Origin of the sequence: Streptomyces sp. NPDC006458 (assembly GCF_040612135.1) — a bacterium.
GTDB lineage: Bacteria > Actinomycetota > Actinomycetes > Streptomycetales > Streptomycetaceae > Streptomyces.
Genome location: NZ_JBEXPR010000005.1, coordinates 1 through 113746, shown reverse-complemented (window position 1 = coordinate 113746; position 113746 = coordinate 1). Strand labels below are relative to the sequence as shown.

The following is a 113746-nucleotide window of genomic DNA, read 5'->3' as shown; positions in this document are numbered from 1 at the left end:
GCCGGTGAGCGGCGTGCCCGCGGCGGAGACGGCGCCGGGTTCGGCATAGGTGCAGGGCAGCCAGACGCAGACGCCGTGGACGTGCCGGAACAGGCGCAGGGCGAGGCGCTGGCTCTCGACGCCGTTCTGGGCGCACAGCAGCGGGAGGCGCTCGGCGGCGGTGCCGCCCCCGGTGACGGGGCGTGGCGCCCAGGCGGCGAGCGCGGCGGCGCTGTCCTGCGTCTTGACGGCGAGCAGCAGCACGTCGTCCGGGCGCAGTTCGCCGAGCGCCTCGGGGCCGTCCACGGCCGGCAGCCGGTGGGTGTGGGTGCCGTCGGGGGTGGTGAGCCGCAGCCCGTGCTCCCGCAGGGCCCGCAGATGGGCGCCGCGGGCCACGAGCACCACCTCGTGGCCGGACTGGGCGAGCCGTCCGCCGATCGTGCCGCCGACGGCTCCTGCTCCGATGATGACGTAGCGCATACGGCCGAGCCTGGCACAGGCGGCGGCCGCGGTGCCCGGGGTTTGATCACCGCCGGGCGGCCGCGGTCAGGCCTCCTCGGTCAACTCCACCAGTTTCAGAACGGTGTTCCAGTTGCGGCTGGTGGCGACGAGCCCCTTGTTCAGTCTGGGCTTGGCGAGGTCGCCGGCCAGCTTGGAGCGGCCGAGGCCGTTCGGCGCGTACAGGTACAGGACGCGGTCGCCGAGCCGGAACTCCTCGGGAAGGTAGGCGGCGCGGTCGAGTTCGGCGAAGCGTTCCTCGGTGACGGGGGCGGAGAAGTAGGTGACGTGGAGCTGTTTGGGCTCCAGGTCGGCGGCCGGGAAGGGGCAGTCGTCGGCGACGGCCCTGAGGTAGGCGTGGTCGCGGACGATCACGTCGACGCCGAACCCGAAGTGCTTCTCGATCGCGGCGGCCAGTTCGGCGCCCAGGCTCTCCTCGTCGCCCTGCCCGGTGGCGAACACGGCCTGTCCGCTCTGCAGATAGGTGCGCACGCCGTCGTACCCGAGGCCCTCCATCAGCGTGCGCAGTTCGGCCATCGGAACCTTCCTGCTGCCGCCCACGTTGATCCCGCGCAGCAGTGCCGCATACGTCGTCATGGACACACCCTAGGCCGGTCTCATGGCTGATGCGGGGCTTGCGGGGCCTCGGCGTCCGCCGTGCCCCGTGGGGGCGGGCACGGCGGCCGCGTCGAGGCGTCTCCCCTGCTCGCGGGCCCGGGGAGGCCTCGCGAAACTTTGGCGGATGCGTGCGCGCGGATCAACACCTACACGCACTTGTGACTTGTTCAACAAGGTTTCGTCATCACAAACCGGATGTCTGGACCCTGATCACCTTCCCCGAGGTGTTCGAACAGATGTAGGGGCCAACCTCCGACGTGAAGGGGAGGGATCAGGCCTACGAGGGGATGAAGCCGGTCCGTCGGTTTTCACCGGACAGCAGGACGAGAAGCGTTTATCCCGCCCATATCTTCGACTCGAAGGGTGACGGCAGGGGGCTGTCACCGCTCAATAGGGGGCAGCCCGTCATGACGAAAGAACAAACGAGAGTGCGCGGATTCGCCGCGCGGGCCGGCGGCTGGAGTGCCCGCCACCGATGGGCGGCCGTGGGCATCTGGGTGCTCTTCGTCGTCGCGACCATGGTTCTCGGCTCGGCCGTCGGCACCGTCGAGGTCAAGGACAGTGACCAGCTCAAGGGCGAGACACACACCGCCGCGAAGATCGCCGAGGACGCCGGCATCGAGGAGCCGGCCGGCGAGACGGTCCTGATCCAGTCGAAGAACGGCTCGGTCAAGGCCACCGACACCGAGTTCCGCGCCGCCGTCGACGAGGTCATGAAGGCCGTCGAGGCCACCGGCAAGGTCTCCGACGTCCGCTCGCCGTACGACACGCAGACGATCTCCGAGGACGGCCGCAGCGCGCTGGTGCAGTTCGACATGCGCGGCGCCTCGGACACCGCCGGCGAGCGCGTGGAGCCGGTGCTGAACGCCGTCGAGAAGGTCCAGCGCAACCATGAGTCGCTGCGGGTCGAGGAGATCGGCGGCGCCAGCATGATGAAGACGTTCGACGACGCGTTCGGCGACGACTTCCAGCAGGCCGAGTACTCCGCCGTCCCGGTGGCGCTCGGCATCCTGCTCATCGCCTTCGGCGCCCTGGTGGCGGCCCTGCTGCCGGTGCTGCTGGCGATCACCGCGATCATGGCGACGATGGGCCTGATGGGTCTCGCGAGCCATGTCCAGCCGATGGGCGACAGCGCCAGCTCCGTGATGCTGCTCGTCGGCCTGGCGGTCGGCGTCGACTACTGCCTGTTCTATCTGCGCCGGGAGCGCGAGGAGCGGGCGGCCGGCCGGGACCCGCAGACCGCGCTGCGGATCGCCGCCGCCACCAGCGGCCGGGCCATCGTGGTCTCCGGCGTCACGGTGTGCGTCGCGATGGCGGGCATGCTCTTCACCGGCCTCGCCGAGTTCGAGGCGATGGGCCTGGCCTCGCTGATGGCCGTGGCGGTCGCCATGGTCGGCTCGGTCACCGTGCTGCCCGCGCTGCTGTCGCTGCTGGGCGAGCGCGTGGAGAAGGGCCGCATTCCCTTCCTGCGCCGCAAGGGCGGCGACGGCAACGACCAGAGCCGGTTCTGGACGGCCGTGCTCAAGGGCGTGCTGGCCAAGCCGGTCGTCTCGGTGGTCGTCGCGACCGGCGCGCTGCTGGCCGTCGCCGCGCCCGCGGTCGGCATGAAGACCCAGAACCTCACCCTGGACCAGGAGTTCGGCGACTCGCTGCCCATCGTCCAGACCTACACCCGCGTCAACGAGGCCTTCCCCGGCGGCTCCGACCCGGCCGAGGTCGTGGTCAAGGCGGGCGACATCAACGCCCCCGAGGTGAAGGCCGCCCTCGCCGACTTCCGTGCGCAGGCGATCAGTTCGGGCGCCTCCCGCGGCCCGGTCGAGATCAAGCTGCACGACGCGCAGAACATCGCGTTCGTCTACGTCCCGCTGGTGGGCGGCTCCGACCTGGACAAGGCGGGCGAGAGCCTGGACAAGCTGCGCGACGAGGTGCGGCCCGCGACGCTGGGCAAGGTCGCCGGCGTCCAGGCGCCGATCACCGGACAGGTCGCCGGTTCCAGCGACTTTAACGACCAACTGGTCCGCTCGGTCGTCCCGGTCTTCGGCTTCGTGGTGGTCTTCGCCTTCCTGCTGATGCTGCTGTCCTTCCGCTCGCTGACGATCGCGATCACCTCGATCGTGCTCAACCTGCTGTCGGTGGGCGCCGCCTACGGCATCCTCGTGGCCGTCTTCCAGCACGGCTGGGGCGCCTCGCTGGTGGGCGCGGAGGGCGTCGGCGCGATCATCAGCTGGCTGCCGCTGTTCCTGTTCGTCATCCTGTTCGGCCTGTCGATGGACTACCACGTGTTCGTGGTCTCCCGGATCCGTGAGGCCCGGCTGCGCGGCCGCTCCACCAACGAGGCGATCTCGCACGGTGTGGTCACCACGGCCGGCGTCGTCACCAGCGCCGCGGTCATCATGGTCGCCGTGTTCGCGATCTTCGGCACGCTGTCCATGCAGTCGATGAAGCAGATGGGCGTCGGCCTCGCGGCCGCGGTCCTCATCGACGCGACGATCATCCGCGGTGTGCTGCTCCCGGCGGTCATGGCCCTGCTCGGCGAGCGCAACTGGTACCTGCCCCGCTGGATGAACCGGCTCCCGGACCTCTCGCACGACGATGTCCCGGACGCCGCCCCGGAGCAGGACGTGCGCGAGCACCAGCCCGTGAAGGTCTGACAACACACGGCAGGGCAGGGCCCGTCGGTCTCCGGGAGAGCCGACGGGCCCTGCCTGTGCGCTGTCACCCGGGCAGCTCGGCCTCGATGAGATCGGCGGCCCGCCGGGTGCCGCCCTCCTGGGCCATCTCCGCCCGCAGGGCCTCCAGCCAGCGGGCGACCTCGGGGTCGTCGACGAGGGCGAGCGCGGCCGCGCGGAGGTTCTCGGCGGTGGCCTCCTCCATCGGCAGATGGCGCGCCACGCCGAGGCCCTGGAGCATGTCGGCGTTGCCGAACTGGTCGACCGCCTGCGGCACGGCGATCATCGGCGTGGCCGTCGCCAGCCCCTCCTGGCTGCCACCGGCCCCGGCGTGGGTGACGAACAGGTCGGCCTGCTTCAGGATCGCCAACTGCGGTACCCACGAGTGGACTTCCACGCCGTCGGGGATCTCCCCCAGCTCGGCCGGGTCGACGTTCGCGCCGATCTGGAGCACCAGGTGCCAGCCGGGCAGGCCCGCGAAGGCCCTGACGCACTCGCGGTAGAAGGCGGGCTGCCTGGTGAAGGACGAGCCGAGCGAGACCAGGGCGACCCTGCGGGCTCCGGCGGGCCGCTGCCAGTCCCCCTCCCGCGAGCGGTCGCCCTGGCAGGCGCCGACGAAGGTGTGCACCTTCTCGTCGACCCGGTCGGCGTTCGGCTGGAGCGCCTTCGGGATCAGCACCAGGGAGCGGCCGGGCCGGCCGAGGAAGGGGTCGGGGTGGACGTCCACCCCGTTCTCCTTCAGCCAGGACTCGAACCGGGCGTAGTAGGCGCGTCCCCGCTCGGTTCTGCGCGGCTCCTCCCACATCGGCTCGGCGACCTCCTGCTCATAGCCCTCCCAGGCGACGAGGTTCGGGGACAGGGAGATCGCCGTCACACCCCAGCGGTGGGCGAGGACACGGGCCGGGTAGGAGGTGATGTCGTGCAGCACGAGGTCGGGTTCGTCGCCCTCGTACGCCTCGATCAGCTGCGGCAGCGCCTGGACGGCGTCGTCGAGGAACGGCTCCACGTTGTCCAGCAGCGTGGTCCCCCACGCGTCCGGGTCGTCGTCCGGGGTGGGCAGGACGGACGTCCACGGCTTCACCTCGGCGCCGGTCGCCGCGACCTTCTCCGCGAAGATCGGCGGGATCGCGTAGGTCACCCGGTGACCACGGGCGACGAGTTCGCGGATCACCTCAAGGCTGGGGTTCACATGGCCGTGGGCGGCGATGGAGAACATGGCGATGTGTGCGGGCTTCGTCGTCATGCGCAGCAGGCTAAGCGAGACGATACGTCTCGTGCAACCGAAAAGAGACGAGACGTATCGTGCGACAGCATGCGCGGGTGCGAGCACGGTGACGGTGCAGGCACGGTGCGAGCATGGTGCAAGCACGGCGGATGCGAGACTGGATCACGCCCTGAACAGCGCGGAACAGCCCACGGCGGGACGGCATGGAGGCGGACGGATGGACGAGGCACGGGCCCGGCACGTGCTGGCCGCGGCGCGGGTGCTGCCGGAGAGGGCCGGGCCGGCGCGGCTGCTCGCCCTCGGCGAGAACGCCGTGTTCGCCTGCGACGACCTCGTCGTCAAGGTGGGCCGTGACGCCGAACTGCTGGACCGGGCGCGGCGGGAGCTGGCCGTCGCGACCTGGCTGGCGGAGGCGGACGTGCCCGCCGTACGGGCCGCCTCCGGCGAGGTGCGGCTCGTCGAGGGCCACCCGGTGACCGTCTGGCACCGCCTCCCGGACCCGGTCCGGCCCGCCGGGCCCCGCGACCTGGCCGCACTCCTGCGCGCCGTGCACCGGCTGCCGCTCCCTGCCGCCGCTTCCTTCGCTCTGCCGCCCCGTGAACTGCTGGGCGGGGTGGAGCGCTGGCTGCGGCTGGCCGGGGACGCGATCGACCCGGGGGACGCCGCGTACCTCCGTGAGCGCCGCGACGGTTTCACGGCGGCCGCGGCCGCGCTCACCCCGCAGCTGCCGCCCGGCCCGATCCACGGCGACGCCCTGCCGCGCAACGTCCATGTCGGGCCCGAGGGTCCCGTGCTCGTCGACCTGGAGACCTTCGCCGCCGACTTCCGCGAGCACGACCTCGTCGTCATGGCCCTGTCCCGCGACCGCTACGGACTGCCGCCCGAGGCGTACGACTCCTTCACCTCCGCCTACGGCTGGGACGTCCGCGAGTGGGAGGGCTGTGACGTGCTGCGCGGGGCGCGGGAGACCGCGAGCTGCGCATGGGTCGCCCAGCACGCGCCGGCCAACCCGAAGGCACGGGCCGAGTTCGAGCGCCGGGTGGCGTCACTGCGGGATGGGGACGAGAGCGTGCGGTGGTACCCGTTCTGAGCCACGGGCCCTGGCGGCGCGGCTGAGGCCCGACGCCCTGAAGGAAGGCGGGGAACTGCGCGCCCGGCGCCCGCACGCCGTCACTCGCCCGAGAGACGTCGACACCAACCCCTCTAAGTGGCGCGGCGCTGAGTCGAGATGTGGCTCCACCGCGTGGGCGCGACCAGCCCCCACACACCCGCACCCCACGAACCGGCGCTACCTGGCCCGCACGCCCTCCGCCGCCACCCCCCGGAGGGGCCACGCACCCTCCACCACGGCCTCCGTGTCGCCCTTGCGGCGCAGGAAGTCCTGGAAGTCGGCCGCCCATTCGGCGTACCACTCGATCTGGCGGCGATGCAGCTCCGCCGCGCCGAGCGCCGCGACCTTGGCGTGGCGGTCGGCTATCGCGCAGGCGAGCCGCGCGGCGGCCACGGCGTCCGCACAGGCGTTGTGCGCGGAGTCGAGCGGGACGCCGTACTCGGCGCAGACCGCTTCGAGGTTGCGCTTGCCCCGCCGGTAGCGGTCGGCCCAGCGGTCGATGGTGTACGGGTCGATGACCGGGGCCGGGTCGACGCCGCCGAGGCGGTCGCGCAGGGACGGCAGGCCGTACCGGTGCAGTTCGGCGGAGAGCAGGGTGAGGTCGAACGTGGCGTTGTAGGCGACGACCGGCACGCCCGTCTTCCAGTAGGTGACCAGGACGTCCGCCATGGCGTCGGCCACCTCGTCGGCGGGGCGGCCCTCCGCCGACGCGCGTTCGTTGCTGATGCCGTGCACCGCGACCGCGTCCGCCGGGATCTCCACGCCGGGATCGGCCAGCCACTCGCGGCGGCCCAGCACCTGTCCGCCCCTGACCTCTATCACCGCGCCCGTGACGATGCGCGCCTCGCGCGGGTCCGTCCCGGTCGTCTCCAGGTCGAATCCGATCAGCAGCTCACGGTGCCAGCCCATGGGCGGTCCCCCTTCTTGGTGGTGCTCTCCCCCAGTGGTCCCCACCTTCCCATGGACCACTGACAACCAGAGGACCGCGTTCCGCTTGACCCGGCGGGGCGGTTCAGGACACAGGGCGCGAATCCGCCCACGCCGTCTCGAATTCCTCCCGGTACGTCGGGAACAGCCCGGCCTCGTCCGCCTCGTAGGGTTCGCCCGGCTTTACGACCCGGTTGCCGGCCCGCAGCACCAGCACCGGCGCCTCCATGCCCCGTGACCGGCGCAGATAGGACTGCACGACCGCTATGCCGTCGGAGCCGTCGCCGTCCACGAGGTACGCCGTGAAGCGGGGCGTCTCGTCGTACACCTGGATCTCGAAGGCGCCGGGGTCGCGCAGCCGGGAGCGCACCCGCCGCATGTGCAGGATGTTCATCTCCACGCCCCGGGACAGCTCGCCCCGCTTGATGCCCAGCTCGCGCTCGCGCCGTTTGACCGCGCTGGAGGCCGGGTTGAGGAACAGCAGCCGCACCCGGCAGCCGGCCTCGGCCAGCCGTACCAGTCGGCGTCCGGAGAAGTTCTGCACGAGCAGGTTGAGGCCGATGCCGAAGGCGTCCAGGCGGCGGGCGCCGCCGAAGATGTCCTCGGCCGGGAACTGGCGCATCAGCCGCACCCGGTCGGAGTGCACCGCCACCACGTCCGCGTACCGGTCGCCGACCAGATCCTCCACGGCGTCGACGGGCAGCCGGCGCGCGGAGGGCACGTCGCCGCCCGCGCCGAGCGTCTCCAGCAGCCGTGCCGAGGCCCGTTCGGCCTGGTTCAGCACGGCCTCGGACAGGGCCCGGTTGCGCGAGACGACGTTGCGGGTCACCTCCAGCTCATCCAGGGCGAGTTCGACGTCCCGCCGGTCGTCGACGTACGGCTCGAAGCAGGGCCAGTGCTGCACCATCAGCTCGCGCAGCTGGGGCAGGGTGAGGAAGCTGAGCACGTTGTCGTCGGCCGGGTCGAGCAAGTAGCCCTTGCGGCGGCTGACTTCACGGACGGCGCCCGCGCGCTGCACCCACTCCTGTCCGGCCGGTCCGGCCGCGGCGACGACCCAGTCGTCGCCGTGGACGGGTTCGTAGATGGGCCGCAGCACCGCGGCGACGACCGTGCGCAGCCGCTGTTCGACCAGGTTCAGCCAGATGTAGGCACGGCCCGCGCGCTGGGCGCGGGTGCGCACCTCGCGCCAGGCCTCGGCGTCCCATTCCAGCTCCGGCCCGATGGAACCCGTCTCCATGGGACGGGCCAGTGACACCGTGCCGGGCGGGCCGTCTGTCGAGTCCCCCTCGTGACCCTCGTCACCAGGGGGCAGCTCCAGCCCTCCCGAGCCCACCCGCGCACCGCCTTCCGCTCCCCCGAGCTCTCCCCGTCCCAACGATCAAGGAAGCCTACTCCGCGAGCGGTCGGCGGTGCAGCCGGATGCGCAGGTCGTTTCTCAACTGCGCGGCCGCCAGTGGCCGTTCTGCCACGCGAGGTCGCCCGGAGTGAGCGGATTCATAGCCGTGACGTCGCGCGGGACGATGGAGAAGCCCTGCCAGTGGACCGGCATCGGCTGCTGGTCCTCGTCCCGCGCGATGTGGTGGAAGCCCACGTTCATCCACACCACGGGGTGGGTGAGGGCCTGGCCGTTCACCCACTTGTCGACGGACTTCGACTGGGTGCCGGGGCAGCCGGGGTTGTGGCTGGCGAACTTCTCGCACGCGTTGTACTGGGTGACGTACAGGTCGTGCTTGGTGTAACTGCGGCCCGGGTACTTGGTGCTGGTGCCGGGCACGATCTCGTAGGACCGCGGGTGCTTGTCCTTGTTCTTGCCGGTCGCGCTGACCATCCGCCACCAGCGGTAGCTCTTGGCGTCGCCCGCGAGCTCCTTGGTGACCTTGGTGCGGGTGGTCCTCGTGGTCGGGGCGCGGTTGCCGGCGACGGGCGCGGAGACGGTCGAGTCGTACTGCTCGACGGTGTTCTTCGTGGAGCCGTCGAGGGCGAAGTCCAGCCGCCAGAAGACGTTGTGGCTGTGGCTGGTGGCCTTGGCGCGGTCGCCGTCGCCGATCGGCCAGCCGCGGCCGTCGCCGGCGTCGTAGTCCTCGTAGGACAGACTGCCGGTGGCGCCGACGTTCATGGTGACGGTGCCGTCGTCCTGGAAGCGCCACTCCGTCATGTACTCGTACCAGCCGACCTGGTTGACGGTGTAGACGAGCAGGTCCTTGCCCTGGGCCTGGTAGACCTTGTTGGCTGTGTCGCCCTGCATGCGGTAGGCGTGGCCGCGCGAACGGGTCGTGGTGCACAGGCCCTTGACGTTCGGGTCCTGCCAGGCGTCGGGCACCTTGACGGTCTTGATGGTGCCGCCGGGGCATTCGCCGGGCGCGAGGTTGACCAGGCCCTGGGCGAAGCCGAAGCCGGTGAGGTCGTCGTACTCGACGCTGCCGTCGTCGTAGGGGACGTGGATCTGGCCGAGGCGGGCGCTGTTGAGCACCTTGATGGGCTTGGTCTCGCCCTTGGGCTGGTAGGAGATCTTCTCCAGGACGAGCCCGGCCTTGCTGTCGTAGCGCCAGCACATGCGCCAGGTGGTGCCGCTGGTGAGCTTCTGTTCGATGCGGTAGGCGGCGCTGCAGTCGGCGGCAGGCGCGGGCGCGGCCTGGGGCTGGGCGGTGGCCGGGCCGGCCGCGGTCGTCGCGCCGGCGGCCAGCGCGGCCACGGACAGGCCCACGGCGGCCCGGCGGGCATGACGGATTCGGTTCGCGCGCATGAGAAGGACGGCTCCTTGCGAGAAGTGCCAGTGAGTCGAAGTGCCGGCCGGGTCGTGGGCCGGCAGGTGGGAGAAGGGGGCCGACGACGGCTCAGCCGAGGTCGAGCCCGCCGACCTTGCGGGCGCTCAGGTCGATCACGAACGACCTGGCGTCGATCCACGGGCCGTTCTTCACCTTCGGGAACAGCCGGACGCACCGGTGCTCGCCGCACCTGTCCAGCAGGGCCGGCTGGGCCCCCGGGGCCGCCCGGTACACCGCTCCGTTCAGCCACAACTGCTCCGGAGAGGTCAGCTCCTTGCCGGTGGCGTCCTTGAAGTCGGCCTTCAGGCCGGCGCCGAGCGGGTCGGCGATCAGCAGCCGGGCCGCCTCGGTGTACTCGTCGCGGCTCAGCGGCGGCTGCACACCGTGCTCGGTGGCCGTGTTCTCGACCCGGCCGGTGTCGAGGTCGACCGTCCGGGTCACCAGGGTGTCGTCGCTGTAGTCGTAGAACTGCACCTCGGCGCGGCGCGGCGCGCCCGGCGTGTCGGACTCCGGCTCGGCGAGGTCGACGGCCAGCCGCTGCGGGCCGCGGTCCCCGGCGACGTCCTCACCGGCGCTGAGCATCTGGCGGCTGACGGCGAGTTTCGCGACACGCTCGACCTCGTCGTCGGTCAGCGGGTCACGGCCCGTGCCCTTGTCGCCCTCGGCGGGCGCCGCCTCCACCACGCCCGGCGTGTCGGCCGGGCCCTGTCCCGGCGCGGCCTGCCCGGCCGCGGCCGTGCCGCTCCCGGTGCCCGCGGCGCCCCCGTTCTCCCCGGCGCCGGCCGTGCCCGGCAGGGTCACACCGACCATCACGGCCGTCCCGGCCACGGCGATCGCGGCACCGGCCACCACCTTCCCCAGGTGGCGGTGCACTATCGTGCGCACATCTTCCCCCTACTCCCCCTGCGTCCCCGGGAGTACGTGTCTGCCCCACATTTTCGGCATACGTCGTATGCACTGGTCGACCGGTAAGAGGGACGTGAGTCAGGGGTGGTTCCATCACTTTCGGGGAGACTCGAAGGCAAGGCACCCCCGGGGGCACGGCACACCTGGAAGAGTCGTTTCCATGCAGGTCTGGCCTGGAGAGGCGTATCCCCTCGGCGCCACGTACGACGGCGCCGGCACGAACTTCGCGGTCTTCACGGAGGCCGCGGACCGAGTAGAGCTGTGTCTGCTTCACGACGACGGCTCGGAGACGGCGGTGGAGCTGCGGGAGAGCGACGCGTTCGTCCGGCACGCGTATGTGCCGGGCGTGATGCCGGGACAGCGGTACGGATTCAGGGTCCACGGTCCGTACGCCCCGGAGCGCGGGCTGCGCTGCAATTCGGCGAAGCTGCTGCTCGACCCGTACGCGAAGGCGATCAGCGGAGCGGTCCAGTGGGGCGAGGAGGTGTACGGCTACCACTTCGACGCGCCCGAACGGCGCAACGACCTGGACTCGGCCCCGCACACCATGTCGTCCGTGGTGGTCAACCCCTACTTCGACTGGGGCGACGACCGGCGGCCGCGCACCGAGTACCACCACACGGTGATCTACGAGGCCCATGTGAAGGGCCTCACCATGCGGCATCCGGGCCTTCCGGAGGAGCTGCGCGGCACCTACGCGGCCCTGGCGCACCCCGCGGTGATCGAGCACCTCACCCAGCTCGGCGTGACCGCGCTGGAACTGATGCCCGTACACCAGTTCGTGAACGACCATCGGCTGGTCGACATGGGCCTGAACAACTACTGGGGCTACAACACCATCGGCTTCTTCGCCCCGCACAACACCTACGCCTCGTGGGGCGACCGCGGGCAGCAGGTGCTGGAGTTCAAGTCGGCCGTGCGCGCGCTGCACGAGGCGGGCATCGAGGTCATCCTCGACGTCGTCTACAACCACACCGCCGAGGGCAACCACCTCGGCCCGACACTGTCCTTCCGGGGCCTGGACAACCCGTCGTACTACCGGCTCACCCCCGACAAACGCCACTACATGGACACCACCGGGACCGGGAACTCCCTGCTCATGCGGTCCCCGCACGTCCTTCAGCTGATCATGGACTCGCTGCGGTACTGGGTCACCGAGATGCACGTCGACGGGTTCCGCTTCGACCTCGCGGCGACCCTCGCCCGGCAGTTCCACGAGGTGGACCGGCTGTCGTCGTTCTTCGACCTGGTGCAGCAGGACCCGGTGGTCTCCCAGGTGAAGCTGATCGCCGAGCCGTGGGACGTCGGTGAGGGCGGCTACCAGGTGGGGAACTTCCCGCCGCTGTGGACCGAGTGGAACGGCAAGTACCGCGACACCGTGCGCGACCTGTGGCGGGGCGAGCCGCGCACACTCGCCGAGTTCGCCTCCCGGCTGACCGGCTCCTCCGACCTCTACCAGGACGACGGCCGCCGTCCGCTGGCCTCCATCAACTTCGTCACCTGCCACGACGGGTTCACCCTGCACGACCTGGTGGCGTACAACCACAAGCACAACGACGCCAACGGCGAGGGCAACCGGGACGGCGAGAGCCACAACCGCTCCTGGAACTGCGGCACCGAGGGCGAGACCGACGACGAGGACGTGGCGCGGCTGCGCGCCCGCCAGATGCGCAACTTCATCGCCACGCTGATGCTGTCCCAGGGCGTGCCGATGATCAGCCACGGCGACGAGTTCGCCCGCACCCAGCGGGGCAACAACAACGCCTACTGCCAGGACAACGAGCTGGCCTGGGTCCGGTGGCCGGACCCGGCGGACGCGGAGGGCGACGCGGCGCTGTACGCCTTCACGCGCGCGATGGTGTGGCTGCGCAAGGACCATCCGGTCTTCCGGCGCCGGCGCTTCTTCCACGGGCGTCCGGTGGAGGGCACGCACGACGACCTGTCGGACATCGCCTGGTTCACGCCCGAGGGCCGCGAGATGACCCAGCGCGACTGGGACGGGGCCCAGGCGTCGGCGCTGACGGTGTTCCTCAACGGCAACGCCATCTCCGAGCCCGGCACACGCGGGGAGCGCATCGGCGACGACTCCTTCCTGCTGATGTTCAACGCCTCCCCCAAGGAGCTGGACTTCCTGGTGCCGGTCGACCACGGGCGGCAGTGGCAGGTGGTCGTCGACACCTCCCAGGAGGACGGCGTCCCGCCCGGCACGGGGCCGAAGGTCGCCGCCGGGGAGCGGCTGCGGCTGCTGGACCGCAGCCTCACGGTGTTGCAGCGCCCGGCCTAGGGCCTGGCGTCACCTTCTCGTCGTCGCCGCCCGAAGGGCGGCCGCGCGGCGTCCGGCGCGTGCGCTCGGCGTGCCGGGCGTCGCGGGCGGACGGGAAGGTGACACCAGGCCCCAGGGGCGCCTCACGTCCGCGGGCACGCGCGGGTGCCGGTCGGCTTCGGCGGGCACCACGCGCGGGCGGCGGTCCGTTTCCGCGGGCACGGGAAGTGGGACTCGGGACGCCCGCCCCGGGGACCGGACGACCGTCGGTCACTCCGGCGGCGGTCGGCGATGACACGAAAGGCCGCCGGACGGGTACGTAGGTCTGCATGACACCTGAGCGATCCGTCCCGCCGGTGCCCACGTCCACCTACCGGCTCCAGCTCCAGCCCGCGTTCCCGTTCGCGGCCGCCGCGGCGACGGTGCCGTATCTGGCCTCGCTCGGCGTCTCGCATGTGCACCTGTCCCCCGTCCTGGAGGCCGTCCCCGGCTCGACGCACGGATACGACGTCGTCGACCACGCGCGCGTGCGCGGCGAACTCGGCGGCGAGGACGGCCTGCGCGCCCTCGCGCGGACCGCCCGTGAGCACGGCCTCGGCCTGGTGGTGGACATCGTGCCGAACCACATGGCCATGTCCCCGGTCCACAACCGCGCCCTGTGGGAGGTGCTGCGCGAGGGGCCGAAATCGCCGTACGCGCGCTGGTTCGACATCGACTGGGACGCGCAGGGCGGGCAGCTGCTGCTGCCGGTGCTCGGGCGTCCGCTGGGCGAGGAGGCGGACGCCCTGCGGGTCGACGGGGACGTGCTGCGCTACTACGACCACGTCTTCCCGCTGCGCGAGGGCACCGAGGACCTGCCGCTGACCCGGTTGCTGGACGCCCAGTGGTACCGGCCGGTGTGGTGGCGGCTGGCCCGGACCGAACTCAACTACCGCCGCTTCTTCAGCATCTCGGAGCTGATCGGGCTGCGGGTGGAGGACCCGGAGGTCTTCGAGGCCACGCACGGCAAGATCCTCGCGCTGCTGCGCGAGGGCGTGATCGACGGGCTCCGGGTGGACCACCCGGACGGGCTGGCCGACCCGGACGCGTATCTGGCGCGGCTGCACAAGGCCACCGGCGGCCGCTGGACGGTCGTGGAGAAGATCCTCGCGGACACCGAGCATCTGCCGCCCTCCTGGCCGGTCGCGGGCACCACGGGCTACGACGCGCTGCGCCGGGTGGACGGCCTGTTCACGGACATGGCGGGCGCGGGCGAACTCCTCGCCCGCTACCGGCGGTTCGCGGCGCCCCAGACCGACCGGGGCGGCTCCTGGGACGCGACCGTGCGGCGCGCGGCGTACGGGGTGATCGGGCACGAGCTGGCCGCCGAGCTGGAGCGGCTGACCCGGGTGGCGGTCAGGGTGTGCGCCGCCTCGCCCGGCCCGGAACTGCGCGACCGCGCCCCCTGGGCGCTCGCCGCGGCGCTGCGCGAGCTGCTGGTCCGCATGGAGGTGTACCGCCCCTACGCCTCGGTCGACGCGGCCCGCGTGGTCACCGAGGAGGCCGCCGCCGAGGCCCGGCTCTCCTTCGTGGTGCCCGAGGAGGCCGGCGCCGTGGACGTCGTACGGGATCTGCTGCTCGGGCGGCACGGGGACGGGCCGGGGCAGGTGGAGTTCCGCGCGCGGTTCGCGCAGCTGTCGTCGGCGCTGCGGGCCAAGTCCGTGGAGGACACGGCCTTCTACCGGTACGTGCCGCTGCTGTCGGCGACCGAGGTGGGCGGCGATCCCGGTACGCCGGGGGTGTTGCCGCGGGACTTCCACGCCTACTGCGCGCGCGTGCAGCGCGACTGGCCGCTGGCGGGCACGGTGGTGACGACCCACGACACCAAGCGCAGCGCGGACGTGCGGGCCGCGCTGGCGGTGCTCACCGAGTGTCCGGAGCGCTGGGCGGAGCTGCTGGACGGCCTGTCGCGGCCCGAGGAGGCCGTACCGGACGGGCAGTTGGCCTGGGCGGCCTGGCAGACCGTGTTCGGGCTGGGGCCGGCGGCGCCGGAGCGGGTGCAGGGGGCGCTGCTGAAGCATGTGCGCGAGGCCGGGCTGTACACAAGCTGGACGGAGCAGGAGCCGCCGTACGAGGAGGCGGTGGCGGCGTTCGTGGCGGACGGGCCCTGCGGGGTGCCGGGCGAGCGCGTGGCCGCGTTCCGGGCGTCCCTGGAGCCGCACATCCGGGCGAACGTGCTGGGGGCGGCACTGGTGCATCTGACGATGCCGGGCGTGCCGGACGTCTACCAGGGCACGGAGGCCGAGTACCGGACGCTGGTCGACCCGGACAACCGGCGGCCGGCCGAGCTGCCCCCGCGGGACGGCGGGGAGAAGGCGGCGGTGACGGCGGCCGCGCTGCGGCTGCGGGCGCGACGCCCGGAGGTGTTCGGGGCGGGCGCGTCGTACACGCCGCTGGCCGCGCAGGGCGCGGCCGCCGAGCACTGCGCGGCGTTCGCGCGCTCGGGGCAGACGGTGACCGCCGTGACCCGGCTGTCGCTGCGGCTGGCCGAGGCGGGCGGCTGGCGCGACACCCGGCTGCCGCTCCCGCCGGGCCGCTGGGCCGATGTGCTCGCCCCCGGGCGGGTGTTCACCGGGCACGCGCGCGTGGCGGAACTCTTCGAGCGACTGCCGGTGGCGCTGCTGGAGCGGGCGGGGGAATAGGGCCTGTCCGCCACCCGTCGTCCGCCGGCAGGGCGGACGCGCGGCGGCGATGGGGGCCCCCCGGGCAAGCCGGGCGAAGCCGGTTCGCCCGGGGCTGAGCGTGCGATCGCAAGGCGCCGGACCCGCGCTCGTGGCGGAGCCACGCGGGGCGGTCCGGCAACACGGCGGCGGCCCCTCCCGGGGAGCGCGTGCCAGGCGCCGCGGCAGAGCCATGGTGGGGCGGTCCGGCAGCACGGCAGGGCCCACGCGCGTGCCAGGCGTCGCGTGGCAGACGGGAGAGTGTCGGACAGGCCCTGGCTTTGAACCGCAGCTGGCGGGCGGGGACCTTGCGCGTGCCTCCGGGCGCCCCCGGGCGGCTCCGGCGCACAATCTTGACAGAGTCTCAACTCCGTGGGGTACTGCGGATGCGAGGGCCGGCCGCGCCAGACGGGGGTGAGTCTCCTGCCGGAGATGCGCTACCCCACCCTGCCCGAACTGATCTCGTCGGCCCGGGCCCTGGCCGTACGCCATCCCGGCCTGTGCGCTCTGCGTGAGGTGGGGGTGTCCCGGGAAGGACGCCCTTTGCACCTGCTGTCCGTGGGCCGCGCCGTGCGTGCCGTACTGGTCGTCGCGGGCGCCCACGCCAATGAACCCGCGGGCGGCCCGACCCTGATCGCGCTCGCCGAACGCGTACTGTACGAGCGCGTGTTGCGGGACGGCACGTCCTGGCACTTCCTGCTGTGCGCGGACCCGGACGGGGCGAGTCTGCATGTCACGCCCGCGCCGCGCAGTCTGCTGGACTACCACCGGGGCTTCTTCCGCCCGGCCGGGCCCGAGCAGCCCGAGTGGTCGCCGTCGGTGCTGCCGCCGGACCGGCTGCCGCCCGAGACGCGCGCCCTGACCGGGGTGATCGACGAGCTGCGCCCGTACCTCCAGGTGACACTGCACGGCACCGATCTGGGCGGCAGCTGGGTGCAGTTGACCAAGGACATCCCGGGGCTGGCCGAGCCGTTCGCCAAGTCGGCGGCGGAGCTGCGCATTCCGGTGGAGGCGGGCGCGTCCGACGCCGCGGGCTGGCCCGCGTCCGGGCCCGGGGTGCATGTGATGCCGACGGGCGAGTCGGGCGTCGCGTACCCGAGCATGCCGGACGACGCGCGCAACAGCACCTGGTACCACGCCCATCGCTACGGCGGCCTCACGGCGGTCGTGGAGGTGCCGATGTGGGCGAGCGACCTGGTGGACGACGTGGCCCCGCATCCCGCCCCGGCGGCGGCGCTGCGGATGCTGGCCGAGGGGCTGGTGCGGGACGCGCTGGAGGTGGAGCGGGTGCTCCGCGACGCGCTGCCCCGGCTGGAGGGCGTGGACAGTGCCCTGCTGCGGGCCGGGCAGTGGGCGCTGGAGCTGGTGCCGGGGCTGGCCGCGGACTGGATCCACACGGCGCCCGCCGACGACTCCATGGCGTACATCGGCAGCGTGGAGGCCTTCGCGCGACGGCTGCCGCTGCGGGCGGCGGCGATGCTGCTGCGGGTGCTGCGCGCGAGCGACGACCGGGCGGCCCCGCTGCTCGAACGGCTGGTGGTGGACTGGAGCGAGGCCTTCGCGGAGCGCTTCCACGCCCGCTGGGTGCCCCTGGAGCACCAGATCGAGCACCAGTCCCGCACGGTGGTCGCGGCGGCGCTGCACGCGCGCGTGTGGGCGGCCTGAGCGTCCGCCCTCACGCGCGCTCGGGAGGGGTCAGTCGCCCAGCGCGAAGACCGAGCCCGTCAGGTCGGCCAGCTCGCACTCGTTGCCGAAGGTCCGGGTGTACTCGACGGGCATGCCGTTCCACTGCCCGCGCGCCTGGGCGGTCACCGGCGCGTAGACCATGGGGCAGGCCTCGCCCCGGGCCGGCATGTGCTCGACCCGGCCCGCCACTGCGGCGAGTTGCTCGCAGGCCTCGGCGGCACGGGAGTGGCCCTGGGGCGGGTCGCACATCAGCAGAGTGCCGCGCGTGTCGCTGGACCGGGTGTCGCCGTGGGTGACGGAGACATAGAGCCAGTTGCCCTGGAAGGACTCCTGGTGGGTCGCCTGGGCCGGGGCCGCGCCGGCGACGAGGAGGGCGGCCGCCAGCAGGCCGCCCCGCACCGCGTTCGCTGTGATCGTGTAGGTCATGCCCGAAACATCGGCACGACGGCCCCCGCGCCCCACCCCCGCTCACCCGAAAGGGAGCACGCGTGAGTGCTGTGTTCGGCAGCGGCGGCGGGTTCGAACGCCCGGTTCCGCTCCCGAACGCCCGGTTCCGCTCCTCGGTTCCGCTCGGGCCCCGCTCGGTTCCGCTCAGCTCACCGACAGCCGGAACATCATGTTCCCGAAGCCGACCTGGTCACCCTCGCGGACGACGGCGGCACCGATCACCCGGCGGCCGTTGACGGTCGTCCCGTTGGTGGAGCCGAGGTCACGCAGCACCCACAGCCCGCCCTGGCGGGTCAGCTCGGCGTGCAGGCGCGAGACGGTCTCGTGGTTGAGCCGGAGCCCGCAGGCGGGGTCGCGGCCTATGCGCAGCGGGTGCCCGGTGGCCTGGTGGGGCAGCAGCAGCTTGGGCAGCCGCTCGGCCTGCCAGGCCCTGCGCAGCCGTACCGTGAACCCGGACACCGCCTCGACGGTGCCGAACACCAGTCGGGCGATCTTGTTCTCCTGGGGCAGATCCGCGGTGAGCGCGGCGAGTTCGTCGGGCCGGCGGGCGGCCAGCGCGAGCTCCATGCGACGGATGAACGTGTCGTGCGACAGCCTGCCCATGGCGACGCCGTCACGCAGCACCTTCAGCGCCTTGTCGCGCTCCGCGTCGGACAACCGCGCGGGAAAGGCGGGGAACTCGAAGGACGACGTCACGCAGGTGATTGTCGGTCAGTGAACCCCAGGTGTCCAGGAAACGGGAAACGACCACCACGCGCGCGTACCGCGCGGCACCTGCGCGGAAAGAGGGGATTCGGCGCCGGATCGCCCCCCGGATCGATCTCGGTTGGCGCACCATGGGGGGACTACGTCACGGTGAGCAGACGAAGGGGAACCGTCCGTGCAGTTCGAGGTGTGGGCACCGCAGGCCGGCCGTGTGACGCTCCAGTGCGACGGGGACACGCAGGCGATGGAGCGCGATCCGCGGCGCGAGGGGTGGTGGACGGCCGAGGCGGAGGCGGACGACGGCTCGCGCTATGGGTTCGCCGTGGACGACGGGCGCGTGCTGCCGGACCCGCGCTCGCGGCGCCAGCCGGACGGTCCGCACGGGCTGAGCGCGGTCGTCGACCAGGGGCGCCACACCTGGCGCACGGCGTGGCAGGGCCGTCCGCTCCAGGGGGCGGTGCTCTACGAGCTGCACGTGGGCACGTTCACGCCCGAGGGCACGCTGGACGCGGCCGCCGGGCGGCTCGGGCATCTGGTGGAACTGGGCGTGACACATGTCGAGTTGATGCCCGTGTGCCCGTTCCCCGGGCGGCATGGCTGGGGGTACGAGGGCGTTTCGCTGTGGGCGGTGCACGAGCCGTACGGCGGCCCCGAGGCGCTGAAGCGCTTCGTCGACCGGGCGCACGAGCTGGGGCTCGGGGTGGTGCTGGACGTCGTGCACAACCATCTGGGGCCGGACGGCAACTATCTGCCCGTGTTCGGGCCGTACTTCACGGACACGCATCACACCCCGTGGGGCGTGGCGGTCAATCTGGACGCGCCCGGATCGGACGAGGTGCGGGCGTTCCTGCTGGGCAGCGCGCTGGCCTGGCTGCGGGACTACCGGGTGGACGGACTGCGGCTGGACGCCGTGCACGCGCTGGCGGACACGCGCGCGTACCCGTTCCTGGAGGAGCTGTCCGAGCGGGTGGACGCGCTGGCGGCGGAGCTGGGACGGCCGCTGTTCCTGATCGCCGAGTCCGACCTGAACGACCCGCGGACGATCACCGCGCGCCAGGAGGGCGGGCTGGGTCTGCACGCGCAGTGGAGCGACGACTTCCACCACGCGCTGCACACCGCGCTGACGGGCGAGTCGCAGGGCTACTACGCGGACTTCGCGCGGGCCCCGCTCGCGGCCCTGGCCAAGACGCTCACCGGCGGGTTCTTCCACGACGGCACGCATTCGGGCTTCCGGGGGCGTGCGCACGGCCGTCCGCTGGACCGCGGCCGGGTCGCCGGGTACCGGCTGCTCGGCTACAGCCAGACCCACGACCAGATCGGCAACCGCGCCCAGGGCGACCGGCTGGCGGCCCTGGTCTCCCCCGGCCTGCTGGCCTGCGCGGCGACACTGACGCTGACTGCGCCGTTCACCCCCATGCTGTTCATGGGTGAGGAGTGGGCGGCCGGCACGCCCTGGCAGTTCTTCACCGACCACACCGACCCGGAGCTGGCCGAGGCCGTACGGCGGGGCAGGCGGCGGGAGTTCGCCGCGCACGGGTGGGCCGAGGAGGACGTGCCCGACCCGCAGGACCCGGCGACCCGCGAGCGCTCCTGTCTGGACTGGTCCGAGCCGGAGGCCCAGCCGCACGCGCGCGTGCTGGAGTGGTACCGCGGCCTGATCGCCCTGCGGGCCGAACAGCCCGACCTCACCGATCCCGACCTCGCCGACACCAAGGTGGCCCACGACGCGCGGGCCCGCTGGCTGGCCTTCCGGCGGGGCGACATCCGCGTGGCCGTGAACCTCGCCAAGGAGCCCGCCCCCATCCCGCTGGGCACCCGCCCGGTGCGCGTCCTGGCCGCGTGGGAGCCGGTGGAGGCGCCCGGCGAGGACGGGGTGCTGCATCTGCCCGGGGAGTCGTGCGTGGTGCTGGCGCAGGACTGAGGGTCGCCGAGGGGGGAAGGACGCGGGGCCGGCCCAGGCCGCCGGACCGGCCAGGGCCACGAGACCGGCCGAGGCCACGACACCGGCCAGGGCCACGGGACCGGCCTTGCGGCAGCAGGCACGCACGCAAGCACGCAGGCAAGCACGCAGGCAGGCTCTGGTGCGGCTAGTACGCGTCGTCCTCCGGCAGGTCCTTCTCCTCCTCCGCCGCCGCCCGCAGTTCCGTCACCCGCTCCAGCAGGATGGCCTCCCAGGCGTGCCCCAGCTGGGTGCGCAGCAGCGGCAGCGGGACGGTCGTGTCGCGGCCGTCGAGGTGGGCGGCGAGGCGGATCACCGTGTCGCAGCGGGCCAGCCAGAGGCCGCGCAGGCAGGGGCGGGCGCCGTAGCCGGCGAGGGTGGCGGCGCGGACGGCCGCGGGGGACCCGACGGCGAGGGCGAGGCCCGCGATGTCCTCGGCGGGGTCGCCCAGGACCGCCTCGCCCCAGCCGAGGGCGCCGCGCACCCGGCCCTCGGCGCTGACCACGAGGTGGTCGCCGGTGAGGGAGTGATGGACGAGGACGGCTCCGCCGGGCTGCGCGGCGAGCTGGACGGCCGCGGGCGGGGTGAGCTGGTGCAGCCGGGCCGCGTCGAACTCGTCGGCGGCCGCGATCCGTCCGGCGGCCTGTCCGGCGACGCGGCGCAGCGACTCCAGGGAGCGCGGCGTGGCGCGGGGCACACCGAGCACCTCGGCCTGCCGTGCGGGCACCTCGCGCAGGCCGGTGAGCAGCCCGGCGAGGTCGGCCTCGCCGATGGCCGAGACGTCCTGCCGGTCCCCGGAGCCGCCGGGCACCTTGGTGTCGAGGGTGCAGGCGAGGCCGGGCGCCCATTCGCCCTGGGCCACGCTGATCGGCACGGCGACGGGCATGTGTGCCCGGACCAGGTCCCGCAGCCGCACCTCGCGGCGCAGCCGGATGGTGGCCTCCGGGTCGGGTGCGAGGCGCATCACGTGGCGGGTGCCCACCCACCAGGTGGTCCGTCCCGCGCTTTCGGGAATCGGCCGTACCTCGGGGCCGGCGGGGTCCTTCACGCCGTCCTTGACGAGGGTGTGGACCAGTCTGCGGACGATGTCCGCGCTGGGTGTCGGTGCCTGGGTCATGGTCGCGCCGTTGTCGCTCGGGGGTGTGGTCGGCAGAGGCGGGTGCCGGGCGGGTGCCCGGTCAGTCCACTATGACCATCTCGCGCGTGGTGTCGTTCAGGCGGCGGCCTCCGTCCTCGGTCACGGTGACGATGTCCTCGATGCGCACCCCGAAGCGGCCGGGCAGGTAGATGCCGGGCTCGACGGAGAAGCACATCCCGGGGACGAGTTCCCGTTCCTCGCCCTCGATCATGTAGGGCGGCTCGTGCGTGGTGACACCGATGCCGTGGCCGGTGCGGTGGATGAAGTGCGGGCCGTGTCCGGCGTCCTCGATGACCGCGCGGGCGGCCCGGTCGACGTCCTGGCAGGCCGCTCCGGGCCGTACGGCGGCGAAGCCCGCCTGCTGGGCCTCGCGGACGATGTCGTGGACCCGGCGCTCCTCCTCGGTGGGCTCGCCGACGTGCACGGTGCGGCTGGTGTCGGAGCCGTAGCCGTCCTTCAGGCCGCCGAAGTCGAGGACGACCATGTCGCCGTGCCCGATGACGCGGTCGCCGATCTCGTGGTGCGGGTTGGCGCCGTTGGGGCCGGAGGCGACGATGGTGAAGTCGACCTGTTCGTGGCCGTGTTCGCGCAGGAGCCGGGCCAGGTCGGCGGCCACCTCGGACTCGCGGCGGCCGGCGAAGCGCACCTTCCTGATGTCCTCGAAGGTCGCGTCCGCCGCCGCGCCCGCGGCCGCCATGAGGTCCAGTTCGGCTGCGTCCTTGACGGCGCGCAGCATGGGCAGGGCGTCGGTGAGGGAGGCGTAGGAGGTGCCGGGCAGGGCCTTCTGCAGGCCCAGCAGGTGCATGGCCCAGGCGTTGTCGCTGACACCGAACCGGCCGTCCGGGGTCAGCAGCTCGGCGGTGAGGGCGTAGGGGTCCTTGCCGTCGGTCCAGTCGCGCAGGGTCAGCGCGGGCGCGCCGGTCGACAGGGCGGCGTCGGGGGCCTCCAGGGCGGGAACGACGAGGACGGGGTCGCGGCCGGGCGCGAGGACGAGGGCGGTGAGCCGTTCGGTGGCCGCGGGCGGGGCGTATCCGGTGAGCCATACGAGGTCCGGGCCCGGTGCGACGAGCAGTCCGGCCAGTCCCGCGTCCGCGGCCGCCAGCGCGGCCCGCCCCATCCGGGCCCGGTAGTCGTCGACGGTGAAGGGCGCGGGCGTACGGCCGGTCATCCGGGCCTCCCTGAGCGGACGAAGGGGACTACGGGCAGCATCCTGCCCGCCCGGAGGGGGCGGCGCGAGCCGGTTCGGCACACCACATGGGAAGTTAACGGTTACTTCTTGCCTATCCATTAGCGCTAATGATTTGATCATGTCGATCCATTAGGGCGACGACTGGGGGACACGACACCGTGCTCGTACTCGCACACATCAGCGATCTGCACCTGGACGGCACCACGCGCGCGAGCGAGCGTGCCGAGCGGGTCCGGGACCACCTGTGGGGGCTGCCGGGCCGGGTGGACGCCCTGCTGGTCACCGGAGACATCGCCGATCACGGCGCGGAGTCGGAGTACGAGGAGGCCGCCCGCGTCCTGGGGCTGCGCGACGGCGACGCGCCGTTCCCGGTGCTGACCTGCCCGGGCAACCACGACAGCCGGGCTCCCTACCGCGAGGCGCTGCTGGGCGAGCCCGCCGCCGAGGGGCCGGTCAACAGCGTCCGGGTGCTCGACGGCGCCGCCGTGCTGATGTGCGACTCCAGCATCCCGGGGGAGGACGGCGGAGCCCTGGACGACGAGACGTACGACTGGATCGAGACGACGCTGGACGGACTCGACGCGGACCTGCCGGCGCTGCTGGCGTTCCACCACCCGCCGATCGCCCTGCACCACCCCCTGCCGGACTCCTACCGGCTGGGCGACCCGGACCGGCTGGCCGCGCTGCTGGAGCGCAGGCCGCGGATCGCCGGGCTGATCACCGGCCACGCGCACACGCCCGCCGCCGGCAGCTTCGCCGGGCGGCCGGTCCTCGTGGGGCCGGGCGTGACCTGGACGCTGCGGCTGCCCTGGGAGGGCGAGCAGGTCGCCGACCGGGACGCGCCGGTCGGGCTCGCCTTCCATGTGCTGGACGACGCCGGGGGTCTGACGACCCACTTCCGGGTGGTCGTGTGACGGGCGACCGTGTGACGGGTGACCGTGTGAGGGGTGACCGTGTGAGGGGCAGTCCTGTGACGGATGGCCGCACGACGGACGGCCGCACGACGGACGGCCGCACGACGGACGGCCGCACGACGGACAGTCACGTGACGGACAGTCATGTGACGATGCCCGGGACGACCACGAGCTGCTGGAAGCCGCCGCTCTCGTGACGCACCGTCACCTTCACCTCCTCGCCCGGCCGGGCCCTCGCCACAGCGCGGGCCAGGTCGGCGGCGGTGTCGACGCGCGTGCGGCCGAAGTCGAGCAGCACGTCACCGCGGACCAGGCCCGCCGAGTAGCCGGGCCCCGGCACATGCACGCCGACGACCAGGGCGCCGGGCTTCTCGGCGTCGATCGCCTCGACTCCCAGGGTCGCGCCCTCGGGGGCCGGTGCGGCGGGGGCGGGTGAGGCCGGGCGCGCGGGAGCGGGGGTACGCGGGGCGCTCTGGCGCTGGAGTTCGGCGAGCCGGCTCATGCCGATCACGGTGGCGCCCACGGTGCCGAGGCCCACGCCGGACAGCACCAGAACCACCCCCACGAGCAGGCCGGACAGCAAGGTCATGAGTCGTCGGCCGCGGCGCCGGGCGGCGTGCGGGCGCCGGACGGACACCGGGGCGGTGCCGCCGCCGGGCTCCTGACCGGGCATCGGCTTGGGACGCAGCGCAGTCTGTTCCATGGTTCGCCTCCGGCTGGTGCTCTACCCGGCGCACCGGGCCGTGACGAGCCTCGAACGAGTGAGACTGACCCGCGGTCAACGGCGGGAAGCCTTACCTGTCACCGGCCGGAGCGAGCCGGCCAGCGCGTCGACCGCGTGGGCCGCCGCCCCGCGCGGGGTTCCCGCGAGCAGCAGTTCCGTACGGTGCACCACGCGCGGCGCGACGGGCGGGACCGCGACCGCGCCGGGCACGTCCGTCGCGACCAGGCGCGGCAACAGGGTCAGGCATGTCCGGCGCGGCGAGGGCGGCGAGGACGCCGAGGTCGGTGCCGTCGTAGCACAGGGCCGTACGAGAGCCACGGCCGCCGTCGGCGGTGCGGAGCGGGGTCAGCGGCAGTCCGGCGCCGGGTGCGTCCCCCCAGCGGGCGTCGGCGAGGTCCCCGAGTCCCAGGCCGGGGCGGCGGGCTGGCGGGTGACCGGCCGGCGGCAGGACGCACGTGCCGACCGCGGCCGGGCAGCGGCTGCTGGAGCATGCGGGCCCGCTGCTGCTGTGGTCGCCGAACTCCCCGCCACCCCTTCTTCCTGGCCACGCTGTTCCAGCCCGAGCCGTCCGACGACGGTGACCGGCCGCACCCGGTCGTACGGGCGCTGGGGAGGGCGGCGGTGGAGCGGGCGGCCCGGCGGACGAAGGGTGTTGTCAGTGGGGGCTGTTACGTTCGGTGACATGACCGATCACGCCTCGCGGCTGCTGCGGGAGAACCTCCGCCCGGCCGAGGACCACCTCGCGCCGACGCGCGCGCCCCGGCCGACGCGGGCCGTGTGGCGGCCCACGCGGGTCCGGGCGGGTCCGGGCGGGGACACGGGCGCCGACGTCCGAGCCGTGCCGGCCGCAGGTGAGGCGATACCCGGCGAGCTTCCGCGGGAGGTGGCGCTGAGCCTGCGGAAGCTCACCGGGCAGAGGGCCGAGCGGGTGGCGGGTGTCGGCTGACGGAGGCCGCGACCCGCTCACCGCTCGCGGCGGCAGCGGGCCCGCCAGGGGCTGTCCCCGCGTGGCCGGCCCTCGGGCGACGACGGGAGGGTGGCGACAGCCCTAGCCGACGGGCACGGACAGGGCGGCCGGGGCGGGCGCGTGGTCCGGCCGGAAGCCGTGGGTGCGGCGGGCCAGGTAGTGCGCCTTGTAACGGTCCACATCGCGATGCCAGTTCAGGATGCCGGCCATCCAGTTGCGCAGCGCGTCCACATAGCCCTCCATGGCCTCGCGGTCCCCGGCGGACAGGCGGAAGTCCTCGTACACGACGGGTAGTTCGACGGCGGCCACATGCTCGAACTGCTCCATGCGCTGGTTCATCAGATCGGCGACGATCCGCAGCCCGGTCGGGTAGTCGCAGCCGAAGAAGTTCTGCACGACCAGGATCGCGTTGTGGACCTCGCCCTCGTACTCGATCTCCTTCTGGTACGAGAAGACGTCGTTGAGCAGGCAGGCGAAGTCGATCGCGGCGTTCTCCAGGGAGCGGACGGGGCCGCTGCGGTAGACCTCGGGCGCGATGCCGGGGGCGTGGCCCCTGCGGCACAGGCTGAGGGTGAGGTCGGAGCCGAAGGTGGCGCGGCGCATCTCCAGGTAGTCGACGGGGTCGGGGACGCGGTGGTGCATCTGGTTGGCCAGCTCCCACAGCCAGCTCTCTGTCATCACGTCGACCGAGGCCTTCAGCGTGCGCTTGGCCGCCAGGTCCATGTCCGCCGTGGTGCGCCGCCAGAGGTCGGTGAGGCCGAGCTCCATGGCGTTCACCGGCGGGAGCGGCTCCTCGCCGTCCAGGGGCATACAGGCCGACAGGCGTGCGGTGGTCAGGCGGGCGGCGGCGAGGTCGCGGCGCTGCCCGAAGACGAGCGGGTAGTAGTCGTCGCCGTAGGTGCCCCAGGCGAGCCAGTGGGCGCTGAGGTCGAGGGCCTCCCGGCTGCCGTCGGGGTCGAGCCCGGCCGAGCACAGTGCCAGGTCGCAGGAGTCGAGCTTGTCCTCGTCCCAGATGCCCTCGTTGAGGATGCCCATGCGGTGCGACCAGGCGACCAGGCCGCGGCGGGCCTCTTCGAGCCCGGAGTTGAGGCGCAGCGGGAAGGGCATGCGGATGTCCGGGATCACGGACGGTCCGACCTTCTGGAAGGGCACGTGGCTGTGGGCGCGCAGCCGTTCGGCCCCGGCCGAGGCGAGCAGGGCGTGGATGTCGGCGGCGCCGCCCGGGGGGCGGTTCCAGGGCGAGTCGGAGGTGGCGCGCTCGTTCATGTAGCGGCTGGAGCGCATGTGCCACTCGTGGCCGCCGGACTGCCAGTCCTGGAGTCCCTTGGTGTAGGCGGCGACCGCGGCGAGTTCGTCCGGGGTGAGGCCCTTCTCCAGCGCGACGGCGGGGACCTCGGTGAACGCGGTGTGCTCGAACTGGTGGAGGCGGGAGGTCAGGACGTCGTTGACGGTGTCGGCGGCCTGCTGGGTGGAGCAGCCGAAGAAGGTCTCCAGGACGAGCACGCCGTTGCTGTGCTCGCCCTCCTCCTCCACCTCCCGCTGGTAGGAGAACAGGTCGTTGCGCAGGTGCACGGCGTCGGAGAAGGTCTCCATCAGCACCCTGAGGGGACGGGAGCCCGCGGCGGACGCGGGCACCTCGGCGGTGGCGTATTCCACGAGTCCGGCGGACCAGGGGGCGCCGCCGACCTTGCGGCGCATCTCGATGTACTCGACCGGGTTGGCGATCCGGCCCTCGTTGATGTTGGACAGCTCCCAGAGGGACTCGTTCAGCAGATGCTCGGTGGCCACGGCGAACCGGCGGCGCCAGTCGGCGGACATCGAGGGAACGGTCCGCGTCCACAGATCGGCGAGGCCCGCCTCGACCGGGTTGGTGGGCTCGGGCAGCGGCGTCGACGGATCCATCGGCATGAACAGCGGCAGCCGGTCCAGATAGGCCTTGCCGCCCGCGCGGTCCTGGCTGCGCTTGAAGACCTCCAGGAAGTGGTCGTCGAAGAAGAATACCCACACGTACCAGTCGGTGATCAGCGACAGGGCGGGGCCGTCGCAGTCGGGGTGGGTGTAGGCGCAGAGCAGGCCGTAGTCGTGCGCGTCGAGGTCGGCCTGCTCCCAGATCCCGGAGCCTTCCAGCATGCCCATCTCCCGGGCCCACGCGGAGGAGTGGGCGCGGGCCTCGTCCAGGTGCGGGTTCAGTCGCGCGGGATGCGGCATGTAGAAGTGCGGGAGTTCGAACGGCTGGGTCATGGCCGGGGCCCTACCCAGGGCCCCTCGGACACATCCGTCCGGACGCATGTGATCACACCATCGCGTGAATCTCCGGCGAAACAAGGAACTTCCGGGCCGCCGAGTCCGTCCAGCGCACCGGCCGCCTGAGCCTCGGGCCCGCGCCCCACGCACCCTTGCCGAGCCATGGGCCCGCCGGTCACCTTGGTCGCATGACCTCCTTCACGCTCCCGCACGAGCTGCACGGCGAAGGCGCCCACAAGGTGTTCGCCGTGCACGGCTGGTTCGCCGACCGGTCCGCGTACGCCGCGGTGGTCCCGGACCTGGACCGTACGTCCTTCCAGTACGCGCTGGTCGACCTGCGCGGCTACGGCCTGGCCGCCGACGCCCCCGGCCCCTACACCACCGCCGAGGCGGCCCTCGATCTGGTGGCGCTGGCCGACCGGCTGGGCTGGGACCGGTTCTCGGTGGTCGGGCACTCGATGGGCGGCGCTGTCGCGCAGCGCCTCGCGGCCGTGGCACCGCACCGGCTGCGCCGGATCGTCGGCGTCTCCCCGGTACCGGCCTCGGGGCTGGCGCTGCCGCCGGAACAGTGGGAGCTGTTCGCGGACGCCGCACACCTGCCGGAGAACAGGCGCACGATCATCGACATCACGACCGGCGGGCGCCGCCCGGACGCGTGGCTGGACCGGATGGTGGCCCGGTCCCTCGCGCTCAGCGACCCCAAGGCGTTCCGGGCGTGGCTGGACTCCTGGGCGCTGGACGACTTCCACACGCGGGTGGAGGGGGTCCGACTCCCCGCGCTGGCGGTGGCCGGTGCGCTCGATCCCGCGCTGTCGGCCGAGGTCATGCGGCAGACGTGGATGACCTGGTACCCGCGGGCCGTGCTGCACGAGCTGCCGGGCGCCGGGCACTACGCGATGGACGAGACGCCGCTCGACGTGCTCCGCGTGGTGGAGGACTTCCTGCGCGCGGACGAGCGGGACGGCACCGAGTGACCCTCCCCGTCCCCGACGTCTTCGATCCCCGCCGGTACGCCACCGGCGTCCCGTACGGCGACTACCGCGTGCTGCGCGACCACCACCCGCTCGCCCGGCAGGAGGAACCGGAGGTGCTGGGCTGGCCCGCCGGGCCGGGCTTCTGGGCGGTGACCCGGCACGCGGACGTGGTGCGGGTGCTGAAGGACACCGGGTCCTTCTCGTCGTATGCCGGCGCGACCCAGATCCGCGACCCCGACCCGGAGGACCTGCCCTTCATCCGGCGCATGATGCTCAATCAGGACCCGCCCGGGCACGGCAGGCTGCGCCGGCTGGTCAGCCGGGCCTTCACACCGGGGCGGATCGAGCGGTTCACCGCGGTGGTCGAGGAGCGGGCCCGCACCCTGTGGGCGGGGGCGCTGCGGCAGGCGCGGGAGGACGGCGGCACGGTCGATGTCGTCGCCGCGGTCACCGACGACTACGCCCTGCTCAACCTGGCCGACCTGCTCGGCGTGCCGGAGAGCGACCGCGGGCTGCTGCTGCACTGGACCCAGCGGGTCATCGGCTACCAGGACCCGGACGAGGCCGGGCCGTCGGTGCTGGACGACCGGGGGCAGCCGGTGAACCCGCGCTCGCCCGCGATGCTGCGGGACATGTTCGCCTACGCGCAGCGGCTCGCGGAGTTCAAACGGCGGCAGCCGGGCGACGACGTCATGACCGTGCTCGCGCACGACACCGAACTCGCCGACGCCGAACTGGAGATGTTCTTCTTCCTGCTCACCGTCGCCGGGAACGACACGGTGCGCAGCGCGGCCCCGGGCGGACTGCTGGCACTGGCCGACCACCCGGACGCCCTGCGTGAGTTGCAGGCGGGCAAGCACGAACTTGGCACGTCGGTCGACGAGTTGCTGCGCTGGCATCCGCCGGTGCTCAGCTTCCGGCGTACGGCCGTACGGGACACGGAACTGGGCGGGCACGGCATCCGGGCGGGTGACAAGGTGGTCGTGTTCCACGCCTCGGCAAACCGGGACGAGCGGCTCTTCGCGGACCCCGACCGGCTGGACCTGTCCAGGGCGCCGAACCCCCATGTGTCCTTCGGGGACGGTCCGCACGTCTGCCTGGGCGCGCACTTCGCGCGGCTCCAGCTGCGGGTGCTCTACCGGGAGGCGCTGCGGGAGCTGCCCGGTGGGTGGACGGCCGGCCGGCCCGTGCGGCTGGTCTCCAACTTCATCAACGGCGTCAAGTCACTCCCCCTGTCAGTGACTTGACGCCGTGATCCCCGCCTTCCTCACCCCGGGCCTGGGAGAGGAGGGCGGGGGGCGGGCCGCCGGTGCCCATCCGCACCGGCCGGCCCGCCTGCTCGGGTGACCTCAGAAGGTCAGCTTCCAGCTGTTGAGCGTGCCGATGTCGGCCGAGTAGACGTCCTGGACGCGAAGCTTCCAGGTGCCGTTGGCGACCTCGCTGGAGGCGTTCACCGTGTACGTGGTGTTGACGTTGTCCGCGGAGTCCGAGGAGCTGGAGGACTTCAGGCGGTACGTCGAGCCGTCCGGGGCGACGAGGTCGATGACCAGGTCACCGCGGTAGGTGTGGGTGATGTTCACCCCGACCTGGAGGGCTGCGGGGGCGTTGCCGGTAAGGCCGGTGACGGTGATCGGGGACTCGATCGCCGCGCCGCCGTCCGGGATGGCCACGGAGCCGGTGCTGGAGAACACGGTGCCGGTGCCGGTGCCGCCGGTGACCGCCTGGACGGTCTTGGCGGCGTCGGCCAGACCCGCGCCGCAGCCGCCGGTGCAGGAGCCGGGCAGCGGACGGGCGTTGGTCTTGATGGCCGACTCGATCTGGGCCGGGGTCAGCGAGGAGTTCGCCGACTTCAGCAGCGCGACCAGGCCCGCGATGTGCGGGGTGGCCATGCTGGTGCCCTGGTAGTAGGCGTACGACTCGGTGGACGGCGTCTTGGTGCCGGAGTTCAGCGTGGAGTAGATGCCGTTGGCGGTGCCGGTGCTGGTCTGGCCGCCGGGGGCCGAGATGTCCACCAGGGAGCCGTAGTTGGAGTAGGAGGCCTTGGCGCCGGTGCGGTTGGTGGCCGCGACCGAGATGACGTTGTTGCAGTTGCCCGGCGAGTGGTTCGCCACGTTGTCGTTCTCGTTGCCCGCCGCCACGACGACCGTGGTGCCGCGGTTCACGGCCGCGGTGATGGCCGACTGGGTCGCGGAGGTGCAGGCGCCGTCGCCGCCGAGGCTCATGTTGATGACCTTGGCGACATTGGTGTTGGCGGGCACGCCGGAGACGGTGCCGCCGGACGCCCAGGTGATGGCGTCGATGATGTCGGAGTCGTAGCCGCCGCACTTGCCGAGCACCCGCAGCGGGGAGATCTTGGCGCCGTAGGCGATACCTGCCATGCCCTTGCTGTTGTTGGTGACCGCGGCGATGGTGCCGGCCACGTGGGTGCCGTGCCAGGAGGAGTTGCTGGCCGGGACGCCGGAGCCGCACTCGTTCGCGTTGTACCAGTCGCCCGGGTCTGCCGGGTTGGAGTCGCGGCCGTTGCCGTCCACCGAGACGGCGGTGTCGGAGATGAAGTCGTAGCCGCCGACGATGTTCGCGGCGAGGTCGGAGTGGGTGACGTAGCCGGTGTCGATGACGGCGACGGTCACGCCGGTGCCGGTGCTGGTGGTCCAGGCACCCGGCACGTTCATGCCGGCGGTGGCCTCGAACAGGTCCCACTGCTTGGCGTAGTCGGTGTCGTTCGGGTCGGCCTTGGGCTTGTTCAGGCGGTCCGGGACGACATAGGCGACCTGCGGGTCGGCCTGGTACTCGGCGATGACGTCGGCGACGTCCGTGCGGGTGAGGTCCTCGCCGAGGTCGACGAGGGCGGCACCGGTGCCGAGGCGGCGCTGGAAGTCGAGGCTCTCGCCGGCCTCTTTGCCCTTGGCGACGGCGTCGGCCTCGGCGGCCTTGTTGGACTTGGCCTCGGCGGCGCCGGACTTGTAGCCGACGATCAGGCGCTCGGCGGGGGCGCCCGGGGCGGCCTCGGTGCGGGCCGCGAGGTCGGCGGAGGCGGCCGGGGCGGAGGTGTCCTGGGCCACGGCGACCGTCGCGGTGGCGGCGGTGAAGAGCGCCGCGGACACCGCGGCCGCGGATATGCGTCTCCGGCGGGTGGAGGGAGAAGTACGCAAGGGCTTGCCTTTCGTGGCCGGACTCCGGGCAGCGCGGAGCGGCGGTCGAGCGCTTCGGTGTCGAAGCGGTGGGGGGCTGTTCGAAAAGCGGTGCGCGTTGGCCGGCCAAGGCGTGGTGCACCGACCCGTCGTGGGGGTTACCTGTGGGTCAGCTGTGCTGGAACGATAGGGAACGAGACGTGCGTAGGGGTACAGGGGAAACCCTTGATCAGGCCGGAAACCCACCCTCGCCGTCGGGCACTTGAGCGGGGATGCACCCTTTGGTCCGGCCTTCGCGCGCCAGTTCGCGCCGGGGCGGCGGCGCGAAGCGCGCCTCGTGCCTGGCCGACGGTGAACGCTGCGGGCGCGCGGGCCGTACTGCCCTCGGAAGACCGTACGCCCGACGAGCCGGAGGAGGCCCGCATGCCCGGCGCCCCCACCATCACAGCCGCCCCCACGGCTGCCGCCCCCGCCGGCGCCGCCACCGGCCGGGCCCCAGCCCGCACCAGCACCAGCACCAGCACCAGCACCAGCACCAGCACCGCGAACGCCGCGCACTCCCGCGCCGTCACCGCCAGGGCCCTCGTCCGCAGCCGCGCGGGCGCCTGTACGGCCGCCGCCGTGCTGCTTCCGGCGCTGGTCCTGGCCGCGTCGGTCCCGGCTCATGCGCACGGCGCGCCGACGGACCCCGTCTCCCGGACGGTGGCCTGTTCGCCCGACGGCGGCGAACGTGCACGCTCGGCGGCCTGCCGGGCGGCGGTCAGGGCGAACGGCGGGCCCATCGCCGCGTGGGACAACCTGCGGCTGCCGAACGTCGGCGGCCGGGACCGCCGGACGGTCCCCGACGGCCGGCTGTGCAGCGCGGGACTGCCCGGCTACCGGGGCCTCGACCTGGCCCGCGCCGACTGGCCGGTGACGCGGCTGACGCCCGGTGGCACGGTCACGGTGTCGTACGGCTCGACGATCCCGCACGCCGGGACCTTCACGTTCTTTCTGACGAAGCCCGGCTACGACCCGGCCCAGCCGCTCACCTGGTCCGATCTGCCGGAGCGGCCGTTCGCCGAGGTCCGTGACCCGGCCCTGACGGACGGCGCCTACCGGATGCGCGCGACCCTGCCGGCGGACCGGACCGGGCGGCATGTGCTGTATACGGTGTGGCAGAACAGCAGCACCCCGGACACCTACTACTCCTGCTCGGACGTGGAGTTCGCAGGGGCCGCGAGAACGGCGACGCCGACAGCCGCGGCCGGGGGCACGGCGGGGACCGGGGGCGCGAGCGGGACCGGGGGCGAGAACCCGTCCGGCGCCGGGGCGACCGCCGAGGCCGTGGAGCCGTCCGCGGCCCGCACGCCGGCCACCGCGGAGGAGAACTCCGGGACGGTGAAGGCCCCCGCGGACGGGAGCACGCACGCGCCGGTCGCCGCGACGCCCGTCGCGCAGGCCGAGTCCGGGCCCTCCGCCCCCTGGGTGGCGGGCGGTGCCGCCGGTGCGCTGCTGCTCACCGGCGGCATCACACTCGCCCTGCGACTGCGCCGCGGGGTGTGAACCAGGCTCGGACGGAGCTCAGTTGACGAACACCGCCGCGCCCGCCCGGCCAGCCCCCGCATCCCGATGTGCGGCACGACCTTGAACGACGCCTTCATGGTCAGCGGGATCTGCGCCCCGGCCAGGGCCAGCAGCAGCCCGCCCCAGAGGCGGCCTGAACACGGGCGGCTTCCTGCTCGGCCTGCTCCTCGGGGTCGTCGGCGGCTGCCTGCCCTTCGGCCGGCTGCCCGACCAGGGACCGCGCCGCGACCGAAGGCGCCGCCGCCGTCGGGCACGGGCGGCGGCCGCCGCGCACTGAGCGAAAGGGTCCGCGGGCAGAGACGTACCGCCCGCACGACACGCGCGCACGTCGCTCCCCGCGGACCCACTCCGTCAGGCGGCCGGATCAGCCGAGGCCGGCCGACTTCAGCCAGGCCTTGGCCACATCCAGCGGGTCCTTGTTCTCCAGCTGCACCTGGGAGTCCAGTTCGAGCAGCGTCTTGGTGTCGAGCTTGGCGGAGACCGCGTTCAGCGCGGCGACGCCCTCCTCGGACAGACCGCTCTTGTAGACCAGCGGGGTGACGTTGGCGAACCCGAAGAGGTTCTTCGGGTCCTTCAGGACGACGAACTTCTCCTTGGTGATGGTCGGGTCGGTGGTGAAGACATCCGCGGCCTGCACGGCGTTCTTCTTCAGCGCCGCCTGGGTGAGCGGGCCGCCGGCGTCCAGCGCCTTGAAGGACTTGAACTTCAGACCGTACTCGGTCTCCAGGCCGACCAGGCCCTGCTGGCGGGTCTGGAACTCCGGGGAGCCGCCGATGACCAGCTCGGGCGCGGCGTCCTTGAGGTCGGCGAGGGAGGACTCCTCGGTCAGACCGTACTTCTTCGCGGTCTCGGCGTTCAGCGACACCGAGTCCTTGTCCTCGGCGGGCGAGGACGTCAGCAGCGTCAGCTCGGGGTCGAGCTTGGCCTGGACCGCGGAGTTCACCGCGTCCGCGGACTCCTGCGCGGCCTTGGGGTCGAGATAGGCCAGCAGGGAGCCGTTGTACTCGGGCAGCACGGTGATCGTGCCGTTCTTGAGCAGGCCGTACGTGGTCTCACGGCTGCCGATGTTGGGCTTGTAGTCGACCTTGATGCCCTTGGCCTTCAGGGCCTCGCCGTAGATGTCCGCGAGCAGGGTGCTCTCGGCGAAGTTGTTGGAGCCGACGACGACGGCGTCACCGGCGGGCTTGTCCCCGCCGGCGAGCGGGTCGTCCGCGGCGTCGTCGTCGGACGAACCACAGCCTGTGACGAGCGCCGCCATCACGGCGAACAGGGCGGCGGCCGTGCCGCGTCGTCTCGGACTGGTCCAGCTGCTCTTCACGGTTGCAGTCACAATTCCCGTTCCGGACTTGGAAGTTCGATGGGCAGATCTGGCGTTGACGGCGGGTGCGCGAGGTGCGGGCTCGTACACCCTCGTCGATCCAATCCAGCGGCTTCTCTGTCAGTCAAGAGTGACCAGGTCACCATCTGGCTTCGAAGAGTGACCAGTTGTGTTTGACGGATGAACGAAACGTCATCGCACGATGGCTGGTTGTAACGGACTCTTGACGGGAGCGCACCCGTTCGTCCCGTCAAATGGCGGTAGTCTCCGGGCAGTTGGCACGGACCACAGCAGCCCCTCGGACCTCGTCCGTGCCCCGACACGCCCCGAAGGAGGCGCCGTGTCCCCGAACGAGCGGAGCGCTCTGCGCGGCTTCGCCGACCGGTGGCCGTTCCGCCGCAAGCTCAACGTCCTGCTCGGCGTCCCGCTCGCGGTGATCGCCCTGCTGCTGACGTATCTCGTCACCGATCTGCTCCAGGAGTCCCAGCGGGCGCGGGCCGCGGCCCGGCTGGTGCGCGACAGCACCCAGGTCGCCCGGCTGGTGGACCAGCTGGAGGCGGAGCACCAGCAGGCGGTCCTGCTGTCGGTGCGCCACGAGGCCGCCGAGGGCGACGCCCGGCCCTCCCCCGCCGCCTACCGGGAGGCGCAGGCCGTCGTGGACCGGCAACTGCGCCAGGTGCGCCGGACGTTCGGAGGCCGGCTGCCGGGGACCGAGGCCCAGGCACTGCGCGAGGTCGAGGCCCTGGGCGGCCTGCGCACCACGATCGAGCAGGGCTATCTGCCCGCCGAGAACATCGACCTGGCCTACGCGGGCGCCGGCCGGGGGCTCATCGACGGGCTCGGCCTGAGCCGCGACTCCGTCCTCGCCGCCACCTTCACCGGCGGTCTGCTGGACTCGCTGCTGCGCGCCGGGGCCGCGCACGGCGCCTTCGAGACCGGCGTGTTCGCCGCGGGCACCCGCGACTCCAACGCGCTGATCCAGCTGCTCGGCGCGGTCCGCTCCTACGAGCAGTACACCTACCAGGCCGACCGGTTCACCCTGCTGGCCACCGAGGAACACGCCGAGCGGCTGCGCACCGTCGAGCACAACACCGCCCAGGCCGCCATCGCCCAGCAGTACGCCGAGTTGCAGATCGATCCCAGCGGCCTGCAGGCCGGCAGCCTGTCCGAGGTGCGGGCCGCCTTCCGGCAGGCACTGGCCGCCTACCCCGACTACCGCGCCCAGGCGGGGATCCGGCTCGCCGTCACCACCTCGCTGATCGGCGAGCTCGCCGACCGCACCGACGGCGCCTCGGCGGACGCCCAGCTGCGCGCCGGACTGCTGCTGGGCCTCGCCCTGTTCGGCTGCGCCGCCTGGCTGGCCCTGTCCGTCGTGGTCCGCCGTTCCGTCGTCCGGCCCGTGCAGGCGCTCACCGGGGCCGCCCGGGAGGTGGCCGAGGTCGCCGGGCGCGAACTGGCCCGGGTGGCCGACGACGACGCCGAGGACGACGGCCCGCCCAGACTGCGCGCGATGCCGGTCACGGCCCGCGACGAGATCGGGGACCTCGCCGAGGCCTTCAACCGGGTGCAGACCACGGCGGCCGCGCTGCTGGAACGGCAGGTGCTCAGCCGCCGCAACATCGCCGAGATGTTCGGCCATGTGGGCCGCCGCGTCAGCAACCTCACCACCCGGCAGCTCACCCTCATCGACGCCGTCGAGCGCGGCGAGACCGACCCCGCGCTGCTCGAACGCCTCTACCGCATCGACCACATCGCGGTCCGGCTGCGCCGCAACGCCGACAGCCTGATCCTGCTGGCCGGCCTGCGCGAGACGCTCCTCAACACCGGTCCGACCGAGCTCACCACCGTCGTACGCGCCGCGCTCGGCCAGATCGAGGGCTACCAGCGCGTCGAACTGCACGCCGGGACCGAGGCGCGTCTGAACCCCGACGTGACGACGGACCTGACCCTGATGATCGCCGAACTCCTGGACAACGCGGTGCGGTTCTCCCCCGCGGACACGCCCGTCGAGGTGACGGTCGCGGCCGGTGCCGAGGGGGCGACGATCTCCGTCGCCGACCACGGGCTGGGCCTGAGCCGCGACCGCCTCGCCGAGGAGAACGCCCGTCTCGTACGGCGTGAGCGGGTGGATCTCGTGCCCACGCGGGTGCTCGGCCTGTTCGTGGTCGGGACGCTGGCGCGCCGCTGGGGCATCGGCGTCCGGCTGTCGCGCACTCTGGGCGGCGGCGTCACGGCGGAGGTGACCGTACCGGCGTCGCTGACGGCGACCGGACCGGCCGAGGCACCCGTGCCCGTGGTGCCCGCCGGGGCGGCACCGGCCGACCGGGCGCCGGGGCCCCGCCCGGCGGAGGTGGCGGACGGCGAGGGTCCGCACGACGGCCCGGACGCGCCCGACGGCCGTCCACGCAAGACGGCACCCGGGACCGGGCGCGACGAGCCCGACGCCCGGACCGACGCGTCGGCCCAGCCCGCGCTCCCCCGCCGCGTCCCGCGCCGCGCGGCCCCGGCCGAAACCCCGCTCGTCCCCGGGGCCCGCACCGAGCCGCACCCCGGCCCCGCCCCTGCCGAGGACACCCCGGACGGTCACGACTCCGGCCGGCCCCTGCGCCAGCGGGTCCGGGGCGCGACCCTCGGGACGACCGCCCCGGACGCCGACCGGTCCACCACGTCCGGGGCGACACCACGGGCCGACGCGGACGCCGTACGCAGCGAACTGGAGGAGTTCGAGGCGGCGGTGGCACGCGCCCACCGCGACAGCGCTCGCGACCCCGGCGCACGCGACACCCGCACACGCGACCCCGGCACACGCGACGGCATCGCCCGGGGCGACACCCCGCACCACGACGGCACACCCGCCCACGGCGGGAACCGGCACGGCACGAAGCAGGCCACGCAGCACCGCACGGACCAGCAGGACCCGGACAGGCAGGGCAAGAGCGAGCACAGCACGCACCGGGACAGCGCGCACCCGGGCGACACCCCCGCGAAAGGAGCGGAGCAGTGAGCACGTCGACAGGCGACACCCCGGCCGGAGGGGCCGGGCCGGAGGACCTGCGGGCGGCCGCGGCGGACTTCACATGGCTGCTCAACCGTTTCGCGACGGAGACCGCGGGCGTGGTCGACGCGATCGCGGTGTCCTCCGACGGGCTGCTCATCGCGGTGGCCCAGTTGCGCGAACGCGCCCATTCCGAGCGGCTCGCGGCGATCGTCTCGGGCCTGACCAGCCTCGCGGCCGGCGCGTCGGGCAACTACGGCCTGGGCGCCCTGAACAAGGTCATCATCGACCTGGAGGGCGGCCATGTGCTGGTCTCCGCGATCGGCGCCGGTGCCGTGCTCGGCGTGGTCGCCGACAAGGACGCGAAGCTCGGCAACATCGCCTACGAGATGACCCTGTTCGCCAACCGCGCCGGGGCCGCGCTCAGTCCGCAGCTCGTGCTGGAGCTGAAGAACAGCGTCGGCGTCGCGCAGTCCGGCTGACAGGCGAGAGGAACTGCATCACCATGGCGGCGGACGGCGGCACCCCGAGCGGCGCCCGGACGGCTGGGGTCCCGCCCGAACCGGTCGGGCCGGTCGCCGCCGTACGGCCGTTCCTGGTCACGGCGGGCCGGGTCGCACCCGACGCGGCCGGGCGGCCGATGCCCGTCGAGACCCAGATGGTGGCCACCGCCGACGGGCTCGCCGGGCTGCACCGGCTGTCGTTCGAGCGGCACGACATCGTCGCCGCGTGCCGGCGGCCGCAGTCCATCGCGGAGATCGCGGCACGGCTGCGGCTGCATCTGAACGTCGTCCGCATCCTGGCCGAGGACCTGCGGACGGCGGGCCAGCTGACGGTGCACCTGCCCGACACGGCAGCCGTCCACGACGCGTCCGTCCTGCGCAGGCTCATCGAGGGCCTGCGCGCCATCCCCGACTCCCGAGGGGCACTGCGTGACTCCGACTGAGCAGTCCGGCGGCACCGCCGCGGGGAGCGCCGAGCGCCCGCCGCTGCCGGTGAAACTGGTGATCGCGGGCGGCTTCGGCGTGGGCAAGACCACCGCCGTCGGCTCGATCTCCGAGATCGAGCCGCTGACCACGGAGGCGGCGATCACCGAGGTGGCGGCGGGCGTGGACGACCTGTCCCACACCCCGCGCAAGACCACGACCACCGTCGCGATGGACTTCGGGCGGATCACCGTCGACCCCACCCTGACGCTGTATCTGTTCGGTACGCCGGGGCAGGAACGGTTCGGCTTCATGTGGGACGACATCGTCGAGGGCGCGGTCGGCGCGCTGGTCGTCGTCGACACCCGCCGCCTGGACGACTGCTACGCCGCCGTGGACTACTTCGAGCACCGCGGCATCCCCTTCGCGGTCGGCGTCAACGCCTTCGACGGGCACGTCGAGCACGCTCTGCAGGAGGTCCGCTGGGCCCTGGACGTCTCCGCGGGCGTCCCGCTCGTCGTGTTCGACGCCCGGGACCGCGGCTCGGTGCGGGACGCCCTGCTGGAGGTACTGGAACTGGCGCTGGCCCGGCGCGAGGAGCAGCCGTAGACCTCCCGGCGCCCGGCCGCGGTCCGGGAGCCGCTTTGCGGGGCACACCAAGCCGCACCTCGGCCTGCGGGCACCCCTGGCTCCGGGCGGGCCTAGGCGCTCCTGCGCACTCCCGCGGAGACCGCCAGCCTGCCGATCGCCCAGAACACCGCCAGGGTCACCAGGGCCAGGCCCGCGACCAGGGTGGCGCCGCCGACCACCTTCTCGTAGTCGCGCTGGTAGAGGCCGTCGATGATGTAGCGGCCGAGGCCGCCGAAGCTGACGTAGGCCGCGATGGTGGCCGTGGACACGATCTGCACGGCGGCCGTGCGCAGCCCGCCGAGGATCAGCGGGAGGGCCTGGGGCAGTTCCACCCGGAGCATGATGTCCGGTTCGCGCATGCCCATGCCGCGGGCGGCGTCCACCGGGGAGGGGTCCACGGAGCGCACGGCCTCGTAGGTGGTCACCAGGATCGGCGGTACGGCGAGGACGACCAGCGGGATCATCACCGGCCCCATGCCGAAGCCCAGCAGCATCGTCATCAGCACCAGCAGACCGAAGGTGGGCAGGGCGCGTCCGGCGGTGGCGATCAGCGCGAGGACGTTGCCGCCGCGGCCGTAGTGGCCGGTGACCAGGCCGACCGGCAGCCCGATCGCGGCGGAGAGGGCGAGGGCCTTCAGGGTGTAGCCGATGTGCTCGGCCAGGCGCGTGGGGATGCCGTCGTAGCCGTGCCAGTGGGCGCCGTCGCTGAAGAAGGCGTTCGCGAAGTCGACGATGTTCACCGGGCGTCCGCCTTCACAGCCGGCTTGCGGGTCCCGCCAGGCATCCAGGGGGTCAGCAGGAGTCGTACGCCGACCAGGAGCGCGTCGATCAGGACCGCGAGGGCGGCCATGGTGAGCACGGCGTTCCAGGCGAGCTCCGGCCGGTTGTAGATGGCGGCGTCGTGCAGCAGGTTGCCGAGGGCGCCCTGGTTGCCGATGAGCGTGCCGACGCTGACCAGGGAGATGCTGGAGACGGTCGCCACCCGTAGCCCGGCGATGATCGCGGGCACGGCGATCGGCAACTGCACCTGCGCGTACCGGCGTACGGGTCCCAGGCCCATCGCCCGCGCGGCGGCCAGGGTCTCCGGCGGCACCGAGCGCACCCCGTCGACGATCGCGGGGACGAGCACGACGAGGGTGTAGACGGTGAGCGGGATCATCACCGTCAGCTCTGTCTGGCCGGTGTAGTCGATGAGGACGACGAAGAAGGCCAGCGAGGGGATGGCGTAGAGCACGGTGGTCACGGCCAGCACGGGCGGGTACAACCAGCGCAGTCGCACGCAGAGTTGGGCGAGCGGCAGGGCGAGCAGCAGCCCGGCGAGGACCGGCAGCAGGGCCTCGCGCAGATGCAGCCCGATCAGGCCGAGCCAGCTGTGCTGGAGGTCGCTCGGTATGTCGAAGAAGCGGTTCATCGGGCGGCCTTGGCGTCGGCGCGGCCCGCCGAGTCGGAAGGGCCGGCCTTGCCGGACCGGCTCGCGGAGCCGGAAGGGCCCGCCTCGGCGGCCGTGCCCGCCTGCTCGGAACGGCCCGCGGCGTGGGCGCCCCGGATGGCCTCGCCGATGACCGTCTGCGAGACGACCCCGACGGCCCGGCCCTCGGCGTCCACGGCCACGGCCCAGCCCGTCGGCGACAGCACGGCACAGTCGAGCGCCGCCCGCAGCGAGTCCTCGCCGGAGACGAACGGCCGCCCGTACGGCAGGAGTCGCGCGGGGTCGATCTGCCCGGCGGCCAGGTCCCCGGGTTCGCTCCAGCCTAGCGGGCGGCCGTCCAGGTCGGTGACCAGGAGGTAGGGGAACTCCCCCGTGCCGCGGGCGGCGAGCTGCTCGGCGGTGGAGTCGACGGCCACGATCGGGGCGGACAGCAGGTCCAGCCCCGCGGAGCCGAAGAAGGACAACCGGCGGATGCCTCGGTCGGCTCCGAGGAAGTCCTCCACGAAGGCGTCGGCGGGGTGCGAGAGCAGTTCGGCGGGCGGCGCGAACTGGGCCAGCCGTCCGCCCGTGCGCAGCACGGCGACCATGGTGCCCAGCTTCACCGCCTCGTCGATGTCGTGGGTGACGAAGACGATCGTCTTGCCCAGCTCCGCCTGGAGGCGCAGGAGTTCGTCCTGGAGCTGCTTGCGCACCACGGGGTCGACGGCGGAGAACGGCTCGTCCATCAGCAGCACGGGCGGGTCGGCGGCCAACGCCCGTGCCACGCCGACGCGTTGCTGCTGGCCACCGGAGAGCTGATAGGGATAGCGGCGGGCCAGGGCGGCGTCCAGGCCGACGCGTTCCATGAGTTCGCGGGCCCGGTCCCGGGCCTTGGCCCGGCCCCAGCCGAGCAGGCGGGGCACGGTGGCGATGTTGTCGAGGATCGTGCGGTGCTGGAAGAGGCCGGCGTTCTGGATGACGTACCCCATGGACCGGCGCAGGGTGTTGACCGGCTGCTGCCGGATGTCGGCGCCGTCGAGGAGGATCGCGCCCTCGGTCGGCTCGACCATCCGGTTGATCATGCGCAGGGTCGTCGTCTTGCCGCAGCCGGAGGGGCCGACGAGGACCGTGACCGCGCGGTCGGGTATCTCCAGGGAGAGCCGGTCGACCGCCACCGTGCCGTCCGGGTACCGCTTGGTGACTGCATCCATCCGTATCAAAACGCGGATACCTTCCGGTGGTTGGGCAGCGGGGCCGTTGCCGGAAGTCTAGACGGCGAGTGTGGCGGCGGTGTGGCGGTGCGGGGCGTGGTGCCGGACGGCGTCGCGCTCGGGCCGCGCGTCGGGTTGTGGCTAGTGGCGCTCGGGCCGCGGGTCCGTCGTGGCTTGTGGCGCTCGGGCCGCGGGTCCGTCGTGCCTTGTGGCGCTCGGGCCGCGGGGTCGGGTGTGGCTTGTGGCGCTCGCACGGCGCGGGCCGCACATCGACACGGCCCCGCACCCCTGAGGGCGTTGTCCGCAGGTCTCTTCAGAGTGCCGGCCGCTCCAGCGGTACCCCCGCCGTGCCTCGCGGGTGGATGAAGTGCCAGGTCTCGTAGGCCAGTCGGCGCCGGACCCAGCGGGCGGAGAGCGTGGCGACGGCGAGGATCAGGCCGAGCGCGACGACGGCGCGCGGCACGCCCTCGACGGTCTCGGCGAGATCGACGAGCCGGCTGACCGGGTCCGGGCCGGAGGGCCCGCGTAGGCGAAGGTGATGAAGGTGGCGTGCGCGAGCGGGGTGAACAGCGCGGTGAAGCCGGTCCAGCGGTGTCAGGCGGTCAGCCGGTCCGTGCCGATCGGCGGTCGAACCAGGGCAGCCGGGCCACCAGCGGCAGCTGGAACGCGTGCTGAGCCCGTGCGCGGGGCGGGCGGCCGGCTGATCCCGGGCGCGGTGCGGGACCCGCCGGCCGGCGCGCGGCCCGGTCAGTCCGTGTGGAGCGCGCGGCCCAGGGTGTCGACGGCGGTCCTGATGGCCAGTTCGGCGCCGTGCGTGCCGCGCAGGGCTTCGAGCATCACGAAGTCGTGGATGACGCCGAGGACCCGCAGCGAGGTGACGGGGACTTCGGCGGCACGGAGTTTCGCGGCGTAGGCCTCGCCCTCGTCGCGCAGCACGTCGGCCTCGGCGGTGATCACGAGGGCCGGGGGCAGGCCGGTGAGCTGTTCGGTGGTGGCGCGCAGCGGGGAGGCGGTGATCTCGGCCCGCTGGGACTCCTCGGTCGTGTACTGGTCCCAGAACCACTTCATGGCGTCGCGGCGCAGGAAGTAACCCTCGGCGAACTGGTGGTACGAGGGGGTCTCGAAGGCGGCGTCGGTGACCGGGTAGAACAGCACCTGCGCGACCAGCGGGACGTCTCCGCGCTCCTTGGCCATCAGGGTGAGCGCGGCCGACATGTTGCCGCCGACGGAGTCACCGGCCACGGCGATCCGGGTGGGGTCCAGGTCGTGCCGGGCGCCCTCCCGCACGACCCACCGGGCGACGGCGTAGTTCTGCTCGACGGCGACGGGGTAGCGGGCCTCGGGCGAGCGGTCGTACTCGGGGAAGACCACGGCCGCGCGGGCGCCGACGGCGAGTTCGCGCACCAGCCGGTCGTGGGTGTGGGCGTTGCCGAACACCCAGCCGGCACCGTGGATGTAGAGGATCACCGGGAGTGGGCCGGAGCTGCCGGCCGGGCGCACGACGCGGGCGCGGACGGTGCCGGTGGGGCCGCCCTCGACGGTCACCCAGGCCTCGTCGACCTCCGGCTTGGCGATCTCGCCGGACTGCACGTCGTCGACGGCCTTGCGGCCCTCTTCCACCGGGATCTCGTAGAGGAAGGGGTGGTCGGCGGTGGCGGCGGCGAACTGCGCGGCGGCGGGTTCGAGCACGGGCTCGGTGGACTGCGTGTCGGACATGGCTTGCCTTTCGTCGGTGCGCGGTGCGGCCGCCGCGAAGGGACGGCCCACCGCGAACGTACGAGCCGTCCGGCCCGAAATGTGTGCAGCACGCGCCCGGTGGCTGCCCGGCAGTGAACTTCTCACCCGCCGGGGCGGTGCGTCCGCTGCGGCCGGTGGGCCTCGCGCCAGGCCCGGGGGACATGCCATAGGCGGCCTTGAAGGCGCGGCTGAAGTGGGAGACGGACTTGACGCCCCAGCGGTGGGCCGGCGCGGGGACGGTGTGCGTGCTCCGCGGCACCCGGGACAGTTCGCGCCGGCAGGCGTCGAGGCGGTGGGTGCGCACCCACTCGCCGAAGCCGATACCGCGGGCGACCTGTTCCCTGACGGTCTGTCGCAGGGCGTCGGCGCGCACGATGAGCGGCACACCGTGGGTGGCCCGGTTCGTGGTCATCGGTACCGAGCGGCAGGCCGAACGGCACGGGCGGCAGGGTCGTCCCGCCGTCCGCGTCGATCACCTCGGGCGGCAGACGCCCGGCGCCGACCAGGGTGATCTGGCCGCGTGCGGGGTCGACGCGGGCGATCGGACGGGTCGCGGGGCGGTGGTCCGGGTCGCCCGAGACGATCTCGTCGGGCTGACGCGGCACCCGGTGCGGGGGCAGGCCGGCGGAGGCGTTGGAGCGCGGCGACGGCGTGGTGGGGTGCTGTCGCGGGCAGAACAGTCTGTGGTGGCGCATGCCGGTTTCGGGCCACGCGGTGGTTCCACCGGCCGCGGCCGGACGTCCCCGCCCACCACCCCGGCCCCGCCGTACCCGCTGCCCACCACCCCCATCCCCATCCCCTGCCTGCCTCTGCCCCTGCCCCTGCCCCTGCCCCTGCCGCACCCACTGCCCCGCACACCACCGCATGCCCCCGCCGCGCACCACCGACCGCCGACCCCAGTCGCGCCGCACACCACCGCCAGCCCCCGCCACACCCGCTGCCCACCACCCCCGTCCACCGCGGGCCACCACGTCGCCCATCCGCCCGCGCCCCTTTCGCTGCGCGACACCGTGGCGTCATGCCGGGCGGGGACCTTTCGGTCGTCCCCCTCCCCAGGTGCTCTCCCCCAGGTGCGCCTCCCCCGCCCCGTTGCCTTCGTCCGCCCCGCGTTCCGCACGGGCGTGACGCGGAAGGACGACGTACGCCGTGACCCTGCCGCTCACCGGGCTTCCCCACGCCCTCCCCGCCCCCGTCCGCCCGCCCGCCGCCGCCCGCGCCCTGCGCCTCACGCTGAGTCTGCTGCCCCTGCTCCTGATCGCCGCGTGGGCGGTGGTCGACCGGCACGCCGTGCGCGACGGCACGGCACGGCTGGCCGCCGCCGACCCCGGCTGGCTGCTGGTCGCGTCACTGTTCACCTGCCTCGGCTGGGTCGCCGCCGCCTGCGTCCGCCAGGGCGCCGTGCCGGAACGCCTGCCGCCCGGCCTGCTGCTGGCCTCGCAGTTCGCCGCGGGCGCCGCGAACCATGTCCTGCCGGCCTCCCTGGGCGCGCACGCCGTGACCCTGCGCTTTCTGCGGAAGCGCGGCGTCCCGCTGGCCCGCGCGACCGCCTCGCTCACCCTGTACTCCCTGGTCCGGCCCATCGCGAAGACCTTCGTGCTGCTGGTCTTCGTGCTGGTCGCCCCGGACCTGCTGCGGTTCGGCGACCTCGTCCCGGACAGCTGGGCGCTGCTGCTGACCGCGGGCGGCACGCTGGCCGGGCTCGCGGCGGCCGGGGTGGTCGTCGCGGTCGTACGCCCGCTGCGCCGCCCGGTGCTCCGCTTCCTGCACACCGCCCTGACCGACGCGCGGCTGCTGCACTCCAGGCCGAGCCGGTACCTGCCGCTGTGGGGCGGAGCCGCCGCCACACCCCTGCTCCAGGGCAGTGTGATCGCCTGCGTCGGGTTCGCGCTGGGCCTGCCGCTGTCGTGGGCCCAGGTGGTGCTGGCCCTGCTGGTGGCGAGCACGGCGGTGGGTGCCGTGCCCGCGCCCGGCGGCATCGGTCCCGTGGACGCGGCCCTCGTCTTCACCATGGCCGCGTTCGGCGCCCCGGTCCCTCTGGCCACGGCGACCGTGATCGGCTACCGCGTCCTCACGGTCTGGATCCCCCTCCTGCCGGGCGCCCTCGTCCTGTCGGCCCTGGTCCAGCGCAAGGTGTTGTGAGGTCCGCCCGGCTGGCCGATCCCGCCGGGCCGATCCTGCCGGGCCCCTCACCGACCGGCCCGGTCCTGCCGAGCCGGGCATGAGCCGGGCCTGCCAGGCCGGTGCCGAGCCGGGCCTGCCGGACCTGAGCCGGGCCTGCCGAGCCAGTCCTTCCGGGCCCGATCCTGCCGAGCACTCACCGACCGGCCGATCCTGCCGGGCCGGGCCTGCCGAGCCGGTGCCGAGCCGGTGCCGAGCCAGCCTGCCAGGCCTGCCAGCCCCGCCGGACCCGCCGGACCCGCCGGACCTGCCGGACCTGAGCCGAACTACCGACCCGCTCCTGTCCGGCCGCCGCGACCCGGCCGATCACCGACCGGCCCGGCCCTGCCCTGCCCGCTCCTGCCCTGCCCCCACGAACCCCGGCCCCAGCGTGTCCACCCGCGGCCCCGCCGCCACCGCCCGTACGGCCACCGCCGCGGCATGGCCGTCCCCCACCGGCAGCCCGTGGACGCTCCAGCCCTCCGGGGCGGGCTCCGCCCCCGTCCCGCCGAGGTAGTCGGCGTCGAGGGCGCGACCGAGGCCCGTGCCCAGGCCCTTGAGGTAGGCCTCCTTGCGCGCCCAGATCCGGGCGAACACCGCCGGGGCGAAGGCGCCCTCGGCGATCTCCCGGCGCTCCCGGGGGTGCAGGACACTCGTGAGGCCGGGGACGTCCGCGGCGGCCGGATACGGTTCGACGTCCACGCCGACCGGGTGCGCGGCCATCGCGATCAGCACCCAGTCACCGCCGTGCGAGAGCGAGAAATGCGGTGCGCCGGGCACCCCGAGCACGGCGGGCCTGCCGTGCGGCGCGCCGCAGCACGGGCAGGCCTGCCGGAAGTAGGCCACCTCGGCGGGCTCGACCCCGAGGCGTGTCCCGAGCAGCCGCCGCAGCGCGACATGCGCGGCCCCGTAGCGCACCCGGTCCTCGGCGCGGCGCAGCCGTTCCAGCCGGCCGCGTTCCTCGGCGTCGAGTTCCCGCGGATCGACGGCGGCCTCGTCGAGCGCGCCGACCCGCAGCGACCACAGATCGACGGCGGCTCCCGTCGGGGCACCGCCGAGCGGTGTCGTCATCGCCGCAGCCCGACGTCCACGATCTTGCAGACCTCGGCCAGCCGGTCCTCGGCGTCGAAGTAGAAGTGCCCGCCGTCCAGGACGTGTGCCTCGAACGCCCCGTCCGTCTCCGTACGCCAGGACCGCATCGACTCGGCCGGTACATGCGGGTCGGTGTCCCCGACGAGGGTGACGACCGGGCAGCGCAGCGGAGCGCCGGGCCGGTAGGTGTACCTGCCGAGCAGAGCGATGTCCGCGCGCAGCCAAGACAGGGCGAGCCGGATCATCTCCGGGTACTGCAACAGCTCTTGGGCGAGTCCGCCGAGCAACTGGAGTTCGGTGACGAGTTCTTCGTCGTCGGTGTCGGCCAGCCTGGCCGCCAGGTCGGCCGGTTGGGCTGCCGAGGGCGCCTGCCGGGCGGAGACGAACAGGGCCGCGGGGCCGTGTTCCTCCCGCTCCAGCCGCCGCGCGGTCTCGAAGGCGAGCACGGTCCCCATGCTGTGCCCGAACAGCCCGAACGGCCTGCCGTCGCCGAGCGCGGACAGCAGTTCGTCCCAGGTGCCCGTGAGGATCTCCGCCACCTCCCGGGCCGCGGGCTCCGCGATGCGTTCCTGCCGGCCGGGGTACTGCACGACCAGCACCTCGGTCCCCGTGCTGCCCAGGGACCGGGCCAGCGCGCGGTAGTAGCTCGCCGAACCCCCGGCGTGCGGAAAGCAGATCAGTCGCTGCCGGGGCTCGGCGAGCGAAAGGTAACGCCGTATCCACGCACCCGAGGACGCCATGTCCGCGCCCTCAGTCCTCGTCCGCTGCCAGCTTCAGGGAGATCGAGTTGATGCAGTACCGCTGGTCCGTGGGCGTGGGATACCCCTCCCCCTCGAACACGTGGCCGAGGTGCGATCCGCAGCGGGCACACCGCACCTCGGTGCGGAGCATCCCGTGCGAGCGGTCCTCGATCAGTTCGACCGCGTCCGTGTCGCGCGGGTCGTAGAAGCTCGGCCAGCCGCAGTGGGAGTCGAACTTCGTGGCGGAGGTGAACAGTTCGGCGCCACAGGCGCGACAGGAGTAGACGCCCTTGGTCTTGGTGTCGGTGTACTCACCGGTGAACGCGGGCTCGGTGGCGGCCTGCCGCAGCACGGCGTACTCGGCCGGGCTCAGCTCCGCGCGCCACTGCTCGTCCGGCTTCTCGACGTCGTACGACATGAGCCCTCATTCCTCACTCTGACAGGGAGAGACGGTCCAGGATGCGCGGGCCGAGGTCGGTGACGTCGCCCGCTCCCATGGTGAGAACGAGATCGCCCGCCTTCGCCATTCCCGCGACGACCGCGGGCACCTCGGCCTTGTCGTGCACCGCGGTGACGTCCGCGCCCGCCGCCCGCGCGGCCTCGATGATCAGCTCGCTGGTCACACCGGGGATCGGGTCCTCACGGGCCGGGTAGATGTCGAGGACCACGGAGGCGTCGGCGAGCGCCAGCGACGCGCCCATCTCCTTGCCGAGTTCCTGGGTGCGCGAGAACAGGTGGGGCTGGAAGACGACCAGGATGCGCGCGTCACCGGCGGCCGCCCGCATCGCCTCCAGGTCCGCGGTCATCTCGGTCGGGTGGTGGGCGTAGGAGTCGATCACCTGCACCCCGGCCGCCTCGCCCTTGAGCTGGAGGCGGCGCTTCACGCCGGTGTACGCGGCGAGCGCCGGGGCGAGCTCGGCGGCCGGGACGCCGAGCGCCACGCCCGCGGCGAGGGCGGCGACGGCGTTGTGGGCGTAGTGCCGGCCGGGCACGGAGACCGTGAAGGTCAGCTCCTCGCCGTCCAGCACCACGGTCACCTCGCTCCTGAGGCCCTGCGGCACGACCGACAGCACGCGGACGTCCGCGTCCCGCGCCTCGCCGTACGTCACCGTGCGCACCGAACCGTCGAGCCGCCGGGTCAGCTCCCGCGCGCCCTCGTGGTCGGCGTTGATCACCAGCGTCCCGCCGGGCACGATACGGGCGGCGAAGGTCTGGAAGGACTCGTAGATCTCGTCCATGGACGCGTAGTTGGCGTGGTGGTCGAGCTCGACGTTGAGGACGATCGCGACCTCGGGCGCGTACTTGTGGAAGCTGCGGTCGCTTTCGTCCGCCTCGGCGACGAAGATCTCGCCCGTGCCGTGCAGGGCGTTGGAGCCGGGCGCGTCCAGGTCGCCGCCGATCGCGTACGAGGGCTCGCGGCCCAGCGTGGTCAGCGACACCGCCAGCATCGACGTGGTGGTCGTCTTGCCATGGGTGCCCGCCACCGCGATCGGCCGCAGGCCGTCCATCAGCGCCGCGAGCGCGTCGGAGCGGTGCACCACCGGGATGCCCAGCTCCGCCGCGCGGGCCAGCTCCGGGTTGTCCGCGCGGATCGCCGAGGACACCACGACACAGCTCGCGTCGTCGGCCAGATGGCCCGCCGCGTGCCCGATGTGCACGGTGGCCCCGAGCTCCCGCAGCGCCTGCGCGGTCTCCGACTCCTTGGCGTCGCTGCCCGCCACCCGGGCCCCCCGCTGCGCCAGGATCTTCGCGATCCCCGACATCCCGGCCCCGCCGATGCCGATGAAGTGCGGTCGGTCCATGGCGGTAGGGATGCCGGGTGCCACGTGGTCTCCAAACGAGCGGTACGTACGAGAATGAAGCGACCCCACCCTATTGCCTACGCCGCGAGCACCCACCCAGGGGCGTGGCGCGATCCGCGACCGGACCGCACGGGCACGAAGGGCCTCCGCGGCCGACGCGCACGGGCACGAGGGGCCTCCGCGGCTGAACCGCGCGGGCGCCAGCGGCCTCCGCGACCGGACTGTACGGGCGCGAGCGGCGCCTCCGCGACCGGACCGCACGGGCACAAGCAGCCTCCACGGCCGACGCGCACCAGGCACGAAGGGCCTCCGCGACCGGACCGCACGGGCACAAGCAGCCTCCGCGGCCGGACCGCACCGGCACAAGCGGCCTCCGCGACCGGACCGCGCGGGCACGAGGGGCCTCCACCGCCGGACCCGCACGGGCACAAGCAGCCTCCACGACCGGACCGCACGGGACTGGGCGGCACCGGACGACCCGCACCCGGCGAGGCGCCCGCCCCCCGCACATCTATGCCTTGCTGTGCGAGAACAGCTTCAGCACCGGCACTCCCACCTTGTGCCGGGCCCGGGAGGCCCAGTCCCGGTGGAAGAACTCCTCCACGTAGTGGGGATCGGTCAGCACGATGACCTCGTCGGCCCCGACCTCCCCCACCAGCCCCTTCAGCGCGTCCAGCGGATGGTCATCGACGAGCCGCCCCTCCGCCGGGGCCCCGGCGGCGCGCAGCGCCGCGAGCGAGACCTCCAGCGCCTTCTCGCCGACGGTCATCGCCTCGTCCCCCTCCGGCGTGTCCCCCTCCCGCACCGCATCGTCCAGCTCACCGAGGGCGATGTCGTCGATGGCCCGCAGCAGCCGGTCCGCCTGCTCGCCGCGCGGCTGGAGGAGTACGTGGAAGGAGACCTGCTCCTCCCCGTGCAAGGTCGTGACGAACTCCACGTCGGCGGACGTCAGGGCCTTCTCGATCATCAAAACGCTTGTGAACACCGGCGCCCCTTCTTGTTCGAGGGCCTGTGGGCCCTCCGTCCTGCGTGGGCCGTGCGAGGCCCTGCGGAAACCATCCTGCCCCGTGATCGCACGGGTACTGCCGGTCCTAGTGTGCCCAGCGGAAGCTAAACGGAACGGTAGATTCCGTTGATTTCACGACCGACGGTAGCGAGCGAACAGGAACCCGGCCTCTTCCAGCAGGGACACGAGTTCGAAGCGGCTCGGTACGCCGACCGAGGGGCCGCCCGCGATGCGCTGCGCGTCACCCGCGGTGAGCATCGGGGAGATCGTCAGACACAGCTCGTCGAGCACCCCGGCCGCGATGAGCTGCCCCAGCAGCCGGGGGCCGCCCTCGGTGAGGATCCGGGTGTACCCGAGCCCGGCCAGCGCCTCCACCGCCCGCGCGGGCTCCACCCCGGGCCCGTCCCCGGCGATCAGCACCCGCGCCCCGGCCCGCTCGGCGGCCGCCACCCGGTCGGCCGGAGCCGCGGCGCCGGTCAGCACGACCGTGGGGACCAGCGGCGAGGTGAACAGCGGCAGGGAGAAGTCGAGGCCGAGGCTCGCGGAGACCACGGCGACCGCGGGCGCGGGCCCCTGCCCGGCGGCCTCGCGCCGCGCCGCGAACTCCGCACGCGCGCGTGCCGGGCGGTAACCCTCCTGGCGTACCGTTTCAGCACCGACCAGGACCACATCGGCCAGCGCCCGCAGCGTGCCGAAGATCCGCATGTCGGCCGCGCAGGAGATGGACTGGGAGCGGCCCCCGTGCTGTGCGGCGCCGTCGAGCGTGGAGACCATGTTGCCGCGCACCCACACCCGCGGCCCCCCGGGCCCGGTCTCCGGAAAGCCGTAGGCCGTGGCCAGCTCGGCGAGGCTCCACTCGCGCTCGACGTCGCGGCCGGTCAGGTCCGCGTCGGCGCCGGAGGCGGACCCGGTGTCCGCGGCCCGGTCGGCCGCACCATGGGTCCCGGGAGCCCCGGGCCCCTCGGAACCACCCCCCTCACCGTGGGCCCCAGGAGTCCCCCGCGGGGCCGGGGCTGCTGTTTCGTCGGTCACAGGGAACAGGCGTCGCATGCCAGGCAGTGTTCCACGCGGCATAAGCTGGGGAACCGTGTCGTCCTCCACCACCGCCTCCGGCGTCGACCCGATAGCCGACGCGGCCCCGCTGTCCCTGTGCGCCCGCGAGCCGCACGTCCCCGCGGACCGGCTCGTCGCCGAGATGGTGCCGCCGCCGCGGTTCGACTCGGTGCGCTTCAGCACGTACATACCGGACCCGAACCAGCCCAGCCAGACCGAGGCCGTCCAGGTACTGGAGAGCTTCGCGGCCGGGCTGGGCGGCGCGCACGCCACCGGCGCCGGCAGGCGCGGCTTCCTGGGCTTGGGCCGGGCGAAGGCCCCCAAGACCCCGGCCTGCCCGCGCGGGGTCTACCTGGACGGCGGCTACGGCGTCGGCAAGACCCATCTGCTGGCCTCCCTGTGGCACGCCACCCCGGCCGAACCGTCCCTGAAGGCGTTCGGCACCTTCGTGGAGCTGACCAACCTGGTCGGCGCCCTCGGCTTCCAGCAGACGGTCCAGACCCTGTCCGGGCACCGTCTGCTGTGCATCGACGAGTTCGAGCTGGACGACCCGGGCGACACCGTCCTGGTCTCCACCTTGCTGGGCAAGCTGGTCGACGCGGGCGTCGCGCTCGCCGCCACCTCGAACACCCTGCCGGGCAAGCTCGGCGAGGGCCGCTTCGCGGCGGCCGACTTCCTGCGCGAGATCCAGGGACTGTCGGCCCACTTCCGCGCCCTGCGCATCGACGGCGAGGACTACCGCCACCGCGGCCTGCCCGAGGCCCCGAAGCCGTACTCCGACGAGCAGGTCACCAAGGCCGCCTACGCCACCCCGGGCGCCTCGCTCGACGACTTCCCGCATCTGCTGGACCATCTCGCCCGCGTCCACCCCAGCCGCTACGGCGCGCTGACCGATGGCCTGAAGGCGGTGTGTCTGACGGGGGTGACGCCGATCCCGGACCAGTCGACGGCGCTGCGGCTGGTCGTCCTGGCCGACCGGCTCTACGACCGCGAGGTGCCGATGCTGGCCTCCGGACTCCCCTTCGATCAGCTGTTCAGCGAGGAGATGCTGAAGGGCGGCTACCGCAAGAAGTACTTCAGGGCCATCTCGCGCCTCACCGCGCTGGCCCGTGACGCCAAGCGGCTCGTGGAGTCCTGACCTCATAAAGTCTCCCGCGTCAAGCACGCGTTCACGCCATACACCCGCATATCGGCATCCGTTTCCAGCCGGAACCAGCGCGTTGACCCTGCAAATGACTTTGCGGGGTTAACGTGTTTCTTGACCAGCTGTTGACCAATCATTGGGGCGCTCCATACGCGTTCCCAGCCGCTCCACGCCGATCCCTGCGGTCCCCGGCGATCCCGGCGGACCCCACGGCCTGACAGCCGGAGAGCAGAGCGCCCCCACCACTCTGTCCTGTCCGTCCGACGCGCCCTCCGGCGCGCCAGGAGGAATCGCCCTATGCAACCCCTCATCGACAACGCCCGCAGGTTCGGACAGCGCCCTGAGGAGTTCGCCGGACTGGCCGCGGGCCAGTCCCCCACCGTCCTGTTCATCACCTGCTCCGACTCCCGGGTCGTACCGGCCCTGATCACCGGAGCCGGCCCCGGTGAGCTGTTCGAACTGCGCACCGCGGGCAACATCGTCCCGCCCCACGACCCGGCCCGCCCCAGCGCCGAGGCGGCCACCATCGAATACGCGGTCGACGTGCTCGGCGTCCAGGACGTCGTCGTCTGCGGCCACTCGCACTGCGGGGCCGTAGGAGCCCTGGTGCGCGGCGACGACCTCGACGCGGTGCCCGCCGTGCGCGACTGGCTGGCGCAGGCCGCGGGCGACCGCGACCGAGGTCAGGACCGCCAGATGCGGGACGACCCCACGGTCGCCGACGCCGTGCAGCACCACGTCCTCGCCCAGTTGCTGCGCCTGCGCTCCTACCCGTGTGTGCACAGAGCGCTGACCGAGGACCGGCTGCGTGTCCACGGCTGGTACTACGAGGTGCACACCGGTGCGGTGCGCGAACACCGTTCCGAGACCGACGCGTTCGAAGCCCTGTGAGGGATCCGATGCCCAGGTTCCCGCACTTGAGGCAGGACTTCACCGCGTCGCTCGTGGTGTTCCTCGTCGCCCTGCCGTTATGTGTCGGCGTGGCCGTCGCCTCCGGAGTCCCGGCCGAACTCGGCCTGGTCACCGGCATCGTGGGCGGCCTCGTCACCGGCGTGCTGCGTGGCAGCAGCCTTCAGGTGTCCGGCCCCGCCGCCGGACTGACCGTGCTGGTCTTCGAGGCCGTCTCCGACTACGGCCTCGCCGTGCTCGCGGTGATGGTGCTGGCGACCGGCCTGTTGCAGATGCTCATGGGCGCGCTGAGACTCGGCCGCTGGTTCCGCGCGATCTCCGTCTCCGTCGTCGAGGGAATGCTGGCCGGAATCGGACTGGTGCTCATCGCCGGACAGTTGTACGCGGTCGCGGACGCCGAGGCCCCGGCCTCCGGCGTGGCGAAGATAGCGGGTGTGCCCGGAGCGCTGATCGACGGCTTCCGGGACACCGAGGCGCTCGCCTCCCTGCTCCTCGGCACGGGCACCATCGCCGTGCTGGTGCTGTGGCGCCGGCTGCCGCAGCGGGTGCGCGCGGTGCCGGGGCCGCTCGCCGCGGTCGGCCTGGCGACCCTGGCCGCCCTCGTCCTCGACCTGCCGGTGGCCACCGTGGAGGTGCGCGGGCTGTTCGACTCGATCGCCCTGCCCTCCCTGGGCACCCTGGGCGAGCTGGCCGACCCCGGTGTGCTCGCCACGATCGTCGCGTTCACCATGATCGCCTCCGCGGAGTCGCTGTTCAGCGCGGCCGCCGTGGACCGGCTGCACACGGGGCCGCGCACCGAGTACGACAGGGAACTGGTGGCGCAGGGCGCGGGCAACACCGTCAGCGGTCTCCTCGGCGCGCTGCCGATGACCGCCGTGATCGTGCGCAGCGCGGCCAACGTCCAGGCGGGCGCGCGCACCAAGGCGTCCCGCGTGCTGCACGGCCTGTGGCTGCTGCTGTTCGCCGCGCTGCTCCCGGAGGCCCTGGCGTACATCCCCATCCCCGCGCTCGCGGGCATCCTCATCCACGCCGGAGCCAGGCTGATCCCGCTGCGCGCGATCGTGGCGCTGTGGCGCGAGCACCGGGGCGAGGCCGTGATCCTCGCGGTCACGGCGCTGGCGATCGTCGCGGTCAGCATGTTCGAGGGCGTGCTCATCGGGCTGGGCCTGGCCGTGGTCAAGACGGCGTGGGAGGCCTCGCACATCCGCCTGGACGTCGTCGACAAGGGGGCGGGCCCGGTCCAGGCCTACCTGTCGGGCAACGCGACCTTCCTGCGGCTGCCGAAGATCCTCGACAGCCTGGAGGCCCTGCCGAAGGACCGCCCGGTGGAGCTGGACCTGTCGGGCCTGCACCACCTGGACCACGCCTTCCGTACGGCACTGGAGGGCTGGGCCGAACGGCACAGTTCGGCGGGCACGGAACCGGTGAAGGTCACCGCGTCCCGGGGTTCGGCGACGGTGACCGCGCCGTAGAGCCCGGTGTCCGTCGCCCCGCCCCGGCACCGGACCCGGGCGACGGACACCGGTCCTCCACGCAGACACCCCGGCCCACGGATCCCGACGCACCGCCATGGGCACCGTCCGGTGCCCGGTCCACGGCCGCTCATGGCCCCGGACCGGGCACCGGGCATATCGTGACAGGAGTGAGAAAAACGGGCCTCTGGACGAGGAGGTCGTCATGCTCCAGGAGCTGCTCGCGGTGCTCGCGGGAGTCGGCGCGGCCGGGCTGGTGTACTTCGCGGCGGCGGCACGGGTGGTCAAGCAGTACGAGCGCGGGGTGGTCTTCCGGCTCGGGCGGCTGCGCGGGAAGGCCCGCGACCCGGGACTGACGCTGATCGTGCCCGCCGTGGACCGGATCCGCCGGGTCAACCTCCAGATCGTCACGATGCCGGTGCCGGCCCAGGAGGGCATCACCCGCGACAACGTCACCGTGCGGGTCGACGCGGTCGTGTACTTCAAGGTCGTGGACGCGGCCGCCGCGATCGTCAACGTCGAGGACTACCGGTTCGCCGTCTCGCAGATGGCGCAGACCTCGCTGCGGTCGATCATCGGCAAGAGTGATCTGGACGATCTGCTGTCCAACCGCGAGAAGCTCAACGAGGGCCTGGAGCTGATGATCGACAGCCCGGCCATCGGCTGGGGTGTGCAGATCGACCGCGTCGAGATCAAGGACGTGTCGCTGCCGGAGTCGATGAAGCGCTCGATGGCCCGGCAGGCCGAGGCCGACCGGGAGCGCAGGGCCCGGGTCATCAACGCCGACGCCGAGCTCCAGGCCTCGAAGAAGCTGGCCGAGGCCGCGAAGCAGATGTCCGAGACACCGGCCGCCCTCCAACTGAGGCTGCTCCAGACGGTGGTGGCCGTGGCCGCGGAGAAGAACTCCACGCTGGTGCTGCCGTTCCCGGTGGAGCTGCTGCGCTTCCTGGAGCGGGCCCAGCAGCCTCCGCCGGACCAGTGACAGCGGCGACGCGCGTAGTTCCCGCACGGCGCAACCGGTGGTACACACGCTTGGTCAGTCCTGTCCGCCAACAGGAAGGCCACACCATGTCCATGACTCGTCGTCAGGCTCTGGCCCGAACCGGAGCCGCGGGAGTCGGCATCGCCTTCACCGGCGCCCTCTCGGAACTCTTCGCCGGCACGGCCGCCGCCCGCGGCCTGGGACGGCACGGCTACGGCCCGCTGCTGCCCGACCCGCAGGGCCTGCTCGATCTGCCGGAAGGTTTCCGCTACCGGGTGCTCTCCCGCGAGGGCGAGCCGCTGCGCTCCGGCGAGGGCGCGGTGCCCTCCCATCACGACGGCATGACCGCCCTGTCCGGCCGAGGCGGTCGCGTCCATCTCGTCCGCAACCACGAGAACCGCGTCACCGCCGCGATCGGCGTCCCCACCGTCCCGGGCCTGACCTACGACCCGGCCGCCAAGGGCGGCTGCACCGCGCTGACGCTCGGCTCCCGCGGCCAGGTGCTGGCCGAGCGGGTGGCCATCGCCGGCACGGCCGTCAACTGCGCGGGCGGCCCCACCCCCTGGCACACCTGGCTGACCTGCGAGGAGACCGAGGACAGGGCGGGCGCCAACGGGTACGCCAAGGACCACGGCTTCATCTTCGAGGTGGACCCCGCCGACCCGCACCGCAGCGGCGCGGTCCCCCTGAAGGCCATGGGCCGCTTCCAGCACGAGGCGATCGCCGTCGACCCGCGCCACGGCATCGTCTATGAGACCGAGGACGCCTTCGACAAGCCGTTCGGCCTGTTCTACCGCTTCCTGCCGGACAGGCCGCTCGGCGGCCTCGGCTCGCTGCGCGCCGGAGGCCGGCTCCAGGCGCTGCGCGTGCCGGGCGTGCCCGACCTGTCGGTGATCCAGGAGGCGGGCACCCGCTTCACGGGGGTCGAGTGGGTGGACGTCCCCGACCCGCTGGCCGCCGGGACGCCGATCCGGTTCCAGGACTTCGGCCGCCGCGGCATCACCCACGCGCAGAAGCTGGAGGGCTGCTACTGGGGCGGCCGCTCCGTCTACTTCGTGTCGTCCTTCGCGCGCCGCGCCGCCGGTTCGGGCGCCGACCACTACGGCCAGGTCTGGCGCTACGACCCTGCCCACCACCGCCTCACCCTGGTGATCGTCTTCGGCCCGGACACGGACGTCCAGCTGCCCGGCGAGTCACCCGACAACATCTGCCTGTCCCCCGCCGGCGGCCTGATGGTCTGCGAGGACGGCAGCGGCGCCCAGCACGTCTTCGGCGTCAACCGGCGCGGCGACGTCTACGCCATGGCCCGCAACCGCCAGAACATCGGCACCCCGGAGGCTCCCGAGTGGGGCGAGTTCGCCGGGGTCACCTTCTCCCCGGACTGGCGCACGATGTACCTCAACTGCTACGACCCCGGCACGACCTTCGCCGTGAACGGCCCCTGGCGCCGCTGACGGCCCCTGGCGCCGCTGACGGTCACCGGCCGGCGGGCGGGCCCGGCCGGGTGAGTCGGGCCGGCCGGGTGAGTCGGGCCGGCACCGCGCGCACGGGCGGCGTGGATGATCCGATTTACCGGATTGATCCTCTTACGTTCGTACGGTGATCCCCTCCGTGCGCCGCGGCCGGCGCTTCACCGCCGTCGGTGCGCTCTCCTTGGCCCTCGCCGCGTGCGGCGCCCCCGGGGCGCCGCACAGCGCGTCCGGGGCGGCGCGTCCGGCCCTCTCCGCCGCGCCGTCCCGGCCGCCCACGCTGGCGCCGGGCCCGGCGGGCCTGACGCCCGTCTTCCGCAACGGCCCCCGCGCCAGGGGCAGGACGGTCGCGCTGACCTTCGACGCCGACATGACCGCGGGGCAGGGCGACCGTGCCGCCGCGGGGGAACGCTTCGACAACCCCTCGCTGATCGCCGCTCTGCGCACGCTCCAGGTGCCCGCGACCGTGTTCATGACCGGCCGGTGGGCCGAGCAGTACCCGGACCAGGCCCGTGCCATCGGCCGCGACCCGCTGTTCGAGGTCGCCAACCACTCCTACAGCCACTACGCCTTCACGGGCGACTGCTACGGCCTGCCCGACCTGCCCGCCGCCCGGATGCGGGCCGACGTCGAGCGGGCGTACGCCGCCTTCCGCGCGGCGGGGATCCCGGACGCCATGCCCTACTTCCGTTTCCCCGGGGGCTGTTACGACCGGGCGGCCCTGCGGGCGCTGGCCCCCGCCGGTGTCACCGCCGTGCAGTGGGACGTGGTCGGCGGGGACGCGTTCGCGACGGACTCCGGGGCGGTGGCCCGGCAGGTGCTGGACGGGGTGCGGCCGGGGTCCGTCGTCGTGCTGCACTGCACGCGCAGCGCGGCCCCGGCCACCGAGCGGGCGGTGCGCGCGGTCGTCCCCGAGCTGCGGCGGCGGGGCTACCGCTTCGTGAAGGTGTCCGAGCTGCTCACCGCCGTGGCCGGACATCCCTCATCCTGAGCACGCCGTGCGCTCGGCCTCCCGCCATTCGCAGACCGGGCACAGCGTGATGCCCTTGTACGTCTCCGGGTACTCGGTCGGTTCCCGGCAGAGCACGCAGTCGGCGTACGGAGGGCCGTCCGCCTTCGGGGGCCTGGTGGCGTCGATCAGGCAGTAGTCGTCGTCGCTCATGGTTCCAGCGTAGGGCGGCGCGGGGCCGGGCGGGGCGGGGCGGCCGTGAGGTGCGGTCGATCGCGCCCCGCGACGGGTTGGCACACTGGTGCGGTGACCAGTGAGAGCCCCTTCCGTTCCCAGGCCGGTCCCCGTGATCTGGCCCCGCAGTTCGTGCTGCCCCTCGTCGTACGCGTCGAGCGGGGTGATCCGCCGGCCCGCACGGACGCGCTGGAGACGGCGGCGCGCGCGGTGCTCACGATCCTCGGCGACGCGCGGTCGGTGGGCGAGGGGGAGTGGGCGCAGGCCGTGCGGGACTGGCAGGACGCCCGTATCCGCAAGGTCGTGCGGCGGGCCCGGGGCGCGGAGTGGCGGCGGGCCGAGGCGCTGGACGGGATCACGGTGACGGGGAAGGCGGCCCAGGTACGGGTGTTCCCGCCGGTGCCGCTGGACGGCTGGCCGAAGGACCTCGCGCGGCTCCAGGTGTCGGGGACCGACCTGGACGATCCCGGGGCCCCGGCCGCGGCGGACAGGGGCGCGCCCGTGCTGTGGATGAACCCCGGGGTGGAGATGTCGGCCGGCAAGGCGATGGCCCAGGCCGGGCACGGCGCCCAGCTCGCCTGGTGGGAGCTGTCCGACGAGGAGCGCGCCGCCTGGCGCGAGGCCGGCTTCCCGCTCTGCGTGCGCACCGCCGACCCGGCCCGCTGGAGTGAACTGACCGCGAGCGGGCTGCCGCTGGTCCGCGACGCGGGCTTCACGGAGATCGCGCCGGGCAGTTGCACGGTCGTGGCGGAGGGCGGCAGCCACTTCGGCTCCCGGCTGCGCCTGCCGTAGCCGGGGGCGGGGCTGCCGGTGGCCGTACCGAATCACCGGGCGCGCGGTTGAACACTCCCGGGACACCGTCCGTATCTCCTGTCGCTGGCCGAGCAGCAACTGCCCCAGCGACCAGTCGGTTTCCCCGGGAGGCTTCCTTTGCGGCGTATCAACGGTACGGCGTTCATCATCGCGGCCCTCGTCGCCACCGTCGGCGCGCTGGCCTTCCCCGTGTGGTCGTACGCGGACCGCTCGGGGACCGGTCCCGCGAACCTGGCGGCCGGGACGGTGAACACACGGTGGGGGCCGCTGACGGCGTCCGACCGCGATCTGATCGTGCGGGTGCGGCTGGCGGGGCTGTGGGAGCTGCCGGCCGGTCAGCAGGCCATCGAGCGGGCCCCGAGCCAGGCGATCAAGGAGGCGGGCGACCACCTCATCGTCGGGCACACGGATCTGGACAAGCGGGTGCGGATCGTGGCGGCGCAGCTCGGGGTCGAGCTGCCCAACCAGCCCAACGAGCAGCAGCAGGGGTGGCTGCAGGAGATGACGGCGGCGACGGGCGCGGAGTACGAGTACAAGTTCGTGAACCTCCTGCGGGCCGCGCACGGCAAGATCTTCCCGGCCATCGGCGCGGTGCGGAACAGCACCCGCAACACGCTGGTGCGTCAGCTCGCCTCCGACGCCAACCAGACCGTCCTCGACCACATCACGATCCTGGAGAAGACCGGCAGGGTCGACTTCGACGCCATCGCCAACGACATGGTCATCGGCACGACGGCGTCCCCGACGGGGCCTCCGCCGCCGGTGCCGGGGCAGCCGGTGCCGTCGGCGCCCGCCGCCGGGCCGAACGGTGACATCCGGACCACGTCGCGGCCCTCGCCTGGCGCGCCGGGCACGGTGAACACGGGCCGGCCGGACCCGGTGGACTCCGAGGGTGTCCTGGGCTGAGGCCCGCGAACCTCAAGTGTTGCTCTGAAGGTGCCCGCGGCGGGGTTCGGGCCCCGGCCGCGGGGCCATACCCCCCACACACACGCCGGACACATCGGCCTGCACGAAGAACGACGGGGGAGGGACCATGGAGCGACTGGGGACGGGGATCGGCTGGCGGCCGGAGATCGCGGACGCCGTGGAGGCGATGCCGGGCATCGACTGGGTCGAGGTCGTCGCCGAGAACGTCTGTCCCGGGCATCTGCCCGAGTCCCTGCTGCGGCTGCGCGAGCGCGGGGTGACCGTCGTCCCGCACGGGGTGGCGCTCGGCCTCGGCGGCGCGGACCGGCCGGACGAGGGGCGGCTGACCGCGCTCGCCGAGCGGGTGGAGGCGCTGGGCTCGCCGCTGGTCACCGAGCACATCGCGTTCGTCCGCGCGGGCGGGCCGCTGACGGCGTCCCCGCGCCTGGAGGCCGGGCACCTGCTGCCCGTGCCGCGCACCCGGGACGCCCTCGACGTGCTGTGCGAGAACATCCGCATCGCCCAGGACGCGCTGCCCGTGCCGCTGGCCGTCGAGAACATCGCCGCGCTGATCGGCTGGCCGGGCGAGGAGCTGACCGAGGGCCAGTTCCTGTACGAGCTGGCCGACCGCACCGGCGTACATCTGCTGATCGACGTGGCGAACCTGCACACCAACCACGTCAACCGCGGCGAGGACCCGGCCAAGGCGCTCGCCGAACTCCCACTCGAAGCCATCGCCTACGTGCATGTCGCGGGCGGCTTCGAGCGCGACGGCGTCTGGCACGACAGCCACGCCCACCCGGTCCCCCGCCCCGTCCTGGACATCCTGGAGGACCTCGCCTCCCGCGTCCGTCCGCCGGGCGTCCTGCTGGAGCGCGACGAGAACTTCCCCGAGCCGGCGGAGCTGGAACGGGAGCTGGCGTCGATCCGGGGTGCGGTGGAGGCGGGACGTTCGGTACGGGAGTCGGCCGGGAGCGCGGGCCCCGGTGCCGAGGACCTGACCGCCCGCCCCGAGGCTTCGGACCACAGCCCCGACCACGGCTCCGGCCGCGGCCCCGCCCCCGACGAGGCAGCCCGCCAGCGCCTCGGGCTCGCGCAGGCGGCCCTGCTGTCGGCGCTGGTGGCCGGGACCCCCGTGCCCGAGGGGTTCGACCGGGCGCGGCTGCGCGTGCAGGCGCGGGCGCTGGCCGCGAAGCGGGCGGAGGTGGTGGCGAAGGTGGCGCCGGAGCTGCCGGAGATCCTGGGGCGCGGATTCCGGGCCGCGTTCCTCGGCTACGCCCAGCGGCACCCCATGACCGGCGGCTACCGGCACGACGCCCTGGCCTTCGCCGAGCACCTGCTGCACGACGGCGAGGTCGGCGGCGCCCGCGCGCGGCGGGAGCTGCGCACCTGGTGGCTCGACCGCTCGGGCCCGACCCCGCGGCACCGGCCGCACACCCGCCTGGCCCGGGCCACGCGCAAGGTGCTGCTGCGCCGATGACGGGGGCTCCTTCGCCCCGGGCTGGTATGTGCCGGGGCTAACACCCCTGCCATCGCGCCCGTTTCACCCGTCTCCGCCCGCTTTGCCGTCGCGCCGACGTCCCTGTTCGCTCCGCGATGCCCGAGTTGCAAGACTTCGTCCCCGTACGGAAGTTGGCGTGGGGCCCGCAGTAATATGCCAACCCCTCACCAGAATCCCCGCACCAGAAACGTACTAGCGTGCGGTGCCGCAACAGGAGGCACCTTGCGACCGCGACCACCCATCTCCGGCAGAGGTGTGTTCAACGGCACCGGGCTCATCGTCGCGGGCCTGACCGCGACACTGCTGGCCCTGATCTTCCCGCTCTGGTCGTACGCCGACCGCTCGGGCACCGGCCCCGACGTGCTCGACGACCAGTCGGTGCCGACCCGGTTCGGCCCGCTCTCCGCGCTGGACCGGGAGTTCGTCACCAAGGTCCGCCTCGCGGGTCTGTGGGAGCTGCCGGCCGGTCAGCTGGCGCAGGAGAAGGGCACCACCCAGGCTGTGCGCACCGCGGGGCGGCATCTGGTCGACGGCCATGTGTTCCTCGACGACCGGGTGCGTGACGTCGCCCGCCGGCTCGGCCTGGAGCTGCCCAACGAGCCCAACGAGCAGCAGCGGGCCTGGCTCGGCACGCTCGACGCGGCGCAGGGCACCACGTACGACCGGGAGTTCGCCAACATCCTGCGGCTCGCGCACGGCAGGGTCTTCGGCGTGGTCGCCCAGGTCCGCGCGAGCACCCGCAACTCTCTGGTGCGCGGGCTCGCCGACGACGCCAACGCGACCGTGCTGGACCACATCAAGGTCCTGGAGGCCACGGGGTACGTCGACTTCGACCAGCTGGCCCGCGACATGGCGGCCACGAGCACCCCGCCGATCACCAACTCCCCCGCCCCGCCGGGCCCGGCCACCGACCCGGCGCCCGCCGTGCCGATGACCCCGCCGCCCTCGCCGAGCTACGCGCTGCCGCCCGCGGCGACCAGCCCGCCCGGGCCGAGGGAGTCGTAGGACACCGGGAAACGGAACGTCACATACCCACCACGCCGCGTCCGGATAGTGAACGGGGCATGGCGCTTCCCTGGTCCTTGGCATAGAAACACGGCATGTTCTGGGTCCTCTTCCTCCTGTTGGCCTGGGCCGCCGCGGGCCTCGCGTGCACCCGGCTGTGTCTGGCCGCGGTACGCGCCGCGACCATGGAAGCGAGAGCCGCGCGCGCGGGCGGGGACCATGAGCTGACTCTCTACGAGGCGGCGTTCCTGTCCGGCGGCCCCCGCCGGGTCGCCGATCTCACCCTGGTGTCGATGGCCCGCCAGCGCCGGCTGGTGCTCGCCCACACCGGCTGGGCGACCGTGGTCGACCCGCGGGGGCGCGACGAGATGGAACGCTCGGTGATCGGGGCGATCGGCCCGCAGGGCCAGTCCCGGATAGCGCCGGTCCGCGCCGCCGCGGCCGCCGCCGACTCGGTGCGCGCACTGTCCGAACGCCTGGTCGGCGCCGGGCTCGCGGTGCCCGACGAGGGCCGCTCCACCGTCGCCTCCGCCGTGCGTCAGGTGTGGGCCGCCGTCGTGGCGGTGCCGGTGCTCGGCACGGCCGCGCTGCTGCTGCCCGTACCGGCGGACATGCCGCGCCATCTGATGGCGCTGTGGTTCGCGCTCCCGCTCGCCCTCGCCCTCGGCTGTCTGGCGATGGCCCGGTTCGAGGCGCACCCCTACTCGCGCTGGGCCTCCCCCGCCGGGCAGCGCCTGCTCGGCGCGCTGGCCCGGCACGCCGGCGGCCACGGCGACCGGGCCTTCCTGACCTCCGTCGCGATGCGCGGGGTCCAGGCGATCGGCGAACCGGATCTGCGGGCGGCCTTCGAACACCGCGAGCAGTTCCTGGAGCGTCACCGCGACCAGGACGGGTGACGGCGCGCACCCGTACGGGGCGCACAGGGGGCATTGGGGCCGACACCGGGCCAGTGGTGCTTGCCTTGCCCCACCGCCGAACGAACCATCCCTTGTGTCGCCGCCGTGCATCGAAGGGATCCGCGATGAGAGCTGCCGTCCGTCACTCGGCCGCCGGAACGTCGGCCGCCGCGCTGCTGCTGACCACCCTCGCCGCGGCCCCGGCCGGCGGCACACCCGGCGGGCCCGGCGTCTTTGGACCGCTCTCCCGCCCGGCGGCCGAACTGCGCGGCACCGCCGTCGCCGCCGCCCGCGCGGGCTCGGCCGGCATCGAGTTCGGCAGGTGCTCCGAGGCACAGGACATGCCCGGCAGCATGCAGTGCGGCACGGTCTCCGTGCCGCTCGACTACGCCCAGCCCGACGGCAGGCAGATCAAGCTCACCGTCAGCCGGGTCCGGGCCACCCATCGCGACCCGTACAACAGCAAGCGCAAGGTGCCCCGCCAGGGCGCCCTGGTCTACAACCCGGGCGGTCCCGGCGCCTCCGGCTTCCACTTCCCGCTGATCGGCCTGCTGCCGGAGTGGAAGCGCCTCGCCGCCGCCTACGACCTCGTCGGCTACGCCCCGCGCGGCGTCGGCCGCTCCGCGCCGCTGTCCTGCCAGGACCCGAAGGGGTACTTCAAGGGGCCCTCGCCGGCCCCGACCCATCCCTCGGAGTCGTACAAGCGCGAGCGCATCGCCCAGGCCAAGGCGTACGCGCGCGGCTGCGCCGAACGGAGCGGCAGCGCCCTGCGGCACTTCCACTCCCTCAACAACGCCCGTGACCTGGACGTCCTGCGTGCCGCCCTCGGCGAGAGCCGGCTGACCTTCATGGGCGCCTCCTACGGCACCTACTTCGGGGCGCTGTACGCGACGCTGTTCCCCTCGCACGTGCGGCGGATGGTGTTCGACTCCCCGGTGAACCCCGACCCCGAGCGGATCTGGTACCGCAACAACCTCGCCCAGTCGGTCGCGTTCGAGGACCGCTGGGCGGACTTCCGGGAGTGGATCGCCCGGCACGACGAGGTGTACCGCCTCGGGAACACCCCCGCGAAGGTGCTGCGCAGCTACGAGCGGGCCCGCGCCGGGCTGGCCGCGGAGCCCGCGGGCGGCAAGGTGGGGCCGGGCCAGTTGCAGGGGGCCTTCCTCCAGGCCGGCTACTACGACGACTACTGGCCGCTGCGGGCCGAGGCGCTGTCGGCGTACCTCAAGGGCGATCCGCAGCTGCTGGTCGACGTGGCCGGGCCGGTTCCGGAGGCGGCCGGGGAGGCGGAGAACACGGCCGCGGTGTACTCGGCCGTGGAGTGCAACGACGCGCCCTGGCCGCGGGACTGGAAGGTGTGGGACCGGGACAACACACGGCTGGCCCGGGTGGCGCCGTTCGAGACGTGGGACAACGTCTGGGCGAATCTGCCCTGCGCGTACTGGCCCGCGCCGCAGCAGCGGGCCCTGGATGTGCGGACCGGGCCCGGTGAGCTGCCGCCGCTGCTGATCCTCGCCGCCGAGCGGGACGCGGCCGCGCCCTACGAGGGGGCGCTGGAGCTGCACCGGCGGCTGGCCGGGTCGGTGCTGGTGACCGAGCGGGACGCGGGCTCCCACGGGGTGGCCGGGGGGTCGAACCCGTGTGTGAACGCCCATCTGGAGGCGTACCTGCTTCAGGGGCGGGTGCCGTCGCGGCGCGCCGCCTGCGAGGGACGCCCGGAGCCGGTGCCGTCCGGGTGAGGAAGGCGGCCGTGGGGTGCCGGGCGACGCGTGATGCCCGCACCCGTGTGACGCCGGTGGGGAACCGCGGACCGTCGGTGACGGGTCGCGCGGTTCCCCACGCCCCTCGGGGAGGCGTTACGCCAGGCCGGCGACCAGCTCGGCGACGCTCTTGCGGCGGCCGGTGAAGAAGGGCACCTCTTCACGGACGTGCAGCCGCGCCTCGGAGGCCCGCAGGTGACGCATGAGGTCGACGATGCGGTACAGCTCGTCCGCCTCGAAGGCCAGCAGCCACTCGTAGTCCCCCAGGGAGAACGAGGCGACCGTGTTGGCGCGCACGTCGGGGTAGCCGCGGGCCATCTTGCCGTGGTCGGCGAGCATGCGGCGGCGGTCCTCCTCGGGCAGGAGGTACCAGTCGTAGGAGCGCACGAAGGGGTAGACGCTGACGTAGTTGCGCGGCGTCTCGTCGGCGAGGAACGCCGGGATGTGCGAACGGTTGAACTCGGCGGGGCGGTGCAGCGCCATGTTCGACCACACCGGCTTCAGGGAGCGGCCGAGCCTGGTACGGCGGAAGAGGTTGTACGCCTCCTGGAGCTGGTCGGCGGTCTCGGCGTGCCACCAGATCATGAGGTCGGCGTCGGCGCGCAGGCCGGAGACGTCGTAGGTGCCGCGGACGGTGACGTCCTTGGCGGCGAGCTGGTCGAACAGCTCCTGGACCTCTTCGGCGTAGCCCGCGCGGTCCTCGGGCAGCACGTCCTTCAGCTGGAAGACGGACCACAGGGTGTAGCGGATGACCTCGTTGAGGTCCCTGGCCAGCTTGCCCTTGTTCGGGATCCGGTCGGGGCCGGTGGTGGGGGCGTCGTCACTCATGGTCCTTATTCTCCCGCTCCGCCGTGGAGACTCTGCACCGGGGCGGCCGTCAGCTCCCGTACGGCGGTGAGGTCGCCGTCCAGCTGGTCCACGGCCGCATAGGCGCTCGCGATGCAGGCCGGGACGCCGGCGCCGTCGTAGGCCGCTCCGCACACGGCCAGTGCGGGCAGCGCGGCGACGTGCTCGCGGATGCGGGCCACGCGCGCGTGGTGCCCGACCGGGTACTGGGGCAGGCCGTCCGTCCAGCGGGTGACGCGGGTGTCGAGCGGGGTGGCGTCCAGTCCGGTCGCCTCACGCAGGTCGTGCCGGGAGACGTCGACGAGGGCGGCGTCGGGGCGGTCGAGGATCTCCGTCTCGCGGTGCCGGCCGACGGAGGTGCGCAGCACGACCACGTCCGGGTTCTCCGCGTCGATCCAGCCCCACTTGCGGGAGGCGAAGGTGGAGGCCTTGATGGTGCGGCCGTCGACGTGCGGGACGAGGAAGCCACTGCCCTCGGGCAGGCGCGCGTCCGTGCGGCGGTAGGCGAGGGTGACCAGGGCCATCGAGGCGTACTCGACAGCGGTCAGCTCGGCCGCGGCGGCGGGGGCCTCGGCGCGCAGCAGCGCAGCGGCGGCGGGCGCGGGGGCGGCGACGACGACTCCGTCCGCGTGCAGCACGCGGTCGGCGGTGACGACGCGCCAGCCGGACGGCTCACGGCGCAGTTCCGTCACGCGCGCGTGGGTGAGGATCTCGCCGCCGCGCGCGCGTACCGACTCGGCGACCGCGAGGGGCAGCCGGCCCACGCCCCCGGCGATGCCCAGGAACACCGGACCGCTCTGCTGCGCGGCGGCCGCCTGGGCCTGGATCTCGCGGACGGCCCCGGTCAGCGAGGTGTGCCGCTGGACGGCCTGGAACAGCTGGGGGACGGCCGAGCGCATCGAGATGCGGTAGGCGTCGCCCGCGTACACCCCGCCCAGCAGGGGTTCGACGAGCCGGTCGACGACCTCGCGGCCGAGGCGGGCGGCGACGAACACGCCGACCGCCACGTCGTCGCCGGTCTCGGTGCGGGGCAGTTCGGCGTCGGCCTCGATGCGCTTGAGGCCCTCGTCGGACAGGACGCCGGCCAGGGCGGCGGCGGTGCCGGGGACGCCCATGACATGGCCCTTGGGCATGGGGCGCAGCGCGCCGCGGGTCCAGAGCGAGGCGGTGGCGGTGGCGGGCGGCTGGAGGCTGTCGGCGAGGCCGGTCTCGCGGGCGAGGGCGACCGCCTCGGGGCGGCGGGCCAGCAGCGACTCGGCGCCGAGGTCCACGCGCGCGCCCGCGATCTCGCCGGGCAGCAGCTTGCCGCCGACCCGGTCGGAGGCCTCCAGCACGGTCACCGCCGAGCCTCGGGCGAGCAGCCGGTGGGCGGCGGCCAGCCCGGCGATACCGGCCCCGATGACGATGACATGCCTGTTCCGCGTGCCTTGTGCGCTCATGCCCCTACCTTCTCATCCGCCACCGACACCCCGGCCGGGACCTCCGGACCCGCCGAAGGTCCCCCGTCGGGCCCGTCCCCGGGGGCCCCGTGGCCCGGCCGAGTCCCGACCGTGATCGCATCGGAACCGGTCCGGGCGAACGGGAGCGGTGGGCCGGGCGTCAAAAGAGCGTCAGTGGTCATCGGCCCCGGGGGGTACACCCATGCACGCACGTTCCGCACGAACCACGCAGGTCCTCGCGGGGGTCCTGCTCGCCACGGCCCTGGCGCTGACCGGGTGCAGCGGCGGGTCCGACTCGGCCGGGTCGACCTCCGACGCCGCCAAGCTGCAGGCCGAGCCCGCCCAGGGCGTCGGGCAGGGCCCCGCGAACGCCGACGCCGCGAACGGCACCACGGCGGCTCCCGCGCCCCGGGCCGTGAGCGGCATCATCCGCACGGCCTCGCTGACCGTGCAGGTCAAGGACGTGCCGAAGGCCCTGGACGAGGCCCGTACGGTCGCCGAGGGCGCGGGCGGCTATGTGGGCCGGGAGACCACCACCCGTGACCCCGGGGGCCACGAGCGCACCCGTGTGGTGCTGCGGGTGCCCGTCGCGGCCTACGCGGAGGTGCTCGACGACCTGGAGGGTTCGGGGAAGCTGCTGGAGCGCACCGCGCGGGCGGAGGACGTCACCGACCAGATCGTCGACGTCGAGAGCCGCATCAGCACGCAGCGGGCCAGCGTGGCCCGTATCCGGGAGCTGATGGACCGGGCCACCCGGCTCACCGATGTGGTGCAGTTGGAGGGCGAGCTGAGCGCCCGCCAGTCCGACCTGGAGGCGCTGCTGGCCCAGCAGGCGTCCCTGAAGGACCGTACGAGCCTCGCGACGATCACGGTGTCGCTGAGCGAGACACCGGTGGAGCGGGCCGCCGAGGACGACGACCCGGGCTTCGTCGACGCCCTGTCGGGCGGCTGGGACGCGTTCCTGACGACCCTGCGGTGGATCGCCCTGGTGCTGGGGGCGGTGCTGCCGTTCGCGGCGGCGCTGGGTCTGCTGACGCTGCTGTGGCTGCGGGTCGTACGGCCCCGGCTGCCCCGCCGGGCGGAGCCCGCGCCGACGGCCGCGGTGCCCGGCGCGCTGCCGGCGTTCGGCATGCCGCGTCCCGCGGCCGGGGAGCGGCCGGGCGAGGGCGGCGCGACGGGCAGGGCGACTGGAGGGGCGACGGGAGGGGACGGGCAGGACTGAAATGCCGTGGCCCCGTAGCGTGTTCGCATGACCTTGAACGGTGGCACGGGGAACGCGGGCAGGCGCCTGGTCGTGATCGGCGGTGACGCCGCGGGCATGTCCGCGGCGTCCCAGGCGCGCCGGCTGAGGGGCCCGGACGAGCTGGAGGTCGTGGCGTTCGAGCGCGGCCACTTCACCTCCTACTCGGCGTGCGGGATCCCCTACTGGGTGGGCGGCGACGTGACCCACCGGGACGAGCTGATCGCCCGCTCCCCCGAGGAGCACCACGCGCGCGGGATCGATCTGCGCCTGCGCACCGAGGTCGTGGAGATCGACGTGGCGGGGCAGCGGGTACGCGCGCGTGACCTCGATTCCGGGGCCGAGTCCTGGACGTCGTACGACGATCTGGTGATCGCCACGGGCGCCCGGCCCGTCCGCCCGGACATGCCGGGAGCCGACGCGCCGGGTGTGCACGGGGTGCAGACCCTGGACGACGGGCAGTCGCTGCTGGACACGCTGGAGCACGCGAACGGGCGGCGGGCGGTGGTGGTCGGCGCCGGGTACATCGGCGTGGAGATGGCCGAGGCGCTGATCAACCGCAAGTTCGAGGTGACGGTCGTCAACCGGGGCGGCGAACCGATGTCCACGCTCGACCCGGACATGGGCCGCCTGGTGCACCGGGCGATGACCGGCCTGGGCATCACCATGGTCGACGACGCCGAGGTCACCGGGTTCCCGACCGGCGACGACGGCCGGGTCCGCGCGGTGACCACCGCCGACGCCGAGTATCCGGCCGACGTGGTGGTCCTGGGCATCGGCGTGCGCCCGGAGACGGCCCTCGCCCGCGCGGCCGGACTCCCGCTGGGCGAGCACGGCGGACTGCTCACCGACCTCGCGATGCGGGTGCGCGGCCACCGGAACATCTGGGCGGGCGGCGACTGCGTGGAGGTCCTCGACCTCGTCTCCGGCCGGGAGCGCCATATCGCCCTGGGCACCCACGCCAACAAGCACGGCCAGGTCATCGGCACCAACGTCGGCGGCGGTTACGCCACCTTCCCCGGTGTGGTCGGCACGGCGGTCAGCAAGGTCTGCGACCTGGAGATCGCCCGCACGGGCCTGCGGGAGAAGGACGCCCTGCGGGCGGGTCTGCGGTTCGAGACGGTCACGATCGAGTCCACCAGCCGCGCGGGGTACTACCCGGGCGCCTCCCCCATGACCGTCAAGATGCTCGCCGAATGCCGCACGGGCCGTCTGCTCGGCGTCCAGATCGTTGGCCGGGAGGGCGCCGCCAAGCGCGTCGACATCGCCGCCGTGGCCCTGACCGCGCGGATGACGGTGGACCAGATGACGGCCCTGGACCTGGGCTACGCCCCGCCCTTCAGCCCGGTGTGGGACCCGGTCCTGGTGGCGGCGCGCAAGGCGGCCGAGAAGGTACGCCAGAGCACGAGGTGAGCCCGGCCCGACGGCGGACCCGGGCGATGCCCGCCAAGGGGCGCGGGGAACCGCGCGAACGGCCACGAAGGTGCCGCAGCCGAAGAACCCACCACGGCGGCCCGGTGGAGCGCCTACGCGGAGCCGGTTAGCCGCGGCAGCGTGGACACCGTCGTCGGCTCGGCCGGCTTCGCGTGCGTGGCCGCCGCGGGCCGCGAGCGGAGCCGGTGGCTGACGGCCTCGTCCAGGGTCACCGGCCGCTGCGTCTGCGTGGCCAGCCGGCCGGCCTCCTGGCCCAGCCGGGCCACGTCCTCCCAGGGCAACCGCACCACCAGAGCGATCTCGGCCTCGCCGTCGGGCAGGGCGTGCATCGTGGGACTGACTCGCTCGTTCATCGCCATGCCGAGTCATACGCACGCACACGCGGCCGTGTTCACCGATTCACCGTCCGGATCCAGGGCAGAAGTCCACCGTGGTCATCCCCGTCCATGACGTGAACCCGGTGCGCCGCACCCCCTATGTGACGTACGCCCTGATCGCCGCGAACGTCCTCGTGTTCCTCTACATGCCCTTCCGCGGCGGGAGCCTGGCCGACACCTGCGGCATGCAGGCGTTCCTGGACCACTACGCGGTGGTCCCGCAGGAACTGATCCACCATCGGATGCCGCGGCTGGTGCCGACCGGGGACGTCGGCGTGGGCGCACAGGGCACGGGCTGTGTGATCGCGCCGCCGGGCTACGACAAGTCGCCGGAGCTGAGCGTGCTGACGGCGATGTTCCTGCACGGCGGTCTGCTGCATCTGCTGGGCAACATGCTGTTCCTGATGATCTTCGGGAACAACATAGAGGACCGCATGGGCCACGTGCGCTTCGCGCTCTTCTACGCCGTCTGCGGCTACGCGGCCACCTACGGCTTCGCGGTGCTCAACGCCGGCTCGGCCGAACCGCTGATCGGCGCGTCGGGGGCGATCGCCGGGGTGCTGGGGGCCTATCTCGTGCTGTATCCGAGGGCCCGGGTCTGGGTCCTCGTGCCCTTTCTGATCTTCCTGCCGCTGAGGCTGCCGGCCTGGATCGTGCTGGGCTTCTGGTTCGCGCTCCAGGCCGTGTACTCCTCCGGCGAGGGAGTCGAGGGCACCGCCACGGTGGCGTACGCGGCGCACATCGTCGGCTTCCTGGCGGGCATGCTGCTGGCCTGGCCGCTGCGGCCGGGCACCCCGCCGCCCCCGCAGCCGCGCGGCCTGCTGTTCGGCAGGAACGCCCGGCCCCGGCAGACCTGGTGAGGCCCCGGGCAGGCTGTCAGCGGGCCGTGCGGGTGTGGACGTAGTCCACCAGGCGGGTGAGCGCGTCGGGGTCTGTGGACGGCATGACGCCGTGGCCGAGGTTGAAGACGTGACCCTCCAGACTCGCGGCCGAGTCGAGGACCTCCTGGGCCTTGGTCTCGACGGCCTCGCGCGTGGCGAACAGGACCGTCGGGTCGAGGTTGCCCTGGAGCGCCTTGCCGGGGCCGACGCGGCGGGCGGCCTCGTCGAGACGCACACGCCAGTCGACGCCCACGACGTCCGCGCCGGCCTCGCCCATCAGGCCGAGCAGTTCACCGGTGCCGACACCGAAGTGGATGCGCGGGACGCCGTAGGACTCGACGGCCCGGAAGACCTTCGCCGAGGCGGGCAGCACGGAGCGCCGGTAGTCGGCGGGGGCGAGGGCGCCGGCCCAGGAGTCGAAGAGCTGGACGGCGCTGGCGCCCGCCTCGATCTGGACCTTCAGGAACCCTGCGGTGATGTCCGCGAGGCGGTCGAGCAGGTCGGCCCAGAGCTCGGGGTCGCCGAACATCATCGCCTTGGCGTTCTCGTAGGTCCGCGACGGACCGCCCTCGACGAGGTAGCTCGCGAGAGTGAACGGGGCTCCGGCGAAACCGATCAGCGGGGTGCCGCCGAGCTCGCCGGTGAGCAGGCCGATCGCCTCGGTGACGTAGGAGACGTCCTCGGGCGTGAGGTCGCGCAGCTGGGCGAGGTCCGCGCGGGTGCGGATGGGGCGCTCGACGACCGGGCCGACACCGGGCTTGATGTCGAGGTCGATGCCGATGGCCTTGAGCGGGACGACGATGTCGCTGAAGTAGATCGCCGCGTCGACTCCGTGCCGGCGGACCGGCTGGAGCGTGATCTCGGTGACCAGGTCGGGGCGCATGCAGGAGTCGAGCATCCCGATGCCCTCGCGGACCTTGCGGTACTCCGGCAGCGAGCGGCCGGCCTGCCGCATGAACCACACCGGCGTGTGCGGCACGGGTTCACGCCTGCACGCCTTCAGGAAGGCGGAGTCGTAGGTGGCTGTCGGCTGCTGGCCCGCAGGGCTTCCGTTGGCACTCACGACGGAAAGTCTCCCACGGCCCCGGAGCGGACACGGCCCCGCCCGGACGCCGGGGGCGGCCCTCGCCGCACCCGAGGTGACCAGCCGCGCCCCGGCCGGGTGTCTTGCCCTGCGCGCGGGCCCCGTTCCCCTTACTCTTCCCCGCATGGCTGCGGCTCAGGGACGACTGTCGGACGACGCTGGCGGAATGGACGAGGCGAAGGGGACCGAGGAGGCGGAGCGGCATACGGGCGGAGCGGCACCGCCGCCTTTCCGGGCCGCCGTCGACGCGCTGCGGGCGGCCCGGCTGCGCCCGCAGATCGAGGTGGAGCCGACCCCGGCCCCCCGGCGCCTGGCCCCGTTCGCGTACGCGCTGGAGGCCACCGTCGTGGACGGCGACCAGGACCTGGCGGACGGACGGCTGGTGCTGCTGCACGACCCTGCCGGGCACGACGCCTGGCGCGGCACGTTCCGCCTGGTGACGCTGGTGCGCGCGGAGCTGGAGCCGGAGATGGCGGCCGATCCGCTGCTGCCGGACGTGTGCTGGACCTGGCTGACGGGCGCGCTCCAGGCGCGTGGGCTGACGTACGGCGAGCCGAGCGGCACGGTCACCCGGGCGAGTTCCCATCACTTCGGGGGGCTGTCGGCACGCCCGGCCACCTCGCAGATCGAGATCCGGGCGTCGTGGACGCCGCGGGAGGGCCTGGGCGGGGTTCCGGACACGGGGGCGCATCTGGCGTCCTGGTGCGATCTGCTGGCGCAGGTCGCGGGGCTGCCGCCGGCCGGTCCGGGCGACGCGTCGGTGGTGACCCTGCCGCAGCGGCGCGGTCCGCAGTCGCGCTGACCGGCCCGTCCGGCCGTCGCACGGCCGCCCCCGGCCCGCGCCGACCGTTCGATCGGGCCGTCGTATGGCCGTCTCTTTGTCGATACGGCCACTTTCAATCAGGAGTGGTCGATCGAACGAACCGATTTGGTCACCGAACGATCGATCGCCTGTCCGAATTGCACTAATTGTTACTCACTAGATCGTGATCATTCTCTAAAGGGCACCGGGTTTGATGCCGAAGACGACTGTGACCTTGATAGCCGTCCCGCACCCCAGGAGGCCCGGTGTCCGTTCTTCTTGAGCAGCCCGCAAGCCTGGTCGCCTACCGTCCGAACAAGCCCACCGCAATGGTCGTCGTCGCCGATCCCCGCGTCCGCTCCACCGTCACCCGCCATCTGTGGGCGCTCGGTGTGCGCGACGTGATCGAGGCGTCGTCCGTCGCCGAGGCCCGTCCCCGTATCGGCAATCCCCGCGACATCTGCGTCGCCGACGTCCACCTGCCCGACGGCTCCGGCCTGACACTGCTCTCCGAGACCCGCGCCGCGGGCTGGCCCAACGGCCTCGCCCTGTCGGCGGCCGACGACATCGGCGCCGTGCGCAACGCCCTCGCGGGCGGTGTGAAGGGCTACGTCGTCACCGGCACCCGCACCAACGTCGGGCTCCCCACCCGGCCCGGCGCCGCCCCCATCGGCGCCGCCGCAGCCCGGCTCCACCGCCGCCCCCCGGGTGCCCCGAGCCACCCGGGCGGCTACCGCGAGCTGTCGGGCCGTGAGGTCGAGGTACTGCGCCTGGTCGCCGAGGGGCAGTCGAACAAGGCGATCGGCGTCTCGATGGGGCTGTCCGCCCTGACCGTCAAGAGCCACCTCGCCCGCATCGCCCGCAAGCTCGGCACGGGCGACCGCGCCGGGATGGTGGCGGTGGCCCTGCGCACCGGAATCATCCACTGACCCGACCGCCCCGCACGGACCCGACCGGACCGGCCGCCGGCCCCCGATCCCGTCCGTCCCTACCTCCTGAGCCGAAGTGAACCCGTCGTTTCCCCGACCTGACTGGTTTACGACCCCTGGGTGCCCGTCGACGGAACGTTCCGTCGGCGGGCGCCGTGCATGCATGGATACCCTTGACAGGTGACCGACGCCCAAGAGACCGCAGCAGCCACATCACTGCGCACCACCGGAGGCGCCCCTCCGGAAGACGACGGATCTTCTGCTGCCGGGGCGCCGATCCCTCTGCTCGAACCCCGTGAGGGCATTCCGCCCGTCGTCGCCGACGACGCCGCCCTCGCCGAGGTGATCGCCCGCTTCGCGGCCGGCTCCGGCCCCGTCGCCGTCGACGCCGAGCGCGCCTCCGGCTACCGCTACGGCCAGCGCGCCTACCTCGTGCAGCTGCGCCGCCAGGGCGCCGGAACCGCACTCGTCGACCCCGTGGCCTGCCCCGACCTTTCCGGGCTGGGCGAGGCCCTGCCCGGCGTCGAGTGGGTGCTGCACGCCGCCACCCAGGATCTGCCCTGTCTGCGCGAGATAGGCATGGTCCCCGAGCGCCTGTTCGACACCGAGCTGGCCGGTCGACTGGCCGGGTTCCCGCGCGTCGGCCTGGGCGCGATGGTCGAGTCGGTCCTCGGCTACGTCCTGGAGAAGGGCCACTCCGCCGTCGACTGGTCCACCCGCCCCCTGCCCGAGCCCTGGCTGCGCTACGCCGCCCTGGACGTGGAGCTGCTGGTCGACCTGCGCGACGCGCTGGAGAAGGAGCTGGACCGGCAGGGCAAGCTGGAGTGGGCCCACGAGGAGTTCGACGCGATCGCGACCGCTCCGCCGCCCGAGCCGCGCAAGGACCCCTGGCGCCGTACATCCGGGATGCACAAGGTCCGGCGGCGCCGGCAGCTGGCCGTCGTACGGGAGATGTGGCAGACCCGGGACCGGATCGCGCAGCGGCGGGACGTCTCGCCCGGCAAGGTGCTGTCCGACACGGCCATCGTGGAGGCCGCGCTGGCGGTCCCGGCCGACACGCACGTCCTGGCCACGCTCAACGGCTTCGGGCACCGGATGGGACGGCGGCAGCTGGACCAGTGGCAGGCCGCGGTCGACCGCGCCAAGGCGCTGACCGAGTCCCAGTTGCCGCAGCAGGGGCAGTCCGTCGCCGGGCCCCCGCCGCCGCGCGCCTGGGCCGACAAGGACCCCGTCGCCGCCGCCCGGCTGTCGGCGGCCCGGACCGCCGTGACCGCGCTCGCCGAGCGGCTCACCATGCCGCAGGAGAACCTGATCGCCCCCGACACCGTGCGGCGGATCTGCTGGGAGCCGCCGAAGGCGGTCGACGCCGAGTCGGTCGCGGCCGCGCTGGTCGGGTACGGGGCGCGGCCCTGGCAGGTGGCGCAGGTGACGCCGGCGCTCGTGGAGGCGCTGTCCGTCTCCGACTGAGGGCCGGCGTCCGGATCGCGTGGGCCTCATACAGGGGGGCACAAGTGGAACAGCGGCGTCGAGATCAGGCCAAGATCCTCGCAAGCGCGGGGAGGAGCGCGGTGTGACGTTCGCCGCTCCCCCCTCCAGGGCTGTGCAGCTACGTTACTCGTAAGTAGCATGTGTCTGAGCGCGCGCTCAGTGCATGCGTGTCGCAGCAGTGCCATCCCGCACCCTGGAGGAGAGCCATCGTGCCTCGTACCGCTAGGGACGTCGTTTTCGTCGACGGCGTCCGCACCCCGTTCGGCAAGGCGGGCCCGAAGGGCATCTACCACGAGACCCGGGCCGACGACCTGGTCGTGAAGGCGATCCGGGAGCTGCTGCGCCGCAACCCCGGGCTGGACCCCAAGAAGATCGACGAGGTCGCCATCGCCGCGACCACGCAGATCGGTGACCAGGGTCTGACGCTGGGCCGCACCGCGGGCATCCTCGCGGGCCTGCCGCAGTCCGTGCCGGGCTACTCCATCGACCGTATGTGCGCCGGCGCGCTGACCGCCGTGACGACGACGGCCGGTTCCATCGCCTTCGGCGCCTACGACGCCGTCATCGCCGGTGGTGTCGAGCACATGGGCCGCCACCCCATGGGCGAGGGCGTCGACCCGAACCCGCGCTTCGTGTCGGAGAAGCTCGTCGACGAGTCCGCCCTGTTCATGGGCATGACCGCCGAGAACCTGCACGACCGCTACCCGGCCATCACCAGGCAGCGCGCCGACGAATACGCCGTGCGCTCGCAGGAGAAGGCCGCCAAGGCGTACGCCGACGGCAAGATCCAGCAGGACCTGGTGCCGGTCTCGGTGCGCCGCACCGACCCCGAGGCCGGCGAGACCGGCTGGGGCCTGGTCACGGCCGACGAGCCGATGCGCCCGGGTACGACCCTGGAGAACCTGCAGGGCCTCAAGACCCCGTTCCGCGTCCACGGCCGGGTCACCGCCGGCAACGCGGCCGGCCTGAACGACGGCGCCACCGCCTCGATCATCGCCAGCGAGGACTTCGCCCGCGAGAACAACCTGCCGGTCAAGATGCGCCTGGTCTCCTACGCCTTCGCCGGCGTCGAGCCCGAGGTCATGGGCTACGGCCCGATCCCGGCCACGGAGAAGGCGCTCGCCCAGGCGGGCCTGTCCATCTCCGACATCGGTCTCTTCGAGATCAACGAGGCCTTCGCCGTCCAGGTCCTGGCCTTCCTGGAGCACTACGGAATCGCCGACGACGACGCGCGCGTCAACCAGTACGGCGGCGCCATCGCCTACGGCCACCCGCTGGCCTCCTCCGGCGTCCGTCTGATGACGCAGCTGGCCCGCCAGTTCGAGGAGCAGCCGCACGTCCGCTACGGCCTGAACACCATGTGTGTCGGCTTCGGCATGGGCGCGACCGTCATCTGGGAGAACCCGCACTTCGAGGGGGACAAGTGAGCACCACCGCTGAGCTTCTGAAGGGCGCGGCCGAGCTGTTCCCCGACGAGGTCGTGACGTCCGCGCACGTCCGTCACCTCGACCTGCCGTCCGGCGCCGGGCGCTTCGCCCTGATCACGCTGGACAACGGCTTCGACCACACCAAGCCGACCACCTTCGGCCCGGCCTCGCTGGCGAACCTGGGCGTCGCCATCGACCAGGTCGAGAAGGAGGCCGCGGACGGCGGCATCGTCGGCGTCGGCATCACCGGCAAGCCGTTCATCTTCGCGGTCGGCGCCGACCTCAAGGGCGTCGAGCTGCTGAAGAGGCACGAGGAGGCCCTGGCCATCGGCAAGGGCGGCCACGACGTCTTCAAGCGCCTGGCCGGCCTGACCGTACCGACCTTCGCGTACTACAACGGTGCCGCCATGGGCGGTGGCGTCGAGGTCGGTCTGCACTGCTCCTACCGGACCGTGTCGAAGGCCCTGCCGGCCTTCTCGCTGCCCGAGGTCTTCCTCGGCCTGGTCCCCGGCTGGGGCGGCTGCACCATCCTGCCGAACCTGATCGGTGCCGAGAAGGCCGTCTCGGTGATCATCGAGAACAGCCTCAGCCAGAACAAGCAGCTCAAGGGCAAGCAGGTCTTCGAGCTGGGCATCGCCGACGCCCTGTTCGAGGGTGCCGACTTCCTGGAGCAGTCCCTGATCTGGACGGCGTCCGTGCTCAACGGCGACGTCGAGGTCGAGCGCCCGGTCATCGACCGCGGCGAGGCCTGGGACCAGGCCGTCGCCAAGGGCCGCTTCATCGCGGACTCCAAGGTGCACGGCGCCGCCCCGGCCGCCTACCGCGCCCTGGACATCATCGAGGCGTCCAAGGACGGCGACCTGCAGAAGGGCTTCGACGCCGAGGACCAGGCCCTCGCGGACCTGATCATGGGCGGCGAGCTGCGCTCCGGAATCTACGCCTTCAACCTGGTGCAGAAGCGCGGCAAGCGCCCCGCCGGTGCCCCGGACAAGAGCCTGGCGCGCCCGGTCACCAAGGTCGGCGTCGTCGGCGCCGGTCTGATGGCCTCCCAGCTCGCGCTGCTGTTCCTGCGCCGCCTGGAGGTGCCGGTCGTGCTGACCGACATCGACCAGGAGCGCGTCGACAAGGGTGTGGGCTACGTCCACGCCGAGATCGACAAGCTGCTCGGCAAGGGCCGCATCAACCAGGACAAGGCCAACCGTCTCAAGGCGCTGGTCACCGGTGTCCTGGACAAGGCCGAGGGCTTCGCCGACGCGGACTTCATCATCGAAGCCGTGTTCGAGGAGATGACGGTCAAGCAGAAGGTGTTCGCGGAGGTCGAGGCGGTCGCCCCGGCGCACGCGATCCTCGCCACCAACACCTCCTCGCTGTCGGTGTCGGAGATGGCCTCCAAGCTCCAGCACCCGGAGCGCGTGGTCGGCTTCCACTTCTTCAACCCGGTCGCGATCCTCCCGCTGCTGGAGATCGTCCGCGGCGAGCAGACCGACGACGCCTCGCTGGCCACGGCCTTCGGCGTCGCCAAGAAGCTGAAGAAGACCGCGGTGCTGACGAAGGACGCCCCGGCGTTCGTCGTGAACCGCATCCTGACCCGCTTCATGGGCGAGATCCAGAACGTCATCGACGAGGGCACCCCGGTCGCCGTCGCCGAGAAGGGCGTCGAGCCCCTCGGTCTGCCGATGTCGCCGCTGGTCCTGCTGGAGCTGGTCGGTCCCGCGATCGGCCTGCACGTCTCGGAGACCCTCAACCGGGCCTTCCCCGAGCGCTTCACGGTCTCCCCGAACCTCAAGGCGGTCGTCGAGGCCGGCAAGCGCGGCTTCTACGTCTACGACTCCGGCAAGCCGGAGCTGGACCCCGAGGTCGCCGCGCTGCTCAAGCAGGGCGATGTCGTCCTGACCGAGGAGCAGGTGCGCGACCGCGTGCTCGACGCGGTGGCCCAGGAGATCGGGCTCATGCTCGACGAGGGCGTCGTCGCCGAGGCCCAGGACATCGACCTCTGCCTGATCACCGGCGCGGGCTGGCCCTTCCACCTGGGCGGCATCACGCCGTACCTGGACCGTGAGGGCGTCAGCGAGCGCGTCAACGGCAAGCGGTTCCTTGAGCCGGGCGTGGCGAGCGTCCCCGCGTGACGCCTCCGCTGTGAACGCCGGTGCCCCGTACACCTGGGTGGGTGTGCGGGGCACCGGCGTTCGTGAGTAGGGCGCTGTGCTGTGTGCGGGTGCGGGCCGTCCCGTGGCTGGTCGCGCGGTTCCCCGCGTCCCTCATGGGGCGCCGCACTCCTGCCACGGTTCCAGGGCCAGGCCCGGTTCCTCCTTGCGGCGGGTCACCCGGAGGGTGCCGTCGGGGGTGAGGCTCGCGGCGGTCACGCGGCCCGTGCCGTCCACCGCCAGCGCCACGCGCGTGCCCGGCGGCAGTCGGGGGCCGGACTCCGTCCACCACAGGCCCGCCGTCTCCCGCTCGGTCGGGTAGGCGGCGAAGGCGACCCTGCCGGACGCCGAGTGCTGGGCGAGCACGGTGCAGTCGTGGCCGTCGATGTCGCAGCGCAGCAGGGCCACCGGAGCCGGCCCGGCCGCGGCCAGCAGCGGGGCCGGCTCACCGCCCTCCCGCCAGGCGTACAGCATGCCGTCGGGGGCGGCGTAGAACAGGGTGGTGTGCTCCTTGGAGGTGGGCAGCGCGGCCAGCGTGCCCGGCTCCAGGCCGACGGTCAGCGCCTCGGCCGCCACCGGACGGCCGCCCGGCTCCTGCTGGAGCCAGCGCAGGACGCCCGTGGGGCTGCCGGCGTACACCTCGATCCGGCCCGACTCCCCCGTGACCGCGACGACTTGGTCGTGCACCTTGGAGCCGCGCAGGTCGTGCCAGGTGTTCCAGCCGCCGCGCTCCTTCTGGTTGACGGTGTGCACGCCCTTGCCGCGGTTGCGCACGAAGACGTAGGCGCGGCCCTCGGCGTCGACCGCGACGGCGGGCTCCCCGGTGCGGTCGCCCTGCTTGTTGGGATGGCCGACCGGGACCCAGTCCAACGGGGCGAGCAGGGGCTGGAAGTGCGTGGAGTGCACCAGCCCCGCCTCACCCGGACGAGTGGGCCGCCAGGCGACCAGATGGGCGTATCCGTCGGGGCCCTGACCCACCGTGAACCCCGCGTGCAGCTTCTGGTCGCCGCCGGCCCTGCGGGGTGCCTCCCAGGAACCGCCCGGGGCCAGCTCGGCGCGGCACAGGACCGCGTCGTCGGAGGGGAGATAGACACTCAGACGGCCGTCACGGCCGCGTATGAGCCAGTTGCCGTTCACTGCGCGGACCATGGACACGGGGTCACTCTAATCGGATGGCCGGGGTCCGCCCGCCCAGGGGCCGTGGGACGCTGAGGACATGAGTGACCCGTTGCTGGTGATCGTCGATGCCGCGAATGTGGTCGGATCCGTGCCGGACGGGTGGTGGCGGGACCGGCGGGGGGCCGCGGAGCGGCTGCGGGACCGGCTGGCGGCCGACGGGGTGCCGGGGCGGCCCGAGCCGTTGGAGATCGTGCTCGTGGTGGAGGGAGCCGCCCGGGGGGTGTCGTCCGTGCCCGGGGTTCGCGTGGAGTCCGCGACCGGCAGCGGGGACGACCGGATGGTGGAGCTGGTCGCCTCGGCCCGTGGGCGGTCCTGCCTCGTCGTGACCGCCGACCGGGAACTGCGCCGCCGCGTGGGCGAGCTGGGGGCCGAGGTGGTGGGGCCGCGTTCGGTGCGTTCGGCCCGGGACTGAGCCCGTCCGGACGGGGGCGCGGGGCTGGGGTGCCAGTCCACGTGCCCCGTCAGTGGTGTCGCGGCTGCGAGCGGCCCGTGGCTGGTCGCGCCGACGCGGCGGAGCCGCAGATCGACTCAGCCTCTCGCCCCCTTGAGCGGCGTTGCCGTCAGGCCTCTCCCGAGCCCGAGCCCGGCCCCGCGGCCGACTCCTGCTGGCGGCCCAGGCGGCTGTGCGAGCGGCCGTAGAGGAAGTAGACGACGAAGCCGACGACCATCCAGCCGGCGAAACGGAGCCAGGTCTCGGTCGGGAGGTTGAGCATCAGCCAGAAGGAGGCGAGGACCGAGAGGATCGGCAGGAACGGAACCCAGGGCGTGCGGAAGGAACGGGGCAGGTCGGGGCGGGTGCGGCGGAGGATGATCACACCGATGGCGACGACGACGAAGGCGAACAGGGTGCCGATGTTGACCAGTTCGGCGAGTTCGCTCAGCGGGGTGAAGCCGGCCACGATCGCGATGATCACGCCGAGCAGGATGGTCGGCCGGTGCGGGGTCTTGAACCGCGGGTGGACGCGGGAGAAGAAGCGGGGCAGCAGTCCGTCGCGGCTCATGGCGAAGAAGACCCGGGTCTGGCCGAGGAGCAGGATCATGCAGACCGTGGTGAGGCCGACGGCGGCGCCGAAGCTGATGAAGCCCGCGAACCAGGGGTGCCCGGTGGCCTTGAAGGCGTCGGCGAGCGGGGCCGTGACCGACAGCTCGGTGTAGTTCTGCATGCCCGTCACGACGATCGACACGGCGACGTAGAGGGCGGTGCAGATGAACAGGGAGCCGAGGATGCCGCGGGGCATGTCGCGCTGCGGGTTGCGGGTCTCCTCGGCGGCGGTGGCGACGACGTCGAAGCCGATGAAGGCGAAGAAGACGACGGAGGCGGCGGTGAAGATGCCCATCACACCGAAGTTGGAGGGGGCCCAGCCGAACATCAGCTGGATCAGCGGGGCCTGCAGGCTCTCGCCGGCCGGCACCTCCTGGGAATCCGGCACGAACGGGTCGTAATTGTTGCCGTCGATGAGGAAGGCACCCGCGATGATCACAGTGAGCACGACCGTCACCTTGATGGCGACGACGACCGACGTGACGCGCGCGGAGAGCTTGGTGCCGATCACGAGGATCGCGGTGAGCACCAGGACGAGCGCGGCGGCGAGGATGTCGAAGCCGAAGCCGTCGGCGCCGTCGCGGGTGCCGAGCGCGTCGGGCAGATGCCAGCCCGCGTTGTCGAGCAGGGAGGCGATGTAGCCGGACCAGCCGACGGCCACCACCGCCGTGCCGAGCGCGAACTCCAGGACGAGGTCCCAGCCGATGATCCAGGCGGGCAGTTCGCCGAGGGATGAGTAGGAGAAGGTGTAGGCCGAGCCGGCCACCGGGACGGTGGAGGCGAACTCGGCGTAGCAGAGCGCGGCGAGGGCACAGACGACACCCGCCGCGACGAACGCCAGGGCCACCGCGGGCCCCGCGTTGTTCTTGGCCACCGTGCCGGTCAGGACGAAGATGCCGGTGCCGATGATCACGCCGACGCCGAAGACCGTGAGGTCCAGGGCGGACAGGGACTTCTTGAGTGCGTGCTCCGGTTCCTCCGTGTCGAGGATGGACTGCTCGACGTTCTTCGTCCGGAAGAGGGTACTGCTCACGGGCTTACCTCCCACTTGTCGTCCCCGACATGATCGAGAGGGGGTGCACTCCGTATGCCCCGGCACGAGCGCCTTCACGCGAACGGGCCGGTTTCACCACTCTCACAGTGGCGAGAACCGGCCCATCCGGGTGCATGCGGTCAGTCGCGCGCGGGTTCCACCTCGACGGCGGTCGCCTGGTCGTACCTGCCGTCGAGCCGGGCGACGAGGCCGGTGACCTGACGGGCGATGTCGGGCGCGGTCAGGCCGATCTCGGTGAGGACCTCACCGCGGGAGGCGTGGTCGAGGAAGCGCGGCGGGATGCCGAAGTCGCGCAGCGGCACGTCCACGCCCGCGTCGCGCAGGGCCTGGGCGACGGCCGAGCCGACGCCGCCGACGCGGGAGTTGTCCTCGACGGTGACGACCACGCGGTGGCGGTCGGCGAGCGGGGCCATGGCCTCGTCGACGGGCTTGACCCAGCGCGGGTCGACGACGGTGGTGGTGATGCCCTGCTTGTCGAGCAGGCCGGCGATCTCCAGGCACATCGGCGCGAGGGCGCCGACGGAGACCAGCAGCACGTCCGGCGTGTCGGTGCCGGGCTCGCGCAGCACGTCCATGCCGCCCACCCGGCCCAGGGCCGGCACGGCGGGGCCGACGGCGCCCTTGGAGAAGCGGACGACGGTCGGCGCGTCCTCGACCTGGACGGCCTCGCGGAGCTGGGCGCGGACCTGGTCGGCGTCGCGCGGGGCGGCGAGCCGCAGGCCGGGGACGACCTGGAGGATCGACATGTCCCACATGCCGTTGTGGGAGGCGCCGTCGGTGCCGGTGACGCCGGCCCGGTCCAGGACGAAGGTCACCCCGCACTTGTGCAGGGCGACGTCCATGAGGACCTGGTCGAAGGCCCGGTTGAGGAAGGTGGCGTACACGGCGAACACGGGGTGCACACCGGCGTGGGCCAGGCCCGCCGCGGAGACGGCGCCGTGCTGCTCGGCGATGCCGACGTCGTAGACCCGGTCGGGGAAGCGCTTGGCGAAGCGGTCCAGGCCCACCGGCTGGAGCATCGCCGCGGTGATGGCGACCAGGTCCTCGCGCTCCTCGCCGAGCTTGACCATCTCGTCGCCGAACACGGACGTCCAGTCGGCGCCGGAGGAGGCGATGGGCAGTCCGGTGTCGGGGTGGATCTTGCCGACGGCGTGGAAGCGGTCGGCCTCGTCCTGGAGGGCGGGCTGGTAGCCGCGGCCCTTCTCGGTGAGGCAGTGCACGATGACCGGCCCGGCGAACCGCTTGGCGCGGGCCAGCGCCGACTCCAGGGCCTCGATGTCGTGGCCGTCGATCGGGCCGATGTACTTCAGGCCCAGGTCCTCGAAGAGGCCCTGCGGGGCGATGAAGTCCTTCAGGCCCTTCTTGGCGCCGTGCAGCGTGTCGTAGAGCGGCTTTCCGAGGACCGGGGTGCGCTCCAGCAGGTCCTTGGTGCGGGCCAGGAAACGCTCGTAGCCCTCGGTGGTGCGCAGGGTCGCCAGGTGGTTGGCGAGGCCGCCGATCGTGGGGGCGTAGGAACGCTCGTTGTCGTTGACGACGATGACCAGCGGGCGGTCCTTGGCGTCGGCGATGTTGTTCAGCGCCTCCCAGGCCATGCCGCCGGTGAGCGCCCCGTCGCCGATGACGGCGACGACGTGGCTGTCGCGCTTCATCAGCTCGTTGGCCTTGGCAATGCCGTCGGCCCAGCCCAGCACCGTGGAGGCGTGGCTGTTCTCGATGACGTCGTGCTCGGACTCCGCCTGCGAGGGGTAGCCGGACAGGCCGCCCTTCATCTTCAGCCTGGAGAAGTCCTGCCGGCCGGTGAGCAGCTTGTGGACGTAGGACTGGTGGCCGGTGTCCCAGAGCACCTTGTCCTTCGGCGAGTGGAAGACCCGGTGCAGGGCGATGGTCAGCTCCACCACACCGAGGTTGGGGCCGAGGTGGCCGCCGGTCTTGGACACCGCGTCCACCAGGAAGGTCCGGATCTCCTCAGCCAGCTGGTCCAGCTGCTCCAGGCTGAGCCGGTCCAGATCGCGCGGTCCCGTGATGCGGGTCAGCAGCGGCACCCGTGCCTCCTTGCAGTAGAGCTGATCGAGCTGTTGCCGGGTTGTCGAGTCTAATGTTCCGCCCGGCCGCGTGGTTCCCGGCCCGCGCTTCATAGATCACACAAACGGCTCTACTCATGGACACGGCGCAGGGGAAAACGCCCGAAGGGGCGCGGGGGACTGCGCGACAAGCCACTCGAAGGAGCGACAGTCGCCAGTCCGCCCGCGCCCCGACGGCGCGAAGGCGCTGGGTCAGGCTCGACCGGCGGTCTTCTGGGTCTTGCGGGTGATGGAGTCGATGACGACCGTGGTGAGCAGAACACCGGCGGTGATCATGTACTTCACCGGCTCGTCGATGGACTCCAGCTGGAGGCCGTACTGGATCGAGACGATGACCAGCACACCGAGCAGCGCGTTCCAGGTGCGGCCCCGGCCACCGAACAGCGAGGTACCACCGATCACGGCGGCGGCGATCGCGTTCATCAGCAGGTCACCGGTACCGGCGGACTGGTTCGCGGAGGCGATCTTCGAGGCCAGGAACAGACCGCCGATGGCGGCGAAACCACCGGAGATCGCGAACACCGAGATCCGGACCGCGGTGACGTTGATGCCCGCACGCCGGGAGGCCTCGACGCTGCCACCGAGCGCGAAGATCTTGCGGCCGTACGCCGTACGACGCAGCAGGAAGTCGGTCGTCACCAGGAAGACCAGGAAGATCACCGTGGCCAGCGGCAGGCCCTTGTACTGGTTGTACATGGCCGCCGCGGCGAAGGCGACGACCGCCAGCAGACCGGTCCGCAGCAGGGTGTCGCTCAGCGGACGGAAGGGGATGCCCACCGACTCGCGGCGGCGGTTGCCGAGGAAGGAGGAGAGGAAGAACACCCCGGTCACGACGGCGGCCAGGCCGTACGCGGCGGCGACGTCGCTGAAGTAGTACGTGGTCAGCTTGCCGATGAAGCCGTCGCTGGCGAGGTTGATCGTGCCGTTCTCGCCCAGCGTCTGGAGCATGAAGCCGAGCCAGAACAGCAGGCCCGCCAGAGTGACGGCGAAGGCCGGGGCGCCGAGGACCGCGAAGAAGAAGCCGTGCGTGGCACCGATGGCCGCGCCCGCGGCGACGGCGAACAGCACGGCCGCCCACTCGGGCCAGCCCTGGTTGACCGCCAGGACTGCCGCGATGGCGCTGGCCGCGCCGCTGACCGAGCCGACCGACAGGTCGATCTCGCCGAGCAGCAGCACGAAGACGATGCCGACCGAGATCATTCCCGTGCCGACCATCGTGATGGTGATGTTGTTCAGGTTCTCCGCGGAGAGGAACGCCGAGTTCAGGCTCTGGAAGACGACGCAGATGACGACCAGGCCGAGGATGACGGGCAGCGAGCCCAGCTCACCGGCCTTCATCTTGCGCTTGAACTCACCGACGTAGCCGGCCAGGCCCTGCTCCTGCACCAGCAGACGCGGGTCGACGGCCACGTCCGAGCCGAAGGCCGCCTCGGGGTTCTCCACCTGCGGAGTCGTTTCTGCCGCGGAGGTCTTGTCGATGCTCACTTGGAAACCTCCCCACTCGTGCGCGCCGCACGGCGGGTCACGGCGTTGTCGGTGGCGCCGGTGATGGCGGAGATGATCTCCTCCTGCGAGGTCGTCTTGACCTCGAAGACACCGTTGTTGCGGCCGAGGCGCAGTACGGCCACCTTGTCGGCGACCGCCTTGACGTCGGCCATGTTGTGGCTGACGAGCACGACGGCGTGGCCGCGCTCGCGCAGCCGCTCGACGAGGTCGAGGACCTGGGCGGTCTGTTCCACACCGAGGGCGGCGGTGGGCTCGTCGAGGATGACCAGCTTCGGCTCGCCGAGCATGGACCGGGCGATGGCCACGGTCTGGCGCTGGCCGCCGGAGAGCGAGGCGATCGGGATACGCACACTGGGGATGCGGATCGAGAGGGTCTTCAGCAGTTCGAGGGAGCGGCGCTCCATCTCGACCTCGTCCAGGACGCCGCGCTTGCTCTCCTCGCGACCGAGGAAGAGGTTGCCGACGACATCGATGTTGTCGCACAGCGCGAGGTCCTGGTAGACCGTCGCGATTCCCAGGGACTGGGCGTCGTGCGGCCGGTTGATCGAAACGGCCTTGCCCTCCCACTCGATGACGCCCTCATCGATGGGATGCACGCCGGCGATCGTCTTGACCAGCGTGGACTTTCCGGCGCCGTTGTCGCCCACCAGGGCGACCACCTCACCGGCGTGGACCTCGAGCTCTACGTCGGTGAGCGCCTGGACGGCACCGAATCGCTTGGAGACCCCGCGCAACGCCAGAACAGGCGTAGCGGACACGTGAACCATCTCCTTCGCCGCCTGACCCGGCGGAAGGTAGTGCAGAAAGTTGGGGGGTGGGCGCAGGGAGACCCTGCGCGGTGTTCCGTCCGGCGCCCCGCGCGAGCTTGCGGGGCTGTGTGTGAGCGGGGCGCCGGAGGAGCCTTGGAGGCGGGCCGTCCGGGTCAGGGAACTCAACGCTGGGTTCCCGTACCTGTGAGGACCTGCCGGGGGTGTTACTTGATACCGGCCTCGTCGCACGCGGCCTTGTACTTGCCGGTGCAGATCTCGGCGGCGGTGTAGACGCCGTCCTTGATCACAGTGTCGTTGATGTTGTCCACGGTCAGCGAGGTGACGGGGACCAGGATGGACGGAACGTCCTTGGCGCTTTCGCTGGAGACCTTGTCCTTGGCGACGGTGCCCAGGTCCTCACCCTTGGCGAGCGCGACGGCCATCGCCGCGGCGGCCTCGGCCTCGGGGGCGTACGGCTTGTAGACGCTCATGAACTGCTCACCGGCGACGATGCGCTGCACGGCCGCGAGCTCGGCGTCCTGGCCGGTGACCGGGATGCCGCCGATGCCGGCCGCGTTCAGGGCGGTGATGATGCCGCCCGCCATGCCGTCGTTGGCGGAGTAGACGCCGACGATCTTGTCCTTGCCGAGCGCCGAGATGGCCGCCTCCATGTTGGAGTTGGCGTTCTCCGGCTTCCACTCCTTGGTGTCGTACTCCTTGCCGATCGTCACCTTGCCGTCGAGGACGGAGTGCGCGCCCTCCTTGAACTGGGCGGCGTTCGGGTCGGTGACGGAGCCGTTCATCATGACGATCTGGCCGCTCTTGGCCTTGTCGCCCAGCGCCGCGAGGAGCGCCTCGCCCTGGGTCTTGCCGACCTGGACGTTGTCGAACGACGTGTAGGCGCTGATCGGGCCCTCGGCGAGGCGGTCGTAGGCCACGACCTTGATGCCGGCGTCCACGGCCTTCTGGACCGAGTTCTTGATCGCCTTGGCGTCGACGGCGTCCAGGATGAGGACGTCCACCTTGTTGGTGATCATGGTGTCGACCTGCTGCGCCTGCAGGTTGGCGTCCTGCTTGGCGTTGTTGTAGTCGATCGTCGCCTTGCCGTCCGTCAGCTCCTTGATGTTCTGCTCGATCAGCGGGCGGTCGAACTTCTCGTAGCGGGCGGTCTGGTTCTCCGGGAGGAGAAGACCGACCTTGATGTCGTCACCCTTGGTGGCCGACTGCGAAGAGTCGCTGCCGCTGTCGGCGTTGTCCGCGCTGCCACAGGCGGCGAGGGATACGGCCATCGCACTGGCGGCGAGAGCCACGGCGGCACGACGCATACGCGTGTTCATTCAGAAACCTCCCTGACGAGGCCGCGTCGTTGCGGCCGAGGTGGCTGGAAGTCAACTCGGCCGCACGTGCGACGTCAAGAAGTAAATCCTTAACGAGATGGCAACGGTGCCATCCGTTCTCTAAGTGAAGGCAGGCGTGGCCGATGGCAGCGTGCCGTCCAAAAGGGTCGAATCACCCACCTCGCTGAGGGCGAGAGCGAGCGCCCCGAGCACCTCCGCACGGCCACCAAGTGCCCCCGGGAGAACGGACAGCTGGCGCGCCGCGCTGGGGATGGCGTAGCGGCCGACGGACTCCCTGATCGGCCCGAGAACGAGTTCCCCGGCCTCGGCGAGATCACCGCCCAGGACGACCCGGCTCGGGTTCAGCAGATTGCAGAGATTGGCGACTCCACTGCCGATGTGTCGGCCGACGTCGGCGATCACCCGACGGCAGCCCGGATCTCCGTCCCTGGCCAGCCGCACGACGTCTTCCATGGTGAGGTCGGTACCGTGACTGGGCTGGAGGAGCGGCAGTACGTAGCGTGCCGCCGCGAAGGTCTCCAGGCAGCCGCGATTGCCGCAGCGGCAGACCGGGCCGGATTCATCAAGTGTAATATGTCCGATTTCCCCCGCAGTGCCGCCAGGCCCGCGATAGATTTTCCCGTTGATCACGAGACCGGATCCGACACCGCTGGAAACCTTGATGTAGGCCATGTCCCGCACGCCCTTGCCGGCCCCCCAGACGAGTTCTCCGAGGGCGCCGAGGTTGGCGTCGTTGTCGACGTGCACGGGTACACCCAGACGGCCGCGCAGCTCCTCCGCGGGGCGCGTACCGCTCCAGCCGGGCAGAATGGCGGTGGAGCCGAGCTGGCCGGACTTCACGTCGATCGGGCCGGGTACACCGAGACCCACACCGGCGATCTTGGACCGGTCCACGCCGGTGACCGTGACCAGGCGGCCGACCAGCTCCTCCGCCCGGTCGAAGCCCTGCGCGGCGGACGCGTCCACGTCCAGCGGCTCGGACTCCTCGGCCAGCACCTGATGGGCCAGATTGCCCAGTGCCACCCGGAGGTGGGTATGCCCGAAGTCAATGCCTATGACGATGCCGGCGTCCCCGCTCAGACTGACGCTGCGGGCCCTGCGGCCCCCGGCCGAGGTCGGTGTGACCTCGACGGTTCCGCCGTCCTTCAGTTCGCGGACGATATTGGAGACCGTCGCCGCGGACAGGCCCGTGGTCCGCGCGATCTCCGCCTGTGTCAGGGATCCCGCCAGCCGGACGGCTCGGACCACCCGCTCCAGGTTGGCTCGGTGCAGCGACGACTGCGACCCCGGAGTCTCCACGACGACCTCCTGCGCGCGCGGGACCGCTTCAAGTGAGGCCCCGTCAATGTCCAACTAGTGAACTCTAAGCTGAGCTGTTCGGGTTGCCTCCCGTCAAGAGGTTGAACGATTTCGAGGTGCACGGACACGGCGAAGCACACCGCTCCCTGGGGCGGGAACAGCGTGCGTTCGGGTGAAAGCCGTGGGTTACTTCAAGCGCGGCCTCCGTGGCGTTTCAGGGCGGGTACCCGTCCGGCCCCGGGGTCCCGGGACAAGTCGCCGCGGGTAGGGCCATTCGGGTGATCCGCCCTCGCCCACAGGGAGGTGCCGTCCTCCCGGGTCACCACTGGGGCCGGCCTGTCCGGTCCTCCCGGCTCACTTCAGGGTCGCCGAGGTCAGTCCGGCCTGGACCTGGCGCTGGAAGGACAGGTACACGACCAGCATGGGGATCATGGCGATGCTCACGCCCGCGAACAGGACCGGCAGGTCGGTGGCGTAGCCCTGCTGCTGCTGGAGCTGGATCAGGCCCTGGGTCAGGACGTAGCGCTCGGGGTCGTCGCCGCTCTGCGGCTGCATCAGGACCGTGGGCAGGATGAACTGGTTCCACTGCCCCAGCATGTTGAAGATGCCCACGCTGATCAGGCCCGGCTTGGCCATCGGCAGCATCACCTGGAAGAAGGTCCGCGCGTGCGAGGCCCCGTCCAGGATCGCCGCCTCGAACACCGCCGTCGGCAGGGTCCGGAAGAAGGCGTGCATGAAGAACACGGTGAACGGCATCGAGTAGGCGACGTAGACCACGATCAGACCCTGGTAGCTGTTCAGCATGTCCAGCCGCTTGACCATGAAGAACAGCGGCACCAGGGCCAGGAACACCGGGAACATCGCGCCGGCGACGAAGAAGTAGTACAGGAACCGGTTGCCCCAGAACTGGTAGCGGGCCAGGACGTAGGCCGCCATGGAGCCGAAGAGCATGGTCAGCGGCACCGAGAAGGCCAGCACGATGACCGTGTTGAGGAAGTAGTCGCCGATGCCCTTGTCCCAGGCGCGCGCGAACACGTCCAGGGACCAGTTCTGCGGCCAGCCGAAGGCCGAGCCGCCGATCTGGGCGTCGGTCTTGAAGGAGCTGAGCACCAGCCACAGCAGCGGCAGCACGATCAGCAGGGCCCACACGGCGAGGAAGCCGTGCGAGAAGCCGTTCAGCACGACGCCCTCGCCGCGGCTGCCGCCGCCGGGCCGGACGGGGACCTTGTCCACGGACCGCTGGGCGGGCACGGCCGCGCCCTCCTTGACGGGGGCGCCGGTGTCGTCGATGGGTGCGCTCATGTCGGTCGTCTCTCTCCCGCTCAGAACTCGATGCGCTCGCGGCGGGTGGCCCGCAGCATGACCACGGAAAGGATCAGGGTGAGCACGAGCATGACCACGCCCATCGCGCAGGCGTAGCCGCTCTTGCCGTAGATGAGGAAGTTGCGCATCATCACCGTCGCCATGACCTCGCTGTGGTGGTCGGGGCCACCACCGAACTCCCCGGCGGTCATCGTGGACACCAGGATGAACATGTCCATGGCCGCGATGCCGAGGTACACCCACGCGGTCTGCACGGAGTCCCACAGCAGCGGCAGCGTGATGCGGAAGAAGGACTGGCCGCGCCCGGCGCCGTCGATCAGCGCCGCCTCGTAGATGTCCCGCGGAATGGACTGCATGGCCGCCGAGAACAGCACCAGATAGAAGCCGACGCCGTGCCAGACCACGACGAGCATCAGCATCCACAGCACCATGTTCGGCTCGTTGAGCCATTCCACCGGGCTGCTTTCGTCGACCAGACCGAGTTTCATCAGCAGGCCGTTCAGCATGCCGCCGCTGTCACTGCGGTACACGGCCCCGAACAGCACCGCGAGAATCGCCAGCGACAGCACCTGCGGAAAGAAGTACACGACCTTGTAGAACTTCGATCCGGCGACGCCCGCCACTCCGCCGGCCCGACCGCGGCCGCCCGCGTTCAGCATGAACGCGAAGAACAGCGCGAGCAGAATGGTGATCACCGGGATGAACACCAGGAACAGGATGTTGTGCCAGATGGCACCCATGAAGATGTCGTCCTGGAACAACTCCTTGTAGTTGTCCAGACCGATGAACCTGAATGTCTGGGACTGGCCCTTCCAGTCGGTCAGCGAGTAGCCGATCGTCTGGAGATAGGGCCAGATCACAAAGACGAGATACAACGCCACGGGGACGAAGAGAAACCCCGCGACGAACCGGTACTGCCCTTTACGCATCGAACACCCTGCCCCTGTCGTCCTCAAGGGGCGCGGGGAACTGCGCGATCGGCCACGACGAACCCGCGGCCCGCAGCAAACCCCGCGCCCCCACGGCGAAACCCGGAATCGCTACTCCCGGCGGTTGTTCTTGGCCGCCGGGTCCTTCGCCGCCTTGTCCACCGCGGCCTGTGCCCGCTTCAGCCACTCGGCGGGCTGGATGCGCTTGGCCATCAGCTCGTTGGACGCGTTCTGGATGGCGGTGTCCATCTCGCTGTACCACTCGGTGTACAGGAACCGGAAGGTGTTGTCACCGGCGGCCTTGGACGCCGCGACCGTGGACTGCGTGCCCGGCCGCAGCTGGACGCTCGGGTCCACGCCGTCCTTGAGGATGGTCAGCGAGTTCGCCTCCTTGGCGAACAGCGTCGACCACTCGCGGGACAGCATCATCCGCATGAACTCCTGCGCCCCGGGGAGGTTCTTGGCCTTGGCGGGGATGATGAACGGCTCGCCGGAGCCGGCCCGGATCGCCTCGTAGGGCATGGCGCTGTCGGGCAGCAGCGGCATCGGCATGAACTTCATGTCGAAGTCCGCCGGGGTCTGCTTCAGCTGCTCGTTCTCCAGCCAGGAACCACAGGTGATGAAGGCCGCCTTGTACTGGTTCCAGCGGGTCTGCGACTCGGTGTGGGTCAGGCCGTTGGTGCCGGGCAGCAGATAGCCCTTCTCGACGACCTCGTAGACCGCCTCGACCGCGGCCTTCGCGGCGTCGGAGCCGACGAACGCCTCGGGGTCGAGGTTGTCGATCGCCTTCATGGCGTCCAGACCGCCGGTCTTGGCGATCAGGTCCATGATGGCGACGTTGATGTAGTACGGGTACTTGCCCTGGTGGGCGAGGCCGCCGATGCCCTGGGACCTGGCGTCCTTGCAGACGGCCAGGAAGTCGTCCCAGGTCTTGGGCTCCTCCCAGCCCTTCTCCTTGAAGAGCTTGCCGGAGTACCACAGGCCCCACACCGTGTAGATGTAGTTCAGGGCGACGACCTTGCCCTCCTGCATGCCCGCGTCGAGCGTGCCGGGGATCAGGGTGTCGCGGACCTTCTTCGAGGGGTCGTCCACCGAGGGCGCGTCCAGGACCGCGGCGAGGTCGAGGAGCTGGCCGTTCTTGTAGAGGACGTCGATCTTGATCTTCTGCGCGCCGGAGTCGTCGACGATGTCCGGCGGGTTGCCGCCGTTGAAGCGCGGCTGGAGCTTTCCGGTGATCTCCTGGGTGCCGGTGTGGGCGGAGGTGACGCCCCACTTCTTCTGGAAGCTCGCCTCCCACGCCTTGGCGTAGTCGTCGCCGTAACCGCCCTTGAAGATGACGACGTCGAGTTTGCCGCCCTTCTTCACACCGAAGGGGTTGTCCTTGGACGTCTCGCCCTTGGTGTCCTCACCCGATTCGTCGCCCCCGCCGCCGCTCGCGCATGCGGACAGGAAGGCCATCGACGGCACGGCGATCAGGCCCAGTGCGGCGGACCGCTTGATCAGATCGCGGCGGCCGACACCCGCTTCGGAGTTGTCGGCACCATTTTTCTCGGCGGAAGTGGATCCCATGCTCAAGTCCTCGCCTTCTCCAGGACTCAGGCGGTGAACCGGATCCTCGCCGGCACCGCGGTGGCGTCAAGCTGGGTCGTGCACGAACTGCTCCGGGACTCAGGTGAAGGTCCGGGATAGCCGACAGGTATAGTCCACTTCCCGCCAATGGAGCAAGATCGAATGCAAGGTTGGCTGTTGGTCTTTTCCGAGTTGAGACCTCACGGAAATATCCGCGGCCCGAGCGGTCACGACCGGAGGAATTCGCGGCAATACCCCCGGACGCCACAGTCAACACCCTTGACATGCCTGAGCACTTGAGCCCCTACTTGACCCTGCGCACGAAGTTGACAACGTTGTCCGGAGTTGGCCGGCCCCCACTGCCTTCCGGGCGGTCGGCGGCCGGAGCGACCGGACCCGTACTACGCGGGTCCGGTCCTCCGGCGTTCGGTGCACGGGAAGCGGCGAGGCACGGGCTGGGTCCGGGGGGCGCGTCGACCGCGACGCGCCCCCCGGACCGCACACCGCGGGTCTCAGCCCACGGCGAGTGCGAACACGCGCAGGTCCGCCTCGCGCGGCAGCGTCACGTTCCGGACCGTCCTGCCCTGCGGTGCCTGGAACGCCTTCGTGGCGAAGACATGGCTCGCCACCGGGTCGCGCGGCCGGCTCCCGCCACATCGCGGTACGCGGTGCGCGCGACGACCTCGTCGCCGTACTGGACGCTGCCCCGGCCGCCGCCCATCGTCCAGTCGGTGAAGGCGAGTTCGGCCGTCGCCGTGCCGCCGTCGGTGTAGGTGGCGGTGGCCTCGGCGCGCTGATCGAAGTTGACCGCGCTGCCCACGAAGGACAACGCGGCCGCGGGCTGCGGGAGTCGGATCGTCCGACCGGCGCCGGTGGCGTTGTCGGGGCGCCCGTTCGGGGGAGCCGGCCAGATGAAGGTTGGGACGGTAGAGTCATGTACAGACCATTCGACAACGTTGTCGCGGACGCGGCGTCAAGCACACAAGCCACTTCATCACCCGGACGGGCCGCTCCCCCGGGGCCGCATCGGCCCGTGGCTCGTCACGGCTCGCGGACCCGGTGACCCACTCGGCTCTCGGCCACCGGGTCCGCCCCGAGCGCCCCGGCGGCCGGGGGTTCGCCGAACCGCGGCCATGCCCCGGCAGGCGACGGGCGAGCGTTGCCTGTTGGGACACTAGCCGTCCTGCTTCCGGCGGGAGGCGGCGTCGGCGCGGGCCTTGCGCCAGCGGGCGCGGGTCTGTTCGACGAGGTCGTCCCACTCGCGGCGGACCTCGTGCTCGGAGGGGCGGCGGCCCTCCCGGATGCGGTCGAGCTCCGCGCGCACCTCACGGCCCAGCACGGCGGAGGCGACCAGCAAGAACATGACCGCGAACAGCGCGGAGAGCATCGCGAAGACGGCGCCCACCGCCCCGTAGCGGGCGGCGTACGCGTTGAACAGACGTGGCAGATAGAAGGTCGCCCACAGGGAGTAGCCGCAGGTCAGGACGGCCGCGGTGATACCGAAGGGGATCAGTTCGGGCCAGGGGACGCGCTTGGCCGACAGGATCCAGCCGCTCCAGACGAGGAACACGGCGGTCACCAGTGCCTCGCACGCCGCCGCAAGCAGCCCCAGTTCCCGCCCGCCGATCACCGTGGAGATCCACCCGGTGACCAGGGCGTAGCCGCCCAGGCTGAGAATCCACCACAGGCCGTTGCGCGAGTTGCGCACGCTCAGCGGTTTCAGGTCCCAGGTCTGCTCGAACAGCCGTTGCGAGGCACGGGCGAAGCTCAGCACCGAGATGGTCAGGAAGATCACGCCGAAGAGACCCGCGCCGGTGCTCGCGCTCTCCGTCGGGGAGAAGAGGGCGTCGACCGCGTCGGCGCCCGCTCCCGTGAGGCCGTAGCGCTGGATGATCCGCTGAGCCGCGTCGATGTGCACGAAGTTGCTCAGGACGGCGCCGGTGAGGATGACGAGCGGGACGAGCGCGGTGAGGGCGCTCGACGCCAGCGCCATCGCCCGGTCGAAGCCGATGATCTTCTGAAAGCGGCTGAGGACGCGCAGCGCGAAGGCGGGACGCAGCCAGAACGTCAGCGTCCTGACGACACGCTCGCGGTTGATCCTGGCCGTCGTGCCCTCCAGGACGATCGGAACCCGACGGGACGCCCGACCTTAACCGGCGGCCGTGTCCCGGCGGCGGCGCGACACGGACGCACCCGCACGCGCGCCGGCGGGTGCGCGAAGGGCCGCACCCCCGTCACCGGGGATGCGGCCCTGGACCGGCCGGCCGTTCCGCTTACTTGCGGATCAGCGAGCGCAGCACGTACTGCATGATGCCGCCGTTGCGGTAGTAGTCGGCCTCACCGGGGGTGTCGATGCGGACGACCGCGTCGAACTCGACGCCCGTGTCGGTGGTGACCTTCACCGTGCGGGGGGTGGTGCCGTTGTTGAGCTCCTCGACGCCCGCGAAGGAGAAGGTCTCCTCGCCGGTCAGGCCGAGGGACTCCGCCGAGCCGCCCTCCGGGAACTGGAGCGGCAGGACGCCCATGCCGATGAGGTTCGAGCGGTGGATGCGCTCGTAGGACTCGGCGATGACGGCCTTGACGCCGAGGAGCGCGGTGCCCTTGGCCGCCCAGTCGCGGGACGAGCCGGAGCCGTACTCCTTGCCGGCCAGGACGACCAGCGGGATGCCCTGGTCGATGTAGTTGCGCGAGGCGTCGTAGATGAACGACACCGGCGCGCCCTCGACGGTGAAGTCGCGGGTGTAGCCGCCCTCGGTGCCCGGCGCGATCTGGTTGCGCAGGCGGATGTTGGCGAACGTGCCGCGGATCATGACCTCGTGGTTGCCTCGGCGGGAGCCGTAGGAGTTGAAGTCACGACGCTCCACACCGTGCTCGGTGAGGTACTTGCCGGCCGGGGTGTCGGCCTTGATGGCGCCGGCCGGGGAGATGTGGTCGGTGGTGACCGAGTCGCCCAGCTTGGCCAGCACGCGGGCGCCGGTGATGTCGGAGACCGGGGTGGTCTCCATCGTCATGCCCTCGAAGTACGGGGGCTTGCGCACGTAGGTGGACTGCGGGTCCCACTCGAAGGTGTTGCCGGTCGGGATCGGCAGCGCCTGCCACTGGGCGTCGCCCGCGAAGACGTCCTGGTAGGACTTGTTGAACATGTCCTCGCCGATGGCGTTCGCCACGACGTCGTTGACCTCGGCCTCGGAGGGCCAGATGTCCTTGAGGTAGACCGGGTTGCCGTCCTGGTCGATGCCCAGGGCGTCCTTGGTGATGTCCACCTTCATGGAGCCCGCGAGGGCGTAGGCGACGACCAGCGGCGGGGAGGCCAGGTAGTTCATCTTGACGTCGGGGTTGATTCGACCCTCGAAGTTCCGGTTGCCGGAGAGGACCGAGGTGACGGCGAGGTCGTGGTCGTTGACGGCCTTGGAGACCTCCTCCGGCAGCGGGCCGGAGTTGCCGATGCAGGTGGTGCAGCCGTAGCCGACGAGGTTGAAGCCGACCTTGTCGAGGTACGGGGTCAGGCCCGCCTTGTCGAAGTAGTCCGTGACGACCTTCGAACCCGGGGCGAGGGTGGTCTTGACCCAGGGCTTGCGGGTCAGGCCCTTCTCGACCGCCTTCTTGGCCACCAGGGCGGCGGCGACCATGACGTACGGGTTGGAGGTGTTGGTGCAGGAGGTGATGGCCGCGACGGTGACCGCGCCGTGGTCGATCTGGTACGTCGAGCCGTCGGGGGCGGTGACGGTGACCGGGTTGGTCGGGGCGCCGTTCGGGTGGACGGCCGGGGCGTCGGAGGCCGGGAAGGACTCCTCGCCCGCCTCGTCGGCGGTGGAGACGTAGTTGAGGACGTCGTGCTTGAACTGCTCGGCGGCGTTCGCGAGGACGATGCGGTCCTGCGGGCGCTTGGGGCCGGCGATGGAGGGGACGACCGTGGAGAGGTCCAGCTCCAGCTTCTCGGAGAAGTCCGGCTCGGCCTTCGGGTCCAGCCAGAGGCCCTGCTCCTTGGCGTACGCCTCGACGAGCGCGACCTGCTGCGCGGAGCGGCCGGTCAGACGCAGGTAGTTCAGGGTCTCGTCGTCGATCGGGAAGGTCGCGGCGGTGGAGCCGAACTCCGGCGACATGTTGCCGATGGTGGCGCGGTTGGCGAGCGAGGTGGCGGCGACGCCCTCGCCGTAGAACTCGACGAACTTGCCGACGACGCCGTGCTTGCGCAGCATCTCGGTGATCGTGAGGACCAGGTCGGTGGCGGTGGTGCCGGTGGGCAGCTCGCCGGTCAGCTTGAAGCCGACGACGCGCGGGATCAGCATGGAGACCGGCTGGCCGAGCATGGCGGCCTCGGCCTCGATGCCGCCGACGCCCCAGCCGAGGACGCCGAGGCCGTTGACCATGGTGGTGTGCGAGTCGGTGCCGACGAGGGTGTCGGGGTACGCCTGGCCGTTACGGACCATGACCGTACGGGCCAGGTGCTCGATGTTCACCTGGTGGACGATGCCGGTGCCCGGGGGGACGACCTTGAACTCGTCGAAGGCGGTCTGGCCCCAGCGCAGGAACTGGTAGCGCTCCTTGTTGCGGCCGTACTCCAGCTCGACGTTCTGGGCGAAGGCTTCGTTGGTGCCGAACTTGTCGGCGATGACGGAGTGGTCGATGACCAGCTCGGCCGGGGCCAGCGGGTTGATCTTGGCGGGGTCGCCGCCGAGCTCCTTCACGGCCTCACGCATGGTCGCGAGGTCCACGACACAGGGAACGCCGGTGAAGTCCTGCATGATCACGCGGGCCGGCGTGAACTGGATCTCCTGCGACGGCTGGGCCTGGGAGTCCCAGCCGCCGAGGGCACGGATGTGGTCGGCGGTGATGTTCGCGCCGTCCTCGGTGCGGAGGAGGTTCTCCAGCAGCACCTTCAGGCTGTAGGGAAGGCGCGCGGAGCCCTCGACCTTGTCCAGCCGGAAGATCTCGTACGACTTGTCGCCCACCTGCAGCGTGCTGCGGGCGTCGAAGCTGTTCGCCGACACGACAGTCTCCTTCATTGATGTGCGCGTACCACCGCATCCTGCCGCCACGCTGGCTTGGCCGATCCGCTAAGGTAAGGCTAAGTTAGGTAGCCCTTACTCAGGTGGCGGCTGCGGTGCACCTCGGTAGATATCTCGATGTCGAGATAACTCTAGTACATGGGCGGAGGATGGTCATGCCCTGCCCTCAGTGTCCGATGTCTCGCGGCGGGCGCTTGCGTGCTGTCGGACACGCCGTGGCATGCGGCCGGGGGGTACTGCACCGTCGTACGGGCGAGGCGCGGCACGGCTCGGAAGACCGTACGGGCGGGGAGTGACCCGGCCCGGAACGCGGTGCGGCCCCGGGGGCACGGGTGCGGTGTCCGGGGCCGTTGGGCGGTACGCAGTCGTGCACGGGTGCGGTGTCCGGGGCCGTTGGGCGGTACGCAGTCGTGCACGGGTGCGGTGTCCGGGGCCGTTCGGCGGTACGCCGTCGGCGGCCGGGTCAGGCCGCCGTGCCGAGGTCGCTGGTGTCCTGCCGCTCGCACTGGCCGGCGTAGACCGCGAGGAAGGTGGCGAGTCCGCGCACTCCGGCGCCGCCCGGCCCCAGCCCGGTGACCGGGATGGACCGGCCGAGGCCCGCCGTCGACAGCGCGCTGTACGCCCGCAGGGCGCCGGCCGCCAGTTCGCCCCCCGACCGGTGGGTCCGGCCGGGCCCGGGGTCGGCGCTGGTCATGGAGAGCGCCTCGGCGTAGGCCCGGGAGGCCAGCTCGGCACTGCGCGTGTGCCGCTCGGAGGGGGGCGTTGCAGCAGTCATGAGCGTCTTCTTCCGTCGGTTCGGGCTGTCTCCTGTGTCGCGGTGGGCGGGTGTCAGTGTCCTCTTGCCTGGTCGCAGGTGGCTCGAACACATGTCGAGCAACGGCCGGATTCGAGGTGAACAACTCGCGCGATCCGGGCAGAGGCCGTGGCCGCACCGCGCGGACCTGGCAGTCTGCGGCCGGGCGGGCGCCGGGCGGCCGGGCCGTCGACGACCGGGTCGCCCGAGGCGCCGGGGAGCATTCCTCACGAGTCTTTCAAGTGCGCGTCGACCCGGACGCCCCTCGCGGGCACGGGTGCCGGGTCCGGAGCACCCGGGCCTCTGTCCGGCTCCCGGCGGTGGCGTTGGGGTTCATGCCGTACCGCACGCGGGCCGCGCCGTAGAGCCACTCCTGGGGCACATCAACCACCTTGATGCTAAAGGGAGTTGAGGCGCCGAGCGGCGTGCGTGAGGTCGAGGTGCCCGATCTGATATCCGTATATTTGTACCGCATTCAACGAAACATCACTCGAATGGCCCCCTCAGCGAGCGGCATCTCATATCTGAGATAGCCTCAACCTCATGGCAGACGACTACCTCGTACGCATCGGCAGGCTCATCCGCGACGCCCGGCAGCACCGGGGCTGGACGCAGGCGCAGCTGGCCGAGGCGCTCGGAACCAGCCAGAGCGCCGTGAACCGCATCGAGCGCGGCAATCAGAACATCAGCCTTGAGATGATCGCTCGCATCGGTGAAGCTCTCGACAGTGAAATCGTCTCTCTGGGCTACGCGGGCCCGATGCATCTGCGGGTGGTCGGCGGACGCCGGCTGTCCGGTGCCATCGATGTCAAGACGAGCAAGAACGCGTGCGTGGCCCTGCTGTGCGCCACGCTGCTCAACAAGGGTCGCACCGTGCTGCGCCGTGTCGCGCGCATCGAGGAGGTCTACCGCCTGCTGGAGGTGCTCAACTCCATCGGCGTGCGCACCCGCTGGATCAACGACGGCGTGGACCTGGAGATCGTGCCGCCGGCCGACCTGAACATGGCCGCGATCGACGCGGACGCGGCCCGCCGCACGCGCTCCATCATCATGTTCCTCGGCCCGCTGCTGCACCGCATGGACCAGTTCAAGCTGCCCTACGCCGGCGGCTGCGACCTCGGCACCCGCACCGTCGAGCCGCACATGATCGCGCTGCGCCGGTTCGGTCTGGACATCGCCGCGACCGAGGGCCAGTACCACGCGATGGTGGACCGGTCCGTGCAGCCCGGCCGCCCGATCGTGCTGACCGAGCGCGGCGACACCGTGACCGAGAACGCGCTGCTGGCCGCCGCCCGGCACGACGGCGTCACGGTCATCCGCAACGCCTCCTCCAACTACATGGTCCAGGACCTGTGCTTCTTCCTGGAGGCGCTGGGCGTCAAGGTCGAGGGCATCGGCACCACCACGCTGACCGTGCACGGGGTGCCCACCATCGACGTCGACGTCGACTACTCCCCCTCCGAGGACCCGGTCGAGGCGATGAGCCTGCTGGCCGCCGCCGTGGTCACCGAGTCGCAGCTGACGGTGCGCCGCGTGCCGATCGAGTTCCTGGAGATCGAACTGGCCGTCCTGGAGGAGATGGGCCTCGACCACGACCGCACGCCCGAGTACTTCGCGGACAACGGCCGTACCCGCCTGGTGGACCTCACCGTCCGGCCCTCCAAGCTGGAGGCGCCGATCGACAAGATCCACCCCATGCCCTTCCCGGGCCTGAACATCGACAACGTCCCGTTCTTCGCCGCCATCGCGGCCGTCGCCTCGGGCAAGACCCTGATCCACGACTGGGTCTACGACAACCGCGCGATCTACCTGACCGACCTCAACCGCCTCGGCGGCCGCCTCCAGCTCCTCGACCCGCACCGGGTCCTGGTCGAGGGCCCCACCCGCTGGCGCGCCGCCGAGATGATGTGCCCGCCCGCGCTGCGGCCCGCCGTGGTCGTCCTGCTGGCGATGATGGCGGCGGAGGGGACGTCCGTGCTGCGCAACGTGTATGTCATCAACCGGGGTTATGAGGAACTCGCGGAGCGGTTGAACTCGGTCGGGGCGCAGATCGAGATCTTCCGGGACATCTGAGGGATTGGACATAGCTGGACAAAGGCCACCTGCGGCAATGCCTCGCGAAACCGGCCCCTGACCTGCGGAAACACTTCTCGGAACCTTCCGACGTCTTCCAGCGGTTTCCAGCACCTTGTGCAACAGGTGTGCAATGGGCGACCGATTCCCTGACGATAAGTCAGAAGAATCTGAGGCCCCCTCACTCTTTACGGAGCGTGAGGGGGCCTCTCGCGTTTTATGGGTGTTTGTCCCAAAAAGCCCAGGCTACGGCTGTCGCTGATGAACTGACGGAGTGTTTGACGCTACCGAGCGTGGGCGGTTAGCTTCACGTCCATAGCTGCGACGGGTTCCCCCGTACGGGGATCTCGTGCAACTTCGCGGCGTCTTCGACCGTTTCGGCGGCCGGGAGTCGACACCAGCACCACGCCCAAGGCCGCGACAACGCAAAGAGGCCCGAGCATCCAGGGACGGTTGCACCCGTCCCGTTCCAAGAAGCTCGGACCTCTGAGCAGTGGAGCGACCTCCACCTTGCGTCTTTCGCCCCTGGCAGGGCTCGGGACGCTTTCCACGGAGTACACCCGTGAACGCGCCTATTTTGGCATACCCATGCCCGGCGCCGCGAGCAGACAGCCCACCCCTGGGCCCGGAATCACGCTCGCCGGCCGCCCGCACCGCACGCGGAATCGACCCCGCGATGCCGGACAGCGTCCGCACGACGCTCGTGAAGGTCCCCATGCGCATCATCGCCGGGCCCTACTCGGATCTCGCCGTCGTCCTACACGCCAAGACGGCCCACCTCTCCCGCAACGAGCAGCGCGGCAGCGTCGCCGACCTCACGACGATCGCCGTCTACCTCGGCCTGACGAACCGCCGCGCCGTCGACCCGCGCACTGGCAACGAACTGCTCAAGGCCCCCAGTGCCCTGTACGCGGCCCAGAAGGAGCTCACCTCAGCCAAGGAGATGACGGTCGAGCGCCGCACGCTCCCCGGGGGCACCGGCACCTCAGCAGTGCGCCGAGTCTCCGGACTCGGACGTGACGAGGCATTCGCCTTCGCCCCCGTCGCACTGCTCGGCGCAGTCAGCCCCCGCCACGTCCGGGCCTATCTGGTGTGCGCGTACGCCTACGCGACGCGTACGCCGATGACGGCCGAAGAGCTGTCCGGGCACTTGCGCCACCACTCCGGCAAGAACGCGGGCGAGTCGATCAGCGAGCGGACCGCACGGATGATCGTGGACGACCTGGAGCGCTGGGGCTGGCTGGACGTGGACCGCCGGGCCGGCCGCCAGGGGCGGAACCTGATCACGCCTCGGCGGTCCCCACTGGGTCCGGTCACGTGTCCAGAAAATGGGCGGACCTCCGGTGCGGAACTTGAAGAGACCTCGGGTCCGGAACCTGCACGGACCTCCCTCGCGAATGAGGAACTACAGCCGGAAGCTGACGTACAGGAGATTGCGCGGGACCTAGTTGGTGGTTCCGCCCGCAGGGCGTCCTCCGTAGTAGCGCGAGGCCCTGTGGAAAACCCGGCTGCTGGAACGTTCGACCAGGCAGTGGCTTCGCCAGGAGCGGCTTCGCCGGAACCACGAGGCGACTCCCCCGCCGCGATTTCAGCGACGGCACACCGGGTGCTGCGGCTGCTCCCACTGGAGTTCACCCCCGGCCAGCGCGCCCTCGCCGCGAAGGCGATCGAGCGGTCCGTATCCGAGGTCGGGGACGTCGAACGGATCTTGAACCGGGTCCACCGGCATCTCGCCAACGAGGGCCAGGCCGTGCGTGAGCCCTACGGCTGGCTGATCACCCGGGGTCTGCGCAACGACCCGTGCCCGGAGCCCGCGTGCGAGGAGGGCCAACTCTGGCCGACCGGCGAAAACTGCCGCATCTGCATCGAGCGGTGGGCAGACCGTCGCAGTGCCCCTGTGATCTTCCGGAACTCGAAGCCGGTGTTCGAGGTGACGTGGATCTGCGTGGACTGCGAGCGGCCCGGTCGCGGAGAGCGCCCCGCTGACGACGTTTGCTCCCGCTGCCACGCCGAGGCCGGTATCGCCTTCGCCTCCCTCTTCGCCCATTCCAGCGAGATTCACGACGAGGCGCACGAGGAGTGGAACGCCCGCCGAGCGGCTGAGGCCCGTGCCGAAATCCGGCGGCCGGCATGAACATCACGAAGGAGAACGCGTTGTCGTACGACGCCCAGACAGACCCCTCCCCGCTCGCCTGGCGCTTCGCTGCGGCCTGCCGGGGGCTGGAACTAGAGCTGTTTTTCAGCTCCCGCCCCGGCGGTGCGGCCCGGAAGGACACCCGGCTCGCCAAGGGCGTGTGCGCTGGCTGCCCGGTCCGGCAGCAGTGCCTGGAATGGGCGCTCGCCACCGACACAGAGTTCGGCGTCTTCGGCGGCCTCGACCAGTACGAGCGTCAGGAACTCCTGGGACGGCCGGAGGCCGCGGCGTGAGCGGGCAGCAGAAAGCCCCCGCCACATGGACGGGGGCCGGGATCGCGGATTCAGGACTCGGCGGCCGGCTGGTCGTACGTGACCGGGGGCTCCGGGTCGTCAGGCACCTGCGGCTCGCCGATCGCATCCACGGCCCGCCGGTACCACTCGATCGGGACGACGGCCGCGACGTCGGTCTTGTACTGCCGCGCGATCACGACGCCGCCCCGCTCGCGGACGTACCGCGTCACCTTCGCCCAGTGCACCCGTACGTCGTTCGAAGTCAGTCGCCACATGCCCGCATCGTACGGGGCGGTTGACTGGATGAAAATGGTTGAGTGGGTTGACTCAACCTACTTTTTGAGTGCAGGCTCTACCCCGCAAGACAGCAAGACCTCAACCCCGGAGAACTCGACTGGAGTTGAGAGCACGACCAGGAGCCCGGCAATGGACCGGGGGAGGCCCGCCGGAGCCTTGGCATCCGGACGGCAGCGCGCGGCTGCCTCCCAAATCCCCGCGCAGAGGGCGGGCCCCAGTGGGGCCTCGGTACCGGTGCGACACCGGCCCCGCCCACGCAAAACGGCCCCGGTCGGTGCAGCGAACACCGGCTCCGGGGCCTGGCCCGAATCCCCTGCCTGAACAGGAGAGACGAGATGACCAAGAAGGTACCGCCCCAGGTTCCGCTTGTGGACACCGCGTCCGCGAAGAAGGCCGCCGCCAGGATCGCGTGGCGGTGGTCGAAGTGACCGCCTACACCCCCGAACGCCTCGCCGAGGTCCAGGAGGACGCCCTGGCCCGGCTGCTCGACTTCCTCGCCGCCGCCGGCGAGCTCGGCGCCGACGTCCACATCAAGCTCCACGCCCCCGTCTCGCCGGACCTCATGCAGTGTGTCCGCGAGGCGATCGAGGCCCCCGGCTTCCGCTTCGAGGGTCCGCTCGTCGAGGCCGTCGGCTACTCCGGAACGAGCACGGTCACCGTCACGGCGGAGGTCCGATGACCGCGATCCAGCTCCGGCTCCCCACCGGCTACGCGATCTCCCTCGACCAGCGTCGCCTCCGCGCCGCCAAGATCCGCGCCGACCGCAAGCGTCGGGCCGCGGCGAGGCAGTGGCACCAGATCGCCGCCGACTTCTTCGGCAGTGTCCAGTGAAGCCCCAGAAATCCGCGGGCTGCGGAACGTTGCTCTTCAACCTCGCCGCCGTCCTGGCCCTCGCCGTCCTCGCGTTGCAGGCGGGCGTCCGATGACCTACGACCCCGCCCGCAATCCGTACGCGGACGCCGTCTCCGCGCACCTCCGCCGCCAGCGCGAACAGGACGCCCGCTTCCTGCCGGGCCTCGCCGCGCCGCTGCACCAGCGCATCAAGAACGTCGGCCCCTTCTTCGCCGGGGCCCGCACTGCACGAAGGAACGCCACATGACCACCACCCACCGCCGGGCCCCCGTCCTGGATTTCTACCGCGAGTGGAAGAAGCAGAGGCGGCTGGACCGGAAGCAGAAGAACGACCGGCTCGACGAGAAGACGGACCGCAAGGCCACCGTGAAGGAGAGAAGCCGCCGCGAGAGCTCGAAGCGCCGCAGGGAGCAGTGGGCCCGCTTCACGGGCTCCCTGCGGGCCCTGAATGAGCGCATGGGCTTCATACTCCTGGTGGTGATCAGCGCGTCGATGGCGTTCGCCTGGAGCGGCCAATACGACGCCGCGGCCTCCAAGGGGTTCGGGGCGCTCGCCGTCCTGGTCCCGCTGATGACCGAGGGTGCCACGCTCCACTTCGCCAAGCTCGCGGCCGAAGCCGAGGCGGCCGGCCAGCCGTCGGCGAAGTTCCGGATCTCGACCCTGGTCTCCGCCGTCACGGCAGCCGCGATCAACTTCTACGGCCACACGTACCTGACCGCCGCTCAGATCGCGGGCAGGAGCAAGGCCGAGATCGCCGCCCTCGCCTCCGACGCGGAGAGCAAGGCGTGGCTCTTCGCGGTGGCCTCGCTCGTCGGCGTGGTGGTGTGGGAGGCGACGCTCATCGCCCGCGCCCACCGGCGCAAGGGCACCTCGGCCGCCCAGCGGAAGATCAACCGGAAGCGGCTGCTGCGCAACCCGGTGATCTCCTGGAGGGCCGCGAATCTCCGTGCGATGGTTCCGGCCTACACCGAGAACGACTCGTTCGCCGAGACCTGGAAGCGGCGCAAGGGCGTCCCGCTCGGCGAGCCCACCGCACACGAGCGCCGCCGGATGCGCCGGATGGCCTACCGCCTCGAACAGGCCGACGCCTGGGACGGCGCCCCGCGCAGGCCCTTCCCCCGGCGCCGCCAGCCCGCCGAGGTCCCCGTCCACGCCCCTGTTACTGCTCCCGTCCCGGAGCCGGGTCATCCCCTCGCCGACGAGGTCGAGCGGTGGTTGCAGGGCGGCGGCGACGGGAGCGCCAGCCCGTCCCGGACACCGTCCCCGGACAGGCCCGGCCCCGTCCCCGTCACCCGGAAGAGTGGGGCTGTCGACACGTCTACAACCCGCTCCCCGCTTGGGAAGGACGCCCATTCGGGTGCTGAGCGGGACGCCAACCGGGACGCCCCCGACAAGGTTGCCGAAGACCGCATCGAGCGCGTCCGGGAGATGGCCCGGGACATCGTCAGCAGCGGGCAGCCGGTGAACCCCAGGACGCTGACGGCAGCCGCGATCCGCAAGGCGCTCGGCATACGCCGGACGACCGCCGCCGAGCTCCGGGACGCCGTGATCGCCGAGTACGGCAACTCCTGACCGGCACCTCCGAAACGAAAACGGGCCCACCGAGACACGCCTGGACAGCAATCGCTCGGTGGGCCCTCTACCTCAGAGAGGCAGTACCAGCATGACCTACATAGAGCACGGCGCGGACCATTCCGAGCCGATTCCCACCCTCGCGTCGACCGCACATCACACCGTCGACTGGGACCGCACCCGCGCCGCCGCCCGCACCCTCCGGCCCATCCGCTCCCTTTCGCTCCTCGCGCTCGGCGTCGTTCCGGCGCTGCTGTGGGCCGAGCAGGTGGCGACGCCGATCGCGGAGACGTCCGTCGACACCGCGTTCGCCGCCGCGTTCCTCACCTCCGGCATCTGCGCCGTGGGCATCGCGACCGGCGGGCGTATCCGCCGCTGGGCCCTTTCTGCGCTGCTCGTGGCCGCCGTCGGCGGGACGCTGCTCGCCGCCCCCACCCGGCACCTGATCTCGGCCTGGATCGTGGGGGCCTGACCATGGATCTGATCGAGACCACTCCCGTCGTTACTCGCGCCGGCGCTGCGTTCGGCTTCTGCTTGATGGTGGTCACCGGCGCCGTGATCTTCTACAGCAACGGACGCACCTTCAAGGCGCTCAAAAAGCGCAAGTTCTGGATGCCGTGGGCCGCGTCGTTCCTCGTGATGGTGCTGTCCTCCGCCGTCGTCGGCGGCATCATCGGCAACATCTCCGGCGCCTTCACCGGCACCGGCAACAAGCTCGGGCGGGAGATCGGCAACGCGGCCGTCGGCCAGTCCGGCGAGGGGGCCGTAAAACTGTCCACCGGCGAGGTGCTCGGCTACTCCGGCTCCTGGATCGCCCTCACGCTGATGGTCCTTCTCGTCCTGTACGTCTGGTTCGCCAAGGGCTGGCAGGAGCGGGCGCTGGCCATCTCCGGCGCCCTGACCGGCAGCACGTGGGGCATCGCCTCCTCCCTCGGCGGCATCGCGTCCATGATCGGCGTCCCGCTCATGACCTGGATCGGGGAGGGGATGATCGGATGAGCAGGCCCGGACCGCTCATCACGCGTACGACAGCAGGCTTCGGGCATTTCGGCGTCGCCATCGCGCACTGGGCCGGCGGCCACACGATCTCGGAGGAGGAGCTCCTCCGCCGGATCATCAAGGCCCGCGCCGACGCCCACGCCGAGGCCGTGGACGAGCACCAGCGGGAAGCCCGGCGGGCACACAAGAAGATCACAAAACTGCGGAGGATCGCGGCCGAGGACGGCGGCCTGGTGCCCGCCGCCCAGAGCGACCTCGAACAGGCCGAGCACGAAGCCCGGCGCCACGAGGCCGCGCTGGAGGCCCTGGGGGACTTCGAGGTGTCCGCCGTCGACCCGGGCCAGGTCACACACCTGCGTAAGCGAATCGCCGCCGTGCGCTGCACCGTGCTGGCGCTCCCCGTCGCGGGAGTGGCCGCCGGGTCGTGGCTCATCGACGGCGTGGTGCTTCTCGTCTCCGCTCTCGGCGCCGTGACCGCGTGCTGGGCACGGGGCAACCGACCTTTCGAGCTCACGGTGCGCCCGGTGCCCGCTGAGCTCCTCGCCGCGACCGCCCGCCTGGCACTGGAAAGCAAAGTGGAAGAAGAAGTGGAAGAGAAGCCGGAGATCGAGACCGAGGATCTCGGCGTTTGGAGGCAGACGCTCCGGCTGTTCGTGGAGCACGCGGTGGCCGCCGCGCACCTGGAGCGCAAGGGCGGCGTCCTGGTGGTGGACCTCCTCCAGCGACTCCAGGCGTCCGGCCTGTTCCTGGACAAGACACCGGACGCGTTCCCCGCCGTCCTGCGGTCCGTGGACATCCCCGTCAAGAAGATCAGCGTCAACGGTGACAAGGCCCTCGGCGTCCACCACACGGAGCTGACCGCAGCACTGGGACGCCTGCCCCGCCTGCCCGCCCGCCTGGTCCCCGACCTGACGCGCACCGAGCCCCTCCCCCACGAGAGCCCCTGACTCCCGGTTCCAGCGGTTCCCGCAGCTCAGAGGGGACCAGGTACCGCAGTACCGCTCTCCGGCGCCCCGCCAGGGGGAGGGGCTGCACATCCGTCCGACCGGTCCCCTGACCGTGCCCCTCAGCTCCTGCTGAGGGGTCGCGGAGGCCGCCCGGCACCCACCACGGCCGAAGGAGAAACCGAGACGTGTTCGGCAATCACGACGCCGAGATAGCCCGCCTCCGCGCCCAGCTCGACGACCGGCGCGGAGTGATCAAGGACTACCCCGAAGGTCACCCGGCCCGCGTTCTGTACGAGGCCGAGGCCGCTGCGATGGCCGCCGAGATCGAGCAGCTGAAAGGGGCCGGCTGCGGTGTCCCCGTCTCGCTCGTCCTCTCCGCGCTGATCTTCTTCGCGCTCCTCGCCTACGCCGGAATCAGCCACTAACCGGAAGCACACCCGACAAGAAAGGCCGCCATGCCCAACCCCGACCCCACCAAGGCCGCCATCGCCGCGGCCGAGGCCGTACGCAAGATCAACCACGCGAGCCTCGACGGCACGCTTACCGCCCCGCAGGTCTCCAGCACGGTCCAGGGCCTCGTGGCCCTGGTGGACCGCCTGCCGCAAGCTCTCGAACAGCTCGCCGCCCAGCTCCGCCACCTCCAGGACCGGGGCCAGGTCCGGATGGACGACGGCTCACAGCCCGGCGAAGCCGTCCGCGCAGTGGTGGCCTACCTGGACGACGCCAGAGGCGACCTGGAAGCCCTGTCCGTCTCCCTGCACAACGCCGCCTCCCCGCTCTTCTCCATGGGGCACACCGAAACGAAGGGAACCGCGGCATGACGAACCCCATCCGCTTCCAGTGCCCCGAACCGCACGACGGCCTGAGCGCACCCGCCTACGGCATCGACTCCAGCCGACCCGAGTTCATCAAGGACTCCGTCGACCGCAACGCGTGCGAGCACATCACGCCCGAGGAGCGCGAGGAGCTGTACGCCGGCCGCGTCCCCACCTGGCTGGTGCCGCAGCAGGACTGAACGACAAAGCCCCCCGCCCCGGCATGTCGCCGGTCCGCGGGGGCTTTCGCATACCCACGCTAGGTGTCAGTGCCGCCCGGTAGCTTTGTTTCGTGGTTGTGCACCTGCCCGCCATCGACGTCCTTCTGTGAGCCATTAGCCCTGCCCGGTAGGAGAGTTGTGACTCGTAAGGCCACGCGCCGCGACCCCGACCGGGTCTACCTAATCGGTGACGCGAAGACCATGAAGGTCAAGATCGGCATAGCCTCGGACCCCAAGCGCCGTCTGTCGGAGATCCAGACAGGCAACCCTGCCAGACTGGTGATCTTCGCTGTGTTCCACGGCGATGCCCGCACTGAACGTGCCCTCCACAAGCGATTCGCCACCCGCCGCCTATCCGGCGAGTGGTTCGACTTCAGCGACATAGACCCCGTCCAGGCAGTGACTGCGGCGGGACTCACCCTGGACAGCGCTTATCCCCTGTGGGAGGCAGAAGACCCCGAGGCGTACAACAAGCACTTTGTGCGGAACGTCGAAGCCGCCCACGACACCAGCACCCCGAAGGGGTTCCGCCGCTTCGGCCGCTTTGCCGTGGGTCTCGGCATCTTCATTACGGCCTACGCCGTGCTGTTGGGCTGGGTCTCGAACATGGCACTCCTCCCCCAGATCATCTTCTCTGCGGCCATCCCGTGCTTCCTCATCTGCGCTGTCGCCGCCGACATCAGTAACCGGACCCAGGTGCTGGATCAGGGCCCGGTGCTGGCGGTGATGTACGGCCTGGCCGCCATCGTCACGTCCGCCCCCGCCGTCGCCTACGCGTTGGAAGCCACCGAGGGCCACCCTGGCCGCATCCTGACGTGCTCCTACGTGGCCTTCGTGTTTGCCTTGGGCCCTGTTGTCGTACACATGGGCCTCGAAAGCTTCTACCCCACGCTGGACGACAGGGTGAAAGAGCGCATCAGGGCTGACAGAAGGCAAGCTGCGCAGCTCGAAGAACGCAAGATCAAGAACATCCGGCACGCCCGCAGCCTGCGCCGCTACTACGAGATGCGAGGCGAGCCCCTCCCACCGGCCGAGGGCCTTGACTGAACTTCGAACGTTGGCAACGAAGCCCCCGACCCGGAGCGATCCGGACCAGCGAGGGCCTTCGTCGTTTCAGGCCGGACCGAACTTCCTTGGCTCGTCACACCCTTGACGGGTCCGGGCCTGAGCGAAATGGTCATGCAAAAGCGCGCAACCGGCTGGACATGGGAGATCGTCATGGCGCTACGGTTCGTCGGGATAGACCCCAACACCCAGGGCGGCGGTTCGCCGACCGTGTGGGTGGACGACGAGAAGCAGGAGCTCGTGCTCCAGGGGTGGAAGGCGGACGACACCCTCACCACCGAGGTCAGCGATACGACCTGGGTGGAGGGACACGACACCGGCATCCCGGACCACGAGACCTTGATCCGCATCCCGGCACGCATGGTGCCGATCTTGAGGAAGGCGTGCGATGACGCAGAACGTGCCGGACTTCTCTGAGCTGCTGCGCGGGGCCGAGCGGACGGCCATACACCTGGAGATGCGCGACGTCTATTCCGTCGGCGACGAGACTGCGGACTTTGAGCAGTTCAAGAGGACGGGCGTTCACCCCGACGCGGACCCCGCGACGGCTGACTGGGGTGGCTGGGTGTCGCTGGTCCGGGAGACCGTCGGTCGCGGTGTCGTGATGCGCCGGGCCCGGATCGTCTCCGAGCCGGTCACTGACTACATCCGGTTCGAGCACGCCAGCACCCCCGTGAACCTGGCCGCCGGCGAGCTGGTGCGCTGGCTTCCGCGAAGCCGGGCCTCGGACCTCATGCTCCCGGGGAACGATCTGTGGCTGATCGACGACCGCCGCGTTCTGTTCCACTGGTTCACCGGTGATGGCGACTGGGCCGGGCACGAGTTCAACGAGGACCCCGACGTCGTCAAGCTGGTCTCGGCCGCGTTCGAGGCGGTGTGGGAGCGCGGCGTCCCGCACGAGCAGTACACCGTCTGACCCGCCGCACCGGACAGCCCGCACATGCCCAAGTCTCCTTCCTCCACCGCCCAGGCCGCCCGGGAGGCGGTCGCCGCCCGTCTGCGTGAGCTGATGCAGGACGCGGGTCTCAAGGGCAACGAGCTGGCTGTCCGGTGCGGGTGGAATGCCGCCAAGACGTCCCGGATCATCAACGCCAAGACCCCACCGTCGGACTCTGACATTCGTCTTTGGTGCGCAGCCTGTGGCGCGGAGGACCAAGCCGCCGACCTGATCGCCACCAGTCGCGCCGTCGAGTCGATGTACCTGGAGTGGCGGCGTCTCCAGCGCAACGGAATGCGCAAGGTACAGGAGGACTTCTACGCCCTGCACGAGCAGGCGCGCCTGTGCCGGACCTACGTCTCCAACGTGGTCCCGGGCTTCCTCCAGACCGCCCCGTACATCACCGCGCTCCTGCGGTCCATCACACGCTTCCAGGGCACCCCCGACGACGTGACCGAGGCGGTTACCGCCCGTATTGCTCGCAGCCGGTTCCTCTACGAAGGCGGTCACCGCTTTGCCGTGGTTATGGAGGAAGCGGTACTGCGCCACCGATTCGGCAGCCCGGAGGAGATGGCCGGCCAGCTTCGGCACCTCCTCGCCGTTATGCCCCTGGCCTCCGTCTCCCTCGGCATCATCCCCTTCGGAGCCGAGCGCACCGTATGGCCCCTGGAGGCGTTCTACCTGTACGACGACCACCACGCTGTCGTCGAGACGCTGACCGCTGAGATCAACATCACCCAGCCACGCGAACTTGCCGACTACGCGAGGGCTTTTGCCGAGCTGGCGAAGATAGCCGTCTACGGCGACGAGGCGAAGGCACGGATCACCGAGGCGATTGACTCCCTCGGGTGAGTTCGTGCAAGACGATGCAATCTCGTTGAGCGTAAATCGCTGCTTTCCCTAGCGTGTTGGGTGTCGCTCGGGGCCGAAGGACCCTCGGGCGGCTCCCCCTAGGCAGCGGGCCACACCGCGTCCCGCCCGTCGCACCGCGGCCCGCTGCGCCAACCTCACCCGCAGGAGTGCGCGATGACCACGCCCCTCCCCCAGGACCCCGCAGAGGCGCCGGAGTACGGCGCCCCGAGCCCGGAGCTCACGGCCCGCGCCGCCTCCGGCTTCGAGAGGTTCCTCGCGCGCGCCGAGGACGACCAGGCCGACGAGGAGACCGAGCGGTGAGCGGCGTCGGCGTCGGCGTCGACTCGTTCTTCCACGAGGACAAGCACCCGTGGCTGCACAGGACGGTGCGCGACATCGCGAGCCGCAGCGAGGGCGAACTCACCGCGATCGTGCACGAGAAGACCGGGAGCCGGACCGTCCGCGTGGCCCACATCCGGCTCGCGTCGGGCGTGGAATTCTCCACGTCGATCGACAACGTCCAGCTCGTGACGGGACTCGCTTACGCCGCTGGGGATGGCGCCAGCATCTCGCCGTGCTCGCGTACGTCACCGTCGTCACGACCTTCGTGATCGCGCTGGTTGAAGCTTCCCCGTGATGCTGGACACCTGGAGACTGGGACATGAGGTTCCAGAGGAAGTAGTGGCCAGGTGGGAAGTAAGAGCAACCGCAGCAGGCGGTACTCGGAGGAGTTCAAGCGCGACGCGGTCGCGCTGGTCCGCTCCTCCGGCAGGACCGTCACCGAGGTGGCCCGGGAGATCGGGGTCAGCGCCGAGGGGCTGCGGAACTGGGTCAAGCAGGACACGATCGACCGCGGGCGGGGGACGCCGGGCGAGCTCACGAGCGCGGAGCGGGAGGAACTGCGGCGGCTGCGACGGCAGAACCGTGAGCAGGCCGAGACGATCGAGGTGCTGCGAAAAGCGGCGGTCTTCTTCGCGAAGGAGAGCGATCGATGAACGACGTCTACGCGTTCATCGAGGCGGAGAAGACCACCCACCCAGTCGCTCTGCTGTGCCGGCTGCTGAACGTGGCCCGATCCTCCTTCTACGCCTGGATGGCCGGCGAGCAGGCCCGCGCCGCCCGCCGGGCCGCCGACGACGCCCTGGCCCACGAGATCACCGTCTTGCACATCGCCTCCCGGTGCACCTACGGAGTGCCGCGCATCCATGCCGAACTGCGCAGGCTGGACCGGCGGGTCAACCGCAAGCGCGTGGAGCGGATCATGCGTGAGCGCGACATCGCCGGGGTCACCCGGCGCAAGCGCCGGTC

Annotated in this window: 102 protein-coding genes and 5 pseudogenes (1 of these 107 cut by a window edge); 58 read left to right on the top strand and 49 right to left on the bottom strand. The window is 71.9% G+C overall.

What is annotated here, in order from left to right:
• Positions 1 to 459, bottom strand: partial view of a 2-dehydropantoate 2-reductase N-terminal domain-containing protein gene (locus tag ABZZ79_RS08680; RefSeq protein ID WP_356687910.1) — the beginning only. It extends 555 nt beyond the left edge of the window; only the first 459 of its 1014 coding nucleotides appear in the window; its start codon is at positions 457 to 459; the stop codon falls past the left edge of the window.
• 66 nt (positions 460 to 525) lie between these two features.
• Positions 526 to 1074, bottom strand: coding sequence for a DUF1697 domain-containing protein (locus tag ABZZ79_RS08675; RefSeq protein WP_356687908.1), 549 nt, complete (start codon positions 1072 to 1074; stop codon positions 526 to 528).
• Positions 1075 to 1502: 428 nt separating this feature from the next.
• Here ABZZ79_RS08675 and ABZZ79_RS08670 point away from each other — a divergent pair, with 428 nt between their 5' ends.
• On the top strand, positions 1503 to 3746 hold the full coding sequence (locus ABZZ79_RS08670) for an MMPL family transporter (protein WP_356687906.1): 2244 nt from the start codon (positions 1503 to 1505) through the stop codon (positions 3744 to 3746).
• Between the two features lie 64 nt (positions 3747 to 3810).
• On the opposite strand, the pseudogene mgt reads toward ABZZ79_RS08670, so the two are convergent.
• Positions 3811 to 5044 (bottom strand): annotated as a pseudogene (gene mgt, locus ABZZ79_RS08665) (macrolide-inactivating glycosyltransferase).
• 162 nt (positions 5045 to 5206) lie between these two features.
• Here mgt and ABZZ79_RS08660 point away from each other — a divergent pair.
• Complete coding sequence (locus ABZZ79_RS08660; protein WP_356687904.1) at positions 5207 to 6079, top strand: aminoglycoside phosphotransferase family protein; 873 nt, start codon at positions 5207 to 5209, stop codon at positions 6077 to 6079.
• Positions 6080 to 6277: 198 nt separating this feature from the next.
• Here ABZZ79_RS08660 and ABZZ79_RS08655 read toward each other — a convergent pair whose 3' ends face one another.
• From ABZZ79_RS08655 to ABZZ79_RS08640, 4 genes are all read right to left on the bottom strand, one after another.
• Positions 6278 to 7009, bottom strand: a complete 732-nt coding sequence (locus tag ABZZ79_RS08655) for a 3'-5' exonuclease (protein ID WP_356687902.1) — start codon at positions 7007 to 7009, stop codon at positions 6278 to 6280.
• Positions 7010 to 7112: 103 nt separating this feature from the next.
• Positions 7113 to 8360 (bottom strand): SAV2148 family HEPN domain-containing protein, encoded by a 1248-nt coding sequence (locus tag ABZZ79_RS08650; RefSeq protein WP_356687900.1) that lies wholly within the window; start codon positions 8358 to 8360, stop codon positions 7113 to 7115.
• Positions 8361 to 8462: 102 nt separating this feature from the next.
• On the bottom strand, positions 8463 to 9770 hold the full coding sequence (locus ABZZ79_RS08645; RefSeq protein ID WP_356687899.1) for a copper amine oxidase: 1308 nt from the start codon (positions 9768 to 9770) through the stop codon (positions 8463 to 8465).
• A gap of 91 nt (positions 9771 to 9861) precedes the next feature.
• A complete protein-coding gene (locus ABZZ79_RS08640) occupies positions 9862 to 10677 on the bottom strand; it encodes a Tat pathway signal sequence domain protein (protein WP_356687897.1) in 816 nt (271 codons plus the stop codon).
• A 181-nt stretch (positions 10678 to 10858) separates the two neighbouring features.
• Between ABZZ79_RS08640 and glgX the strand changes: the two genes are divergently transcribed.
• The 3 genes from glgX (at position 10859) to ABZZ79_RS08625 (ending at position 17325) form a co-directional block, all read left to right on the top strand.
• Entirely contained in the window at positions 10859 to 12982 is a 2124-nt protein-coding gene (gene glgX / locus ABZZ79_RS08635; protein ID WP_356687895.1) for a glycogen debranching protein GlgX, read from the top strand.
• 308 nt (positions 12983 to 13290) lie between these two features.
• Positions 13291 to 15642 carry a malto-oligosyltrehalose synthase gene (treY, locus tag ABZZ79_RS08630; protein WP_356687893.1) on the top strand — a complete coding sequence of 784 codons (2352 nt, stop codon included), beginning with the start codon at positions 13291 to 13293 and terminating at the stop codon, positions 15640 to 15642.
• Between the two features lie 432 nt (positions 15643 to 16074).
• The gene (locus ABZZ79_RS08625) at positions 16075 to 17325 is read left to right on the top strand and encodes a M14 family zinc carboxypeptidase (protein ID WP_356687891.1); all 1251 of its coding nucleotides are present in this window, start codon (positions 16075 to 16077) and stop codon (positions 17323 to 17325) included.
• A 30-nt stretch (positions 17326 to 17355) separates the two neighbouring features.
• Here the strand turns inward: ABZZ79_RS08625 and ABZZ79_RS08620 are convergent, their stop codons facing one another.
• Positions 17356 to 17772, bottom strand: coding sequence for an SSI family serine proteinase inhibitor (locus tag ABZZ79_RS08620; RefSeq protein ID WP_356687889.1), 417 nt, complete (start codon positions 17770 to 17772; stop codon positions 17356 to 17358).
• A 165-nt stretch (positions 17773 to 17937) separates the two neighbouring features.
• On the bottom strand, positions 17938 to 18489 hold the full coding sequence (locus tag ABZZ79_RS08615) for a DUF1707 and FHA domain-containing protein (protein ID WP_356687887.1): 552 nt from the start codon (positions 18487 to 18489) through the stop codon (positions 17938 to 17940).
• A gap of 184 nt (positions 18490 to 18673) precedes the next feature.
• Here ABZZ79_RS08615 and treZ point away from each other — a divergent pair, with 184 nt between their 5' ends.
• A complete protein-coding gene (gene treZ / locus ABZZ79_RS08610) occupies positions 18674 to 20419 on the top strand; it encodes a malto-oligosyltrehalose trehalohydrolase (RefSeq protein WP_356687885.1) in 1746 nt (581 codons plus the stop codon).
• 166 nt (positions 20420 to 20585) lie between these two features.
• Here treZ and ABZZ79_RS08605 read toward each other — a convergent pair whose 3' ends face one another.
• Together ABZZ79_RS08605 and ABZZ79_RS08600 are read right to left on the bottom strand one after the other, a co-directional pair.
• A complete protein-coding gene (locus tag ABZZ79_RS08605; protein ID WP_356687883.1) occupies positions 20586 to 21554 on the bottom strand; it encodes an aminoglycoside phosphotransferase family protein in 969 nt (322 codons plus the stop codon).
• 61 nt (positions 21555 to 21615) lie between these two features.
• The gene (locus tag ABZZ79_RS08600) at positions 21616 to 22743 is read right to left on the bottom strand and encodes an aminopeptidase P family protein (RefSeq protein WP_356687881.1); all 1128 of its coding nucleotides are present in this window, start codon (positions 22741 to 22743) and stop codon (positions 21616 to 21618) included.
• 179 nt (positions 22744 to 22922) lie between these two features.
• Between ABZZ79_RS08600 and ABZZ79_RS08595 the strand changes: the two genes are divergently transcribed.
• Complete coding sequence (locus ABZZ79_RS08595) at positions 22923 to 23678, top strand: phosphodiesterase (protein ID WP_356687879.1); 756 nt, start codon at positions 22923 to 22925, stop codon at positions 23676 to 23678.
• A gap of 142 nt (positions 23679 to 23820) precedes the next feature.
• On the opposite strand, the gene ABZZ79_RS08590 is transcribed toward ABZZ79_RS08595, so the two are convergent.
• Both ABZZ79_RS08590 and ABZZ79_RS08585 read right to left on the bottom strand, forming a co-directional pair.
• Positions 23821 to 24381 carry a PDZ domain-containing protein gene (locus tag ABZZ79_RS08590; RefSeq protein WP_356687877.1) on the bottom strand — a complete coding sequence of 187 codons (561 nt, stop codon included), beginning with the start codon at positions 24379 to 24381 and terminating at the stop codon, positions 23821 to 23823.
• Between the two features lie 75 nt (positions 24382 to 24456).
• A complete protein-coding gene (locus ABZZ79_RS08585) occupies positions 24457 to 24636 on the bottom strand; it encodes a hypothetical protein (protein ID WP_356687876.1) in 180 nt (59 codons plus the stop codon).
• A 448-nt stretch (positions 24637 to 25084) separates the two neighbouring features.
• On the opposite strand from ABZZ79_RS08585, the gene ABZZ79_RS08580 reads away from it, so the two are divergent.
• On the top strand, positions 25085 to 25348 hold the full coding sequence (locus tag ABZZ79_RS08580) for a hypothetical protein (protein ID WP_356687874.1): 264 nt from the start codon (positions 25085 to 25087) through the stop codon (positions 25346 to 25348).
• A 102-nt stretch (positions 25349 to 25450) separates the two neighbouring features.
• On the opposite strand, the gene cyc2 is transcribed toward ABZZ79_RS08580, so the two are convergent.
• On the bottom strand, positions 25451 to 27610 hold the full coding sequence (gene cyc2 / locus ABZZ79_RS08575; RefSeq protein WP_356687872.1) for a germacradienol/geosmin synthase Cyc2: 2160 nt from the start codon (positions 27608 to 27610) through the stop codon (positions 25451 to 25453).
• 191 nt (positions 27611 to 27801) lie between these two features.
• On the opposite strand from cyc2, the gene ABZZ79_RS08570 reads away from it, so the two are divergent.
• Both ABZZ79_RS08570 and ABZZ79_RS08565 read left to right on the top strand, forming a co-directional pair.
• A complete protein-coding gene (locus ABZZ79_RS08570) occupies positions 27802 to 28587 on the top strand; it encodes an alpha/beta hydrolase (RefSeq protein WP_356687870.1) in 786 nt (261 codons plus the stop codon).
• On the top strand, positions 28584 to 29834 hold the full coding sequence (locus ABZZ79_RS08565) for a cytochrome P450 (RefSeq protein WP_356687868.1): 1251 nt from the start codon (positions 28584 to 28586) through the stop codon (positions 29832 to 29834). The genes ABZZ79_RS08570 and ABZZ79_RS08565 overlap by 4 nt, the downstream gene beginning before the upstream one ends.
• 102 nt (positions 29835 to 29936) lie before the next feature.
• Here ABZZ79_RS08565 and ABZZ79_RS08560 read toward each other — a convergent pair whose 3' ends face one another.
• Positions 29937 to 31739: a S8 family serine peptidase gene (locus ABZZ79_RS08560; RefSeq protein ID WP_356687866.1), complete on the bottom strand. Its 1803-nt coding sequence runs from the start codon at positions 31737 to 31739 to the stop codon at positions 29937 to 29939.
• Between the two features lie 402 nt (positions 31740 to 32141).
• Between ABZZ79_RS08560 and ABZZ79_RS08555 the strand changes: the two genes are divergently transcribed.
• Positions 32142 to 33263 (top strand): lytic polysaccharide monooxygenase, encoded by a 1122-nt coding sequence (locus tag ABZZ79_RS08555; RefSeq protein WP_356687864.1) that lies wholly within the window; start codon positions 32142 to 32144, stop codon positions 33261 to 33263.
• 385 nt (positions 33264 to 33648) lie between these two features.
• Here ABZZ79_RS08555 and ABZZ79_RS08550 read toward each other — a convergent pair whose 3' ends face one another.
• Positions 33649 to 34542 carry an ABC transporter substrate-binding protein gene (locus ABZZ79_RS08550; RefSeq protein ID WP_356688268.1) on the bottom strand — a complete coding sequence of 298 codons (894 nt, stop codon included), beginning with the start codon at positions 34540 to 34542 and terminating at the stop codon, positions 33649 to 33651.
• A gap of 400 nt (positions 34543 to 34942) precedes the next feature.
• On the opposite strand from ABZZ79_RS08550, the gene ABZZ79_RS08545 reads away from it, so the two are divergent.
• From ABZZ79_RS08545 to ABZZ79_RS08530, 4 genes are read left to right on the top strand one after another with little or no spacing between them, the layout of a single operon-like run.
• Positions 34943 to 37606 (top strand): ATP-binding protein, encoded by a 2664-nt coding sequence (locus ABZZ79_RS08545; RefSeq protein WP_356687862.1) that lies wholly within the window; start codon positions 34943 to 34945, stop codon positions 37604 to 37606.
• Positions 37603 to 38079, top strand: a complete 477-nt coding sequence (locus ABZZ79_RS08540) for a roadblock/LC7 domain-containing protein (protein WP_356687860.1) — start codon at positions 37603 to 37605, stop codon at positions 38077 to 38079. The genes ABZZ79_RS08545 and ABZZ79_RS08540 overlap by 4 nt, the downstream gene beginning before the upstream one ends.
• A gap of 23 nt (positions 38080 to 38102) precedes the next feature.
• Complete coding sequence (locus tag ABZZ79_RS08535) at positions 38103 to 38543, top strand: DUF742 domain-containing protein (protein ID WP_356687858.1); 441 nt, start codon at positions 38103 to 38105, stop codon at positions 38541 to 38543.
• The gene (locus tag ABZZ79_RS08530; protein ID WP_356687856.1) at positions 38530 to 39132 is read left to right on the top strand and encodes an ATP/GTP-binding protein; all 603 of its coding nucleotides are present in this window, start codon (positions 38530 to 38532) and stop codon (positions 39130 to 39132) included. Before ABZZ79_RS08535 ends, ABZZ79_RS08530 begins: the two co-directional genes overlap by 14 nt.
• Before the next feature lie 92 nt (positions 39133 to 39224).
• On the opposite strand, the gene ABZZ79_RS08525 is transcribed toward ABZZ79_RS08530, so the two are convergent.
• The 7 genes and pseudogenes from ABZZ79_RS08525 to ABZZ79_RS08495 all read right to left on the bottom strand — a co-directional run.
• Positions 39225 to 39893, bottom strand: a complete 669-nt coding sequence (locus ABZZ79_RS08525) for an ABC transporter permease (protein WP_356687854.1) — start codon at positions 39891 to 39893, stop codon at positions 39225 to 39227.
• The gene (locus tag ABZZ79_RS08520) at positions 39890 to 40564 is read right to left on the bottom strand and encodes an ABC transporter permease subunit (protein ID WP_356687852.1); all 675 of its coding nucleotides are present in this window, start codon (positions 40562 to 40564) and stop codon (positions 39890 to 39892) included. The genes ABZZ79_RS08525 and ABZZ79_RS08520 overlap by 4 nt, the downstream gene beginning before the upstream one ends.
• Entirely contained in the window at positions 40561 to 41781 is a 1221-nt protein-coding gene (locus ABZZ79_RS08515; protein WP_356687850.1) for an ABC transporter ATP-binding protein, read from the bottom strand. Before ABZZ79_RS08515 ends, ABZZ79_RS08520 begins: the two co-directional genes overlap by 4 nt.
• A gap of 349 nt (positions 41782 to 42130) precedes the next feature.
• Positions 42131 to 42440: pseudogene (locus ABZZ79_RS08510) on the bottom strand (ferric reductase-like transmembrane domain-containing protein); the annotation flags it as partial.
• A gap of 79 nt (positions 42441 to 42519) precedes the next feature.
• The gene (locus ABZZ79_RS08505; protein WP_356687848.1) at positions 42520 to 43488 is read right to left on the bottom strand and encodes an alpha/beta hydrolase; all 969 of its coding nucleotides are present in this window, start codon (positions 43486 to 43488) and stop codon (positions 42520 to 42522) included.
• A gap of 181 nt (positions 43489 to 43669) precedes the next feature.
• Positions 43670 to 43921 (bottom strand): annotated as a pseudogene (locus ABZZ79_RS08500) (helix-turn-helix domain-containing protein); the annotation flags it as partial.
• Positions 43922 to 43925: 4 nt separating this feature from the next.
• A pseudogene (locus ABZZ79_RS08495) lies at positions 43926 to 44204 on the bottom strand (SpoIIE family protein phosphatase); the annotation flags it as partial.
• A 457-nt stretch (positions 44205 to 44661) separates the two neighbouring features.
• On the opposite strand from ABZZ79_RS08495, the gene ABZZ79_RS08490 reads away from it, so the two are divergent.
• Positions 44662 to 45648, top strand: a complete 987-nt coding sequence (locus ABZZ79_RS08490) for a lysylphosphatidylglycerol synthase transmembrane domain-containing protein (protein ID WP_356688266.1) — start codon at positions 44662 to 44664, stop codon at positions 45646 to 45648.
• Positions 45649 to 45993: 345 nt separating this feature from the next.
• Here ABZZ79_RS08490 and ABZZ79_RS08485 read toward each other — a convergent pair whose 3' ends face one another.
• The 6 genes from ABZZ79_RS08485 to ABZZ79_RS08460 all read right to left on the bottom strand — a co-directional run bounded on the left by ABZZ79_RS08485 (position 45994) and on the right by ABZZ79_RS08460 (position 51356).
• Positions 45994 to 46737 carry a 4'-phosphopantetheinyl transferase superfamily protein gene (locus ABZZ79_RS08485; protein ID WP_356687846.1) on the bottom strand — a complete coding sequence of 248 codons (744 nt, stop codon included), beginning with the start codon at positions 46735 to 46737 and terminating at the stop codon, positions 45994 to 45996.
• Positions 46734 to 47498, bottom strand: a complete 765-nt coding sequence (locus tag ABZZ79_RS08480) for an alpha/beta fold hydrolase (RefSeq protein WP_356687844.1) — start codon at positions 47496 to 47498, stop codon at positions 46734 to 46736. The genes ABZZ79_RS08485 and ABZZ79_RS08480 overlap by 4 nt, the downstream gene beginning before the upstream one ends.
• Before the next feature lie 10 nt (positions 47499 to 47508).
• Complete coding sequence (gene msrB / locus ABZZ79_RS08475) at positions 47509 to 47916, bottom strand: peptide-methionine (R)-S-oxide reductase MsrB (protein ID WP_356687842.1); 408 nt, start codon at positions 47914 to 47916, stop codon at positions 47509 to 47511.
• Between the two features lie 13 nt (positions 47917 to 47929).
• Positions 47930 to 49324, bottom strand: coding sequence for a UDP-N-acetylmuramate--L-alanine ligase (murC, locus tag ABZZ79_RS08470; protein ID WP_356687840.1), 1395 nt, complete (start codon positions 49322 to 49324; stop codon positions 47930 to 47932).
• 487 nt (positions 49325 to 49811) lie between these two features.
• Complete coding sequence (locus tag ABZZ79_RS08465) at positions 49812 to 50267, bottom strand: indole-3-glycerol phosphate synthase (protein ID WP_356687839.1); 456 nt, start codon at positions 50265 to 50267, stop codon at positions 49812 to 49814.
• Positions 50268 to 50438: 171 nt separating this feature from the next.
• On the bottom strand, positions 50439 to 51356 hold the full coding sequence (locus tag ABZZ79_RS08460) for a pyrimidine reductase family protein (RefSeq protein ID WP_356687837.1): 918 nt from the start codon (positions 51354 to 51356) through the stop codon (positions 50439 to 50441).
• Between the two features lie 37 nt (positions 51357 to 51393).
• Between ABZZ79_RS08460 and zapE the strand changes: the two genes are divergently transcribed.
• From zapE to ABZZ79_RS08430, 6 genes are all read left to right on the top strand, one after another.
• Positions 51394 to 52497, top strand: a complete 1104-nt coding sequence (gene zapE, locus ABZZ79_RS08455) for a cell division protein ZapE (RefSeq protein WP_356687835.1) — start codon at positions 51394 to 51396, stop codon at positions 52495 to 52497.
• A 303-nt stretch (positions 52498 to 52800) separates the two neighbouring features.
• Positions 52801 to 53394, top strand: coding sequence for a carbonic anhydrase (locus ABZZ79_RS08450; RefSeq protein ID WP_356687833.1), 594 nt, complete (start codon positions 52801 to 52803; stop codon positions 53392 to 53394).
• Positions 53395 to 53402: 8 nt separating this feature from the next.
• A complete protein-coding gene (locus ABZZ79_RS08445) occupies positions 53403 to 54884 on the top strand; it encodes a SulP family inorganic anion transporter (RefSeq protein WP_356687830.1) in 1482 nt (493 codons plus the stop codon).
• Between the two features lie 205 nt (positions 54885 to 55089).
• Positions 55090 to 55866 carry a slipin family protein gene (locus ABZZ79_RS08440; RefSeq protein WP_356687828.1) on the top strand — a complete coding sequence of 259 codons (777 nt, stop codon included), beginning with the start codon at positions 55090 to 55092 and terminating at the stop codon, positions 55864 to 55866.
• Between the two features lie 86 nt (positions 55867 to 55952).
• Positions 55953 to 57320, top strand: a complete 1368-nt coding sequence (locus tag ABZZ79_RS08435) for an alkaline phosphatase PhoX (protein WP_356687826.1) — start codon at positions 55953 to 55955, stop codon at positions 57318 to 57320.
• 145 nt (positions 57321 to 57465) lie between these two features.
• Entirely contained in the window at positions 57466 to 58326 is an 861-nt protein-coding gene (locus tag ABZZ79_RS08430) for a polysaccharide deacetylase family protein (RefSeq protein WP_356687824.1), read from the top strand.
• Here ABZZ79_RS08430 and ABZZ79_RS08425 read toward each other — a convergent pair.
• Positions 58318 to 58497 (bottom strand): hypothetical protein, encoded by a 180-nt coding sequence (locus ABZZ79_RS08425; protein ID WP_356687822.1) that lies wholly within the window; start codon positions 58495 to 58497, stop codon positions 58318 to 58320. The genes ABZZ79_RS08430 and ABZZ79_RS08425 overlap by 9 nt on opposite strands.
• A gap of 93 nt (positions 58498 to 58590) precedes the next feature.
• On the opposite strand from ABZZ79_RS08425, the gene ABZZ79_RS08420 reads away from it, so the two are divergent.
• The 6 genes from ABZZ79_RS08420 (at position 58591) to ABZZ79_RS08395 (ending at position 65378) form a co-directional block, all read left to right on the top strand.
• Positions 58591 to 59310, top strand: a complete 720-nt coding sequence (locus ABZZ79_RS08420) for a peptidyl-tRNA hydrolase (protein WP_356687820.1) — start codon at positions 58591 to 58593, stop codon at positions 59308 to 59310.
• 138 nt (positions 59311 to 59448) lie between these two features.
• Positions 59449 to 60237 (top strand): DUF4142 domain-containing protein, encoded by a 789-nt coding sequence (locus tag ABZZ79_RS08415; RefSeq protein ID WP_356687818.1) that lies wholly within the window; start codon positions 59449 to 59451, stop codon positions 60235 to 60237.
• 127 nt (positions 60238 to 60364) lie between these two features.
• Entirely contained in the window at positions 60365 to 61717 is a 1353-nt protein-coding gene (locus tag ABZZ79_RS08410) for a DUF692 domain-containing protein (protein ID WP_356687816.1), read from the top strand.
• A gap of 243 nt (positions 61718 to 61960) precedes the next feature.
• Entirely contained in the window at positions 61961 to 62743 is a 783-nt protein-coding gene (locus ABZZ79_RS08405; protein WP_356687814.1) for a DUF4142 domain-containing protein, read from the top strand.
• A 95-nt stretch (positions 62744 to 62838) separates the two neighbouring features.
• Positions 62839 to 63639: a TIGR04222 domain-containing membrane protein gene (locus tag ABZZ79_RS08400; protein ID WP_356687812.1), complete on the top strand. Its 801-nt coding sequence runs from the start codon at positions 62839 to 62841 to the stop codon at positions 63637 to 63639.
• A 125-nt stretch (positions 63640 to 63764) separates the two neighbouring features.
• Positions 63765 to 65378, top strand: a complete 1614-nt coding sequence (locus ABZZ79_RS08395) for an alpha/beta hydrolase (protein ID WP_356687810.1) — start codon at positions 63765 to 63767, stop codon at positions 65376 to 65378.
• A gap of 117 nt (positions 65379 to 65495) precedes the next feature.
• On the opposite strand, the gene hemQ is transcribed toward ABZZ79_RS08395, so the two are convergent.
• Together hemQ and hemG are read right to left on the bottom strand one after the other, a co-directional pair.
• The gene (gene hemQ / locus ABZZ79_RS08390) at positions 65496 to 66227 is read right to left on the bottom strand and encodes a hydrogen peroxide-dependent heme synthase (protein ID WP_356687809.1); all 732 of its coding nucleotides are present in this window, start codon (positions 66225 to 66227) and stop codon (positions 65496 to 65498) included.
• A gap of 5 nt (positions 66228 to 66232) precedes the next feature.
• Entirely contained in the window at positions 66233 to 67684 is a 1452-nt protein-coding gene (gene hemG, locus ABZZ79_RS08385; protein WP_356687807.1) for a protoporphyrinogen oxidase, read from the bottom strand.
• 202 nt (positions 67685 to 67886) lie between these two features.
• Between hemG and ABZZ79_RS08380 the strand changes: the two genes are divergently transcribed.
• Positions 67887 to 68906 (top strand): DUF4349 domain-containing protein, encoded by a 1020-nt coding sequence (locus tag ABZZ79_RS08380; protein WP_356687805.1) that lies wholly within the window; start codon positions 67887 to 67889, stop codon positions 68904 to 68906.
• Positions 68907 to 68933: 27 nt separating this feature from the next.
• On the top strand, positions 68934 to 70337 hold the full coding sequence (locus tag ABZZ79_RS08375; RefSeq protein WP_356687803.1) for an FAD-dependent oxidoreductase: 1404 nt from the start codon (positions 68934 to 68936) through the stop codon (positions 70335 to 70337).
• Positions 70338 to 70450: 113 nt separating this feature from the next.
• Here ABZZ79_RS08375 and ABZZ79_RS08370 read toward each other — a convergent pair whose 3' ends face one another.
• Positions 70451 to 70717, bottom strand: coding sequence for a hypothetical protein (locus ABZZ79_RS08370; protein WP_356687801.1), 267 nt, complete (start codon positions 70715 to 70717; stop codon positions 70451 to 70453).
• Between the two features lie 71 nt (positions 70718 to 70788).
• Between ABZZ79_RS08370 and ABZZ79_RS08365 the strand changes: the two genes are divergently transcribed.
• Positions 70789 to 71595: a rhomboid family intramembrane serine protease gene (locus tag ABZZ79_RS08365; RefSeq protein WP_356687799.1), complete on the top strand. Its 807-nt coding sequence runs from the start codon at positions 70789 to 70791 to the stop codon at positions 71593 to 71595.
• A 16-nt stretch (positions 71596 to 71611) separates the two neighbouring features.
• Here the strand turns inward: ABZZ79_RS08365 and hemE are convergent, their stop codons facing one another.
• Complete coding sequence (gene hemE, locus ABZZ79_RS08360; protein ID WP_356687797.1) at positions 71612 to 72679, bottom strand: uroporphyrinogen decarboxylase; 1068 nt, start codon at positions 72677 to 72679, stop codon at positions 71612 to 71614.
• A gap of 145 nt (positions 72680 to 72824) precedes the next feature.
• Here hemE and ABZZ79_RS08355 point away from each other — a divergent pair, with 145 nt between their 5' ends.
• From ABZZ79_RS08355 to ABZZ79_RS08335, 5 genes are all read left to right on the top strand, one after another.
• Complete coding sequence (locus ABZZ79_RS08355) at positions 72825 to 73502, top strand: DUF3000 domain-containing protein (RefSeq protein WP_356687795.1); 678 nt, start codon at positions 72825 to 72827, stop codon at positions 73500 to 73502.
• A 266-nt stretch (positions 73503 to 73768) separates the two neighbouring features.
• Positions 73769 to 74431 carry a response regulator transcription factor gene (locus ABZZ79_RS08350; protein WP_003972894.1) on the top strand — a complete coding sequence of 221 codons (663 nt, stop codon included), beginning with the start codon at positions 73769 to 73771 and terminating at the stop codon, positions 74429 to 74431.
• Positions 74432 to 74611: 180 nt separating this feature from the next.
• Positions 74612 to 75898: a ribonuclease D gene (locus ABZZ79_RS08345; protein WP_356687793.1), complete on the top strand. Its 1287-nt coding sequence runs from the start codon at positions 74612 to 74614 to the stop codon at positions 75896 to 75898.
• Between the two features lie 230 nt (positions 75899 to 76128).
• A complete protein-coding gene (locus ABZZ79_RS08340) occupies positions 76129 to 77346 on the top strand; it encodes an acetyl-CoA C-acyltransferase (protein ID WP_356687791.1) in 1218 nt (405 codons plus the stop codon).
• Positions 77343 to 79472 carry a 3-hydroxyacyl-CoA dehydrogenase NAD-binding domain-containing protein gene (locus ABZZ79_RS08335; RefSeq protein ID WP_356687789.1) on the top strand — a complete coding sequence of 710 codons (2130 nt, stop codon included), beginning with the start codon at positions 77343 to 77345 and terminating at the stop codon, positions 79470 to 79472. The genes ABZZ79_RS08340 and ABZZ79_RS08335 overlap by 4 nt, the downstream gene beginning before the upstream one ends.
• Before the next feature lie 132 nt (positions 79473 to 79604).
• Here ABZZ79_RS08335 and ABZZ79_RS08330 read toward each other — a convergent pair whose 3' ends face one another.
• A complete protein-coding gene (locus tag ABZZ79_RS08330) occupies positions 79605 to 80627 on the bottom strand; it encodes a hypothetical protein (RefSeq protein WP_356688264.1) in 1023 nt (340 codons plus the stop codon).
• Between the two features lie 79 nt (positions 80628 to 80706).
• Here ABZZ79_RS08330 and ABZZ79_RS08325 point away from each other — a divergent pair, with 79 nt between their 5' ends.
• Positions 80707 to 81081 (top strand): NTP pyrophosphohydrolase, encoded by a 375-nt coding sequence (locus tag ABZZ79_RS08325; RefSeq protein WP_356687787.1) that lies wholly within the window; start codon positions 80707 to 80709, stop codon positions 81079 to 81081.
• Between the two features lie 148 nt (positions 81082 to 81229).
• On the opposite strand, the gene ABZZ79_RS08320 is transcribed toward ABZZ79_RS08325, so the two are convergent.
• The 13 genes and pseudogenes from ABZZ79_RS08320 to ABZZ79_RS08260 all read right to left on the bottom strand — a co-directional run bounded on the left by ABZZ79_RS08320 (position 81230) and on the right by ABZZ79_RS08260 (position 99363).
• The gene (locus ABZZ79_RS08320; RefSeq protein WP_356687785.1) at positions 81230 to 82744 is read right to left on the bottom strand and encodes an amino acid permease; all 1515 of its coding nucleotides are present in this window, start codon (positions 82742 to 82744) and stop codon (positions 81230 to 81232) included.
• Between the two features lie 140 nt (positions 82745 to 82884).
• Positions 82885 to 84807, bottom strand: a complete 1923-nt coding sequence (gene dxs, locus ABZZ79_RS08315; RefSeq protein ID WP_356687783.1) for a 1-deoxy-D-xylulose-5-phosphate synthase — start codon at positions 84805 to 84807, stop codon at positions 82885 to 82887.
• Positions 84808 to 85038: 231 nt separating this feature from the next.
• A complete protein-coding gene (locus ABZZ79_RS08310; RefSeq protein WP_356687781.1) occupies positions 85039 to 86331 on the bottom strand; it encodes a sugar ABC transporter permease in 1293 nt (430 codons plus the stop codon).
• On the bottom strand, positions 86328 to 87119 hold the full coding sequence (locus ABZZ79_RS08305; RefSeq protein WP_356687779.1) for an ATP-binding cassette domain-containing protein: 792 nt from the start codon (positions 87117 to 87119) through the stop codon (positions 86328 to 86330). The genes ABZZ79_RS08310 and ABZZ79_RS08305 overlap by 4 nt, the downstream gene beginning before the upstream one ends.
• Positions 87120 to 87325: 206 nt before the next feature.
• On the bottom strand, positions 87326 to 88438 hold the full coding sequence (locus tag ABZZ79_RS08300; RefSeq protein WP_356687777.1) for a substrate-binding domain-containing protein: 1113 nt from the start codon (positions 88436 to 88438) through the stop codon (positions 87326 to 87328).
• A gap of 120 nt (positions 88439 to 88558) precedes the next feature.
• A complete protein-coding gene (locus ABZZ79_RS08295) occupies positions 88559 to 89758 on the bottom strand; it encodes an ROK family transcriptional regulator (protein ID WP_356687775.1) in 1200 nt (399 codons plus the stop codon).
• A gap of 354 nt (positions 89759 to 90112) precedes the next feature.
• Complete coding sequence (locus ABZZ79_RS08290; protein WP_356687773.1) at positions 90113 to 91060, bottom strand: carbohydrate ABC transporter permease; 948 nt, start codon at positions 91058 to 91060, stop codon at positions 90113 to 90115.
• Between the two features lie 20 nt (positions 91061 to 91080).
• Positions 91081 to 92010 (bottom strand): sugar ABC transporter permease, encoded by a 930-nt coding sequence (locus tag ABZZ79_RS08285; protein WP_356687771.1) that lies wholly within the window; start codon positions 92008 to 92010, stop codon positions 91081 to 91083.
• Positions 92011 to 92121: 111 nt separating this feature from the next.
• Positions 92122 to 93579, bottom strand: coding sequence for an N-acetylglucosamine/diacetylchitobiose ABC transporter substrate-binding protein (ngcE, locus tag ABZZ79_RS08280; RefSeq protein ID WP_356687769.1), 1458 nt, complete (start codon positions 93577 to 93579; stop codon positions 92122 to 92124).
• Positions 93580 to 94091: 512 nt separating this feature from the next.
• Positions 94092 to 94498: pseudogene (locus tag ABZZ79_RS08275) on the bottom strand (glycoside hydrolase family 92 protein); the annotation flags it as partial.
• Positions 94499 to 94753: 255 nt separating this feature from the next.
• Entirely contained in the window at positions 94754 to 95572 is an 819-nt protein-coding gene (locus ABZZ79_RS08270; protein ID WP_356687768.1) for a YhjD/YihY/BrkB family envelope integrity protein, read from the bottom strand.
• Positions 95573 to 95852: 280 nt separating this feature from the next.
• Positions 95853 to 98570: an aconitate hydratase AcnA gene (gene acnA / locus ABZZ79_RS08265; protein ID WP_356687766.1), complete on the bottom strand. Its 2718-nt coding sequence runs from the start codon at positions 98568 to 98570 to the stop codon at positions 95853 to 95855.
• 481 nt (positions 98571 to 99051) lie between these two features.
• Complete coding sequence (locus ABZZ79_RS08260; RefSeq protein ID WP_356687764.1) at positions 99052 to 99363, bottom strand: hypothetical protein; 312 nt, start codon at positions 99361 to 99363, stop codon at positions 99052 to 99054.
• Positions 99364 to 99924: 561 nt separating this feature from the next.
• Between ABZZ79_RS08260 and ABZZ79_RS08255 the strand changes: the two genes are divergently transcribed.
• The 3 genes from ABZZ79_RS08255 to ABZZ79_RS08245 all read left to right on the top strand — a co-directional run bounded on the left by ABZZ79_RS08255 (position 99925) and on the right by ABZZ79_RS08245 (position 103881).
• Positions 99925 to 101454, top strand: coding sequence for a UDP-N-acetylglucosamine 1-carboxyvinyltransferase (locus ABZZ79_RS08255; protein WP_356687762.1), 1530 nt, complete (start codon positions 99925 to 99927; stop codon positions 101452 to 101454).
• 676 nt (positions 101455 to 102130) lie between these two features.
• Complete coding sequence (locus ABZZ79_RS08250) at positions 102131 to 103588, top strand: hypothetical protein (protein ID WP_356687760.1); 1458 nt, start codon at positions 102131 to 102133, stop codon at positions 103586 to 103588.
• Entirely contained in the window at positions 103585 to 103881 is a 297-nt protein-coding gene (locus ABZZ79_RS08245; RefSeq protein WP_356687758.1) for a WhiB family transcriptional regulator, read from the top strand. Before ABZZ79_RS08250 ends, ABZZ79_RS08245 begins: the two co-directional genes overlap by 4 nt.
• A 50-nt stretch (positions 103882 to 103931) precedes the next feature.
• On the opposite strand, the gene ABZZ79_RS08240 is transcribed toward ABZZ79_RS08245, so the two are convergent.
• Positions 103932 to 104156, bottom strand: a complete 225-nt coding sequence (locus ABZZ79_RS08240) for a hypothetical protein (RefSeq protein ID WP_356687756.1) — start codon at positions 104154 to 104156, stop codon at positions 103932 to 103934.
• Positions 104157 to 104593: 437 nt separating this feature from the next.
• On the opposite strand from ABZZ79_RS08240, the gene ABZZ79_RS08235 reads away from it, so the two are divergent.
• From ABZZ79_RS08235 to ABZZ79_RS08150, 18 genes are all read left to right on the top strand, one after another.
• Positions 104594 to 104857, top strand: coding sequence for a hypothetical protein (locus ABZZ79_RS08235; RefSeq protein WP_356687754.1), 264 nt, complete (start codon positions 104594 to 104596; stop codon positions 104855 to 104857).
• Positions 104854 to 105009, top strand: coding sequence for a hypothetical protein (locus ABZZ79_RS08230; protein ID WP_356687752.1), 156 nt, complete (start codon positions 104854 to 104856; stop codon positions 105007 to 105009). The genes ABZZ79_RS08235 and ABZZ79_RS08230 overlap by 4 nt, the downstream gene beginning before the upstream one ends.
• A gap of 91 nt (positions 105010 to 105100) precedes the next feature.
• Positions 105101 to 105277 carry a hypothetical protein gene (locus ABZZ79_RS08225; RefSeq protein ID WP_356687750.1) on the top strand — a complete coding sequence of 59 codons (177 nt, stop codon included), beginning with the start codon at positions 105101 to 105103 and terminating at the stop codon, positions 105275 to 105277.
• Complete coding sequence (locus ABZZ79_RS08220; RefSeq protein ID WP_356687749.1) at positions 105274 to 106602, top strand: hypothetical protein; 1329 nt, start codon at positions 105274 to 105276, stop codon at positions 106600 to 106602. Before ABZZ79_RS08225 ends, ABZZ79_RS08220 begins: the two co-directional genes overlap by 4 nt.
• A 91-nt stretch (positions 106603 to 106693) precedes the next feature.
• On the top strand, positions 106694 to 107074 hold the full coding sequence (locus ABZZ79_RS08215) for a hypothetical protein (protein WP_356687747.1): 381 nt from the start codon (positions 106694 to 106696) through the stop codon (positions 107072 to 107074).
• A 2-nt stretch (positions 107075 to 107076) separates the two neighbouring features.
• Entirely contained in the window at positions 107077 to 107601 is a 525-nt protein-coding gene (locus tag ABZZ79_RS08210; RefSeq protein ID WP_356687745.1) for a hypothetical protein, read from the top strand.
• The gene (locus ABZZ79_RS08205; RefSeq protein WP_356687743.1) at positions 107598 to 108548 is read left to right on the top strand and encodes a hypothetical protein; all 951 of its coding nucleotides are present in this window, start codon (positions 107598 to 107600) and stop codon (positions 108546 to 108548) included. Before ABZZ79_RS08210 ends, ABZZ79_RS08205 begins: the two co-directional genes overlap by 4 nt.
• Before the next feature lie 185 nt (positions 108549 to 108733).
• The gene (locus tag ABZZ79_RS08200) at positions 108734 to 108973 is read left to right on the top strand and encodes a hypothetical protein (protein WP_356687741.1); all 240 of its coding nucleotides are present in this window, start codon (positions 108734 to 108736) and stop codon (positions 108971 to 108973) included.
• A gap of 30 nt (positions 108974 to 109003) precedes the next feature.
• Positions 109004 to 109369, top strand: a complete 366-nt coding sequence (locus tag ABZZ79_RS08195; RefSeq protein WP_356687739.1) for a hypothetical protein — start codon at positions 109004 to 109006, stop codon at positions 109367 to 109369.
• Positions 109366 to 109563: a hypothetical protein gene (locus ABZZ79_RS08190; RefSeq protein ID WP_356687737.1), complete on the top strand. Its 198-nt coding sequence runs from the start codon at positions 109366 to 109368 to the stop codon at positions 109561 to 109563. The genes ABZZ79_RS08195 and ABZZ79_RS08190 overlap by 4 nt, the downstream gene beginning before the upstream one ends.
• A 63-nt stretch (positions 109564 to 109626) precedes the next feature.
• Complete coding sequence (locus ABZZ79_RS08185) at positions 109627 to 110631, top strand: GIY-YIG nuclease family protein (protein WP_356687735.1); 1005 nt, start codon at positions 109627 to 109629, stop codon at positions 110629 to 110631.
• Between the two features lie 171 nt (positions 110632 to 110802).
• Positions 110803 to 111066, top strand: a complete 264-nt coding sequence (locus tag ABZZ79_RS08180; protein ID WP_356688262.1) for a hypothetical protein — start codon at positions 110803 to 110805, stop codon at positions 111064 to 111066.
• Entirely contained in the window at positions 111038 to 111565 is a 528-nt protein-coding gene (locus ABZZ79_RS08175; protein WP_356687733.1) for a DUF6879 family protein, read from the top strand. The genes ABZZ79_RS08180 and ABZZ79_RS08175 overlap by 29 nt, the downstream gene beginning before the upstream one ends.
• A gap of 24 nt (positions 111566 to 111589) precedes the next feature.
• A complete protein-coding gene (locus ABZZ79_RS08170) occupies positions 111590 to 112438 on the top strand; it encodes a helix-turn-helix transcriptional regulator (protein WP_356687731.1) in 849 nt (282 codons plus the stop codon).
• A 174-nt stretch (positions 112439 to 112612) separates the two neighbouring features.
• Positions 112613 to 112759, top strand: a complete 147-nt coding sequence (locus ABZZ79_RS08165; RefSeq protein WP_356687729.1) for a hypothetical protein — start codon at positions 112613 to 112615, stop codon at positions 112757 to 112759.
• Positions 112756 to 113049, top strand: coding sequence for a hypothetical protein (locus ABZZ79_RS08160; RefSeq protein WP_356687727.1), 294 nt, complete (start codon positions 112756 to 112758; stop codon positions 113047 to 113049). Before ABZZ79_RS08165 ends, ABZZ79_RS08160 begins: the two co-directional genes overlap by 4 nt.
• 78 nt (positions 113050 to 113127) lie before the next feature.
• Positions 113128 to 113433 (top strand): transposase, encoded by a 306-nt coding sequence (locus tag ABZZ79_RS08155; RefSeq protein ID WP_356687725.1) that lies wholly within the window; start codon positions 113128 to 113130, stop codon positions 113431 to 113433.
• A partial coding sequence (locus ABZZ79_RS08150) for an IS3 family transposase (RefSeq protein ID WP_356687723.1) occupies positions 113430 to 113746 on the top strand: 317 nt, incomplete at its 3' end. The genes ABZZ79_RS08155 and ABZZ79_RS08150, both read left to right, overlap by 4 nt.

Bases quoted from the DNA above. Each gene is read 5' to 3' on its own strand.
- ABZZ79_RS08245 (WP_356687758.1), top strand. From the start codon at position 103,585: ATGAACATCACGAAGGAGAACGCGTTGTCGTACGACGCCCAGACAGAC.
- ABZZ79_RS08255 (WP_356687762.1), top strand. From the start codon at position 99,925: ATGGCAGACGACTACCTCGTACGCATCGGCAGGCTCATCCGCGACGCC.
- ABZZ79_RS08435 (WP_356687826.1), top strand. From the start codon at position 55,953: ATGTCCATGACTCGTCGTCAGGCTCTGGCCCGAACCGGAGCCGCGGGA.
- ABZZ79_RS08645 (WP_356687899.1), bottom strand. From the start codon at position 9,770: ATGCGCGCGAACCGAATCCGTCATGCCCGCCGGGCCGCCGTGGGCCTG.
- cyc2 (WP_356687872.1), bottom strand. From the start codon at position 27,610: ATGACCCAGCCGTTCGAACTCCCGCACTTCTACATGCCGCATCCCGCG.
- ABZZ79_RS08395 (WP_356687810.1), top strand. From the start codon at position 63,765: ATGAGAGCTGCCGTCCGTCACTCGGCCGCCGGAACGTCGGCCGCCGCG.
- ABZZ79_RS08460 (WP_356687837.1), bottom strand. From the start codon at position 51,356: ATGCGACGCCTGTTCCCTGTGACCGACGAAACAGCAGCCCCGGCCCCG.
- ABZZ79_RS08520 (WP_356687852.1), bottom strand. From the start codon at position 40,564: ATGAACCGCTTCTTCGACATACCGAGCGACCTCCAGCACAGCTGGCTC.
- ABZZ79_RS08165 (WP_356687729.1), top strand. From the start codon at position 112,613: ATGACCACGCCCCTCCCCCAGGACCCCGCAGAGGCGCCGGAGTACGGC.
- glgX (WP_356687895.1), top strand. From the start codon at position 10,859: ATGCAGGTCTGGCCTGGAGAGGCGTATCCCCTCGGCGCCACGTACGAC.
- ABZZ79_RS08380 (WP_356687805.1), top strand. From the start codon at position 67,887: ATGCACGCACGTTCCGCACGAACCACGCAGGTCCTCGCGGGGGTCCTG.
- ABZZ79_RS08230 (WP_356687752.1), top strand. From the start codon at position 104,854: ATGACCGCGATCCAGCTCCGGCTCCCCACCGGCTACGCGATCTCCCTC.
- ABZZ79_RS08305 (WP_356687779.1), bottom strand. From the start codon at position 87,119: ATGGTTCACGTGTCCGCTACGCCTGTTCTGGCGTTGCGCGGGGTCTCC.
- ABZZ79_RS08260 (WP_356687764.1), bottom strand. From the start codon at position 99,363: ATGACTGCTGCAACGCCCCCCTCCGAGCGGCACACGCGCAGTGCCGAG.
- ABZZ79_RS08210 (WP_356687745.1), top strand. From the start codon at position 107,077: ATGGATCTGATCGAGACCACTCCCGTCGTTACTCGCGCCGGCGCTGCG.
- ABZZ79_RS08170 (WP_356687731.1), top strand. From the start codon at position 111,590: ATGCCCAAGTCTCCTTCCTCCACCGCCCAGGCCGCCCGGGAGGCGGTC.
- ABZZ79_RS08555 (WP_356687864.1), top strand. From the start codon at position 32,142: ATGCCCGGCGCCCCCACCATCACAGCCGCCCCCACGGCTGCCGCCCCC.
- ABZZ79_RS08190 (WP_356687737.1), top strand. From the start codon at position 109,366: ATGACGAACCCCATCCGCTTCCAGTGCCCCGAACCGCACGACGGCCTG.
- ABZZ79_RS08450 (WP_356687833.1), top strand. From the start codon at position 52,801: ATGCAACCCCTCATCGACAACGCCCGCAGGTTCGGACAGCGCCCTGAG.
- ABZZ79_RS08670 (WP_356687906.1), top strand. From the start codon at position 1,503: ATGACGAAAGAACAAACGAGAGTGCGCGGATTCGCCGCGCGGGCCGGC.
- ABZZ79_RS08445 (WP_356687830.1), top strand. From the start codon at position 53,403: ATGCCCAGGTTCCCGCACTTGAGGCAGGACTTCACCGCGTCGCTCGTG.
- ABZZ79_RS08675 (WP_356687908.1), bottom strand. From the start codon at position 1,074: ATGACGACGTATGCGGCACTGCTGCGCGGGATCAACGTGGGCGGCAGC.
- ABZZ79_RS08250 (WP_356687760.1), top strand. From the start codon at position 102,131: ATGCCGGACAGCGTCCGCACGACGCTCGTGAAGGTCCCCATGCGCATC.
- ABZZ79_RS08175 (WP_356687733.1), top strand. From the start codon at position 111,038: ATGACGCAGAACGTGCCGGACTTCTCTGAGCTGCTGCGCGGGGCCGAG.
- ABZZ79_RS08655 (WP_356687902.1), bottom strand. From the start codon at position 7,009: ATGGGCTGGCACCGTGAGCTGCTGATCGGATTCGACCTGGAGACGACC.
- ABZZ79_RS08355 (WP_356687795.1), top strand. From the start codon at position 72,825: ATGGCTGCGGCTCAGGGACGACTGTCGGACGACGCTGGCGGAATGGAC.
- ABZZ79_RS08205 (WP_356687743.1), top strand. From the start codon at position 107,598: ATGAGCAGGCCCGGACCGCTCATCACGCGTACGACAGCAGGCTTCGGG.
- hemG (WP_356687807.1), bottom strand. From the start codon at position 67,684: ATGAGCGCACAAGGCACGCGGAACAGGCATGTCATCGTCATCGGGGCC.
- ABZZ79_RS08550 (WP_356688268.1), bottom strand. From the start codon at position 34,542: ATGGCGGCGCTCGTCACAGGCTGTGGTTCGTCCGACGACGACGCCGCG.
- ABZZ79_RS08195 (WP_356687739.1), top strand. From the start codon at position 109,004: ATGCCCAACCCCGACCCCACCAAGGCCGCCATCGCCGCGGCCGAGGCC.
- msrB (WP_356687842.1), bottom strand. From the start codon at position 47,916: ATGTCGTACGACGTCGAGAAGCCGGACGAGCAGTGGCGCGCGGAGCTG.
- ABZZ79_RS08570 (WP_356687870.1), top strand. From the start codon at position 27,802: ATGACCTCCTTCACGCTCCCGCACGAGCTGCACGGCGAAGGCGCCCAC.
- ABZZ79_RS08375 (WP_356687803.1), top strand. From the start codon at position 68,934: ATGACCTTGAACGGTGGCACGGGGAACGCGGGCAGGCGCCTGGTCGTG.
- ABZZ79_RS08465 (WP_356687839.1), bottom strand. From the start codon at position 50,267: ATGATCGAGAAGGCCCTGACGTCCGCCGACGTGGAGTTCGTCACGACC.
- ABZZ79_RS08605 (WP_356687883.1), bottom strand. From the start codon at position 21,554: ATGACCCAGGCACCGACACCCAGCGCGGACATCGTCCGCAGACTGGTC.
- ABZZ79_RS08400 (WP_356687812.1), top strand. From the start codon at position 62,839: ATGTTCTGGGTCCTCTTCCTCCTGTTGGCCTGGGCCGCCGCGGGCCTC.
- ABZZ79_RS08440 (WP_356687828.1), top strand. From the start codon at position 55,090: ATGCTCCAGGAGCTGCTCGCGGTGCTCGCGGGAGTCGGCGCGGCCGGG.
- ABZZ79_RS08505 (WP_356687848.1), bottom strand. From the start codon at position 43,488: ATGTCCGACACGCAGTCCACCGAGCCCGTGCTCGAACCCGCCGCCGCG.
- ABZZ79_RS08240 (WP_356687756.1), bottom strand. From the start codon at position 104,156: ATGTGGCGACTGACTTCGAACGACGTACGGGTGCACTGGGCGAAGGTG.
- ABZZ79_RS08620 (WP_356687889.1), bottom strand. From the start codon at position 17,772: ATGACCTACACGATCACAGCGAACGCGGTGCGGGGCGGCCTGCTGGCG.
- ABZZ79_RS08300 (WP_356687777.1), bottom strand. From the start codon at position 88,438: ATGAACACGCGTATGCGTCGTGCCGCCGTGGCTCTCGCCGCCAGTGCG.
- ABZZ79_RS08660 (WP_356687904.1), top strand. From the start codon at position 5,207: ATGGACGAGGCACGGGCCCGGCACGTGCTGGCCGCGGCGCGGGTGCTG.
- hemQ (WP_356687809.1), bottom strand. From the start codon at position 66,227: ATGAGTGACGACGCCCCCACCACCGGCCCCGACCGGATCCCGAACAAG.
- treY (WP_356687893.1), top strand. From the start codon at position 13,291: ATGACACCTGAGCGATCCGTCCCGCCGGTGCCCACGTCCACCTACCGG.
- ABZZ79_RS08225 (WP_356687750.1), top strand. From the start codon at position 105,101: ATGACCTACGACCCCGCCCGCAATCCGTACGCGGACGCCGTCTCCGCG.
- ABZZ79_RS08485 (WP_356687846.1), bottom strand. From the start codon at position 46,737: ATGACGACACCGCTCGGCGGTGCCCCGACGGGAGCCGCCGTCGATCTG.
- ABZZ79_RS08220 (WP_356687749.1), top strand. From the start codon at position 105,274: ATGACCACCACCCACCGCCGGGCCCCCGTCCTGGATTTCTACCGCGAG.
- ABZZ79_RS08535 (WP_356687858.1), top strand. From the start codon at position 38,103: ATGGCGGCGGACGGCGGCACCCCGAGCGGCGCCCGGACGGCTGGGGTC.
- ngcE (WP_356687769.1), bottom strand. From the start codon at position 93,579: ATGGGATCCACTTCCGCCGAGAAAAATGGTGCCGACAACTCCGAAGCG.
- ABZZ79_RS08600 (WP_356687881.1), bottom strand. From the start codon at position 22,743: ATGACCGGCCGTACGCCCGCGCCCTTCACCGTCGACGACTACCGGGCC.
- ABZZ79_RS08215 (WP_356687747.1), top strand. From the start codon at position 106,694: ATGACCTACATAGAGCACGGCGCGGACCATTCCGAGCCGATTCCCACC.
- ABZZ79_RS08270 (WP_356687768.1), bottom strand. From the start codon at position 95,572: ATGGCGCTGGCGTCGAGCGCCCTCACCGCGCTCGTCCCGCTCGTCATC.
- ABZZ79_RS08285 (WP_356687771.1), bottom strand. From the start codon at position 92,010: ATGCGTAAAGGGCAGTACCGGTTCGTCGCGGGGTTTCTCTTCGTCCCC.
- ABZZ79_RS08370 (WP_356687801.1), bottom strand. From the start codon at position 70,717: ATGGCGATGAACGAGCGAGTCAGTCCCACGATGCACGCCCTGCCCGAC.
- ABZZ79_RS08180 (WP_356688262.1), top strand. From the start codon at position 110,803: ATGGCGCTACGGTTCGTCGGGATAGACCCCAACACCCAGGGCGGCGGT.
- ABZZ79_RS08580 (WP_356687874.1), top strand. From the start codon at position 25,085: ATGACCGATCACGCCTCGCGGCTGCTGCGGGAGAACCTCCGCCCGGCC.
- ABZZ79_RS08425 (WP_356687822.1), bottom strand. From the start codon at position 58,497: ATGAGCGACGACGACTACTGCCTGATCGACGCCACCAGGCCCCCGAAG.
- ABZZ79_RS08325 (WP_356687787.1), top strand. From the start codon at position 80,707: ATGAGTGACCCGTTGCTGGTGATCGTCGATGCCGCGAATGTGGTCGGA.
- ABZZ79_RS08410 (WP_356687816.1), top strand. From the start codon at position 60,365: ATGGAGCGACTGGGGACGGGGATCGGCTGGCGGCCGGAGATCGCGGAC.
- ABZZ79_RS08480 (WP_356687844.1), bottom strand. From the start codon at position 47,498: ATGGCGTCCTCGGGTGCGTGGATACGGCGTTACCTTTCGCTCGCCGAG.
- ABZZ79_RS08290 (WP_356687773.1), bottom strand. From the start codon at position 91,060: ATGAGCGCACCCATCGACGACACCGGCGCCCCCGTCAAGGAGGGCGCG.
- ABZZ79_RS08590 (WP_356687877.1), bottom strand. From the start codon at position 24,381: ATGGAACAGACTGCGCTGCGTCCCAAGCCGATGCCCGGTCAGGAGCCC.